At 41.1% G+C, this 115343-nt stretch carries 82 protein-coding genes, 1 pseudogene and 1 riboswitch (1 of these 84 running past the window's edge); of the genes and pseudogenes, 44 read left to right on the forward strand and 39 right to left on the reverse strand.

Annotated features, from left to right (window positions below; genetic code table 11):
• Positions 1 to 180 precede the first annotated feature (180 nt).
• Positions 181 to 420: a hypothetical protein gene (locus M23134_RS05785; protein WP_002694536.1), complete on the forward strand. Its 240-nt coding sequence runs from the start codon at positions 181 to 183 to the stop codon at positions 418 to 420.
• Positions 421 to 526: 106 nt separating this feature from the next.
• Positions 527 to 1177 carry a hypothetical protein gene (locus tag M23134_RS05790; RefSeq protein WP_002694537.1) on the forward strand — a complete coding sequence of 217 codons (651 nt, stop codon included), beginning with the start codon at positions 527 to 529 and terminating at the stop codon, positions 1175 to 1177.
• Positions 1178 to 1560: 383 nt separating this feature from the next.
• Here M23134_RS05790 and M23134_RS05795 read toward each other — a convergent pair whose 3' ends face one another.
• On the reverse strand, positions 1561 to 2295 hold the full coding sequence (locus M23134_RS05795; protein ID WP_002694538.1) for a LytR/AlgR family response regulator transcription factor: 735 nt from the start codon (positions 2293 to 2295) through the stop codon (positions 1561 to 1563).
• On the reverse strand, positions 2288 to 4492 hold the full coding sequence (locus M23134_RS05800; RefSeq protein WP_002694539.1) for a tetratricopeptide repeat protein: 2205 nt from the start codon (positions 4490 to 4492) through the stop codon (positions 2288 to 2290). Before M23134_RS05800 ends, M23134_RS05795 begins: the two co-directional genes overlap by 8 nt.
• A gap of 481 nt (positions 4493 to 4973) precedes the next feature.
• Between M23134_RS05800 and solA the strand changes: the two genes are divergently transcribed.
• Positions 4974 to 6146: an N-methyl-L-tryptophan oxidase gene (solA, locus tag M23134_RS05805; RefSeq protein WP_002694540.1), complete on the forward strand. Its 1173-nt coding sequence runs from the start codon at positions 4974 to 4976 to the stop codon at positions 6144 to 6146.
• A gap of 85 nt (positions 6147 to 6231) precedes the next feature.
• Here the strand turns inward: solA and M23134_RS05810 are convergent, their stop codons facing one another.
• From M23134_RS05810 to M23134_RS05820, 3 genes and pseudogenes are all read right to left on the reverse strand, one after another.
• The gene (locus M23134_RS05810; protein ID WP_002694541.1) at positions 6232 to 6525 is read right to left on the reverse strand and encodes a hypothetical protein; all 294 of its coding nucleotides are present in this window, start codon (positions 6523 to 6525) and stop codon (positions 6232 to 6234) included.
• Positions 6526 to 6811: 286 nt separating this feature from the next.
• A pseudogene (locus tag M23134_RS42685) lies at positions 6812 to 7012 on the reverse strand (hypothetical protein); the annotation flags it as partial.
• A gap of 482 nt (positions 7013 to 7494) precedes the next feature.
• The gene (locus M23134_RS05820; protein ID WP_002694543.1) at positions 7495 to 7719 is read right to left on the reverse strand and encodes a hypothetical protein; all 225 of its coding nucleotides are present in this window, start codon (positions 7717 to 7719) and stop codon (positions 7495 to 7497) included.
• 223 nt (positions 7720 to 7942) lie between these two features.
• Between M23134_RS05820 and M23134_RS05825 the strand changes: the two genes are divergently transcribed.
• The 6 genes from M23134_RS05825 (at position 7943) to M23134_RS05855 (ending at position 13046) form a co-directional block, all read left to right on the forward strand.
• Positions 7943 to 8968 (forward strand): sensor histidine kinase, encoded by a 1026-nt coding sequence (locus tag M23134_RS05825; RefSeq protein ID WP_002694544.1) that lies wholly within the window; start codon positions 7943 to 7945, stop codon positions 8966 to 8968.
• Positions 8969 to 9016: 48 nt separating this feature from the next.
• On the forward strand, positions 9017 to 9748 hold the full coding sequence (locus M23134_RS05830; RefSeq protein ID WP_002694545.1) for a LytR/AlgR family response regulator transcription factor: 732 nt from the start codon (positions 9017 to 9019) through the stop codon (positions 9746 to 9748).
• A gap of 339 nt (positions 9749 to 10087) precedes the next feature.
• Entirely contained in the window at positions 10088 to 10492 is a 405-nt protein-coding gene (locus tag M23134_RS05835) for a DUF4279 domain-containing protein (protein WP_002694547.1), read from the forward strand.
• Positions 10493 to 10928: 436 nt separating this feature from the next.
• Positions 10929 to 11621, forward strand: coding sequence for a hypothetical protein (locus M23134_RS05840; protein WP_002694549.1), 693 nt, complete (start codon positions 10929 to 10931; stop codon positions 11619 to 11621).
• A 38-nt stretch (positions 11622 to 11659) separates the two neighbouring features.
• Complete coding sequence (locus tag M23134_RS05845) at positions 11660 to 11851, forward strand: hypothetical protein (RefSeq protein WP_002694551.1); 192 nt, start codon at positions 11660 to 11662, stop codon at positions 11849 to 11851.
• 712 nt (positions 11852 to 12563) lie between these two features.
• Positions 12564 to 13046, forward strand: coding sequence for a HEAT repeat domain-containing protein (locus tag M23134_RS05855; protein WP_002694552.1), 483 nt, complete (start codon positions 12564 to 12566; stop codon positions 13044 to 13046).
• Positions 13047 to 14057: 1011 nt separating this feature from the next.
• Here M23134_RS05855 and M23134_RS05860 read toward each other — a convergent pair.
• Together M23134_RS05860 and M23134_RS42615 are read right to left on the reverse strand one after the other, a co-directional pair.
• Positions 14058 to 15725, reverse strand: coding sequence for an FAD-dependent oxidoreductase (locus M23134_RS05860; RefSeq protein ID WP_002694557.1), 1668 nt, complete (start codon positions 15723 to 15725; stop codon positions 14058 to 14060).
• 158 nt (positions 15726 to 15883) lie between these two features.
• Complete coding sequence (locus M23134_RS42615; RefSeq protein WP_002694558.1) at positions 15884 to 17281, reverse strand: ATP-binding protein; 1398 nt, start codon at positions 17279 to 17281, stop codon at positions 15884 to 15886.
• A gap of 440 nt (positions 17282 to 17721) precedes the next feature.
• Between M23134_RS42615 and M23134_RS39670 the strand changes: the two genes are divergently transcribed.
• Both M23134_RS39670 and M23134_RS05875 read left to right on the forward strand, forming a co-directional pair.
• The gene (locus M23134_RS39670) at positions 17722 to 20703 is read left to right on the forward strand and encodes an eCIS core domain-containing protein (protein ID WP_002694559.1); all 2982 of its coding nucleotides are present in this window, start codon (positions 17722 to 17724) and stop codon (positions 20701 to 20703) included.
• Positions 20704 to 20735: 32 nt separating this feature from the next.
• Complete coding sequence (locus tag M23134_RS05875; RefSeq protein ID WP_002694560.1) at positions 20736 to 21035, forward strand: hypothetical protein; 300 nt, start codon at positions 20736 to 20738, stop codon at positions 21033 to 21035.
• A gap of 485 nt (positions 21036 to 21520) precedes the next feature.
• On the opposite strand, the gene M23134_RS05880 is transcribed toward M23134_RS05875, so the two are convergent.
• The 3 genes from M23134_RS05880 to M23134_RS05890 all read right to left on the reverse strand — a co-directional run bounded on the left by M23134_RS05880 (position 21521) and on the right by M23134_RS05890 (position 25457).
• Complete coding sequence (locus M23134_RS05880) at positions 21521 to 23419, reverse strand: CocE/NonD family hydrolase (protein ID WP_002694561.1); 1899 nt, start codon at positions 23417 to 23419, stop codon at positions 21521 to 21523.
• 296 nt (positions 23420 to 23715) lie between these two features.
• The gene (locus tag M23134_RS05885) at positions 23716 to 24585 is read right to left on the reverse strand and encodes an alpha/beta fold hydrolase (RefSeq protein WP_002694562.1); all 870 of its coding nucleotides are present in this window, start codon (positions 24583 to 24585) and stop codon (positions 23716 to 23718) included.
• The gene (locus tag M23134_RS05890; RefSeq protein WP_045113075.1) at positions 24582 to 25457 is read right to left on the reverse strand and encodes an alpha/beta fold hydrolase; all 876 of its coding nucleotides are present in this window, start codon (positions 25455 to 25457) and stop codon (positions 24582 to 24584) included. The genes M23134_RS05885 and M23134_RS05890 overlap by 4 nt, the downstream gene beginning before the upstream one ends.
• Positions 25458 to 25703: 246 nt before the next feature.
• Between M23134_RS05890 and M23134_RS05895 the strand changes: the two genes are divergently transcribed.
• Positions 25704 to 26360, forward strand: coding sequence for a B3/B4 domain-containing protein (locus M23134_RS05895; protein ID WP_002694564.1), 657 nt, complete (start codon positions 25704 to 25706; stop codon positions 26358 to 26360).
• A gap of 316 nt (positions 26361 to 26676) precedes the next feature.
• Here M23134_RS05895 and M23134_RS37590 read toward each other — a convergent pair whose 3' ends face one another.
• From M23134_RS37590 to M23134_RS05910, 3 genes are all read right to left on the reverse strand, one after another.
• Entirely contained in the window at positions 26677 to 29463 is a 2787-nt protein-coding gene (locus tag M23134_RS37590; protein ID WP_053337256.1) for a M20/M25/M40 family metallo-hydrolase, read from the reverse strand.
• A gap of 841 nt (positions 29464 to 30304) precedes the next feature.
• Entirely contained in the window at positions 30305 to 31129 is an 825-nt protein-coding gene (locus tag M23134_RS05905) for a universal stress protein (protein ID WP_002694567.1), read from the reverse strand.
• A gap of 859 nt (positions 31130 to 31988) precedes the next feature.
• Positions 31989 to 34472 (reverse strand): VIT domain-containing protein, encoded by a 2484-nt coding sequence (locus tag M23134_RS05910; protein ID WP_002694569.1) that lies wholly within the window; start codon positions 34470 to 34472, stop codon positions 31989 to 31991.
• Between the two features lie 335 nt (positions 34473 to 34807).
• On the opposite strand from M23134_RS05910, the gene M23134_RS05915 reads away from it, so the two are divergent.
• The 3 genes from M23134_RS05915 to M23134_RS05925 all read left to right on the forward strand — a co-directional run bounded on the left by M23134_RS05915 (position 34808) and on the right by M23134_RS05925 (position 39133).
• Positions 34808 to 36244: a sugar MFS transporter gene (locus M23134_RS05915; RefSeq protein WP_002694570.1), complete on the forward strand. Its 1437-nt coding sequence runs from the start codon at positions 34808 to 34810 to the stop codon at positions 36242 to 36244.
• Between the two features lie 772 nt (positions 36245 to 37016).
• Entirely contained in the window at positions 37017 to 37679 is a 663-nt protein-coding gene (locus M23134_RS05920; protein WP_002694572.1) for a TetR family transcriptional regulator C-terminal domain-containing protein, read from the forward strand.
• 146 nt (positions 37680 to 37825) lie between these two features.
• Positions 37826 to 39133, forward strand: coding sequence for an ABC1 kinase family protein (locus M23134_RS05925; protein WP_002694573.1), 1308 nt, complete (start codon positions 37826 to 37828; stop codon positions 39131 to 39133).
• Between the two features lie 142 nt (positions 39134 to 39275).
• Here M23134_RS05925 and M23134_RS05930 read toward each other — a convergent pair whose 3' ends face one another.
• A complete protein-coding gene (locus M23134_RS05930; protein ID WP_002694574.1) occupies positions 39276 to 40343 on the reverse strand; it encodes a CHAT domain-containing protein in 1068 nt (355 codons plus the stop codon).
• Positions 40344 to 40696: 353 nt separating this feature from the next.
• On the opposite strand from M23134_RS05930, the gene M23134_RS40960 reads away from it, so the two are divergent.
• The 4 genes from M23134_RS40960 (at position 40697) to M23134_RS05945 (ending at position 47325) form a co-directional block, all read left to right on the forward strand.
• Positions 40697 to 40843, forward strand: coding sequence for a hypothetical protein (locus tag M23134_RS40960; protein ID WP_002694575.1), 147 nt, complete (start codon positions 40697 to 40699; stop codon positions 40841 to 40843).
• 188 nt (positions 40844 to 41031) lie between these two features.
• Positions 41032 to 43206 (forward strand): ATP-binding protein, encoded by a 2175-nt coding sequence (locus M23134_RS05935; RefSeq protein WP_157558357.1) that lies wholly within the window; start codon positions 41032 to 41034, stop codon positions 43204 to 43206.
• A 6-nt stretch (positions 43207 to 43212) separates the two neighbouring features.
• A complete protein-coding gene (locus M23134_RS05940) occupies positions 43213 to 43872 on the forward strand; it encodes a response regulator transcription factor (protein WP_002694577.1) in 660 nt (219 codons plus the stop codon).
• 882 nt (positions 43873 to 44754) lie between these two features.
• Positions 44755 to 47325, forward strand: coding sequence for an Ig-like domain-containing protein (locus M23134_RS05945; protein ID WP_053337257.1), 2571 nt, complete (start codon positions 44755 to 44757; stop codon positions 47323 to 47325).
• Positions 47326 to 47478: 153 nt separating this feature from the next.
• Here M23134_RS05945 and M23134_RS37595 read toward each other — a convergent pair whose 3' ends face one another.
• Both M23134_RS37595 and secA read right to left on the reverse strand, forming a co-directional pair.
• Complete coding sequence (locus M23134_RS37595; protein WP_157558358.1) at positions 47479 to 48012, reverse strand: SPOR domain-containing protein; 534 nt, start codon at positions 48010 to 48012, stop codon at positions 47479 to 47481.
• Between the two features lie 158 nt (positions 48013 to 48170).
• A complete protein-coding gene (gene secA, locus M23134_RS05955) occupies positions 48171 to 51566 on the reverse strand; it encodes a preprotein translocase subunit SecA (protein WP_002694582.1) in 3396 nt (1131 codons plus the stop codon).
• 930 nt (positions 51567 to 52496) lie between these two features.
• On the opposite strand from secA, the gene M23134_RS05960 reads away from it, so the two are divergent.
• Positions 52497 to 53561, forward strand: a complete 1065-nt coding sequence (locus M23134_RS05960) for a radical SAM protein (protein WP_002694583.1) — start codon at positions 52497 to 52499, stop codon at positions 53559 to 53561.
• Between the two features lie 69 nt (positions 53562 to 53630).
• On the opposite strand, the gene M23134_RS05965 is transcribed toward M23134_RS05960, so the two are convergent.
• The 8 genes from M23134_RS05965 to M23134_RS06000 all read right to left on the reverse strand — a co-directional run bounded on the left by M23134_RS05965 (position 53631) and on the right by M23134_RS06000 (position 65147).
• Entirely contained in the window at positions 53631 to 54929 is a 1299-nt protein-coding gene (locus M23134_RS05965) for a type IX secretion system plug protein (RefSeq protein WP_002694584.1), read from the reverse strand.
• A 727-nt stretch (positions 54930 to 55656) separates the two neighbouring features.
• Entirely contained in the window at positions 55657 to 57036 is a 1380-nt protein-coding gene (locus M23134_RS05970; protein WP_045113077.1) for an efflux RND transporter periplasmic adaptor subunit, read from the reverse strand.
• A gap of 354 nt (positions 57037 to 57390) precedes the next feature.
• A complete protein-coding gene (locus M23134_RS05975; protein WP_198144984.1) occupies positions 57391 to 58872 on the reverse strand; it encodes a TolC family protein in 1482 nt (493 codons plus the stop codon).
• Between the two features lie 107 nt (positions 58873 to 58979).
• On the reverse strand, positions 58980 to 59654 hold the full coding sequence (gene sdaAB / locus M23134_RS05980; protein ID WP_002694588.1) for an L-serine ammonia-lyase, iron-sulfur-dependent subunit beta: 675 nt from the start codon (positions 59652 to 59654) through the stop codon (positions 58980 to 58982).
• 1197 nt (positions 59655 to 60851) lie between these two features.
• Positions 60852 to 61604, reverse strand: a complete 753-nt coding sequence (locus tag M23134_RS05985) for an RluA family pseudouridine synthase (RefSeq protein ID WP_002694589.1) — start codon at positions 61602 to 61604, stop codon at positions 60852 to 60854.
• 170 nt (positions 61605 to 61774) lie between these two features.
• Positions 61775 to 62599 carry an outer membrane beta-barrel protein gene (locus tag M23134_RS05990; protein WP_002694591.1) on the reverse strand — a complete coding sequence of 275 codons (825 nt, stop codon included), beginning with the start codon at positions 62597 to 62599 and terminating at the stop codon, positions 61775 to 61777.
• A gap of 523 nt (positions 62600 to 63122) precedes the next feature.
• A complete protein-coding gene (locus tag M23134_RS05995; RefSeq protein WP_157558359.1) occupies positions 63123 to 63371 on the reverse strand; it encodes an outer membrane protein assembly factor BamD in 249 nt (82 codons plus the stop codon).
• 684 nt (positions 63372 to 64055) lie between these two features.
• Positions 64056 to 65147: an aminotransferase class V-fold PLP-dependent enzyme gene (locus M23134_RS06000; protein WP_002694594.1), complete on the reverse strand. Its 1092-nt coding sequence runs from the start codon at positions 65145 to 65147 to the stop codon at positions 64056 to 64058.
• Between the two features lie 136 nt (positions 65148 to 65283).
• On the opposite strand from M23134_RS06000, the gene M23134_RS06005 reads away from it, so the two are divergent.
• Positions 65284 to 66789: an ArnT family glycosyltransferase gene (locus M23134_RS06005; protein ID WP_002694595.1), complete on the forward strand. Its 1506-nt coding sequence runs from the start codon at positions 65284 to 65286 to the stop codon at positions 66787 to 66789.
• Between the two features lie 114 nt (positions 66790 to 66903).
• Positions 66904 to 67494 (forward strand): methyltransferase domain-containing protein, encoded by a 591-nt coding sequence (locus M23134_RS06010; RefSeq protein ID WP_002694596.1) that lies wholly within the window; start codon positions 66904 to 66906, stop codon positions 67492 to 67494.
• Positions 67495 to 67596: 102 nt separating this feature from the next.
• On the opposite strand, the gene M23134_RS06015 is transcribed toward M23134_RS06010, so the two are convergent.
• The 5 genes from M23134_RS06015 to gldC form a co-directional block, all read right to left on the reverse strand.
• Positions 67597 to 68226 (reverse strand): NAD(P)H-dependent oxidoreductase, encoded by a 630-nt coding sequence (locus M23134_RS06015; protein ID WP_002694597.1) that lies wholly within the window; start codon positions 68224 to 68226, stop codon positions 67597 to 67599.
• Positions 68227 to 68491: 265 nt separating this feature from the next.
• Positions 68492 to 70195: a S8 family serine peptidase gene (locus M23134_RS06020; RefSeq protein WP_002694598.1), complete on the reverse strand. Its 1704-nt coding sequence runs from the start codon at positions 70193 to 70195 to the stop codon at positions 68492 to 68494.
• 312 nt (positions 70196 to 70507) lie between these two features.
• Positions 70508 to 71224 (reverse strand): hypothetical protein, encoded by a 717-nt coding sequence (locus tag M23134_RS06025; RefSeq protein WP_002694599.1) that lies wholly within the window; start codon positions 71222 to 71224, stop codon positions 70508 to 70510.
• A 136-nt stretch (positions 71225 to 71360) separates the two neighbouring features.
• Entirely contained in the window at positions 71361 to 72521 is a 1161-nt protein-coding gene (mnmA, locus tag M23134_RS06030; protein WP_002694600.1) for a tRNA 2-thiouridine(34) synthase MnmA, read from the reverse strand.
• A gap of 240 nt (positions 72522 to 72761) precedes the next feature.
• Positions 72762 to 73106 carry a gliding motility protein GldC gene (gene gldC, locus M23134_RS06035; protein ID WP_002694601.1) on the reverse strand — a complete coding sequence of 115 codons (345 nt, stop codon included), beginning with the start codon at positions 73104 to 73106 and terminating at the stop codon, positions 72762 to 72764.
• A gap of 221 nt (positions 73107 to 73327) precedes the next feature.
• Here gldC and M23134_RS06040 point away from each other — a divergent pair, with 221 nt between their 5' ends.
• Positions 73328 to 76042, forward strand: coding sequence for a S9 family peptidase (locus M23134_RS06040; RefSeq protein ID WP_002694602.1), 2715 nt, complete (start codon positions 73328 to 73330; stop codon positions 76040 to 76042).
• A gap of 96 nt (positions 76043 to 76138) precedes the next feature.
• Here the strand turns inward: M23134_RS06040 and M23134_RS06045 are convergent, their stop codons facing one another.
• Positions 76139 to 77308: a calcium/sodium antiporter gene (locus M23134_RS06045; RefSeq protein ID WP_002694603.1), complete on the reverse strand. Its 1170-nt coding sequence runs from the start codon at positions 77306 to 77308 to the stop codon at positions 76139 to 76141.
• A 1460-nt stretch (positions 77309 to 78768) separates the two neighbouring features.
• Here M23134_RS06045 and folD point away from each other — a divergent pair.
• The 4 genes from folD to M23134_RS06065 all read left to right on the forward strand — a co-directional run bounded on the left by folD (position 78769) and on the right by M23134_RS06065 (position 84483).
• Positions 78769 to 79650 (forward strand): bifunctional methylenetetrahydrofolate dehydrogenase/methenyltetrahydrofolate cyclohydrolase FolD, encoded by an 882-nt coding sequence (folD, locus tag M23134_RS06050; protein WP_002694605.1) that lies wholly within the window; start codon positions 78769 to 78771, stop codon positions 79648 to 79650.
• 346 nt (positions 79651 to 79996) lie between these two features.
• On the forward strand, positions 79997 to 81652 hold the full coding sequence (locus tag M23134_RS06060; protein WP_002694606.1) for a PD40 domain-containing protein: 1656 nt from the start codon (positions 79997 to 79999) through the stop codon (positions 81650 to 81652).
• 5 nt (positions 81653 to 81657) lie between these two features.
• Entirely contained in the window at positions 81658 to 81987 is a 330-nt protein-coding gene (locus tag M23134_RS40430; protein ID WP_157558360.1) for an OmpA family protein, read from the forward strand.
• A 210-nt stretch (positions 81988 to 82197) separates the two neighbouring features.
• Positions 82198 to 84483 (forward strand): efflux RND transporter permease subunit, encoded by a 2286-nt coding sequence (locus M23134_RS06065; protein WP_002694608.1) that lies wholly within the window; start codon positions 82198 to 82200, stop codon positions 84481 to 84483.
• Positions 84484 to 84532: 49 nt separating this feature from the next.
• On the opposite strand, the gene M23134_RS06070 is transcribed toward M23134_RS06065, so the two are convergent.
• Positions 84533 to 85714, reverse strand: coding sequence for an MFS transporter (locus M23134_RS06070; protein ID WP_002694609.1), 1182 nt, complete (start codon positions 85712 to 85714; stop codon positions 84533 to 84535).
• A gap of 48 nt (positions 85715 to 85762) precedes the next feature.
• Complete coding sequence (locus M23134_RS06075) at positions 85763 to 86653, reverse strand: L,D-transpeptidase family protein (protein ID WP_002694610.1); 891 nt, start codon at positions 86651 to 86653, stop codon at positions 85763 to 85765.
• Positions 86654 to 86873: 220 nt separating this feature from the next.
• On the opposite strand from M23134_RS06075, the gene M23134_RS42450 reads away from it, so the two are divergent.
• Complete coding sequence (locus M23134_RS42450) at positions 86874 to 86999, forward strand: hypothetical protein (RefSeq protein WP_002694611.1); 126 nt, start codon at positions 86874 to 86876, stop codon at positions 86997 to 86999.
• Between the two features lie 180 nt (positions 87000 to 87179).
• The gene (locus M23134_RS06080) at positions 87180 to 87848 is read left to right on the forward strand and encodes an NUDIX hydrolase (protein WP_002694612.1); all 669 of its coding nucleotides are present in this window, start codon (positions 87180 to 87182) and stop codon (positions 87846 to 87848) included.
• Positions 87849 to 87936: 88 nt separating this feature from the next.
• Here M23134_RS06080 and M23134_RS06085 read toward each other — a convergent pair whose 3' ends face one another.
• From M23134_RS06085 to M23134_RS06095, 3 genes are all read right to left on the reverse strand, one after another.
• Positions 87937 to 89271, reverse strand: a complete 1335-nt coding sequence (locus M23134_RS06085; RefSeq protein WP_002694613.1) for a citrate synthase — start codon at positions 89269 to 89271, stop codon at positions 87937 to 87939.
• A gap of 384 nt (positions 89272 to 89655) precedes the next feature.
• Complete coding sequence (locus M23134_RS06090) at positions 89656 to 90276, reverse strand: Crp/Fnr family transcriptional regulator (RefSeq protein ID WP_002694614.1); 621 nt, start codon at positions 90274 to 90276, stop codon at positions 89656 to 89658.
• Positions 90277 to 91593 (reverse strand): MFS transporter, encoded by a 1317-nt coding sequence (locus M23134_RS06095; protein WP_002694615.1) that lies wholly within the window; start codon positions 91591 to 91593, stop codon positions 90277 to 90279. It abuts the gene before it with no gap.
• A 278-nt stretch (positions 91594 to 91871) separates the two neighbouring features.
• Here M23134_RS06095 and M23134_RS06100 point away from each other — a divergent pair, with 278 nt between their 5' ends.
• Entirely contained in the window at positions 91872 to 92423 is a 552-nt protein-coding gene (locus M23134_RS06100) for an RNA polymerase sigma factor (protein WP_002694616.1), read from the forward strand.
• A gap of 7 nt (positions 92424 to 92430) precedes the next feature.
• A complete protein-coding gene (locus tag M23134_RS06105) occupies positions 92431 to 93300 on the forward strand; it encodes an anti-sigma factor (RefSeq protein ID WP_002694618.1) in 870 nt (289 codons plus the stop codon).
• 109 nt (positions 93301 to 93409) lie between these two features.
• Here M23134_RS06105 and M23134_RS06110 read toward each other — a convergent pair whose 3' ends face one another.
• Together M23134_RS06110 and M23134_RS06115 are read right to left on the reverse strand one after the other, a co-directional pair.
• On the reverse strand, positions 93410 to 93628 hold the full coding sequence (locus M23134_RS06110) for a hypothetical protein (RefSeq protein ID WP_045113080.1): 219 nt from the start codon (positions 93626 to 93628) through the stop codon (positions 93410 to 93412).
• A gap of 373 nt (positions 93629 to 94001) precedes the next feature.
• Positions 94002 to 95447, reverse strand: a complete 1446-nt coding sequence (locus M23134_RS06115) for a LysM peptidoglycan-binding domain-containing protein (RefSeq protein WP_002694620.1) — start codon at positions 95445 to 95447, stop codon at positions 94002 to 94004.
• A 1031-nt stretch (positions 95448 to 96478) separates the two neighbouring features.
• Between M23134_RS06115 and M23134_RS06120 the strand changes: the two genes are divergently transcribed.
• The 3 genes from M23134_RS06120 (at position 96479) to M23134_RS06125 (ending at position 100347) form a co-directional block, all read left to right on the forward strand.
• Positions 96479 to 98905 (forward strand): ribonucleoside-diphosphate reductase subunit alpha, encoded by a 2427-nt coding sequence (locus M23134_RS06120; RefSeq protein ID WP_002694622.1) that lies wholly within the window; start codon positions 96479 to 96481, stop codon positions 98903 to 98905.
• Between the two features lie 324 nt (positions 98906 to 99229).
• Positions 99230 to 99370 (forward strand): hypothetical protein, encoded by a 141-nt coding sequence (locus M23134_RS40965; protein WP_157558361.1) that lies wholly within the window; start codon positions 99230 to 99232, stop codon positions 99368 to 99370.
• A 437-nt stretch (positions 99371 to 99807) separates the two neighbouring features.
• Positions 99808 to 100347, forward strand: a complete 540-nt coding sequence (locus M23134_RS06125) for a transposase (protein ID WP_002694624.1) — start codon at positions 99808 to 99810, stop codon at positions 100345 to 100347.
• Positions 100348 to 101742: 1395 nt separating this feature from the next.
• Here the strand turns inward: M23134_RS06125 and M23134_RS06130 are convergent.
• On the reverse strand, positions 101743 to 103029 hold the full coding sequence (locus M23134_RS06130) for a glycosyltransferase (protein WP_002694625.1): 1287 nt from the start codon (positions 103027 to 103029) through the stop codon (positions 101743 to 101745).
• Between the two features lie 216 nt (positions 103030 to 103245).
• On the opposite strand from M23134_RS06130, the gene M23134_RS06135 reads away from it, so the two are divergent.
• The 6 genes from M23134_RS06135 (at position 103246) to M23134_RS40745 (ending at position 110663) form a co-directional block, all read left to right on the forward strand.
• Positions 103246 to 103803, forward strand: coding sequence for a YqgE/AlgH family protein (locus M23134_RS06135; protein ID WP_002694627.1), 558 nt, complete (start codon positions 103246 to 103248; stop codon positions 103801 to 103803).
• A 177-nt stretch (positions 103804 to 103980) separates the two neighbouring features.
• Positions 103981 to 104886, forward strand: coding sequence for a leucine-rich repeat domain-containing protein (locus M23134_RS06140; RefSeq protein ID WP_002694628.1), 906 nt, complete (start codon positions 103981 to 103983; stop codon positions 104884 to 104886).
• A gap of 583 nt (positions 104887 to 105469) precedes the next feature.
• On the forward strand, positions 105470 to 106426 hold the full coding sequence (locus M23134_RS06145) for a tetratricopeptide repeat protein (protein WP_002694631.1): 957 nt from the start codon (positions 105470 to 105472) through the stop codon (positions 106424 to 106426).
• Between the two features lie 83 nt (positions 106427 to 106509).
• Entirely contained in the window at positions 106510 to 107211 is a 702-nt protein-coding gene (locus M23134_RS06150; protein ID WP_002694633.1) for a hypothetical protein, read from the forward strand.
• Positions 107212 to 107277: 66 nt separating this feature from the next.
• Positions 107278 to 107442, forward strand: coding sequence for a hypothetical protein (locus M23134_RS40970; RefSeq protein ID WP_002694634.1), 165 nt, complete (start codon positions 107278 to 107280; stop codon positions 107440 to 107442).
• Positions 107443 to 107729: 287 nt separating this feature from the next.
• Entirely contained in the window at positions 107730 to 110663 is a 2934-nt protein-coding gene (locus tag M23134_RS40745) for an eCIS core domain-containing protein (protein WP_002694637.1), read from the forward strand.
• Positions 110664 to 111224: 561 nt separating this feature from the next.
• Here M23134_RS40745 and M23134_RS06160 read toward each other — a convergent pair.
• Positions 111225 to 112223 carry an ATP-grasp domain-containing protein gene (locus M23134_RS06160; RefSeq protein WP_002694638.1) on the reverse strand — a complete coding sequence of 333 codons (999 nt, stop codon included), beginning with the start codon at positions 112221 to 112223 and terminating at the stop codon, positions 111225 to 111227.
• Positions 112224 to 112648: 425 nt separating this feature from the next.
• Positions 112649 to 112762: riboswitch (SAM riboswitch) on the reverse strand.
• 485 nt (positions 112763 to 113247) lie between these two features.
• On the opposite strand from M23134_RS06160, the gene M23134_RS06165 reads away from it, so the two are divergent.
• The 4 genes in view from M23134_RS06165 to M23134_RS06180 are tightly spaced (at most 29 nt apart) and all read left to right on the forward strand, a layout consistent with a single transcriptional unit that may run on beyond the window.
• A complete protein-coding gene (locus M23134_RS06165) occupies positions 113248 to 114003 on the forward strand; it encodes a hypothetical protein (protein WP_045113083.1) in 756 nt (251 codons plus the stop codon).
• A 29-nt stretch (positions 114004 to 114032) separates the two neighbouring features.
• A complete protein-coding gene (locus tag M23134_RS37610; RefSeq protein ID WP_002694641.1) occupies positions 114033 to 114569 on the forward strand; it encodes an OmpH family outer membrane protein in 537 nt (178 codons plus the stop codon).
• The gene (locus M23134_RS06175; protein ID WP_232296778.1) at positions 114566 to 115219 is read left to right on the forward strand and encodes a hypothetical protein; all 654 of its coding nucleotides are present in this window, start codon (positions 114566 to 114568) and stop codon (positions 115217 to 115219) included. The genes M23134_RS37610 and M23134_RS06175 overlap by 4 nt, the downstream gene beginning before the upstream one ends.
• Before the next feature lie 9 nt (positions 115220 to 115228).
• Positions 115229 to 115343 carry the 5' portion of a hypothetical protein gene (locus tag M23134_RS06180; protein ID WP_045113084.1) on the forward strand. Its footprint extends 5765 nt past the window's final position, so 115 of the gene's 5880 nt are visible here — the first part of the coding sequence; its start codon is at positions 115229 to 115231; its stop codon lies off the right edge, out of view.

The following is a 115343-nucleotide window of genomic DNA, read 5'->3' on the forward strand; positions in this document are numbered from 1 at the left end:
AGCGTACACAGGTTTACCCCAGCGATGAATATACACAACCAATAAATAGCCCTACCTTTTACGGTTTTGGTTCAAATCTACACGAATATAAACCCATCTCTTACGGATATATATTGCCTGTTTACAACCATTGCTTTTGTACCTACCTTTGAGAAAAATATCCACAATAGATTTAATTTTATGGAATACATCAAGGCACAAATCGGGCGATTTGGAGGAATACTGGCATTGTTTGGGGTTGCTTCATCTGTACTATCTATTTTTGGTTATAACCTTAAACTGCTCATGTGGGTAGACCTTTGGGGCAATACAATGGGGTGGTTGCTCCGGATAGGGTTTATTGTTGCAGGAGTAGCATTGCTCTTTATTTTTGGTAAAAGTGAAGACGAAGAAGAGGAAACCAAAACTGTTAGTAACTAATCTCCAAGTGATCAATTTTTATGAATGCCCAATAGGGCAATCAGGCTATTTCAAAAACTGTGTTGTATGACAGCATACAACCGCTATTATTTCTTATTATATTATTATGAACAGCAAAGCTTATAAAAGTATGTGGTTTGCCACAGTGTTGGCAGTATTTACCTTGTTTTTGTCTTCTTGCGAAGGCGGAAATCCTTTGACAGGTGGTGGTGCACCAGACATGGCATTGAACAATGGCGAACATTTGAACGAGTTGAAACAACTCTTAGAGCGCAAGTTTGGGGCGGATAAAGCAGTATATGAACTGTCACTGCATTCAGAAAATCACCTGACCAGCGAATTTGGTAATGCCACGATTAGTTACCTTGACAAAGGGGTAGATTACTCTCAGAGTTACCTGGTAGCGTTGGGCGATGGTCAAGAGTTGCAGGCTCCTAAAATGGCGTCTAAAGGTTTTCAGAAAAAATTCTTCTTAAAAAACAAGCAAGGCAAAGTAAAGCTGAAAGAACTGGACTTTGACCTGATATTGACCAAGTATGACGAAGCCATAGGAATGATTCCGAAAGAGTTTGAAAACTTTGAGCTGGTACAGTGGAGTTTCAGGGTAAATAACCAAAATAAAGTAGCGGCAAGCTTTAAAATAGAAGGTACCAAAAAAGGGGAAAAAAGTACCCGTCAAGGACGACAAAGGGTGACCAACTATTATGAGTTCTCTTTTAAAATGAATGAAAAAGAAGACCTCAAAATAGCCAACTAGCCACCATTGTAATTTGCTAATTCTACTACAAAACCTAACGAGTGCTCTTTCAACGTTTGAATTGGGGGGAGAATGTGGAAGAATGGTGTAGTCAGACAAGGCGTAAAAAATGAGCATAGCCATAGCTACGTAAATTTTTTATAACGAAGTATGACAAAACCAGTTGCCATAGGAACCCATAAATATAATCTTGACAGAGCACTAATGATTCTTAAATCCTTCGGAGCTTTTTTTAATGTGTGATATACTTTGAAAAGAACATCCGAAAACATCAGAGATAAGGGATAAATGTGGGTGATCAACTTTTGAGAGAATTATTATTGGTTCAAGTATTTGAGTATGATTACTTTTTGCTTGAACCATTTTTTCTTTTGCATACACCTTTAATGAATACCTGCTTTGAGCAATAGCGCCACAAAGCTTTCTTTTTTACGGCTCGATACTGGAATTGCCTCCCCATTGCGTAAAATCACATAGCCGTTTTTGTCATATTTGTCTATGTAATTGAGGTTAACACAATAAGACTGATGTGTGCGCACAAAAGTAGCCGAGGGTAGTTGCCCTTCATAGTCTTTCAGCGATTTGGAAGCCACAAAAGATTTGCCATTTGCCAAATAAAAAGTAGTATAGCCTTTGTCTGATTTACAAAACATAAGTGTTTTCAAATCTATAATCTGTAGGCTGTCTTGTAGCCGAAGCACCAGCTTGTCTTTGTCGTCGTTCCATTGTTTGGGGTTGGTTTCAGGGGTGTTTTTTCGGGAAAGGCTCACCAAAGCCTTGTCTATAGCAGTTTCCAGTTCATCCAAATCTACCGGCTTTAGTATATAATCAATAGCGCCTTGTTTCAATGCCTGCAGTGCATATTTTTCGTAGGCAGTGGTAAAAATAACCCTATGCGCCAATTGCGAAGTTTTTTCTAAAAACTCAAAAGCGTTGCCATCTGCCAGGTTAATGTCCAGAAAAACCAAATCTGGCTTACAGGCCTTACTTACCGTAATGGCTTCTTGCACCGAGGCACACTCCCCAATAATAGTGAGCCCCTTATCGAGCATCTCAATCATACTAATCAGTCCTTTGCGGATATACTCTTCATCTTCTATAATGAGTGTTTTAATCATCCTTCTTTATTTTATAAGGTAATACCAGTGTCACAATAGTTCCTTTTTCGTTAAAATTAGCCCGGTTCTGGATGTCAATGGCTGTTTTTACTTTAAACTCTTTTGAAAATATCTTGAGGCGTTCGGTGGTAATGGCAGTGGCAAGCGATTTTTTTGACTCATTTTTTTGTAGCATTTCTTCCCCAATGCCCACCCCATTGTCTACTACTGCACACGTCAGCTTTTGGTTGGCAAATGCTATGTTTACTTGAATTCTCTTATCTTCTTTTTTGCCTGTAAAACCGTGCTCAATGGCATTTTCTACAAAAGGTTGAATCATCATAGGCGGAATCAATATATCTTGCGGGTTAATGTGTGCCTCTAGGTCAATGCTATAGTTGTAAGGTTGGCTTGCGCCTAAATTTTGTACAATTAAATAGTTTTCAACTGCTTTTAGTTCATTGTCCAGTGGTACAATTTTATCGCGGGAGTTTTCCAGCACAATGCGTAGCAACCTCGAAAACTTAGACAAATAAGTAATGGCTTTTTTATACTCTTTGTTGAGTATAATACCTTGCAATATCGACAGGGAGTTGAATATAAAATGAGGGGTCATTTGCGAACGCAACAGTTTTTGCTCTACCTGGGCACGTGTACGCTCCGACTTTGCCGCTTTCCAGATCAACCATACAATGACTGCCCCGGCACATATCAAAAATACCAAAAAGCCAATGATGGCCTGTAGGGTTTGTTTTTGAGATTGTGCCAGGTTTAAATCTGCTACTTCTACTTTTTTTACCAACTTCAGCTCTCTTTGACTTGCCAAAGCCAATTCCTTTTGGTACTTGTATTGGGACTCTAGCTGTGTAATCTTTTGAATTTTCTTTTTATTAAAAATCTCATCGTGTAGCTTTTTGTAAGCCACATGGTTTTCATAAGCATTTTGGTATTGCCCCAAGGCACTATATATCTCTGCCAAGGCTTTATAAACCTCCTTTTGTTGGGTTTTTATTTGGTGGGCATCCGCTATTTTTTTTGCTGTAAGCGCCTTATCCAATGCTTGTGGGTACTCTTTCTTATAAATATGCACATCGCTTAGCCCCAAATATGCCAGACTGATCCCTTTTTGGTCACCAATTTTTTGCTTAATAGCTAACCCCCTTTCGTAATACTGGTAAGCCAGGACTGGTTTGCCAGTGGTAAGCATAATATCGGCAATGTTGGTCAGGCATTGAGACGATAAGTGTTGGTTACCGATTTGTTTGCTGAGTTTTAAAGATTTTTCCAGGTATTCTACCGCCTTTTGATTATCTCCTTTCTTTTTATAAATCAACCCCATGTTATTCAGGCATTTGGCAACATTGCGTTTGTCTTTAAGTTGTTTGCCCAAACTCAATGATTGCTCATAGTATTGCAACGCCTTGTCGTACTCTAGCTGTTTTTTGTAAATGATTCCCAAGTTGTTGAAGCATTTCGATATACCCGGCTTATGCCCCATTTCCTGATAAGTTGCCAGGGATTTGTGATAGTATTCTACGGCCAGGGGGTAATTGCCCTGGTCATCGCAAACTGTACCCATATTGTTATAGCAACTCGCAATGCCCTTTGTGTCGTCAATTTTGCGGTACACCTCCAGTGCCTCTTTATAAGTTTGTATCGCTTGTTCATACTTGCTTAGATCGGCATAAGCACTGGCAAGCCCGTTGAGCGCCGTCGAAAGTGTTTGTTGATCATTTATTTTAGTGGCCAAAGCACGCGATTTTTCAAAATACTTCTGGGCAGTCTTGTAGTTGCTTTGAAAGTAGTGCGCCAAGCCTATAGAATACCAGGCAAGCCCCACATTTCTTTGGTCACCTACTTGGGCAAATGCCTGACGCGATTTTTCGAAATATTCGACGGCTTTAGAAAAGTCTGACTTTTGGGCGTGTAGGCGCGCCTGTATATTTAGGCTATAAGCCTTGCCTTTAGTAAACTTGAGTTGGTGGGCAAGTTCTTGGGCTTTTGCTACATATTGGGCAGCTTCGTCTGCCTTTTTAAGCCTTAACTGAACTCTTGCCAATGCATTCAAAATATTTACCTTGGTAGTATCAGCCGTTGGGTGTTTTTGCAATACTTGCTTCAGGCTGTCTATAGCTAATTTAGACTTTTGCCCCCAGGCAAAAAAAGGGAGCGCCCAGATAAACAATGACGTGAGTAGTTTTAAAGAGTAATTTGTCATTCAGTATAGATTTATGAGATAAGTAGTTGTAAGTCTTTAGATACCAGTGCAATGAGCGATATTAAGTTGTTTTAGCGTGGGGTTTAGGTAACATTATAAAAAGAAGGAGGGAAGTACCCTCAAAATTAATGAAATCAAACAGGAAATCATATCTTTGGTAAAGCTTTGTTTGATAAGGATGTGGACAATGAAGGTGCCTTTCAGGAATTGTTCAAAAATAAACTTACACTCTGAGAGGTGATTTTTCGCCTTGATACTTCGTTATTTTTCGCCGTTGGCAGAGCTCGGCACAGCGTAGCTGTAGCCATCGGTTATTGCCCGTAGCGCTGCTATGGGCGCAAAAAATAGCCTCGTCTCAAAACAAAACCTCTACCTCAAGAATGGTAATTTAATTTCTCACCATTCCTTAGACATCTTACAATTTGGCACAATATCAAATAGCGAAAATTTAAACAAGCCCTCATCCAACAACAATAAACCAATGCAAGATACTCTATACGATGCCATTGTAATAGGTGTAGGCGCCATGGGCGCTGCGGCTACTTATTACCTGGCCAACCAAGGGGCGCAAGTGCTTGCCCTTGAGCAATACGACATAGTACATCCGCATGGATCGCACTTTGGGCAAAGCCGCCTGATAAGAAAAGCCTACGCTGAGCACCCCGATTATGTTCCTTTGCTGGAGCGGGCTTACACCAATTGGACAAGTTTAGAACAAGCCACACAACAAAAGCTGTATCATGAGGTGGGGCTTGCCTATTTGGGTACACCCGAAGCCCAATTTATTAAAGACGTGAAGGCGTCTGCTCAACAATATGATATTCCATTGGAAACCTACTTGTCCGAAGTTGCCCAAAAGCGTTTTCCTCAGTTTAAACTTTTGCCCAACCAAGAGGCCGTATGGGAGCCCAACGCTGGGTATATCACTCCTGAGCGTACCCTGACTGTTTTGACCCAAGCCGCCCAACAACAAGGAGCTGATATTCGTACGCGTGAAATCGTGTTTAACTGGCAGCTCAAAGAAGGAAAGGTAAAAGTAAGTACCAATCAAGGCACCTACTTTGCCCACAAGCTGATCGTGACCGCAGGTGCCTATACCGCTAAAATATTGCCTCAGCTTGCCGATGACCTTCAGGTAACCCGCCAATTGATGGCGTGGATAAAACCAAAGAAAGCTATAGACAACATGCCTTGTTGGATTGTTGATTTACCTGAAGTACCAGGCATTTATTATGGTTTTCCGTGGCTGCCGCCCGAATGGTTGGCCACAGAAGCCAATCAAACCGTGGGTTTTAAACTAGGGCATCATACTCCAGGGCAGGCAGTGCTACCCAAAGACTTACCTCTGACCGAAAATAAGGAACTTATTGCGCAGGAAAAAGCCAACTTACAGGCGTTTATTGCTCAGCACTTACCCGATTTACAGGGCGATTTTGTAGAGGTGAAGCATTGCTTGTATACCTACTCGCCCGACGAACACTTCATCATTGATTACTTGCCTGAGACCCATCAAAAAGTAGTGATAGCGGCAGGCTTTAGTGGGCACGGGTTTAAATTTGTGCCTGCTATAGGTGAAATACTTGCCGACCTTGCCCTCAAAGGCAGCACCAACCTACCTATTGGGTTTTTATCGTTGTCGCGGCTGCAGCAGTAGTTGGTTAACTAAAAACAGGTGTTAATGAAGGCACAACGCCAATATTAACACCTGTAGACCAATAAATCAATTGTAACTAATCTAATTAAATATGTTTAATGCTCTCCTTCACTTTGTCAATGCGATTGCGCAACATATCTAATTCGTACTGTTTTTCGATATAACTCAGGTAGTGAAAAGCAGCCACCAACGCATATTGCGGGATGGTAAAAGAACGAGGTTCACGTAAATGATTGGCAAATGTAGTATATGGTACACCTACCGCTTCAGCTATGTTTTCACGAGTTACTTTTATGCCTACTTTTTTTAATCTCCTGATCTCTTGTTTGATAAATTCAGAATTGATTGTGTCCAATTCTGGCAGTTTTTGAACGAGCATAGTAATCAACTTTTTATATATATTAACATCCTTACATTAAATGCATATCGGTAGTGATCACTTAAGTAGTGGCACAAGTGGCTGAAAATATCATAGGCTATATTGAAAACGTCTCTAAATTTATGTATGTACAGCTTATTTTCATAAGTGGTGTAATTTTTTTGCTATTTATGCACCATAATTTACCCGTTTTTAGGCTAAACACGACAAGTTGTCGGGTAAAAGGCCTGTAGCCACCCTACAGCTTTCATACATAATTCGTAGGTTTTATAAGTGTAAATCAAAATTATATTTTGCTAAAACCTGCTTTTGCTGCGGTTATTTGACGATTTTTACAAAATAAATAGGGAATTGCTTCATTTTTGGGCAGCACATTGTGAAATTCCCTGGTATTCACTTTTCTTCCGAGGATTTTTTTGAACTTTTTTCTTAGCGTCAGTATTCCCACTTGCCCCACTTTATAAACACCCACTTGTGCTGACCTGACAGTGTAATATTGTAGTAGCTGATATTACCTTGTTTTGGGCAGGTTCTCTGTTGATGCTGGGAAACAGAGAACGTTTTGCTTTACCAAATTGTTGCAAAAAATGTTGAGTGCATGACAATTTTAATAGGAGGTTGCCCGAAATAGCTGTCATTTGGGTGCAGTAGTACCAGCCGTTTTTTGTTGCTCAATTGAACATTCTTTGGGGTGTAATGGCAGAAGTAGAGCTTTGATTTGGACTGGATTTTCTATGAGGAAAACCTGAGCAGGGAGGCAAACTGTAAATGACTTATGATGTCTTGGGAACTTTTTGCTTGCTTAAGTTTATAGAGAAGAATTTTTTAACTTTCGTTCAACGGCAAGTTATACGCTTATCCCTATTGGCAGAGACTAAGAAGGAAGCCTTCAACCAGTAAATTAATAAAAAGATAAAACCCCAGATATTGTAAAATATTTGGGGCTTTGAGCGGGCGCTGAGTGAATGGTTATTGAAACTTAATATATTGAATCTTTACTTTATCAATGAGCTTTTTACCTGTATCATTACTTACTTCTTTTGTGATGTTTTTCTTGCCCGACTTCCAGTTGCCGCTGGCTTGCTCCGACGAATCACCACTATGTAAGGTAACTGTGATAAGCATACCAAGTATAATTGCCACCAAAACAAAAACTCCTAATAAAGAGGGGGTAGCTGCCGTGTGATTTTTCATGGTGATAATATTTTATAGTTATATAGATTGATTGATTCAAATTTCACATGATTATATCATTTTTCTAAAAAAAGATGATTACCTACTAAGATTACATGACCAAAGCCGTTCATCAAGTGACCAAAGCAGTTGATCATATTTAGTTGTTTTATTGTGATAAATATAAGTGTTTTGTAGTGGTGGTGATAGGTGAAGATGTTTGAATAGCGAAAAATCAACAACTATGGTAAGCACTTTTAAAGAGAGTTCCAAGGCACTGAAGGCAAAGTTTGGCTGGAGCGATTTAGTTATTTTTGTGGTGGTAACTGTGCTGCTTGGAACAATGAGTCGCATAGAAAAGCCCGAAAAAACTTTTAGTCTACTGGACACCCTGATCAGTACTTCTTCAGTATTGATACCCATTTATATCAATCACTTTTTATTGGTGCCTCGCTTTTTCGACAAGGGACATTTTACTCGTTACGTCATCGTTTTTGTCGTTTTTTGGGGCATTGTTACTACCCTGTCAGCATTGTCGCTAGATGCCCATGACTATGAAAAATATGGTACCATTTGGCAATTTATCCCATTGTTGGCAATTGGGCAATTGATGATACTATTGGTGGGACTGACCATGTTGTTTACCAAACGTGCTATTTTGCAAACCCAGGTAAAGCTCAAAAACAAAGTGTTGATTCAGCAAATGGAAATGAAACTGCTCAAGGCACAGCTCAATCCACATTTTTTATTTAATTCTCTCAACAATATTTATGCATTAAGCCTCGATAGCCTGCCCGAAACCTCTGATACTATCCTCAAACTGTCTGAGCTGATGCGTTACCAATTGCAAAGTAGTCAAAAACAAACTTTACCTCTGGCCGACGAGTTGCAATTTGTGCAAAACTACATAGATCTGGAGCGTATCCGTCTCACTGAAAAATCGGATGTACAGTTGCACATAGAGGGAGAGGTTGCTCACCAGCAAATAGCCCCTATGTTGCTCATTCCGTTCATCGAAAACAGCTTTAAGCACGGCATAAATACCATACAAGATAATTTTATTCACATATTTATTCATGTACAGCACCACCACCTAAGCTTTGACATTAAAAATAGCATTCCTTCTAAAAATGCAAAACGAATTTCTACCAAAACAGGACTGGATAACACCCAGCGTAGACTCAATCTTTTGTATAAAAATCAATATGACTTGAATATTACTGCAGAAAACAATACCTTTAAAGTACACCTTGAGCTAGAATTGACCTGACATGTTGACTCTACCATCCATCATCATTGATAATTAGATAAAAAGTGTATGAAGTTAAAATGTCTACTGGTAGATGATGAACCTTTGGCACATAAAATCATCCAAAATTATATAGCCCGCCTCAACACCCTCGAGGTGGTGGGCAGTTGTTATAATGCCATAGAGGCGCTTAACTTTTTATATGAGCATGAAGTAGACCTGATGTTTTTGGACATTCAGATGCCTGAACTCAACGGGCTGGATATGCTCAAGACCTTGCCCCATTCGCCCAAAGTTATTTTGACCACTGCTTATACCGAATTTGCCTTAGAGAGTTACGAGTTTGGAGTGGTAGATTATTTATTAAAGCCCATTGCCTTTCCTCGGTTTCTGAAGGCGGTAAACCGGGTAATAGATGACTCTTCAGAGCTGCAAAGATCAGAAAAACCCCCAGTCATCAATCAACAGTACTCCAACGCTAACGAAAGCTTGAACGGCTACTTGTTTTTGAAAGAAAACCAGGTGACCCACAAAGTATTTTTAAACAATATATTGTTTATACAAGCTTATGGTAATTATCTGAAGTTTTTTACGGAGGATAAAATGATTATGGTGGCCGATACCATGAAAAACATTATGGCACAATTGCCCGAAAGTGATTTTGTAAGGGTGCATAAATCTTACATTGTTTCATTGAGTAAAATAGATCAGATAGAAGGAAACCAAATCAAAATTATCAACCATACTTTGCCGGTGGGTAATAAGTACCGTTTGGTTTTTGAGCAAAAGTTTAAACGATAGTTTTTTTGTATGCAACTTCATTCATGCCAAATATAATGGGCAAATATTTCCCTACTTGTCTTTGATGACTCCCGTTGAGCCCACAATGTATTTTGCTCCGCTAAAAATAGCAGACTAAAACGCGCCTATCCCACCAATTAAATCAATAAAAGGACTTCCGTGCTTAAGGCACAAAGCAGGTGTATAGGGCAAGTATTGTTTTTAGCCTTCGGGCATTTCTCTGTCGTTAGGCTAAATGATTTTAAAATTCCTTATAGGTTTGAAAAAGAGGATTTTATGATTTGAAAAGCGGGGAGAGGTTTCTATTTTAGTGAGCATATAGACTAATAACCGAAAAAAATGAGTAATAATATCAGGCTGGAATTAACCATATTTGGAGATGCATTTGATCTAAATGAGTTGACAAGCTTAATAACTATCAAACCAACAAAAACCTATTTAAAAGGAGAAGTTGTAAAGGGGTATAATAAAACTATTAAACGTAAGGAAATGAGCTGGAGTTATTCAATACCGCCTCTTGACACGCTATATTTTGAAGAGTACGCAAACAAATTACTTGATAAGTTTGAAAGCAAAGCGGCTTCGCTAAAAGGTTTTTTATTAAAAAATAATTTGAAGATGAAGCTATTTGTAGTATTAGAAATCTCAGGTGATCAAACTCCCGCACTTTATTTAAATAACAGGTTTTTAAATTTTATAAATGACTTAGAGGGAGAGATTGATGTTGATATTTATGCTATATAGCCAACCAACCTGTCTTGTTTTTAGTCTCTGGTCTATGTCTAAGTAACAATAAGTTAACTCCTTGTGAAAATAAGTTTTCTTTGTGCAAGGCTATTGATTTCGCTAAAAACCAAATCCTGAATTACCCACTTGAGTCAGGATTTTTTTAACAGGGGCATAAGTTAGCAAAACAGGAAATGTCGAGGTATCATACTGGTTTAATTGGTTTGGTAAGGGTAGAAAGGGATAATATTTTTTTTGAAATCGTAATTATCTACTTTATCCATATTTTTTGAAAAAATACCGTCCTCGCCTCGGTTGCGTGTCCTCACCAACCGATTGGAACCCTAAAATCAGCTGTTTAGGTAGAGTATTAATTAGCTTTCATCTATAGCTCCCCATTGGCTGGACAAGCTCACTCTATGACACTACGGGTTTAAGTAAAAAAAAGAACTTGATGATGCTGATTCATATTTATTTAAATGAGGCTTTGATAGCGGAAGCTCAAAATATTCGTTTGGAACCTTACTCAACAACTACATTGAGGAAGCTGTATTTTTCAAAGGTTAAGCAAAAAGCTGATGAAATATTGCTTGAGCACGAGGATCAAGTTCAAATAGAAATTTATGCCTTAGATAAGCAGTTAATGTACTTTGAGTTTGAATTGTATGATGTAAACTATTTAGATTTGAATTTCTGGACTTTTGAAGGTTTTATAAAAAATAATGTGATATATAGACAAGGTTTCATAGATGTATATAATTATTGGATATCAGGAAAAGAAGTACAGTGGTATAACCTTCCAAAAGGTATTTCAATAATTGATTATATATTAGCTTGCATGAATTATTCTTCACTTCAAATTACTCCAAAAAAGGACGTTTTTGAAATCGATTTTGAATTGGTAAAATCAGAGTTGGACTTTGCCTGTGCATTTGCAGAAGAGTTTCTTGGTAAACGAAGTTATATGGGGCGCTATTTAGACACATTCGAAGACTGCCTTTTGACCTTATACAAGCATAGGGGAAGGTATTTTGAAGACAAAACTATTAAGCTGAAGCACATAAATAAGAATGAAGATATTCATTCACTGATTGATGAAGTGAAGCTTATTTTAAAAAAGTATAGATTCAATATTATTGAAGCTTAATACCAAACTGTTTTGTCGGTAAATATCGAAAATATCGTATGCCTTTCTCAAAAAATAAGTTCGATGCTTCTAATTTCCATCATAAAAACCAACCCCTGACTTATTCCTTTGAGTCAGGCTTTTTTAGACTTAAAGATGTTGTAAAACCTTTAGCAGGTGCTAGTAGCGTTACGGTATTAAAGGCTAAACAAGCTTACAAAGAAGTGAAGGTAGCAAGAAATAATAAGTAATATGAAAGGCTTTAAGATTAGTAACTGGAGATTCTTTTGGATACCTATCCTACTTCTTATAGTTAGTGTTTCTTCGCCTCGGTTTGTGTCTTCACAAATCGCCTCGTCGTAGCGCCTGTAAATAGTGTTTTTCAGGGTTCCAGTCAGCTCGTGGAGACACGAGCTGAGGCGATGACGGTACTTTTGAAAAAAAGCTGGGTAGAGTAGGTCGGGGTCTATTAGTAAAACATTTAACTTTATTATAATTGCCTTCCCTTCACTTATTTTGGCGAAAAACCTCGCAGAAGTGATAACACTCACTTGGTACTCTATTGAATATAAAGAAAACCTATTCACAATAAAAAAAGTACTATTCATTGTAATTAGTTCGCTGGCAATCGTTTTATTTTTTTGGTTAATAGGCTTTGACCCATCCAAATTAAAGTCGTAAAAAAAACTGCTTGTTGAAGCGAAGGTGAATGAAAATAAAAGAATTCAAACCCTCGCTCTTTTAACCCTTCCTTTAGGAGACTTAAAAGTGTTGATGAATACAAGCCTCCCGACTTGTTTGCGAATGCAAAGCCAGACATAGTTAAAATCTGTTGAGCCATAGCATAGGTTTTGTTTTCTCTCAAATATGCAAATGTAATACTGATTGAGCCAAAACCACTACCCAGCCCGTCAGCTTCGATAGATAAAACAAACCGAAAAAATCACATAAAACTAGTAAAACATGCACTTAATCAAGAAGTTTTTATTTTTTTGTGGGTGGTACGAACCCTTAGCAAAAGATGTAACCAAGTGGAAGGAACGAGGTAACATTGGAACCTTGACATTTGTGATCAAAAAGATATCTCGTATTCCTGAAAGCAAGCAGCCCTACATGACTGTAGCCATTATAGAGGCTTTCACAGATTTGAAGGCCCATGCAGCCTTGCCTATTTTATTAAAAAAAATAGATAGTAATTCTGAGGCTGTTTCTCGTGCCGCAATTACCGCGATACAAAAAATGGGCTTGATAAATCTCAGGATTGAAAAAGTCATAACCAACAAATTAGATTATTGGGATTCCCCTTGTTTTATCCCATTCAAGGGGAGTGTACTTAAAAGTAGTTTTAGCGAAGACACTTCATTTCACAATAGGAAAAAGGGAGCTGAGAGACTGCATGAGATATTTGAAGCTCAGAAAAAAAATAGCGGTTATGGGTATTATTAACTGAAGTTACGCAGACCTACTTATTTTGATGGTCATACAGTTTTATTGCTCAATGGTTTGGCTACGCATTGCGCAACAATATAGCCATTCAACAATAGAAACAAGTGACCTTCAGAAAACTAAGTAACTTGAGTGATTAATCTAAAAACCTATTCTTTAAACTAAAAGCCCAAACCAGTACTCTACCCAGCTTTTAACTTCGTTGAGCTCAGCACAGTAAAACTGTAGCTTCGGTTTTTCAAAAGTACCGTCATCGCCTCAGCTCGTGTCTCCACGAGCTGATCGGAACTCTGAAAAACACTATTTACAGGCGCTACGACGAGGCGATTTGTGAAGACACCATAGCCGTCAGGTTAAGCAAACAAGTGTAGAAAATTCACCCCAAAAATACCGCCACCACCTCAGCGAGTGGAGACACTCGCTGATTGAGTCACAGTCTGGTCTCTTGTGAAGACACAAGCGACGGCGGAAGATATTTCATTTCACCATAGGAAAAAAGGCACTGAGAGGCTGCATGAGATATTTGAAGCTCAGAAAAAAAATAGCGGTTATGGGTATTATTAACTGAAGTTACGCAGACCTACTTATTTTGATGGTTATATGGCTTTATTGCTCAATGGTTTGGCTACGCATTGCGCAACAATATAGCCATTCAACAATAGAAACAGGTGACTTTCAGAAAACTGCGTAACTTGAGTGATTAATCTAAAAACCTAATCATTAAACTAAAAGCCCAAATCAGCATAACTGGTTTGGGCTTTTTTTTAGCATATTGGCAAACATATAAGCACACAAATAGGTGTACATAATACCAAATTGTTGCCATTACTTGTACACTAAATTCTTTGTCTACATCTAAAAACCATCAACAAGCTTGTCTCCTCCTCTTGGTCTTAAGCGCAGCTGACCAAGAGAGCGGGTAACGATAGCGAAGAACTTGGTCGGCTGTGTTAAGACCACTACAAGTGAGTTTGTATAGGTTTTCAATCAGACTTGGTATAAGACTATAAATCAGTTTTCAGCAAGGTACTCATGCACAAATTTGATCGCCATAGCCCCTTCGCCTACTGCCGATGCTACCCGGTTCATAGCCCCGGCGCGCACATCGCCAGCGGCAAATATGCCAGGCACGCTGGTTTCGAGCAAAAAAGGCTCACGTTGTGGTATCCAGGCTTTGTGAAACTCATGGTACTTGAGCAATTCGCGTCCGGTTTCTAAAAAACCCCGTTGATTGCGCAATACCTCTAAGTCTATCCACTCGGTATAAGGTTTGGCGCCAATAAAAATAAACAAAGCCCCCGCCTCACGTTCTTCCTCAGCTTTGGTTTGGGTATTTTGCAATACTACCTGCTGAAGGTGGTCGCTCCCCTTGGCAGCTGTGATAGTGGTGTAGGGCAACAAGGTAATATTTTCGGTGCCTGCTATTTGGTCTATCAGGTATTGCGACATGCTGATGCTGAGGTCGGGTCTGCGAACAACAATGTATACGTGATTGGCAAATTTTGCCAAATACATAGCACCCTGTCCGGCAGAGTTTCCACCGCCTACTATATATACATCTTTGTTGCGGCAGGCGGCAGCTTCAGTAGTAGCAGCCCCATAGTAAATGCCTGCTCCAGTAAAGTCATTCATTCCGGGAGCTTCCAGTTTTCGGTAGTCTACCCCGGTAGTCACTATTACCGCACGGGTATGAATGGTTTTGCCATCGTCTAAAGTGATAATTTTGTAATTATCTTTGGTCTCTATATTATTCACCTGCACTGGAGACAAAAACTCAATGCCAAAGCGAGTAGCTTGAGTAATGGCGCGCCGCGACAAGTCCTGCCCGCTTAAGCCCGACGGAAAACCCAGGTAGTTTTCAATACGAGAGCTGGTACCTGCTTGTCCACCGGGTGCCCTCCGCTCTATCAACAGGGTTTTTAATCCTTCCGACCCTCCATATACCGCTGCCGACAATCCCGCAGGCCCGGCACCTATAATGGCTACATCGTACATAGTGTCAGAGGCTTGCGACTTATGCCCTGTTTTGGTGCCGATGTCAATCAGGCTGGGGTTCGTTAACACTTCACCGTCTTCAAAAAATACCGCAGGCAAATTTTTATAATCAATATTGTTCAGGGTAGCCAGTTGCTGGGCTTCTTCACTTTGTTCAATGTCTAACCATTGGTAAGGCACCAGATTTCCTGCCAGGAAATCTTTGATTTGGTGCGACTTGGGCGAAAACTGATAACCCAAAATTCGTATGCCATTAAACCCAGGTTTATAATTCATTTGCCAAACATCGAGCAAGTCTTGTATTACTGGAAACAGTTTTTCTTCGGGTGGATTCCAGGGTTTGGTAATGTAGTAGTCGAGTTGTACATCGTTGATGCCTTTGATCGCAGCCTCTATGTCCGAGTAGGCGGTCACCAATACCCTTTTTGCTTCCGGAAAAACCTCTACCGCCTGCTCCAGGTATTCTACCCCCAGCATTTCGGGCATGCGTTGGTCAGATAAAAATAAGGCAACTACTTCGTTTTTATTTTTTAATTCCTGCAAAGTTTCCAATGCTTCTTTTACTGAGGTAGTACTCATTACCTTGTACTCCTTCCGGTACTGTTTTCTTAGGTCACGTTGCAGTGCGCTCAACACCTGTGGTTCGTCGTCTACTGCAAAAATGATGGGTTTCTTCTTACTCATTCTATCTATGCTTTATCTTAATTCTAATGGTTCTTGCTTTTAGTCTACAGAACCCTGACAAGGTTCTAGGTACACCCTGTTCAATAGGCAACTAACAAATTCATAGTGTGTTTATTTTCAGTGGTTTATGAATTTTTTAGTTAAAAGCCATCCACTATTTATATATTTCGTGAAAAACACACCATAAATTGAGTGCGCCCAGGAACAGACTCTACCCTGATTTCAGCCTGGTGTTGGCGCACAATCCGTTGCACCATATCTAGCCCCATGCCAGAGCCTTTACCCATTGCTTTAGTAGTAAAAAACGGGTCGAATATTTTACCTAAAACGTCTTCGGGTATGCCCGTGCCATTGTCAATGATATAGACACGCAAGTAGTCATCGTCGAAATCGGCCGCTATTTCCAGGGTGCCCCCTTCAGGCATAGCATCTATGGCGTTGTCCATCAAGTTGGTCCATACCTGATTCAGTTCACTTACAAATACTTTTACTTGAGGCATCCCTTTCGGGAAATTTTCTTTAAGAGCAATTTGTTGTTTTTTAATCTTATGCCCCAAAATAGTCAGTGTATTACGAATGCCCTCCCGTACATCAGCCATTTGCTGTTCGGGGGCTTGGTCCATATGGGTGTACGACTTCACCGAAGTTACCAGCTTGGCAATGCGCGAAGAGGCCTCTTCTATTTCAGTCACCAGTTTTTCGGTACTTAACACACTTCTTATCCAATTTGCCACCGGAGGAAAATGTTCGTCAGGTACGTGCACATACATTTGCTCTAGCATGTCTATATCGCAATTAAATTCGGCGAGCGTTTCGGCTATTTCGCTGCCATCATCTATGCCATGCTCTTCCAGCCAGTCGGTAAGTTCATCTTCCAGATCGGTTTTCTCCATCAGGCTCATATCAGTGCGAGGACCTGCACCAGCTTTGGCAAACAACAAGTCATTGACTGCATCTACTTGCGCAGATTTCATTCTTATACACATGACCTTTTTAAAGTTGTCGGGCTGTAGTTGAAGCTGCCGCTTAAGCTCTGCGGCACTGCGTACTACTGCCGACGCAGGGTTATTGAGTTCATGTGCCAGGCCTGCCGAAATCTTACCCAAGGCAATCATACGACCGTTTTGTTCTTGTTGTTTGGTAAAGCTACGTACCCGGTTGGTCATGGTGTGCACCAGCATTTCGGTAAGCTCGTAGTGGTCGCGAATCATTTCTTTGAAAAATTCTTTGGGCAACGACATAATGGTGGTGTTTTTAGATGTAATGCCAAAGCCATTGGCGGTAGTGCCCCGCGAAAAAGGTAAAATACCGCTCACCTCGCCTTTGCTTGCCTGGGCTACCTCTCTAAATTGCCCGGCTTGCTCGGCTCTAAACGAAATTTTGCCCTCTAATATAAAATGGGTATGCTCTATAGGGTCACCTTTTTTAAAAAACTCCCCTCCATCGGGCAATTCTACCACGGTAGAGTGGTCAATAAGCCACTGTAGTTGGTGGTCGGGTATGTGGGCAAATGTGGCTAGTTGGCTGAGGTCGGCTACTGATATAACTTTAGACATGGGTGGTTTGTAATAAGATATAGTTTGGGTGAATTGTTCACCTAAAACTACATAGATATTTGTTAAGAAAAAAGCTTGGTTGTCATACGAGGTAAACTACTATTTTCAATAAAAAATTACGATGTATGTTTAACTACCATCCAGAGAGGAGGTATACTACCATTATAATCCTGAATTTATTTACTTGCGTCACTGTTAAGTACTACTAAAATAATTACACTTAGTGATCTTTCATAAATAATTTGAGCCATTAAAGTGTATCTATTGCCCTCATTCTTCTCAAAAAAAAAGCCTCATACCTTTGGCTATGCACCGTTTTTTTTGAATTGTCTGAGAACAATATATTTTCTTAAATTGGCACATCTTATTTTTTCCAGATCACTTATTAATAGAGGAGTACACTCATTAATCCATCTAAAACCACAAAATACCTGTTAACAATGCATAAAAATCAAAGTAACGAGGCGCAAGAACAAAGTACCCCTCCACAGATTGTTCAACAAAAAAAAGCACCTGGGGCAAAACAAACCAAAGAAAGTGGCAAGCTACCCATTCAGGCAAAGCAGCAAGTTGTACAGCGAAAAGATAAAACACCACCACCCATTCAGGCAAAACAACGCCCGGTACAACGTCAAACCGGAGGAGTAAACGAAGCACAGGTAAAAGCCAATGTAAGTAGCCTCACGGGTACCGATGTTTCGGACGCCCAGGTACATTATAACTCAAGCCTGCCCACCCAAATGAAGGCCGAAGCTACTGCTCAAGGCAATCAGGTACACCTGGCTCCGGGCAAAGAGCGTCACCTGGGGCATGAACTTACCCACGTAGCCCAACAAAAACAAGGGCGGGTGCAACCCACCATTCAGGCAAACAATGGGGTAGGCATTAACAACGACCCCAAACTAGAAAAAGAAGCAGATGATGTAGGAGCTAAAGCCATGCAAATGAAAAGCAATGTTGATGCTCCGGTTCAGCGGGCGTCTGGCGGCAACAGCTCTGAATCTCCCATGCAGTTTAACCTGGGCGCCTACGCCATGTCAGGGCAAGGTTCTGGTATGTTGGGCAACCTTTTTGGCACCAGTACTTTTCAAGAGATTAGTACTAAACTGGGCGCTTATCAGGCGTCTGCCAACCAATCAGAAAAAGACCAGCTGCTCAAACAGATCAAGCAACTGTCAGAAAAATGGCTTAAAGACAATCAAAAAGCCCACTCTGCCAATGCCAATACCAAAAGAGACAGCATACGAGGCTTACTTGCCCTGGTAAACGAAGAGATGGCGTCAAGAAATGATGACGCAAAATACTTTAAAGAAGCCAAAAAGTTTGAGCATAACTTAGGACTTTACCTTTTTAATCACGGAGGTGCTCAAGCAGCAGTCACTACTGCGCTCAACAAAATGAGTGAAGTCATGGGAGTGGAAGCTGACAATTCATTGGCAGGAAATATTTTTGGAGGGAATAATGCCAAATATGCCGGCAATGTAGGCAACGATGTAAACCGGGTAATGGAAGTAGTTAACCAAGGCAATCTTCGTGAAAAACTCACCGCGTTTTATAATGCTTCGCTAGGACCATTTAAAAATATGGTGACTGAGCACATCAAACTCACTGGGAGCATGGACGGACAAAACTGGCAACAGGCCAGGCAGTCTTTGGGCAACAAAGGCATTGCAGACGAAGGCATTGATAACATCGAAGCCCGTAAAAATCAAATAGAAGATTACCCCAATCAGCTTGGCTGGGGCGCTTTAGGGCTTTTGGGGCACCAGGAAAAAATGCAGGATTTGTATACGGCTGCTGCCGACCCTTATGTAAGGGGCAAGGACGATGCGCTAAAGAAAGGACAAAAAGGAATATTTGAAAAAGAAGGTCGGGCTGAAGCCTTTGACCTGGGTACTTTTTCGCCGGAGGCTTTCAATTTTAATTTTGATCAATTTGGCTTTCGCCCGGAAGACTTACAAGGAGATCCCAATGGTATGCTGGGCAATGCCTTGAATACCAGTACTTTTGCCAAAATACAAACTGCTTTGGCAGGCTTTACCAATGCTGTCAATAGCAACGATAAGTTGAGAAATTATAAAACAATGAAAAACTTGAGCTGGAAATGGCTCAAAGATCACCAAGGACAAGAAGAAGTTGATGTTCAGACCAAACGCCAAAGCATAGAGGCTTTGCAGAGAGAGTTAAATAAGGTATACAGTGGGAGCACCCGCAAGGCGAGCGATTTGACCAATGCCAAAGGTTTTAGTGCAGAACTGAGCGATCGGGAAAAGTTGTTTATTCAAGAGCAAAACCCTTCGTATGAAAAAGATACGATGTTTGGAGGATATTTTTCGAGGCTCATGGGAATCGATACTTATGAACAAGACAAGGAGTTGCCCTGGGAAGAGGGGGGAACCAGGTTTAACCCCAACCTTAAAAACAGTTGGATGAAAAAAGCGGTCAAAGAATTGAAAATGCCAGTAGTAGCCGGGCCTTCAGGCACCACCGACCGTATGCTTACTGCCTTAAATTTTCTAGGGTTATCGGCACAGGCCGAAAACTTTCGTTTAGGTCTGTTGGGTTGGATGCTTACCAGTAACGACCATAGCTTTCATGAGATTATGTCGGTGTCCAAATCGTTTGGGCTAGAGTACGAAGAAGGCCCTTATGCTTACCACAAAATATCCCCGCTTACTATTCAACAAATTAGAGCAAATGTTTGTGAAAATGGGATGTTTCCCGATGAGATTGTATATGATGGACATCGGGCAGATTTTGCTTTAGTACAAAATGAATTAATTGACCCCTGGACTGCTTATGGTACACTGGCACCAGACTTACAACAACGCTTAAGTCCTGCCGCAGCGGCAGCTATCAGGTTGTATACTGGTGGAGGGTATCTGGTGCAAAATCCAGCAAAAGAAAGTGGTGATTTGGTGGCTAAACAAAAAATAAAACACCAGGTAGAAAATAAGCCTGAATTGCTACACCTTAAAAATGATTATGAAGCAGGCAATGTAAGTTTAAGTGAGTTGTTGAAAGAAGGGAAAACACATAATGCCATGTTGTACAATGCGTTAAGAGATTTGCCAGATCACGTTGGCAGTGTATATCGGGGGCAAGGTAGTTTGCCTTGGGATACTTTTACAGTAGGGCAAACCAAAACCCTGCATAAATTTACCAGTACAACCAAAACCCTGGATCGTACATATCCTTTTATGCAGACAGGGCGCATTACTACTCCTGTACTTATAGAAATGCAGGTAAATACGGGTAAAGATGTTTCTTCTATTTCGAGGTACCAAGCAGAAGAAGAAGTTTTGTTGCAACCTGGTACTACTTTCACGGTAACAGCGGTTACTCCTGGCGTGAATGATAACCGAGACAATGTACCCAATGACAAACGCCCATATACAAGGGTAGTAATGACCCAAAACTAAATAATCAGCCACATCATATCAGATACAAAATAATGAAAGACCACAATCAACCCCAGTATTGTAGCCATTGCCAACAAGCCATTGACCTTAGTGGCCGTTATCCTCGTCGCATTTGCAACGATTGTTATCAATTATTGACAGATAAAGAAGGGCGTGCCATTGCGTACGTCAACGACGATTTTTCGGACAGTGTGCAAGGGTTTTATACAGATGTAAACCCGCCAGTTCCTTACGACTCCCTGACCTGCTATATCAACGAAAGTGCATTTCGGGCAGAAGAAGGGCGCTTTGGGGGCGTAGTAGTGCAACATTTGCCAGGTGTTAGGAAATAACTTAACTGACCTTTCGCAGGTCAAAAATTTGTTTTCTGTGAAAAAATACCACTCAGCAAAATATGCTAATAAAAAGCAATAATTCGAGTATCTGTGAGCCATTACTTTTTTCTACAGGTAAAAAAGTAATCAAAAAACCCGCAGCTGTAGTTTGTTTCGCCTAAATCTGTTGCACTACGCCGAAACAGCTCAAACTCGCTTCGCTCAAACAGTGATCTGTTTTTACGGCTTCGTTTCACAGATTCTTAACGGCAACAAACTAAGGCTGAATCCAGCTGACGCAACCTTAGTCCTAAACTGTATTTTTTTGCTTAAAAACAAAAATACGTACTGCGAAAGGTCACTAACTTAAGTTGCTTACCTTGTTATAAACCCAATAATGTATACTACCAGAGCTTAGGTGATGGTATGGCTGTTTTCATAAATTAACTCCCCTTGAGTTGTTGAGTCATCTCTTCAAATTCAAGGGGAGTTTTTTTGAAAGCCTATTTTTTTAGTACTTCTACCTCTATATAAGACAGATTTTTGGCATTATGATATACCCTGTGCATTTGCTTTACAAAGTCATCATCGTTGGCTTTAAATATATTGGGTACATATTTTTGTGGATTGCGGTCAAACAACGGAAACCACGTGCTTTGTACCTGAATCATAATGCGGTGCCCCTTCTTAAAGGTGTGTAACACGTCTTGTAATGGAAAGTTTACTTCGGTCACTTGGTTAGGTACAAAGGGTTTCGGTTTCTCAAAGCTTTCGCGAAAGCGCCCCCGCATAATTTCACTGCGTACCATCTGCTGATATCCCCCCATTTTTATATGTTTGGCAAGTTTTGGGTGCCTTTTGGCATCATCAGGATACACATCTATCAGTTTTACGACCCAATCGGCATCAGTACCCGTGGTAGAAACCTTCAGCTTGGCCATCAGTTCGCCCCCCAGCGTCATATCTTCTTTGAGCACTTCGCTCTGAAAAACCAATACATCGGGTCGGCGACTGGCAAATCGTTGGTCGTCTGTCATATAAGGGCGGGGAGTAAACACAATGCGGTGGTCTTCGGTATAAGGCACTGGCTTGTTGGGGTCGCTCATAAACTCAGTAAAAGCAGTTGTTGAACCAGGGGCATTCATTGTCAGTTTTTCGCCTTCCTGCAAAAATATTTTTACTTTGCGGGCATTGGGTGCAGGCCATTGATTAAACGTTTGCCATTTTTTTAACCCGGTATCAAACATATATGCCTCAGGCAATTGGGGCATTTTTCTGTTTTTTAGAAACTTACTAAAAAAATTAAACTCAATGGTACTTTGGTAAAACTCAGAAATGTCATCTCCAAAGTAAATGTCATTGATAATTTGTTTTTTGTGGCTACTTGCCCAGTCACCGTGCGACCAAGGGCCCATTACTATAGTGTTGTGCGCCTTTGGGCTGTTTTTCTCTATAGTTTTGTAAATGTTCAAAGGGCCTGATAAATCTTCAGCATCAAACCAACCTCCCACTGTCATTACAGCGTGTGTTATGTCTTTGAGGTGAGGCAATAAGTTACGTTTTTGCCAAAACTCGTCATAGTTGGGGTGGTTGACCAGTTGTTGCCAGAAAAAATTGTCTTTGCCATAGTATTTATCAGCATTTTTGAGGCTTCCCATTTTCAGGTAAAAATCGTACCCATTGCTTTCTTTGGGGCGCACAAAATTGTACCAGGGTTCAGTTGTGTTTTTTTTCTTCTGAATACCAAACAGTGGAGTAACCAGCCAGTAGCTCAGGGTATAAGCTCCCCGGTGGTGGAAGTCATCAAAGTAGAAATCTGAAATAGGTGCTTGAGGCGATGAGGCCTTCAAAGCCGGGTGGTTGGCAAGGGTACCCACTGCGGCATAAAATCCCGGATAAGAAATGCCCCATTGTCCTACTTTGCCATTGTTGTGTTTTACGTTTTTTACCAACCACTCTATAGTATCAAAAGTATCGGTACTTTCATCAAAGTTTTTGGCGTTTTCTCTTGCGCCTTTAGGCAGTTGAGGGCGCATATTGTCATATTTGCCTTCCGACATCCACCGTCCACGCACGTCCTGGTGCACAAAAATGTATTTGTCGCGTACCAAAAACTTAGAGGGTCCCAAGCGGTTCATAGAAGGAAACTTATTGGCGCCATAAGGACGGCAACTGTAGCAAGTACGCTTCATGAGTATAGGGTATTGGTTGGCAGGGCTGGCATCTTTGGGCACATACACCACAGTATACAAGCGAGTACCATCGCGCATAGGTATTTGATGTTCATACTTGCGGTAGTTGTCTTCTACAAAAGTATTGCTTTGGGAATTAGAGCGGCACGAAATGGCTACCAAAAGACTCAGCAACAAACAGATTCTCAGGTGGGGTAAAAATTGATTCATAAAAAAAGATTTTGTTTAGTGATCTTTCATAAATAATTTGAGCCATTAAAGTGTATCTATTGCCCTCATTCTTCTCAAAAAAAAAGCTTCATAGCTTTGGCTATGCACCGTTTTTTTTGAATCGTCTGAGAACAATATATTTTCTTGAATTGGCACATCTTATTTTTTCCAGATCACTTAATAGAGTGAGGCTATAAATATCCGATATAACCAGGTCAATTCATAAAAATGAAAAATATTTAATGATTGATTCATTGCCCATTATCAACAACGAGGCAAGAGTGATCGTAAAAGCCTTATTTCTTCAAATTTTTCAAATACTTCAGGAGGGCGGTACGAATGTATTGAGGGTGAGTCCAGGGGATGAAATGATTCATTTTTTTATCAATGATCATTTCCAATGGGGCGTTGCGTATCATCCTTTTGGCGAAAGCTGCATTGGCAAAAGGCACTACAATGTCTCGTTTGCCATGAATATAAGTAACTGGCAATCGCAATTTGTACCAATCGTCATACATTTGCTCCAGTTCGTCAACATGGCTGAGCTTTTCGTCGTTTGCCACCCTAAAGCCACGCGGTACTATCAGGCGAATAAGCAACCAGTCGGCAGGGTAAGAAATCCAAAAGATTTTTTCGTGCGCCGGATCAATCGCAGGAGCTGCCAGTACCAGTGCCGCCACTTGCTTGGGGTAGAGCACCGCCATCTTGGCTATGATGGGTCCTCCGTAAGAGTGCCCCACCAGAATAGCCGGGTACCCCGAACGGTTGCTGTCTAACAAAGGCTTGAGTAGTTCGGCTTGTTTTTGGATAGAGGGCACCGATTTACCATAATTAGAATACCCATAACCAGGACGGTCTACCGATACCAGGTGAGCCTTGCCCTTGAGGGCACTATCTGCCAAAAAAGCATTGAAGGCCTCCAGCCCGCCAGGGGCACCGTGTACAAATATCACCATCGGCAAAGTATCGGCTCCGGTGGCTATATAGCGTATGACGCGTTTGCCCACCTTATAACGTTTGATTTTTACTGGAGTCGTTTTTTTGCTAAAGTATGCTTTGATTTCACTGTCGTTTACCCGCATTTTCATGCAACCAGTACTTAGCATACTAATGCTTGCCACACAAAAGATAAAAACAAGGCGGTGCCTGAGAAAAAAATAGGTCATAGAGTCTGCGCTAAATATTTATGAATTGCCCGATGAATATATTGGGGGTGAGTCCAAGGGATGAAGTGATTCATTTTGTCCTCTGTAACTACCTCTAGCTGGGCGTTCACCATCATTTTTTTTGCAAAAGCAGTATTTGCAAAAGGCACCAGTATATCTTTTTTGCCGTGAATATAGGTAACAGGCAGCGTGAGCTTTTTCCAGTCGTTTTTTAGCAGGTGGAGCTGTTGAGCGTGATGGAGTTTTTCATCATTTGCTACTCTAAAGGCAGGGGGTACCATCCAGCGCAGCACAGCATAATCTATAGGGTAAGAAATCCAAAACACTTTCTCGTTTTTTGGGTCAATGGCTGGGGCAGCCAACACCAAAGCCGCTACTTTGCTGGGATAGTCCATGGCCATACGCGCTACTATGGGCCCTCCATACGAGTGCCCTACCAATATAGCCGGATGCCCCGAATGGTTGAGGTCTAGCAGTGGCTTCAGCAATTCGGCTTGTTTTTGAATAGAGGGTTCTGACTTTCCAAAACCTGAATACCCGTAGCCAGGGCGGTCTACTGCCACCAGGTGGGCCTTATTTGTAAGGTTGCTATCTACCAAAAACTCTTTGAAGGCGTCTAACCCACCCGGAGCACCATGCACAAATATCACCATCGGCAAAGTGTCGGTTCCGGTGGCAATGTAGCGTATTTGACGATTGTCTACAGTATAACGTTCAATTTTTACCGGAGTAGACCGCGCTTCAAAGTATGCTTTTATTTTTTGGTCGCTCATGCGAAACTTCATAAACAAAAAAACGATTTGTACCAGCACTAACAGAATTACCAGAGTGATTAGTAGGCGTTTGACCCATTTTGATAAAGTTTTGTGCATGGTGGTAACTTTTTTAAATTGATTGCCTGAGGAATGGTTAAAATAATATTTTTTTCACACAAACATGGTAGGTTTCAGAGAATAATTCACTTAACGGAATGTTAAAGCCCAGATTATTCTTTTTATTCGTGGCATCATCCACCGTTTAGTAAAACGGAAAAAATAAATTGTTCCAAGAGAAGATCACACCTGAACGTTGTTTGATGGAGCAGGCGATTTTTGTCGTTTTACTTAGAAATAATTTCTATGAAACAAATAAAAATTACAGACAAGATCAAAGCACTTTGCCCTCAGCTAGAGTTGGGTTGTTTGTCTGCCAGTATACAGCTTCAGGCAAAAAATGACGCCTTATGGCAAAAAATGCTGGCGTTGTACGAGGCAAAAAAAGACCTCCCTATGGATAAGATTAAGGACATTCCGGCAATTGCTTCATCACGAATGGCTTACAAAGCATTGGGCAAAGCACCTAGCCGTTATCGCTTGTCAGCCGAGGCGTTGCATCGACGCATTGTCAAGGGGCAAGACTTGTATCAGATCAACAATGTGGTAGACATTATCAACTGCTTGTCTATCGATACGGGGTTTTCTATTGGTGGCTATGACCTGGACAAAATAGCCGGCGATATTTTGCTCGACTTAGGGCAAGCAAATGAACCTTATGAAGCCATTGGGCGAGGTAATATCAACATTGAAAATTTGCCGGTTTTTCGCGATGCTTCAGGGGCTTTTGGCAGCCCTACCAGCGACTCTACCCGTACCTGCATCACCAACGACACCCAAAAAGTGCTATTGGTTTTTCTCAATTTTGGCGGGCACGCTCATTTAGCGCAAGCATTAGACGCTGCCCAACAATTACTGCGCGATTTTGCCGCCGGAGAGGAGTTGGAGGTTTGGCGGGTTTAAAAGCCCTGGGGCAAATTTTAAGCATTGTGTCAGTTTTAGGGAGTAACCACAAATAGTATACGCATTTGACAGCGGATGTTTCGCCCTGATGCGTCGTTAAATTTTTTGACCGTAGCTATGGCTACGCTCGCAACCGTCGCACAGGCTGGCTCAACATTCACTGGATGTTGCCATCTCGCCTCCAACCAAAACCTCTCACTGAAAACACGTACTTTATTTACTGGTTGCTCCCTTATGCTAAAAAACTGCCTGACCGTACAATACAATCAGGCAGCCAATTAAAAACCTACGTATGTTACCAGACAAGGCAGCATATTTATTCCTTCACCAATCGTTCTGCCTTGACTTGATCTTTATTTTTCATAATTACCAGGTATTGTCCAGCACGCAACCTTGACACATCCAGTACAATGTGTTCGCTTTTATGCTTATAAGCTATATTTTTCAACTCTACCCCATACAAGTCAAACACCTTTACCTCAAACACCTCTTTGCCTACTGCTATGCTCGTAAAGCCTGAAGTAGGGTTGGGGGCAAATCGGGAAGAAGTACTGCCTAGTTTTTCTAAGGCCGCATTGTTGGCAACAAAGCTTGCCAAAGCAGTTTGTTTGGCAAAGGCATTGCCTCCAATGTTTACCGTATAATCTTCTACCTCGCCATAAGTAAAACTCTCACAAGAAGTAGGCGTTGCGTTGTATTTCATAGATACCCTCATTCTGGTACTACCAGTAGCAGCGCCTGCGGGCACAGTAAAAGAACCGCTTACCTGGCTGGAACTGGTGCTATTCTGAGAAAACACCAATTCACCACTATCAGTAAACACCCCATTTTGATTGTAATCTATCCATACCGCGTACCCTTCAGAGTAAGTTTGCCCACCCCAGGCAGGGTTAATGGTAATGTCAGTGCTGTTGCCCTTACTCAGGTTGGTCGATTGCGCCGTAAAATCAGAGTAACCTCCGTTAGAATTGCTAGAGCTGTTGTCAATGCTGCCAACCCTTACCCTGCCAATCCATTCATCGCTTACTGTGTTGCCCTTAGAGGCGCAGTAGTTGAGCGGAGCCACGGTTTTTTCTCCAATGCGTAGCTCATCTATGGTAATATCACTGGTGTAGTTGTTTCCGGTAATTCCGCGAAAGCGTAAAGTAATGACACTTGACGACGTAGGTAGGTCAATAGTTGCTTCATTCCAAGTGTTGCCTTGGTTGCCACTCTCAGACCATAAGTCAGTCCAACTACTGCCTCCATTGGTGCTTATCTGTACTTTCAGGGTTCCCATACCTGCACCATACATGTGGTATTTGAAGCTAAGTTGTGGAGCCGACAAGTCAGAAAGCTTGACACAAGGGCTTACCAAATCAGCCGTTTTGCTGGGGTAGTTAGGCGACGAAGCCTCTATGTACATATAATAGTTGCCATCTGCGGCACTTGACGGCCCGGTATTGTTAGAAGGAGTACCGTTGTTGTCACGACTCCAGTCTATATTATCAGTGTTGCCTTGGGTCCATACTCCCGTACCCGACTCAAAGCTTTCGGTATAAGGAAAAACCGTGATACCGTTGCAGGTGGGAGTACCAGTGGTAGTAAAATTAGCCGAAGCCGAATAACTGGAATTACCTCCTGTACATACCCCTCTTACCTGAAACTCATACCCTGTGCCTTGCAATAGACCACTTGCATTGGCAGAGGTACCACTGGTGTTCAGTGCAGTCCAGTTGCTGCTACCTTGGGCTCTATAGCGTACATTGTAACTATTGGCGCTGCCAGACCAAGACAAGGTAGCCGAGGTGCTGCCTATAGAAGAAGCGTTGAGGTTGGTGGGTACTGCACAATTATTGTTAACATCGCTCGACTTACTTACCTCTATCAAAAACTCAAGGGCTAGTTTTACAAATTTTTGGGCGTGCACCGAGTTGGCCGTAGGGAAATTCTGATAAGTATCGTTGGCAGTGTGTATGTGAGGGTTTGATCCCTGAAAGCTGGCCTCTAGTGGAAAAGCCGCATCGTATCCTTTTTGTGCCCAGCTATAGTGGTCAGAGCAACCATAGTTACATTTGGTTGTACCATAAGTAAGTTTGTGGGTGCCCGAAGCATTGTAATGGTCCATCAACTGGGTCAAAAACGTGTTCAGGGCATTGTCGGTATAAGAGTCGTTTACAATGTACACATCATTTGACGAGCCATTGTAGTTGGTCATGTCAAACTGTACATAACTTATCACGTTTACATTTCTGTTTTTGTAGTCTTGAGCTATTTCATTAGATCCCCTCAAACCCACCTCTTCGGCGGCATACGCCATAAACTCTATAGTACGCTTGGGTTTGTAGTTCATATCTATCAATACCCTGGCTGCCTCGGTAATGGTGGCAATGCCCGAAGCGTCATCGTCTGCCCCCGGCGCATTGTTGTTGTTACTGGGGTTTGTACTGTCGAGGTGCCCGCCAATGATCACAAACTCGTCAGGGTTTTCGGCTCCTTGAATAGTCATAACAACCGAAGGCATATTAGAACTGGTGTGGTTTACCAAACGTACCGAAATATCGCTTCTACCTACAGCCAGCGCTTCCCACTTAGCTTTGAGGTCTATAGCCGATTGGGTAGCCGAGCTTTTGGTGTGATAACGCGTACCGTAGCTTACCAAGTCTAGAATTGTATTCTGAATGTTGATGTTGTTTACCATTCCAAGACTTTGCAATACCTTGGCATCCTGGTCAATGGTATAATTAAAGGCTACAGTTCTTCTTTGTTGTTTGGCTTTACTCACTGGGTTGTTCAACGCCTCAAGTGCACTTGCCAGACTGTTTTTATATACATAGCCAGGCCCATGTACCAATACTTTGTGGTGCAGTTCATGGGCGCCTTTTTCAGTCAGCTTTATGGCACTTACTCCATACTTAGTGGCAAGAATAAAAATATCGTTGGGCAACTCTTTTTTCAACGCAAGCGCATGCTTGGCGTCTGCTGTAGCATAAAACTGTCCTGATGCCAAAGCACCACTTGCCTGATGACGGTGAGCCTCGGTTTGTTGTGCGTTTGTGCTCAGTACGCAACCCAGCAAGCATATCAACAATAGGTAGATTTTAAATAGCGGTGGTTTGTTCATAATTTTTTATTTGTAATAGTTGTGTAATATAATTGGGCGATGGCGATGCTCGAATATTTTGAGTCGTAACCCTTGGTTGTTTGTGTAAAACAATGGCTGTAAGGTTAGATTTTTTAGGGTTTTTTGGGCAAAAAAGGAGGTATACAAAAAGTAAGCAGAAACATTTTGTGGAAATGATTGTATAATGCAATAAGTAAACTTTGGGATGCACTGTGAATAAATAGCAGTTAACCGTAATAATACTCATCTTTGTAAGTAGTAAATAAATCAGTGGCTTATACATCCAGCAGAGGGATATTAGGTAAACAACTGACTTCATGCCAGGTTAACACCGGGAAAATATGGAAGGTAGTTTATTTCGTGATATGAAATATTTTGTTGTAGTGCTTTTGATCTTGAAATACAAGTTATAACATTTATTATAGGGGTTTTGTTTATTTTACTGGTAATTTATATTGTATTTAATTTTAAATATAATAAATTATTTTGACCTGATTTACTGTGTTGAAGGAAAATAGGAGCTTATTTGAGGGGTTAAAAATGTATTTGAAAGCAAAGTATTGGGAGAAGCAACGCTTTGCATTTTAACCTTTTGTCGTCCTGGTTATAAAACAAGAGTAGAGTTTCTGAACGGTTTTTTAGGTACATTATAAATTTAGTTGTAATACACATATAGTGTCTTCAAACACTCAACTGTTATGCACAAAAAAACCGACAGGTGATAAGGGTTGCCCCAAAACCTGCCGATTAACACTGTGCTTATTATAATATAATTGAGTCAGTGCTTTTGGGCACTGTATCTAAATGATTGGGATAGTTTATATGAGCCACCTTTGAGTGGTTAGTTTTTTAATCCAAAAGTGAGTACCGGACGATTGGCATGGTTCACGACATCTTCGGCTATACTACCCGCAAACCAATGCGCCAAGCCTTTGCGTTGATGTGTACCCATAGCAATCATATCTACCCCCAGGTTTTCGGCAGCGTGAATTACCCCAATTTCTTCGTTTACATCAGACTCTACGTGCAGGGTAAAGTTTTCGAGGTTCGCTTTTTTTACAAACTCATCACTTTGCTCTTTGATCTCGTGCGAGCTCAAAAAAGCATTGGGGGTATTTACATACACCAGATGAATGTGCGCGCCAAAAAACTGTTGGAACTCTTTGAGTATCTCTACTGCCTTTACTTGCTCTTGGCGTAGGTTAGTGGCAAATACCAATGCCTTCACCTCAAAACTATCGGCAGTGTTGCGCACCGTAAGTACAGGGCAGGCAGAAGTTCTCACTATTTTTTCGGTGTTCGAGCCAATCAATATTTCTTCCAACCCACTGGCACCCTGTGTGCCCATTACCACCAGGTCAATGGCTTGATCGGTAATATAAGTTTTAATGACTTTAAAAATACTGCCTATCTCTACCTGAGAACTTACTTTTACACCGTGGTCTTCCTCTGCCATTCTTTTTAAGTGGCTGATAGAGGTGTCTTTCAAGTGCGAAATATAGTCTTGTTCGGTGGCAGTGTAGCCTACCTCAGAAAACGGCATATAAGGCTCTATTACATTCAGCAAAAGTATCTCTGCCTCTGCTTTTTGGGCTATATTTTTGGCTACATTAAATGCGTTGATTGATTGCTCAGAAAAATCGATGGGGACAAGTATTTTTTTCATAACGGTAATTTTATTCAGTGTGTTGATAATTTGATTGTTTACAATATCAATACTCCGCAGTGATTTTAGCCAAAGTTGACTACTGATTAACTTTGTTGAGCACCGATATACATCGGTATCTAAGGACTCGCCAGAGGCTCGGTTATCAGTAGGTTATGATTTTAAAAACTATTTAATTGCACGTTTAGACCTAAAACTGAAACCCTTTTAAAAATAAAGTAGGTAAACAACTTTAGTATAAACTACTGATTAACTTCGTTGAGCTCACAAGTTCGGTTTACAGTATTTAATAAGGTAAATATTTACTCGAATCAGCTATGGACTATGGACTAAATACTATGGACTATTGTAATATCTAATAAACTGATACAAAGATAGAAGTTCAGGCAAATTATTAAAATGATAATTGTCATTTAGCCAATAGACAATCATTAGGTTTTGCCTGACGACAGGCTACCCGTGATTTTGGGCGAAAATGAGCCTGTGGTATGTACCTGTTTTTAGGTAAGTGTTTACCCGGCTTTTGTCTTGACATTTGTTTGTCCAGGCAACGCAGGGTTGGGTATCCAGATAAAAAAAACAACCGCCCAGTGGACAGTTGTTTTTGTGCATAAGAATAAATAAAGGTGTATGAATACAATACTCCGCAGTGATTTTAGCCAAAGTTGGTTGCTGGTTATCAGTTATTGATGAATTTAAAAACTATTTAATTGGGTGTTTAGGCGTAAAGCCGAAACACTTTTAAAAATAAAGCGAGCACACAATCTTAATATAAAATACTGGTTTACAGCATTTAACAAGGTGAACATTTACTCGAATCAGCTATTGACTAAATACTATGGACTATTATGAATAATAACTACCTACCATAAATGAGAAGCTTTTGTCCCACCTTGAGTCGCTTGCTTGGCAACTTGTTCCAGGTTTTTATTTGGCGGGTTTTCACCCCAAAGCGTCGGGCTATTTTCTTGAGCGAATCGCCCGTTTTTACAGTATATGTTTTTTTAGAAATATATATTGTTAATTTTTTACCTGTTTTGAGCGAAGGGCTTTTGCCCAAGTTGTTCCAAAGTTGAAGCTCGGCAACACTGGTATGGTACTTTTTAGCAATAGTGGCAAGTGTCTCGCCAGTTTGTACCTGATGATATACCCGGTTGAGGGCAGGTAACTTTGGCTTATGGTCTTTTTTGTGCTTGCCTGGTATAGCCGTTACCACTACCTCTTGCAAGCCTTTATCTTCAGCGTTTATTGAACTTATCCCCCTTAGGTGTACAGTAGCGGGTGGAGTAGACGATTTTACATCGTTTTTCCTTATATGTCGTGTTCTTGGACGGTATACTTTTGCCCTTTTATAACCTGCCCCCGAGCTAGTATTATAGTTTACCGATCGGTTGTTGCCTATAGCGTGTTTAGATACTCCCTTGGGTAAGGGCAAGGGTTGTTTTACCGATACTATTTTGCCTTCTTTGTTTCTTACCTCTGGCGATATAGCAATAAAAGAAGTGTATTGAGTAAGCAGGTTGTACTTGAGCCCCAACTCAGTAATTTTTTTAATATGCTTTTGGCGGTTGGCACCATAATACTTGCGATAATCATCGTGTAGTTTGATGCGTTCTCTTGCCCACAAGTAGCGAATCGCCTGATTGTTTTCCTGAGTGGCCGAACTTACCTTGATCGTTTTACTGTAGGTTTTGTTGCCCGACAAACCTGTTACCGTGATTTTGCCGGTAGGCTTGCCCTTATATTTTCCATATACAATGATAGGGCGCTCGGCAAACACATCGGGCACTGCCCAGGGCTCAGTGTCGTACACTTGAAACCCATCATACTTGATTTTAATATTGGTCAACACTGGGTTTTGAATATAGTTGCGAAACTTTTCTGCCTTTACGTCAGCTTCTGTACCGTGGGTTACTATAAAAGGTTCGCCCATTCCGGCACGTGCCATTCCTTCTATCAGAAAACGATTGACCGATGAGCCAATGCCAAAAGCAAACAAGTTGGCGCGGTTCAGGTTATTGCGAATCAAATCGAAAGCTTCTTTTTCTACAGTCACATACCCATCGGTTACTACTACAAAAGAGCGTGAGTAATCTTTAGTTTGTTTAAACGCAAGGGCTTTTTTGAGGGCAGGCAATAAGCGGGTGCCACCTCCGCCTCTTTGTTGGTCTATTACCCCAAAAGCCTTCTGGATATTTGCTTGAGTTGCCTCCATAGATTCGGGCGACATCATCTGGTTGCTGCTTTCAAACAACATCACATTAAATTTGTCTTTGGGGCGTAGTTTGCCTATCAGGTTTTTCAACAACCGCTTAGACACACTCAAAGGAAACCCGTGCATAGAGCCCGATACATCTACAATAAACACATACTCTCGGGGAGGGATTTGACTGTTTTTGGGTGCCTTAGGGGGTTGCATCATCATTAAGAAAAACTTCTCGGCATTTTCGTTGTCTTCTTCTTTGCCGCTTGCCACTTCGTTTTCGCCTTCGTATAAAAGCAATCCTGACTGAATTTTACTGCCTGCCAAACGATAACGTACAATGTAATCGCGGTTGCCACCAAATTTTTCTGATTTTTTCAGCTTGATTACCCCAGTAGATTTGTCCTGATAGTTTACGTTCACTTTGTGCGAGGTACACGCCATTTGTTGAATAGGCATGCCAGCGTTGATGGTGGTGTTGATATCAAAAGTATAATTAGGCTTACTTCCTTCTTTGAGGTAAGGGTTTTTGACCCATTTTTCGCCAGCGGTAGCTTTAGCGGCAGGAGTATCAGAGTAGCGCGGGCCTACTACAGTGGGGTAAGAAAATTCGTACACACCATCGGTGGGCACCAACAGTTCGGTATAATGTAGCTCTACTTTGATCAAGTCTTTGGGCAAAATATTCGCCACATTCATTTGAAAAACATTGGGGCGGTGTTGTTCTAGCAATGAAGCCGTCTTTCCTTGTTTTTTGGCAGCCTCGTATTGTGCACGGGCTTTGCCTTTTTCTTCTATTTTGGCAATGAGTTTACGTTCGCCTATGGTCATTGTCATGGCATATACTGCCGCCTGAGTAGACCCCGGAAACACATAAATGGCTTCCAAAGTATTTTTACCTTCGTTTTTGTATACCTGAGTTACGGTTACGTCGGCAATGACCCCTGCCACGTTTACATCTACCTTTGTTTCTTTCAGGGGCATTTGGTCTACCTTAGAGTTTTTACTTTTGACTAAAAAGTAGGGGGACAGGGTTTTAGGGCGCTTTTTTTGTGCTTGCGCGCCAAACCCAATCAACAGCATCAGGGCAAGCAACTGCACCTGAAGCAGGGTGTTTTTTAATTGAATGCTTGTTTTCATAATACATGAAGTTTTTGAGGGTGAAATGTTTTTTGGTTAATTTCCTGTAAGTATTTATTAGGTAGACAAGGCTAAGTGCTAAAGGGAGTAGGGGAGGAGATATTTAGTTAAAATATGAGGTGCTCTATAAATGGGATGTTGGCATAACCTCGACTAGGTACACCTTGTTTTGTAAACAAACTTTAAACGACAAGCCCTATATTGGTGCTTCATGTTGCGCCTATCACAGCAAGTACTTTCTAACTAAAGGTGCCCAAAAATATCATACTTTAACCCGTCATGAGTATATTCGCCCCGATTTAGTCATACCATCATCAAAAACGAGCAACTATCAAATGCAAACAACCCATACACCTGCACCCAATACCCGCTCTAGCGCTACAGGCAAAGACTACCGACAACCATTTTTAGTCATTACCTTTTTGTTTTTCATGTGGGGTTTTATCACCGTCATGAACGACGTGTTGATCAATAGCTTTGAGAAAATATTTAAACTCTCTGCCTTGCAGCAATCTTTGATTCAGCTTTGTTTCTTTGGGGCATTTTTTATCATTTCTTTACTATACTTCCTTATTTCCGCCCGATCGGGCAAAGACCCCGTCAACCAAATAGGCTATAAAAACGGCATGGCCATTAGTTTAGCCATCAGTGGAGTAGGTTGTATGAGTTTTTATCCGGCAGCCCAGACAGCCTCTTATGGCGTATTTTTGCTTGCCCTGTTTGTGTTGGCCACTGGGGTTACCTTATTACAGATTTGTGCCAACCCTTATGCGGCATTATTAGGTGCTCCCGAAACCGCTTCTAGTAGGCTAAACCTGGCCCAGGGGCTCAACTCGTTGGGTACTACGGTAGGGCCACTTATTGGAGTATTGCTTATTTTTAGGGTGTTTTCAAATGGTGTGGCTACCTCGGTATCGGTAGGCAAAACCTATTTGTTGTATGGAGTTATTTTTTTGGTGCTGGCGTTGGTGGTGCGATTTACTTCGTTGCCGCTTTTTCAGAACAACGAAAAAATAGAAAAGGGCTGGGGGGTGCTCAAGTTTAAACATTTACGCCTGGGGGCACTTGCCATCTTTTTTTATGTAGGAGCCGAGGTGTCGGTGGGTAGTTGGCTGGTTAAGTTTCTGATGCTCGACCACATTTCGGGCTTGAGCCGTGAGTCGGCAAATTATTTTCTTGCCTATTATTGGGGCGGGCTCATGATTGGCCGTTTGATGGGTACTGTGTCGTTGGGCAAAGCAAAAGCAAGTACCAAGTATATTATGATGGCGTTGATTTCATTGGGAGTGTTCGCCTTTATTTACTTGATCACTGGCATCAAAAAAGATGAGGGAAATATTACCCTTCAGTTGCTGGCTTTCGACAATGTAGGCGTTTTTCTTCTCTTTTTGTCGCTCAACTATTTTGCTTTTTTGTGGGGAAAATCAAGTCCTTCGCGTTCTTTGAGCATTTTTAGCGTCATCATCATTGCTTTGTTGCTCATAGTGATATTGGGCACGGGAAAACTTGCTTTTTGGGCAGTCATTAGCATTGGTTTGTTCAACTCTATTATGTGGTCTAACATTTTTACTATGGCAATCAAAGACTTAGGCAAATACACCAGCCAAGGTTCATCATTGCTAGTGATGGCTATAGTAGGCGGAGCCATTTTACCTCCTTTGCAAAGCATTATCATCGACCAAGGGTTTATTCAGCTATCATTTTTAGTACCGTTGGTGAGCTATTTTTATATCCTGTATTATGGCGCCGTAGGATATAAGCCAAAAGCGTAATTACGATTTACACTTAAACAAAAATGGTTTTGAGGATGGATTTTGACTAATTGTCTGAATACCAACATTAATCAACCGAAGCTACAGCTTTGCTGTGCTGAGCTCAGCTTCAGCTAATCCTGTAAATCCTAAAACCGAGTCTATTTATAAATCCCGATTCATCGGGGCAGCTTGCTGTGACGAGCTCACCGCAGGTAATCACTTTAATCCTAGTATACAAACAGCTACCTTCTCCTGTATTGGTTCAGGATTTAGCTTGATAACTTCGGTGAATGACGGAACACTTGCTCATTCGGAATCCTGTAATTATTTTTTTTCACGCAATTCCTAAAATAAGTTATTTGCGTACATTAGAGCATTACTCAGGTCACCCTGCGGTAAGACCTTTGCGTGGGGTAGTGGTTTGAATTGGATTGTCTATATTAAAACCAACATCCAACCTACCAGAATTTTATGACGACGCTAAAAAAATCTGGCAGGTTTTCGAGGCTAACCGCTTCAGGTGGTAGAATCCTCCCAATTCCCAACTACTAACTAACAAATTCATAAATCACTGAAAATAAGTGTGCTATGAATTTGTTAGCTACCTATGGAATAGGAGGTGGTTTTCGATTTGTCGCTTAAAACTTGCTGGGGCTACTAACTCCCGACTCTTGACTCCCAACTATTAACTCTCAACTTTTTTCAAACTTTCCTCTTCTCTGTCAAGTTACATACACATATACATACAATTTTGACAAAAACCTTGTAATACATATATAAACTGGAAAAAATGACAACAAAACCAGAAGAGAAAACAGACGAGAAAATAAGAGAAGGCTACCTTACTTATGTACTTGAGCACAACGAAGCTCCCGGCTCGGCGTATAAGCTGTGTAAGTTTATCGATTTACCCGAAGAAGAGTTTTACCAGCACTACACTACCGTAGATGCCGTAGAAAACGACATTTGGAAAAGCTTTTTTGACAAAACTGTAGACCGCATAGAGCAAGACGAGGTGTATGCCAGCTATACCGTGCGCGAAAAGTTATTGGCTTTTTATTTTACCTGGATAGAAGAACTCAAAGGCAAGCGTAGTTTTATACTGGCAGTATACAACGCTAAAAAAAGTCGGGGGATACGTCCCGAAGACTTCAAAGTATTCAAAGAGTTTAAGCAAGCGTTTAAAGAATATTGTCACATGTTGGTCAATGAGGGGTTGGAAAGTGGCGAAATTGTCGAGCGCCCATACATTACCAAGCAATACGCCAAGGCGCTGTGGGTGCAGGTACTTACTATTCTTAAGTTTTGGATCAAAGATACCAGCAAAGCGTTTGAAAAAACCGATACTTTTATCGAAAAATCGGCCAACCTCGGTTTCGATCTGATGGGGCAAACCCCGTTTGACTCTGCCTTTGATTTTATGAAGTTTGCTTTCCAAAGCAGAATGAAGTAAGTAGATAATATTGTTGCGCTTCGCTCATTATTACATTGTTAGAATGGTTGCGTAAAGCGTTGCATTGATAATCGTACAAAAACTCTGGTTGCTTTTACCCCGTTGTAAATTCCGCATAGCGGGCAACTCAGCTTAAACATTAACGAATGAAGTCACAAAAAAAAATACCTACATCAAAAGTTCAACGTGCCACCAAATTTGTGAAAACAGGTGTAAAAGTGGGAGGCAACTATATCAAGCATTACGCAAAAAAAGCGGTCAACCCTTCACTTAGTAAAGAGCAGTTACATGAAGACAACGCCCGCGATATTTATAACTCGTTGAGCGAGCTTAAGGGAAGCGCCCTTAAGGTAGCCCAAATGATGAGTATGGAGAAAAACGTATTGCCCAAAGCCTACACCGACCGCTTTACGATGGCTCAATACAATGCGCCCCCCTTGTCGGGACCGTTGGTAGTCAAAACTTTCAAGCAATACTTTGGTAAATCGCCTCAGGAAATTTTTGATATATTTAATATGGAAGCCGTCAATGCTGCTTCTATAGGGCAAGTACACGAGGCCTTTATTGGCGACAAAAAACTGGCGGTAAAGGTGCAGTATCCTGGGGTAGCCGATAGCATAGAGTCTGACCTGAAAATGGTACGCCCTTTTGCCCAGCGTTTACTCAAGCTCAATGAGAAAGACATAGACAAGTACATGGGCGAAGTAAAAGAAAAGCTCACCGAAGAAACCAACTATGAGCTGGAGCTGGCGCGTTCGGTTGAAATATCGGAAGCAATCAGAGCTGCCAACCTGGGCGACTTGGTGTTTACCAATTATTATCCTGAATACTCAAGTACCCGTATTTTGACCATGGATTGGCTGGAGGGAGATCACCTGACTGATTTTATGCAAACCAACCCTTCGCAAGAAGTGCGCAACAAGATAGGACAACTGTTGTGGGATTTTTATGACTTTCAGATGCACACCATCAAAAAAGTACACGCCGACCCTCATCCGGGTAATTTTCTGATGCGCGAAGATGGCTCCTTGGGAGTGATTGATTTTGGTTGTGTCAAAGAAATTCCTCACGATTTTTATGATTTATACTTCGTAGTGCTTCAGCCCAACATTCTGGACAATGAAGTGCTGCTCGATGAGGCGTTGTATGCGCTTCAGTTTTTGTATGAGGACGATACCCCCGAAGAAATCAAGTTCTTTAAGGGCATTTTTCAGCAAATGATTGATCTATTGTGTCGCCCATTTAGGTACGATACTTTCGATTTTGGCAATGATGCCTATTTTGAAGAACTATTTAGGTATGGAGAAAAACTATCTAATATGAAAGAGCTACGCGAAAGCACCAAATCACGCGGTTCACATCATTCGTTGTACCTCAATCGCACCTATTTTGGGCTCTACTCTATGCTCAACGAGCTTAAGGCAAATATTCGGATTACCAAACCCTTTGCTTAAATCGTGTGGGTAGGATGATGAGGTTGAGTTGTTTTGCTAGGGCCAATGGCAGAACAACTCTATTTACTTCATAGCCTTACTCTTTTGCCTTAATTTCTATAGTGATATGCTTCCCTATTATGCGGCGCCTCGCGAAACAATCCTAAAAATTGACGTCTCCCTCAATATTACTATGGTTGATTTGGTTTTTTACTTCCCCATGATTATACACGTTCTTGTTTTCTACTACCTTGTCATTACTTATAAGGGGCACCTCAGGTGGCAAAGTATATTCAAGATACGCCTCATCCAGCGTGTACAATCGCCAAGGCAACTCCTCGTCCTCCTTAGGGTTACGTGTGGTAGACCCACACCAAAGCATAGGCGTTGCCTCTATTCTATGCCTCTTGCCTTGTCCCCCCTGCATAGCCCCTATATAATGGCAAGTGCTCTCGAAAGCCTCTCGAATGTTATCACCACTGGCAATATTGCCATAAAACTGCACGGCAAAATCGCTGGCAAGCTTATCGCCCACCGCCACCCGTGTAGCAATCACTGATTTTACCCCCGCCTCAAACAAGGTTTTCACATGAGAATGAGTAGAACAACCATTCAAAAACACCAATTGCAACGAGTCTTTATTACGTTGGGCAAGTTCTTTGGCAAGTGGTGTAAAAAAGCTATCGTGGTCTACCAGCTTGAGCCCCACACTATTGGCGTGCCCTCCATAATGAAAAATAGCAATGCGGTTTTTCCACTTTTTCAGAAACTCAAAATAATCTGCCAAGTGAGTGTCACTTCTCACTATGTGTTTGCATTGCTTCTCATCTAAAGGCATTAGTGTAGATTGAATAGCATTTTGTTCTTGAGTCAAGTACTCAAGGTCTTGTTTGGGGTTGGCAAACACTGTAAGCACCACCGGCAAGGGCGAGTTTGTCCCCTTTGTTGCGTCTAATGATTGCCCCGTGATTTTCTCCACTTCCTTTTTTATCAAATTTGCGAGTTGGTCGGGGGGCACATCGGCAGCCCCCATGTACTGCGCTTGTTGTAGAAAGTCTGCTTGTATTTCGGCAATATTTTTCTGCCTCAAATCAATCTCCGCCTGGTGGCTTTGGCGCATTTCGGGGTCATTTGCGTTGTTTTTGAGGGCACGATAGCGCACAATTACTTGATATTCGGCTTGCACCTGTGTTTTGAGTGCCTCAATGAAAGAGGGGGGAAATGAATGCATGGATTGTTAAATGTTGAGTTGAAAGTAAGCTTAGCCATATTTTTTGAAATTGGCAACAAAATATCGTAAAAAATCGTGTTACTTTGATGCTTTGCTGGTGCACACTGTTCACCTATGCGTCATCACCTCAATCTACCTACCTAGAATCGCCTATTTTGCTACTTTAGCGGAAAAAAACAGCCTTGCAAAAGTCTGAAGGCAAAGCAACTTTAGCCTAACTTATCCCCAATTTATTTGACTTACTTCCTTACAAACCCTGAGGAGAAAAATCATTGGTTTTGAGGAGAAAACTAAGCAACATAACCCAGATATTTGCTACCGTAATTTATTTATAAACTTAAAAACTAAATGTCATGAAATTTTTAAATGCAACATTCCAAAAGCCCACTTTCCCAAATTTTGGCATAGTATACCAGACGCAACAAGCGCCAGGAGGTGAGGGGAGTACCTCTGATGATGAAGCTGGTGAAGATGAAAAACCAACGGATGACCGCGACTAAGGCAACCTTGGAATGAGATGATGATAGGCAATGGGTACTTTCTTAGGTATAGAAAGGGCTCATTGCCTCCTTAAGTGCACAAAACCAGGAAAACAGTGAAACAAACAATTTCTTTTTTACAGAAAAAAAATGAATTTGAGGTGTTTAAAATATTTTGCTCACCTTTCAAACTCAATCCTTATACCACCATGACACAGCTATTTTATACTTGGGCGCTCCACCTACTGCTTGCCTCTGCCTGCCTTGCCCAAACCAAAACCCAACTCAAAACGATTGACAGTCTTAAGGCACGGGTGGTTCAAGCTAACTTGCCTGATACGGCAAAAGTAGATGACTTGAACGAGCTTGCCTGGCTGCACCGCAACTTTGACAATAAAGCTGCTTTAGGCTATGCTACCCAAGCCAAAGTACTTGCCCAACAAGTTGAGTATAAATCAGGGCTTGCTACCGCTTATAATCGTTTGGGGGTGATGCACAAGAACAAGGGAGAGTATGAGCCAGCGCTAAAATATTACAGTGAGGCGCTTGACATTGAAAGTGCCTTACAGCATAATTATGGAGTTGCTCGCTCTTATAACCAAATAGGCTTGGCCTGGCTCCAACAAAAGGAATATAAAAAAGCATTAAAATACTTTCAGAGAAGCCTCCAGTTTTTGAAAAAAAGTAAAAAAGCTGAAAAATCAAATCTGGCGATTCGCAAGGTTAATATGGCAATTTGTTATAAAAATATCGGGAATACTCCTTCTGCTATTCAGCTCTATTTGCAAGCTATAGATATATACAAACAAAATACTAAAAAGAGAAGGCTTAATCGTTTGGCGAAGTGTTATTTAGGTTTGGGTGGTTTATACCAAAAAACAAATCATTTCAAAACAGCCAGAACATATACCTTGAAAGCAGTAGGTATTTTTGAAAAAAGGCGAAATAAGAGGCTTTTAATCAAAACTTATAATCAATTAGGGGTTTTGCACTACAAAGTAGGTGACTATGAAAGAGCCCTGAGGTATTATTACCAAAACTTGCACTTACGAGAAAAGTTAGGCTCTACCCAAAATATTCAAGGGGTATATAATAATATGGGTTTAACCTATTTACAGTTAGCCAGCGTAGACAGTGCCCAATATTTTATAAAAAAAAGCCTTACGCTTTCGCTTGAAAAAAATGATTTACAGACCCTTGCTCAAGCGTACAACAACCAAGGTTTGGCATTGACCAAGGTCAAAAAATACATAAATGCTACCGAGTATTTTACTAAAGCATTGCAGTTTTCGGAGAAGGTGGGAGATAAGGCAAACCGTCAGGATGCATTAGAAAACCTCAGCAACGCCTACGCCAAAATGGAACAGTACGACAACGCCTTCCAATACTTTGATCAATATAAAAATGCGCGCGATTCGTTAGAAACCAACTTTCGAAAGGCAATGGATTACAAAGACAATTACGAAAAGGAAAAACATAAACGCGAATTGCTGGAGAAAGACCAAAAAATAAAAAGTGCCGAACTTGCCCACCTCAAAGAATATTCGTTTAGGCAAACCTTGGCAAACTACTTTTTGGGGGTAGGTTTGCTCTTGTTGCTCATCATTGTGTTTGCCATTGTAAAAAACTATCAGGAACGCCGCAAGGTGCACCGAAAACAACAAAAAATAGATAAATTGCTCAACGACCAAGAGTTTATTGCCTTGAGCAAAATGCTGGAAGGACAAGAAAAAGAACGCGAACGGGTAGCCCAAGACTTGCACGATAGGTTAGGGGGGATGTTATCGGTGGTGAAAATGCAATTTACTGCCTTGAGCCAGTCGGTAGATTGGGTACAGCCCGAACACGAGCAAAGGTATGACAAGGCAATGAACCTACTCGACGAAACCTGTAACTCGGTGCGCAAGGTATCGCACGATATTTCGGCGAAAGCCTTACAAAAATTTGGCTTGATTCCCGCGCTCAACGACTTAAAATCAAACATAGAAGATACTCAAGCCTTGACCATAGAGGTGATAGATACAGGCTTTGAAAAGCAACGCCTGCCCGCCAAATACGAGGTGCAAGTATACCGCATTGTACAAGAGCTATTGGGCAATGTGCTCAAGCATGCCGATGCTCAAGAGGTAGAAATTCAACTCTATTGGAAACATAAAGAAGCCAACTTGCACATTAGCGTAGAAGACGATGGACGGGGCTTTGATGTGGTAGAAGCTCAAACTAAAAGGGGCATTGGGCTGGCGGGGCTTGAGTCTAGAGTAAAGTTGCTCTCAGGAACACACAGCATAGACTCTAGCCTGGGCAAGGGCACGGCAGTGATGCTGGACATTCCTGTATCATTTGAAACCAACGAAATAGAAGAAACCAAGCAACCAAAAAAGTAAACCATTATGCAAGACAAAGAAAAAATTAAAGTAATTATTGCTGACGACCACCACATGGTATTGGAGGGGCTAGAGGCGTTGATTAAAGTAACCAATGACATAGAAGTAATAGGGCTTGCCTATAACGGGCACCACGCTTTTAAACTATTGGAACTGAATCAACTAGATGTAGACATTGCGGTGTTAGACGTAGACATGCCTGTACAGGATGGCTTAGAAACTACCCGGAAGATCAGGACTGAATATCCTAACATCAAGGTGTTGATTTTGACCATGCACAACAACGAGTCTTACATCAAAGAAATCATTGCGGCGGGTGCTTCGGGTTATATTCTTAAAAATAGAGGTGCTAGTGAACTAGTTAACGCTATTCGCACCATTTATGCGGGCGAAGAGTATTTTAGCAAAGCCGTGACCGATACCCTCATTAAGAGTATTCAAGAGAGTAAAAAAGCCAAGCCAAACCCTCAGGTAAAATTGACCAAAAGAGAAAAGGAAGTACTTGCCTTGATAGGCAAAGGAATGACTACGAAGGAAATAAGTAAGCAATTGTTTATTGCTGACACTACAGTAGAAACCCACCGCCGAAACCTGATAGATAAGCTAGAGGTGAAAAACAGCAAAGAGTTGATTTTGTATGTGGCAAAAAACAAAGAGAGCAAATAATAAGGTAGGCCATGACACAACAAACCTAGGCGTTGTTGGTGGGTATTCATCGATACCATCCCAGCAGCGAAGACGTAACCACTCTGAGAGGTTGCGCAAACAATGTAAATGCCATGAAAGACTATTTTTATCGGCAGCAAGCCAACGCAACCAATATTCATTGAGCAAGCCTTTGATCGATAAAGAGAGAAGTAGGGGAGAGCGAGGGGTCTATTGATAAGGGCTTGTTTAATTTCATAGCGCTCTGTGGTTAAAGCGGCCATTTAGAGTTTGTTTAAAATTAGCCGAAAAAACTACCCCGAAGACAAGTTTGGAGAGCCCTGTTTCACCTTCTAAAAACAATATTTAAACTGATTTTGAAGGAACCAACCGAACTACAGCAAAGGTTTGGGTTCTTTTTTTTATCCATCTACCAATTCTTAATTGATTGATCTCTGGCAAAGTCACTATGATCGTTACATTTCGGAGTCATTTCCTTAAGAATGTTTTGCCAAAAAGAGCAGGCACGTTTTCTGAAATATGAAGTAGTTGTGATTAAATTTCCGATTTGTTTTTTGTCAATTTTCTTACTTGAGCAGACAAATATCAACAAGTTGTATATAGCAACTTTTGTAAACATCAGAAGTTTAAATTATTGACTGTCAGCAGTAAGTAAGGTAAACATTTGATTTTTTCTCTGAAAATGTTTTTTACCTGTTTTTTAGCCAAAAAGATACCTTAAGTGCCCTTTGAGGGCTATTTGAGTACCATTTTGGAAATCATACATGGAAATGCCTACAATTATGCTTGCTTGTTTACTTTTTGTTTACTTGGTATTTGGGCAGTTGCTTCCTGTTTACCGTTGTGGTTAGCAAAATATTACTAAACCAAAAGTTTATCAAGATGCATAAAATCAAATGGACCTATCGGTACTTGATGCTTGCGATACTTGCTGTATTGCCCTATTTATTAACTGCGCAAAATGTGACCGATCAACGGCAGCATTGCAATGGTATACCTGTATGGAGCGCGTCTCAGGTATATTCTGCAGCTGGCAATGTGGTGACTTATCAAGGTAAAAAGTACCGCAACAAATGGTGGACAAAAAACGAAAGCCCAACTAAATCAATGAACGCCAACCCCTGGCAGTATCTAGGCGACTGTGCAGCCGGGGCATTGGCGATTGTAGAGCCAACCGCCAATACCTTAGTGGCCACAGGTAGCACCGTGGGCATCAAAGCATTGGTTTCGGGGGCTTCGGTCAACGTAGCCAGGGTAGAATTCTATGTAGGAAACCAAAAACTGGGACAAGACCTCAGTGCTCCTTATACCTTTGTGTGGCAAAACGCCTCCCAAGGCACACATAACCTGGTGGTCAAGGCTTACGGATCAGATAATACCGAGCTGGGGCGAGATCAAATAAGTATAAAAGTAGCCGACAATACCCAAGGCGACTGTTGGGGAATACCTGCCTGGAGTGCTACTCAAGTATATGCAAAACCAGGCAATGTGGTGGCTTACCAAGGCAAAAAATACCGCAACAAATGGTGGACAAGAAACGAGCGTCCAGCGGGTACAGATGGCAATCCGTGGGAGTTGTTGGGCGATTGTGGGGGAGGTAGTGGCAATGTACCGCCTACTGTAGGCTTTACCCAACCTGCCAATAACAGCCAATTTCGCGATGGTCAATCTATCGATTTACGAGCCACTGCTCAAGACTCAGATGGTCAGGTAACCAGTGTAAAATTTTATGCCAACAACACCCTCTTGGGTGAAGCGACCAGCGCCCCTTACGCATTTGCCTGGAACGGAGCCTTGGCAGGCCAGTATCAATTGACTGCAATAGCCCAGGACAATGATGGGGCAACTACCACTTCGGCCGCCATTACGGTATCGGTAGTGAGTGGGCAACCCCCAGCCGTAAGCATTACCTCGCCTAACAGTGGCAGTCAGTTTGCCCAAAATACCGCCATTACGATTAAAGCCAATGCCTCTGACGCAGATGGTACAGTGACGAAAGTAGCGTTTTATGCCAACGGTCAAAAGTTGGGCGAAGCCACCAACGCTCCTTACCAGTTTACCTGGAACAATGCCCCGGCAGGACAACACCAGCTGACGGCAATAGCCACCGACAACGAAGGAAAAACAACGACCTCGGCCACAGTATGGATACAAGTGGGCAATAGCACGCCTAACCCGGCATTGCCCAAACATTTGGTGGTAGGTTACTGGCATAATTGGAACTTGTGGTCAGCGCCTTACATGCCCCTTCAGGAGGTACCCGTGGGCTATAATGTAATATGTGTGGCTTTTGCCATACCTGTATCACACACAGATATGACGATGACTTTTGCCCCGGCGCAAGTGTCTAAAGCAGCCTTTATTGCCGATATCAAGGCAACCCAGCAAAGAGGCACCAAAGTGCTTATCTCTATAGGAGGAGCCACTGCCCCTATAGAACTCAAAACTGAAGCCGATCGCCAAAAATTTATTACGTCTATGCGTACCATCATTACTGAATATGGTTTTGATGGAATGGACATAGATGTAGAAGGTTCTTCAGTGATTTTGGATCCAGGTGATACCGATTTCACCCAGCCTACCACGCCCAAGGTCAAAAACCTGATTTCGGCCACCCGCACTTTGTGCAATGAGTTTGGCGATGATTTTATTTTGAGTGCGGCTCCTGAGGTGCAATATTTACAAGGAGGTTTTGCCAACTATGGAGGAGCTTTTGGGGGCTACCTGCCTGTGATACACGGGCTAAGAGACAAGCTTACTTATGTTCACCCACAGTTGTATAACACAGGAACTCAGTTTGGACCTGACAATCAAATTTATGCCCAGTCTACGGCAGATTTTGCGGTGGCAATGAGCGAAATGTTGTTGAGAGGTTTTCCGGTAGGACGAAACACCAATGCGATGTTTCCCCCACTGCGTCAAGACCAAGTAGCTATAGGTTTGCCCGCAAAGCCTGAAGCGGCTCCTGCAGGTGGTTATTTGGCACCCGCCAAAGTACATCAAGCGCTCGATTACTTAATGAAAGGCACCTCTTTTGGTGGCAGGTACACGTTGCAAAATGCCAGTGGCTATCCTGATTTTAGGGGAGTAATGACCTGGTCGGTCAATTGGGACAAAACCAATGCTTATGAGTTTGTGAATAACCATGCGCCTTATTTTAACTCTAAAACCAAAGGGGGTAAAAAATCGACAATGCTTCAACTCAAGAGTTACCCTAACCCTATGAAGTCAGCCACTACCTTGAGCGTAAATACCCATTATACATCCAATACTACTATATTGGTTTTTAATCGTCAAGGCAATGTAGTCAAGCAGTTGTGTCAGAATAAGCAACTTGCCAAAGGGCAGCACAGTTTTTATATCAACCTGGAAGGGCTCCCCGATGGAGTATATTATTGTACTGCCATTCAGGAAGGTAAAACGGTACAATCGGTGAAAATTATTAAAAAATAGCTGTAGGTAAAGCGCTTTGATAGTATAAAAAAAGGGTTGACATCATCGAGTATGTCAACCCTTTTTTACTTTTTATGTTAAAATTAAGTGGGCAGATTTGCTTTCTCAATGCTTAGGGTAGCTCGCCCATTCTCTGTCAGCTACAAGGCTGTTTTAGTCGCCATAATCTACAGTAACCGTTACTATAGAAGGAACAATCATTGCCGACGGAAACTCTCTCTTAAGTCTTTTGAAGACTTTTACATACTCATATTTTTCCAGAAAATCGCCCACCTTAATACGATAAGTAGGAGACTTGTACTCCATGTAAGGGCGCAAGTGTGGGAATATTTCATAAGAACGACGACGTGCTTTAGCAGCCATTGCTTTGCTGCGTCCACGGTATATCTGAATACGGTAACCCTCGTACCGCTCGCGGTGAATACCAAACTTTTTAGATATAGGATTGTCCAGGATAGCATTTAAAGCTTCGGTGATGTAAAATTTAAAATCAGTAGCATTCATTTCCATTGGCACATTGATAACCAATCCTTTACCATCAAATTTTTCAATAGAATAGTCGTACTTAAGCCTTTTCGCCGAAAGGTTTTCTTTTACATCTTTTTTCGTTTGTGGCACACCTTTAGGTGTACAACTCGCCAGCCACATCAACATGGCAAACATTCCAAAAGTAGTAATTCTCTTCATAGGTGTATAGTTGATTAATTTTCTTGTATGCACTGAAGCTGCCTGTTGGTATCTGTCGATACATAGTTCCAGTTTTTTTATTAGTGTAGGTTTGGTTATAAAAAGTAAACACCAAAGCCTAAAAAAACTTCGGTGTTTACCTTGGGTTGTTGATTGGCTTATTGTTCTATAAGCACACATTTATTGTTTCTAAAATCATCCTCTACAGTTTTAAACTTCACGTCTTTCTTCACGGTACCATCTGTATATTGTACGGTTACCTTAGAGTTACGCGAAGGCAACTTGTCTGCTTTGACTGGTTCCTGGCGTTCTTGTGGCATTTCGCCGAGGTCTAGCCCAGCACCACTTGCTGAGAAACCCGCTGCATCTTCTTTGTTTTCGTTAAAACGACGCTTTTTTCTGCGGTCTTTGCGGGTTGATTGTTTAATTTCAACATCGCCTTCTTCTTCTTCCATGATGGCTATCTGAGCTGCCATAAGCGCAGTACCAATCTCTTGATCTACCTTGTGTACCAAGTGCTCAAACAAACTAAAGGCTTCCTGTTTGTATACTACTATAGGATCTTTTTGCTCATACACTGCGTTTTGTACCGACTGTTTCATGTCATCCATATCGCGCAGGTGTTCTTTCCATTGCTGGTCGATGGCCATCAAGGTATGAATTTTTTCTACCTCATTGATGATATGTTCAGCACCAGTATCGTAAGCTTTCTTAAGATTAAACGGTACGCTAATAGCCGTGTGGTTGCCATCGGTCGTAAAAGGAATTAGATCGGTAATTTCGTGTGCGTTGGCCTTATAAGCTTCGTAACGTTCAGTCAACACTGGCAAAATAATCTCCTTGATCTGTTTGTTCTTGTCTTGGTAAAACTTGTAAGCCTCCTGAAACAATCGGTTACCCAAATCCGGAGCTGTTTCTAACTCTTCTTGAGTAATGCTTGTATCAAAACTCAAGCTACCAATGACATCCATTTTAAAGTTTTCGTACCTGTCGCCTGAGCCTTGATAAGCTTGTGCAATGCTTGCCGAAAAATCATACAAAGTATTCAGAGTATCCAACTCAAGACGGTCGCCATACAAGGCATTGCGACGACGACTGTAGATAAACTTACGTTGTTCGTTCATTACATCATCGTATTCAAGCAAGCGCTTACGTTGGGCAAAGTTGTTTTCCTCTACCTTCTTTTGGGCACGTTCTATCGACTTGGTCACCATAGAGTGTTGAATCACTTCTCCTTCTTTTAAGCCCATTCGGTCCATAATTTTGGCAATACGATCTGAACCAAACAAACGCATAAGGTTGTCTTCCAAGCTTACAAAAAACTGAGAGCTACCAGGGTCTCCCTGACGACCCGCACGTCCCCTTAACTGACGGTCTACCCGGCGAGATTCGTGACGTTCGGTACCAATAATTGCCAAACCACCCGCCGTTTTAGACTCTGGGCTAAGCTTAATATCCGTACCACGTCCTGCCATGTTAGTGGCAATGGTTACGGTGCCTGATTGCCCGGCAAAAGCCACTACATCTGCTTCTTTCTTGTGCAGTTTTGCGTTCAATACCTGGTGGTTGATTTTACGTAGGTTGAGCATACGACTCAATAGCTCCGAAATCTCTACCGATGTAGTACCCACCAACACTGGTTGACCTGCTTCGGTAAGCTTTACTACTTCGTCGATTACTGCACTGAATTTCTCACGGGCAGTTTTAAACACCAAGTCATTGCGGTCATCACGGGCAATAGGACGGTTGGTAGGGATCACTACCACGTCTAGTTTATAAATATCCCAAAACTCGCCTGCTTCAGTTTCGGCTGTACCCGTCATACCTGCCAGTTTGTGGTACATCCGGAAATAGTTTTGGAGCGTTACTGTGGCATAAGTTTGGGTGGCATCTTCAATTTTTACGCTTTCTTTGGCTTCCAGCGCCTGGTGCAAACCATCAGAGTAACGTCGTCCTTCCATTACACGACCTGTTTGCTCATCTACAATCTTTACCTGATTGTCAACAATGATATAGTCGGTATCTTTCTCGAAAAGAGTGTATGCCTTAAGCAATTGTTGTATGCTGTGCACACGCTCTGTTTTTACACTGAACTCAGCAATTAACTCTTTTTCTTGTTTGAGTTTTTCTTCATCGCTCAATTCACGGTCATCCTTGATACGCCCAATCTCTACGGCAATATCAGGCAGAATAAAGAAGTTTTTATCTTCACTGTTACCCGTAATGTACTCAATGCCTTTGTCGGTAAGCTCTACCTGGTTGTTTTGCTCGTCTATAGTAAAGTAAAGAGGAGCGTCTGCCTCAGGCATGTTTTTAGAGTTTTCAGCCAAATAGTAGTTTTCGGCTTTTTTCATCACTCCACGGTTACCCGTTTCTCCCAACAGTTTAATCAAAGGCTTGCTTTTGGGCAAACCACGGTAAGCCCTAAAAAGCGCAACACCAGCCTCTTTTACTTCGTTGCTATCTTCGCTTTTTACTTTTTTTCTACCTTCATTGATAAATCCCTGAACTACTTTCTTTTGAACGTCTACCAATCGGGCAATTTTTGGTTTCAATTCGTCAAACTCGTGCTCATCGCCTTTCTCAATAGGGCCAGAGATGATCAAAGGTGTACGGGCATCGTCAATCAAGATAGAGTCAATCTCATCTATCATGGCATAATGATGACGACGTTGTACGATCTCCTCTTTGTTATGTGACATATTGTCACGCAGATAGTCAAAGCCAAACTCATTGTTAGTACCATAAGTGATGTCAGCATTGTAGGCAGCTTGTCGTTCGGGCGAGTGGGGCTCGTATTTGTCAATACAATCAATGGTCATTCCGTGGAACTCAAACAAAGGAGCCATCCATTCGGAGTCACGCTTGGCCAGGTAGTCGTTTACAGTTACTACGTGTACTCCACGACGAGCCAAGGCGTTCAGAAAGGCAGGTAGGGTTGCCACCAACGTTTTACCTTCTCCAGTAGCCATCTCCGCAATTTTACCCTGGTGTAGTACTACCCCACCTACCAACTGCACATCGTAGTGTACCATGTCCCAGGTAATTTCATTGCCTGCAGCCATCCATTGGTTATGCCATATCGCCTGTTCTCCGTCTATTTCTACATGGGGCTTAGTAGCGGCAAACTGTTTGTCGAGGTAAGTAGCGGTTACGACTAGTTGTTTGTTTTCTTTAAGACGACGGGCAGTTTCTTTGACAATACCAAAGCCTACTGGCAGTACCTCTTCCAGTACTTTTTCAAGTTCTTTGTTGCGCTCTTCTTCCAGCGTGTCTACTTCCTTGAAAATCTCGTTTTTGTCGTTCACTGTCAAGCTACTGTCTTCTTCGGCTTTTTTGCGAAGTTCAGCAAGCTTGTCATCTATCTCTTTTAATTGCTCGTCGATGGTATCTTTTACTTCCTGAGTTTTAGCCCTTAGCTCATCATCCGACAGTGAGGTGAGTTGCTTCCAGGCATTATTGATAGTACCTACATAAGGAAGCAATTTTTTTAAGTCACGATCCGATTTCTTACCAAAAATTTTGGTAACAGTTTTTCCTACAAAATCTAACATAGTGCTTTGTTCTGCGCTTTTTTTGTTTTGACATAGCTTAAAAATAGATGGTGTATTTTTAAACCTTGCCTTTATACCTGTTGTACAACAAGTTGTCTAGAAGCCGTTTATATTTGGTTATATTTTTAAAATCAAATGAAGATAGGCAAGCAATTTACTTTTGTAAAGCTTGCAGCCCATAAATTTTAGTACCTGAAGATGAACCTAGCCTATAAAGTTACACGTAAGACGCCCAGCTCTAAAAGACAGACCAAAATTCAGGGAGTTTCTAATTCACAAAGATAATACTTTTTTGAAAAGGATGGACTAATTGGCAGATATACTCTGAATGAAGGGAGCACTGAAAGCGAAGAGCGTTGCCCCACGAGGGGTTTTCACCACCATATTTTGGTTTACCTGCTTAGAGTGAAAAATCTGTTTTTTGGCTTAAGTAATTGATTTTTAGGGATTTAATTCTTTAATGGTTGATTGTAGACAATGTTTGCCTATAGCGAAACGTAGCGCCTTAAATATCAGGAAAAAACGACAGGCTATTTGGCGTCATCTTGCTGGCTTAAGTTTTTTTAACTTTGGTTCAATGGCAGGTTATAAACCTATAATACCCTTATTGATAGATTTGAAGACTTAAAGGGATTAAAAAGTATATTTTGGTTATATTAGACACAATACTCCGCAGTACTTTTGGTGAAAGTTGGTTGCTGGTAATCAGTCATTGATGAATTTACAAACTATTTAACTGGTTGGTGTAGGCTAAAACTGAAACCCTTTTAAAAATAAAGTGAGTATATAGTCTTAATATAAAATACTGATTAACTTCGTTGAGCTCACAAGTTCGGTTTACAGTATTTAACAAGGTGAACATTTACTCGAATCAGCTATGGACTACCGACTAAATACTATGGACTATTGAGACAAAAAACAAGCACTTGTATGTATATCAAAGCCCTGGAGCAAGACCATCACCGTTTTCGTAAAAGCCTTAGCAAAGGGCGCACCTACAAACCTGTGTTTGTAAAAATAAAACTTTTGTGGGATTGCAACCTTCGTTGTAAAATGTGCAACCACTGGAGGTGGCGAGGAGCAATGTTGGACAGAAAAATACTTAAAAAACTCATTCCTGACCTGGCTAAGTTAGGGTGTCAGCGTATTCATTTATCAGGAGGCGAGCCCATGATGTACCCCAACCTGCCACAAGCAGTGAAGTGGATGCGTAAACAAGGCATCAAAGTTACTTTAACCACCAATGCTACCTTGTTTACTGAGCAAAAAGCGGTAGATATGGTCAACGCCGGACTTAAAAAAGTGAATATTTCTATAGACAGCCCCAACCCAGCTATTCACGACAACATTAGGGGCATGCAAGGTGCTTTTGAGCGTTCGGTGCGAGGTGCGGAGTTTTTGCGGCAAGCATTTATCAACAAATCAGGCAGTGGTATACCTTCTGGCAAAATATTCTTGAACATGGTCATCAACCAAGCCAACTACCGTCAAGTAAACCAATTACCCCAGTTGGTTGATAAAATAGGAGCCAGAGGCTTTCACCTGATACCAATATATGCGCGTAATGATGAACTTCAATCGCTTAATGCAGAACAAATAAAAGAGTTTAACAGGGAAGTCGCCCCTAGAACTTTTGAACAAGCACAACAACTAGGGTTAGAAGTAACACCGGATGATATTTGGGTTTTTGGTGTGTCGGCTCAACAAATACAAAGCAGCGCTCAAGGCAATTATGCCGCTGATTATTACCAACATCACCCTTGTTATGCACTTTGGACTCACGCTTTAATAGACCATAACGGGAGCGTAGCACCTTGTTGTACGCTTACCAATCAGGTAATCATTGGAAGCCTTGCTACCCATTCGTTTAAAAAAATATGGCAAGGAGAGAAGTTCAGGGAATTACGAAAGGCCGCTTCACCCATTCATGAAGCTTGCAATCGTTGTACAATGTTTTTGCCCAAAAACAAGCAAATAGAGCACCTGTTGAAGTAAATTATTCAGTACTTATTCTCCTTTAGCTTTGGAGTTAAAAACACTGATTTTTAGGCCACAATTAACTACCTAACTACCTGAGCCAAAAGTAGTATATCCTATCATTTGGTCATTACGCGAATCGGATTGGCGGTAGTATACAAATATTTCGTATTGATTGTTTGTTTTAGGGTGATTGCCCTCTAGTTGGTCAAAATAAAATATTTGCCCATCCTCTGTTTTTCGGGCATACATATAATCATACACCCCTTGCTTGAGCAAAAGTACGGCCTCGTATTGACGTGTTTCCAAGTTATAGTTCATGCGGTTTTTGGGGGTTGTTTGCCAATTGTTAAACTTGCCTACCACATACACTTCATCTTTCAATTCATTACATTTGAGCGTAAAATTTACCTGAGCATAGTCTGCCTTGAGCTGAGGGTTTCCACCGCGTTCGTCGTATACAATATATCCTCCATTGAAATCCATGATTTTTTTATAGGTAGCCTGAGGGCGTAACTTGTCGGTTTCAAGGGTAACTATGTTGCCTGTCTCGAGGGTTTCGGTGCTATAAATACGTTTTCCGATAAACTGAAAGCTGCTCATGTCAAATCTTCGGAACTCGTTGGAGCCTTCAAAAGCCCTGGTAGTCATCTGGTAGCTTATAAACTTATTCTTAGTGTCACGTGTACTGGCCTTTTGTATCAACAAAGCATTGTCCCAGCGTTGATTTTGCCTGATAAGCACTGTAATATTTTCTGGATTGGTAAGCTCCACCCCTCCATAATGTATTTTGCATTGTATTAAATGTTCGCCGTTGGGCTTTTCTATAATGGAAGGCTTTATTTCCCACTTTTTTTCGTATACCATAAACCTACGAATCAAGACCAGGTCTTTTTCTTGACCTTTGCGAAAAATCTTGATCAAGTAATTGCCTGATGTTTTTACTGGAGGAATAGTAAAAGAGTAATGGTAATACTTTTGGTGTGTATTGTTAGATAATTTAGGAGCATCAAAATGAAACAGGTTGAGGTCGTTGATAAACTCTATTTCGTTTAAGCTCGAAATAGTCCAATCACGGTTACAGTGGATAAGTTTGGCACTAAACGCCGAAGGTTTTGCCGAAAGGTCGTCAAACTCTAGAACCAATGGAGCGGTTTGTCCCAAATACATGACCGACGACTCAAGCGCTTGAGTAGGAGTATTGCCTTTGGGGTACAGCAAAACTGTTTTTAAAGTAGATTCGTAGTTAAAGTCTCTGGTCACAAATTTTTTATGGGCAAAGGGGTTGACCTCTTTTTTTACTTTATCCTGAACAACAATGGGGGGAATGGGAATGCAACTGGCAAGCGTACTAATAATAAAACCAAGAATGAGTAGTTTATTCATATCCTCACAAAACAATCTGCTAAAAACTAAGTAATTTATAAAAATAAAGCCTTTCAATTTAGGAAGTCCTCAGGAACGGTGTAAAAATAAAGTGCTATCATTTAACAAAGTGTGTCCAGCAAGGCTGTAAGCCCCGATTACAATTAAGCATGTTATTTTGGTACCATTTCTAAGCTGGGTTTGATACAGAGGTGTAACAAATTTAATATCACACATCTACCAATGGTAAACTTCTGACAAAACCCCTCACCAACAAAAACTTAAATAAGCTTTTAGTATAAGAGGTAAACCTAAAAAGACGTAATTTATTTTTGGAAAGTTACCCGAACAAATCTACTGAATTTTGTTACAACAATAAACGAATTGGATAGACATTTTATCTAAAGCCTGACATTCCTGCGTCAGTTCAAATTTTCCTCTGTATATCACTACAAATAAAAAAGCCATTTTGCTTATGAATATAAGTAAAATGGCTTTTTTACCAAGCTCTTAGGAATGGTTGAAAAATAAGGTATCCATTTGGAGATAGAGATTTACCACTGAGGCGAGATGGCAACATCCTGTGGATGTTGGACCAGCTTGAGCGACGGTTGCGTTCGTAGCAGCGCTACGAGCAATAACCGATGGCTACAGCTTTGCTGTGCCGCATTTAAAAAGGTAAACATTTACTCGAATCAGCTATCGACTATCGACTAAATACTATGGACTATTGAGATGAGTTTGTCCGTTATTCTTTATTCATACTATCTTTGTCTGTTTTCTTTACCTGTTCTTTGTCTTTCAGGCGTTTAGATATAATAGCAAATGGACCAGTCACTACCTCATCACCTTCTTTAAGCCCTTTGAGTATTTCAATATTTTCAAAATCGCTAATGCCAGTTTTTACTTTGCGTTTGCTCACTTTCTTAGTGTTGGCATCATACACAAAAACTACTTCCTGGGGCACACTTTTTTTCTTTTTTGCATTGTCTTTTGCGGCATTATTTGGTTTACCACGTCCTCGCCTTCCTTTTTTCTTTTTATCACTGCCTGGCACACGCGTAGTTACAGCAGCCAGAGGTACCGAAAGTACATTGTTTTTGGTATTGGTTCTTATCTCTACCGAAGCAGTCATGCCTGGTCTGAAAGGAGCCATTTTTCTTTTCTTGTTTAACAAATCCTGGTAAGATTCCTGCAAAATTCTCACTTTTACCTTAAACTCAGTAACTGCATCGGGCGAAGTAGTAGGGTTAGCAGTGTTGGCTATTTCGGTCACTACTCCCTTAAATTTTTTGTTTTGGCTAATATAAGCATCTACCTCTATCACTGCGGTATCTTTTAGCTCTACCCTTACAATATCGTTTTCGTTTACATCTACTTGCACTTCCATGTTGTTGAGATTGGCTATGCGCAACATTTCAGTACCCGCCATTTGGGCTGTACCCACTACTTTTTCTCCTTTCTCTACGTTGAGTTTAGATATGGTGCCGTTTACTGGAGAAAAAACTGAAGTTCTCGACAAGTTATCCAGGTTTTGGGTGACGTTTGCTGCGGCACTTTGGGCATTGAATTTAGTTGCTTCTATGTTTTGTTTGGCAGATGTAAGCTGTTGTTTAGCTACATTAAAGTTGGCTTCTGCCAATTGGAAATCTGCCTCAGAAATCACCTTTTGCTCATACAGCTTTTTACTCCTTTCAAACTCAAGTTTTAGGCGTCCGTATTCTGCTTTGCGCTGATAATAAGCGGCTTCTGCCTGAGCAGTAGAGGCTTTACGCGAATTAAGTATGGCTTGCGAGTTATCAAGTGCTGCCTGTAGGTTATCCGGGCGAATCTTGAGCAAAAGTTGCCCTTTCACTACCGAGTCGCCTTCTTCTACCAGTACTTCCATTATTTCACCTGACACATCAGGGCTTATTTTTACTTCTATTTCGGGTTGAATCTTTCCGGAGGCACTTACTTGCTCTATAATGGTTACTTTTTTTGCTTTGGCAGTAAATACTTGGGTCAGCTTTTTCTTGCCAATCAAACCTGCTGATCGGGCAACAAAAATCCCTGCTACAATGAGCACAAGTGCAATCAGGATGTTTCTGCCCAACCGTGATTTTCTTCTTTTTTTCTTTTTAGACATTTTTAAAGTAAGTAAAGTTTTGGTTTACGCTGATAATCAGAAAGATATTTATAAATATTTGAAAATAAAAAATGAACTCACATTGAGTCACAATTTATGGTTGAAAACTTATGCAATGACAAACTTACAACCAAAAAGCGACTCCAGGTGAGCTCAAAATTAGCTTTGCCAGTCCTCAAAGCACCAACAAAGTTTTTATTCTAAAGTAGTAGCAAGCTGTACCTGCTACAAGTATATTTTTATTTATCTCAATACCGTTTGTTTGAAGCATCAATACTCACCTATGTTTGGTAAAACTACAAAAGTAACCGCCTCTGTTTAGACCACTTTATTTTTGTGTTTTACCTACTGTTTTTATTTAAAGTCTAATGGTTTATCCATATAAAAATTCAATACCTCAGTGCGGAACAAATAGTCATACTTAGCCCTGATCATATCAGACTGCGCCCGGTCACGGTCTATCTTGGCAAGGTTAAAGTCTACAGAGTTCATAGCACCAGCGTTGAATCTTTTTTTAGCAATATCAAAAGCCAGCTCGCGTGATTCTAACAGCTTTTTTCGGGCTTGATAACTGTTTTGCGATGCTTTGGCGTTATTGTAGGCTTGCTCTATGTCTTGTCTCAATTGGTTTTTTCTGTTTTGCACCGTAAGCTCTGCCTGGCGTTTTTGGATAATACTGGTAGAAATATTTCTATTGACTTGCCCTCCGTTAAAAATAGGGATAGAAAGCCTCAAAGATACATACTGAGTGAGGTTGTCAGACAATTGTTGGCCAAAAGTGTAAGGCTGCTCTTCGGTTACATTGATTTGCCTTACTACTGTTTGGTTGGTACCATTTACAAACCCGATAGGAGTTTGAGCTACTTCTCCGGTTTCTTGAAACAGTCTACCTGCATCAGAGAACCTTGTTAAAACTCCTGCCCCCAAGGTAAGGGTAGGGTAGCGGTCGGCTTTGGCAATATTGATAGACATCTCGCTGTTTTCTACCGAAAGCAGGGCACTTTTGATCGTAGGCTGCGACACCTTGGCTATATCAAAAATCTGAGCAGGGGTTTCGTTGTGAGGTTGCGCCACCAGGTTTTCTACATCTATCTGTTCTACTTCAAAACTTTCGTTTGAGGGTAAATTCATTAATTGCATCAACCTCAAGCGAGCCAGGTTTACGTTGTTTTCTGAAGTGACCACCTGTAGTTCATCGTTGGCAAGGGTAGCCCGTAAATTAATGACTTCATTCTCGGCAACCGAACCCGCTTTGAGCAACTTTTCGGTACGCGTCAACTGCTCTTTGGTAGAGGCCACCTGTTGTTGTGCGGCTGTAAGCAATTCTTGGTTTAATAAAACATCCAGGTAAGAGGTAGCAATGTTTAGCGACACTGTATTGGTAGTTGCTTTTAAGTCTAGTTTGCTTATTTCTATGTTTTTCAAATCACGTTTTACCGTTTTTTGAAGCCTACCTCCATTATAAAGTGTTACACTTGCATCTAGGCTAAAGTTATTGGTAAGCACCCTTGTATTGATAAATTCGTTGGTAGTAGGGTCAATAGATCGCCCAAAGTTTAACCCCTGAGTTGCCGAAGCATTGACCGATGGGTACCGCGCCAATTTGGATTGTTGTACATTGTACTCATTGGTTTTAATCGTCAATGCATTTTGCTTGATGTCTATGTTGTGCTCTATAGCGTGATCAATACATTTTTGGATAGACCACTTTGATGACTTGGTAGTCTTGTTTTCGGGTTGCCCCTGCGCACGTAGACCAAAAGCACCAAGCATTCCTATGGATAGGAGCAGGGCAAATCGCAGGTTTTTACGGGTAAATGGGTGTAAATATGACATATTATTCATTGGAGTTATACAGTTTGTTAAAACAAACAAAATGGTTATATGATTTTGGTCTGTTGCATTAGTCAATCAATTGCCGAAAAACTTACAACAGATGTAAATTATTTTGAATAAGGAATATAGATCACGTCGTGAATCCATTCAAGGTGTTGCAAATATTCTAAAGTAATAGGTGCCACCTCAGAGTCAATCTCTATAAATTGGCAGGCCATATCGTTTTTGCCCTTGCGTGATACATTCATAGCGGCAATATTGCAACCGTCTTGTGCCAATACCTGAGCAATAAATGCAATGCTACCTTTTATATCCTGGGCTTTGATCACCAATGTGTTCATAGAGGCACTAAAATCTGCCCTGAATCCATTATAGTTCGCAATATTGATTACACCACCGCCCAGACTTTCTCCGGTCATTTCTACTGATAAATCGCCACGGGTTGCCTGCACCTTCAGGGTATTGGGGTGCATAGTAGAAGCGTTGCCCACCGACTTAAAGAAAAATTCAAGGCCTTCTTTTTCTGCTTCTTGCAAAGCATTTTTTATCCGGGCGTCGTCTGTGTCATAGCCTAACAATCCTCCAATTACTGCTCGGTCGCTTCCGTGTCCTTCATAAGTACGAGCAAACGAATTGTAAAAAGTAATGGTGGCTGATTCGGGTTGACCTCCTAAAAAACTATGGGCTACCCGGGCAATTTTTACCACTCCGGCAGTATGCGAACTGGACGGTCCTATCATTACTGGACCAATCATATCGAAAATGCTACTTTTTTGACTCATGATTTTTTGTTTGTTGTATCATCACAAAATACACTTTGCCTGGGCTTAAAACAGTATCACCTGATTGGCAACTTCAATACCACTCATTTTATGTGTTTGATTATCAGTTGTTTACTAAGGCAGAGTTCCTTTATTCCTGGGGCGTAGTGTTCAGTTTCTATACACAAAAATGTACAAAAACGGACACTATCCATACAAAAATGGAAAAAAAACAGGTAATTTGCAATGCAAGGTAGTGTTTTTTACCTAACTTCAAAAAAAAGAACGATGTATGTTGGCTAGACACTATAAATAATCAAATGGTTGCATCTTGGTAAGGTTCTGGGTACACCCTGTTCTGTAGGTAGCTAACAATTCATATAGATTAGAAGCCCTCCCACCTCTCACGAAGGTCTTACCGCAGGGTGACCTGAGCAAGGCGAACCAATGAATTGAAAACCAACTTATTTTTGAAAACCCGTAGCTTTTGGGTGAATAGATGTGTTGGTCTGGCGATTTAGGCGATAGTCCGTGGTTCAATGCTGTTCTTTAAGCCTTAAGTTACTGAAAGTTGTAGGAACAGGGCACTTTTGCAGTAACCGAAGGCATATGCTGTTTCTTGTTTGTTCCCTAAATCCAAGTCGGATGGTTACGTTTAAGGGCATTAAAAAAGCCACTTGCACCTTGCGGTGAGTGGCTTATAATCGTTAGTGATCTTTCATAAATAATTTGAGCCATTAAAGTGTATCTATTGCCTTCATTCTTCTCAAAAAAAAAGCCTCATAGCTTTGGCTATGCACCGTTTTTTTTGAATCGTCTGAGAACAATATATTTTCTTAACTGACCTTTCGCAGGTCAAAAATTTGTTCTTTTGTATACTTTAGCAGTTATATCAAACTTGGTTTAATAATTCAAGAATCGGGTTTTTGTAAGCCGTTCCTTTTGCTCCAGGTCAAAAGGAACCAAAACCCCGCAGCTGTATTTTGTGGTTGCTAAAATTTGTTCCATTACGCCGAAACAGCTCAAACATTCCCTCGTTCCTCGGTCAGTGATCTGTTTTTACGGCTTCATTCCTCAAATTTCTTAACGCCCACAAAATAAGGCTGAGCCCAGCTAACGCACTCATAAAACAACGCTGTATTTTTTCTGAATTAACCAAAAATATCCACTGCGAAAGGTCAGTTCTTAAATTGGCACATCTTATTTTTTCCAGATCACTTAGTATAAAAAGTCTAAATTTTTGTTTTTAACATCACTAGGGTCGTCAAAGACTAAAAACTGTTCCCAAAACTGGGTTTCGGGTACTCCTGCTATGCATACCAGGGGTTCTTTTTTTACCGGATGCATAAAGTAGACCCGTCGGGCGTGTAAGTGAATATTTTTATCCGGATCTTTTCTCGGAAAACCATATTTTATATCCCCTCTGATAGGGCATCCCATGCTTGCCAATTGCACCCTTATTTGGTGAGGGCGACCCGTAATCGGATTCACTTCCAGCAACCAATGATCGTTGAGGTTACCCAATACCTTGTACCTGGTTTCTGCTTTTTGGGCTCCATCTACTGGTTCGTCGTGAGCAGTCACTACGTTTTTTGCCCCATCTTTTTTGAGCCAGTGTACCAATTTGCCTTCTTCTTCGGCAGGTTTTCTTTTTACTATAGCCCAGTAAGTCTTTTGAATCTTGCGTGTTTTAAAAAGCTGATTCATACGTTCGAGGGCTTTCGACGTACGCGCAAGTATTACTATGCCTGATACGGGGCGGTCTATCCGGTGTGGAATACCTAAAAACACAGCACCTGGTTTGTCATATTTTTCTTTGATATACTCTTTTACCCAGTCACCCAACGTTTTATCACCCGTTTTGTCTCCCTGCACTAACATTCCGCCTTTTTTGTTTACAATAATCAGGTGATTATCTTCATACAGCACCTGAAAATGCTTATAATACTTTTCTGCGTCAAATGTTTCCATCCAATTAAATATTTGATAATTAAAGAGTTATGTTTTGCAAAAATACCATTTTTTTAACTTTAAAACCTGTTTGCAAGGTATATTTCATAAAAAAAGCCACACTGACGGGTATCAACGTGGCTTTGAATGCTTTATGCGATGTGCTTTCAGCCTTTACAGGCAAATAGCCATTATAAAAATGTAGGGCAAACGTATTTTTTGCCACCACTTAGACCAAACCTGTAGCTGAGCAGAATTTGTATCTGTAAAGAGCCTGCATCTATGCGGCGAGGCACTATCACCCTGGCAGGCGGAGGATTTGGGTTAGGGTTGGGGGTAACCACTGGTATGTCTGTGCCTCCGTTGTAATAGGCGAGCTGAGCGTGAAGTGCAAAACGGTCAATGATACGAAAAGACATGCCCACCCCTGCAGTAAAACTAAAGCCCGATTCGTCGGCAAGCGGGCGCTCCAGTTGGTTGGTGGCTCCTGGGTCGGGGCGACGTACTATAGGCATTGTCCATAAGCCCACCCCCATAAAACCATAAGCATCTATCCACTCAGGAATAGCATAAGCATAACGCAAAAACGAATACTTAAGGCTCAAGTTCAAATGATTAGGGTTAATAGACAGCGAATCGGCATTAAAACGGGTATTCATATTATACGAAAGCACAAAGCTTACTGGAATACCTGTGTTGCCAAACTCGGCAAAGAAATGCAAGGGGCGACGAGCTTCTTTAAAGTTGTTGTCATTGGAGCGGTATGTTATAGCAGCTCCTCCGCCTATTTCCAAAAAAGTGACTCCATCGCGCCAAGCACGGCTTTTTTTACCACGATTGGGTGCCAAAGCCCGACGCAACGTTTTTTGCATTTGTTGGTGCAACCCATTGTGTTGTTTGGTAAGTAAGCTATCAGGAATTTTGGCTTTTGCCGATGAACCAAAAGCAAGCAAAATTGCCACAAGGCAATACAAGCCCTCATGGTAGGAAAGTTTCAGGTTTTTTATATTCATCATATTTGTGTTTATTTCTATCCAAAAAGGTTGAATGCATTCAATTTTTTAGCCAGATCAGCTCCAGATATGTATTCGTTACCTCAAATATAACGACTAATTGGAGTATATAATTTAATAACTGTGAATTTGGCAGATGTACTTAATAACAATAGTCCATAGTATTTAGTCGATAGCCCATAGCTGCTTTGAGTAAATGTTCACCTTGTTAAGTGCTGTAAACCAGTATTTTATATTAAGATTGCGTACTCACTTTATTTTTAAAAGTGTTTCGGTTTTACGCCCAAACACCCAATTAAATAGTTTTTAAATTCATAAATAACTGATCACCAGCAAACAACTTTGACTAAAATCACTGAGGAGTATTGTAATAAAAAATAGCTTTTTACTACCTGGGTTTAAATATAAAAACCCCTGACAAGTCAGAGGTTTGATAATTTATATCTAATTGAAAGATTTTGCGTTGAAATAACAAAATTATAAACACTTAAAAATAAGCAACTTATAAACTTGTCAGTGCTGAGTACTAAGACGCCAACGGCCATGGATTGCCTCCTTCGTCTTTCAACTGTTGAGTTGTTCGCCAGTCTTGACGTGCCTTATCGAGGTCGCCTGTTGCTTTGTATGCACGCCCTCTCATGTAAAATACATAAGTAAGACGGGCAAGAGATAAGTATTTTCGCTGATTGATTACTTCTGTATACACCATGATTGCTTCTTCGAATTTGCCTGATTCAAACAAGTCTTCTGCCTTGTTAATTAACTCTTCTGCCATTTTTATCATTTTTTTAATGTATTGAACCCAAGGTGAGTTCATTCAACTAAGTAACGTGTTCAAAATAGGTGTCTGAATTTTGGGCAAAGACTCAAAACTGACCGAGGCATTTAGCCTTTGGCAGAGCTCGGCAAAGCGAAGCTTTAGCCATCGGTTTTTGCGTCCATAGCATCGCTATGGGCAATAAAAATAACGAAGGGCAGTGAAGAGAACCGCAGAACGAAGTTCAAGCTCTGCGAAGCTAATTTATTCTAAACCGGACAGTTATTGCGAACACGTTACTAAACCTTCATTTTGTTACTTGGTACTCTGATGTTTTCAAAAAGGTTACAGCGTTTTTTTAGATAATATTACATTGACTGAAAAGAGTGGGTTGGAAAAGAAAAAAGTTTTTTGTGAAACCTTTGAGTACAAACCCATACAAAGGTTCTTTATTATTACGAACGCCTCGTTATAAACAGGCGCAAAGAAATTCAAGTAAGATTAACAGGTGTTTTGAAGTAATATTTAATAAATAGGTTAGTAAGTAGTTTTTTGACTCATTAGGTTGATGTTGGTGTAAGTACCAATTATTTTTTCATAGAGTTTTGTTCACTTTACAAGTAGTAGACAGAAATAGTAAGTATTCGTAGTTTTAAAACCTCGTTCATTATGGAGCGAGGTTTTTTTTATGCCATCAAAAATCTATAAACACTGAGTCATTGTTTCAATCAATTGTTCTATTTGAGCCACACTGGTTGCCGGAAAATTAGCAATGCGTATTTGAGCATCTTTGTATTTACCATAACCACTGCCAATTGTCATGTGGTGTTGCCCTACCTTGGCTATAAACTCAGCCGCCGAACCAGGGGTGTTGGCCACAATAACCGAGGCAGAGCGGTGTTGGTGGTTGGCCACAAAAGGAGAGAACCCCTTAAAAATCGTTGGATTACTCAAGGCATTGTACAGAAGGTTGGCTTTTACCTCAGTTTCGTGTCGTATTTGATCTATGCCTTGGTTGAGCATATCTTCGCTTACTTTGCCCAACAAGTAAATACCCAGTACATTGGGCGTAGGAGGCGTTTGAAACTTTTCAAACGATTTCCAAAGGTTTACTAATCGATAATGAGCCCCCGTTGCTTGTCCTTTGGCTTCCAGTTTTTTGGCTTTGTCAAGGCAGCGCTTGTTTACCAGCCAAACTCCTAACCCAGCAGGCATTCCAAACGCTTTTTGTACCGAAAAATAAGCAGCATCTATTTTATTAAAATCCAGCAAAGGCAAAGGCGCTGACGACACCATGTCTACCACCAGCAATTTGTCGGGGTGTTGGTCTTTGAGAGCGTGAATATCATCCACTGGAGTGCTTACCCCTGCACTGGTTTCATTGTGCGCTACGCAAATCATTTCGGCAGTTGAAGGTATGTCTACTTTAGCCATGTCAAACCCTTCGCCGAAAGGCACTTCATGCAGGTGGGCAGTTTTACCCATAAGTTGGGCAAAGTCGGCAAAGCGCTTAGAAAAAGCCCCGTTTACCAAGTGAAAAGATTCGGTTTCTACGCAGTTTTGTAGCATGCGTTCCCATACTTCGGTGGCTGACCCTGTAAAAAGCACTGCATAATCGTCGGGTAGTTTAAAAATTGTTCGGATATTATGGTATGTTTGCTTATAAATGTCCTGAAACACCTTACTCCGATGCGAAATAGAAGGGATTTGCTTATCTAAAGCGCTTTGTATATGTTGTGCCACTGTAGGGTATAGGGCAGCGGGTCCGGGAGTAAAAAATGTTTGCTTGTTCATGATTTGATATATCTGAAATAATCACCAATACAAATACTGTTGATGAGCAGGTAGCCCTATCAACTGTCAGAGCACGAACGTAAGCAAGTGTATTTGATAAACCAATAGTAAACTTAAAAATATTTTAAGATCATTCATGAAACTATCCAGCAAAAGACCTTTCATTTTTTCGCTTTTCTTTGGGGTATTTGTGGGTGTTTTTGTGCTCCTTCAGTTTTTTACCCTTCATACATCCCCCTTACCTTGGTTCGACGAAACTTTTTTTGCCAGCATTGCCTGGCATTGGGCAAACACCGGAAAACTGGTGCCACAGGTAGCCATTTTTACCGAAGTAAAGCTTTATGGCCCTGTATACTTTTGGTTGACAGGTACCAGTTTTCAGCTATTTGGTTTTGGTATTGCCAGCTTCAGATTAGTAAATTTGATTGCGGGTGGGGTAGTCGTATGGTTAAGTAGCGGCTTGTTTGGTCAATTGTACCAGCATTATTTGCCCAAAAAAACCAACTGGAGGCTTTGGCAAAAAGGTTGGTGGCTATTATTACTTACCGACCCATTGTATTACCTGGTGATGCACGAGGGACGTATGGATTTGTTGGCATTAAGCTTTGCTCTGGGTAGCATGTATTTGTTGATGCCAGGATTGCTGAGAGCGCAAACTTTGCCTTGGTACCAAGTAGCAGCCTCGGGGCTGATGGTAGCTCTTGCCTCGTTGACTACCCCAAGGGTGGCTTTTATTTTTGTGCCCCTGACAGTAGCTTTGGTGTGGCAATGGCGCAGACAATTACCGCTTTTGATGCTTTGGGGAAGCTGCATTATCGGCCTTTATTCAAGTTGGGTTTATGTGGCCTTTGGTAGTTTGCCACGCTTTGTTGATACTTATTTGGGGCAAAATGAAGCGATTAAAGATTCTTTGGTGGGTTGGTTTGTGGGAGGGGTGGGTTATGTACCTCGCCATTCTTATGTATTGATTGCTACTGCACTGTTGGCAAGTATACTCTTATTGTATAAGTATCCACGTCGCTTTTGGGTAGCCCCAATAATGGTAGGGCTGGGTAGCATTGGATTGTTTTACTGCTTAGTGCGCGATTATGGTCAGTATTCGGTGTTTATCTTGCCTTTTTATTATTTATTGATATTTTATAGCCTGAGTCAACTACCTGCCAGACGCTATCATTTACGAATGTATCCCCTGATTTTATTGGCAATGTTTAACTTGAGTTATTTTGCTTTAAAAAATCTGCAGGTAGTGGCAAGTCTCCCTCAACGTCAGCCACCACAAGTCACTCAGTTTGTGCAAAAGCACATTCCAAAAGGGGCGAGAGTAATCGGCGAACCTATGTATTTTTATGCCGTGTTACAGGCGGGGAGCTACTACCAGTATATGGACTTATATGGCACTACTGCTGACCGCGAAGCTCGACAACGCACTCAGTACAAGTATCAGTATTTGGTGGTTACAGATCATTTGCGGCAGCGCAAACCAGCCATTGTAAAATATTACCTCAGCCAGGGCAAATTTAGGCGGGTAGCACGTTTGGCAATTGCTCCTTCAGCTTTGAGTCGTGAAATTACCCGTTGGGGACTTTTGTCAAACGTAGAGCGTGCTGGTTATAACTGTGTAATTTATCGACGGATTTTCTAGTACCAACCAAGAGCCGTGAGTATTAATTTGGCACAGGGGGTTTCTAGTGATGCCCGCAACATTGTTGCGCATTTACTGTTTTAGACATAGACACACAAAATACAATATATCTTTATGCACACAACACTTGACAAAGACTTTTGGAGCAACCGTTATCAGGCACAAGATACAGGTTGGGACGCCGGAAGCATTACTACACCTATCAAAGCTTATGTAGATCAATTAGAGGATAAGCACTTGAAAATACTTGTTCCAGGAGCAGGCAATAGCCATGAAGCAGAATATTTGCACCAACAGGGTTTTACTAATGTAACAGTGATAGATATTGTGCAAGCCCCATTAGATAACCTCAAGTCAAGGTCTCCTGATTTTCCAGAAGCTCATTTACTACAAGGAGATTTCTTCGAGCTGGTAGGGCAATACGATTTAATTATTGAGCAAACTTTTTTTTGTGCACTTAACCCCAGTTTGCGGGAGAGTTATGTACAAAAAGTGAAATCATTGCTTAAACCTGAAGGTAAATTGGTAGGGGTATTGTTTTGTAACGTATTTTTAGATCGTACCGAGCCTCCCTTTGGAGCCACTGAGCAACAACACCAAGAGTATTTTTTGCCTCACTTTATAGCCAAGCATTTTGCCTCCTGTTACAACAGCATTGCACCAAGGCAGGGTGCCGAGTGGTTTATATGCTTGATCAATGATTGAGCAAAGCACCACCTGTAGAGCTAAAGCTTTCTTCATTTTCTTCTTAGGCAAAAAGCCGCAAGAGCAATACTTGCGGCTTTTTGCTTGGTCAACTTCACTATACTATATTACCTCAAAAAGCTCGTTAGTTTCTTTTCTTACTTTAGGTGCGTGTTGCGTTTGATCTTCTGCCGATCGGTATCCAATAGTAGCTACTACGGCTGCGCTGAGTCCTTGATCAGAAAGCCCTAAAATTTTATCGTAGTCAGCTGGTTCAAAACCCTCCATAGGACAAGCATCAATGTTTAGCTCGGCGGTGGCGGCAAGCAAGTTACCCAAAGCAATGTATGTTTGGCGGGCAGTCCATTCTTGTATTTCCTGGGTTGTTTTTTCGCCCAGTTTACCCTTCATAAAATCTGCATATCCTTTGAGGTCTTCTACTTTCATACCTACTGAAGTAGCTTTGCGCTGAAGGTAATCGTCTAAGTGTGCATCTTGTACTTCATTGTAGTTACAAAAAACCACCACTTGTGAGGCATCAGTAATTTGGGTTTGTCCCCAGGAAGCCGCCTTGAGTTTTTCCCTTACTTCAGCATCTTCAATAATGAGAACTTTGTATAACTGTAGACCATAAGACGAAGCTGACAAGCGTACTGCTTCTTTGATTTTTTCTAAGTGTTCAGCACTAATTTTTTTGCTGGCGTCAAATTTTTTGGTGGCATACCGCCACTCTAGATTTTTTATCAATTCCATTAGATAGTGATTATTGTCTTGTGTTTGTTACTTTTGCCAAATCTATGGAACCTTATTTTTACTTTGCCTTAATGAAATGTTAATTTTTGAAAATTGTTGATTGCGCAACTAATGTCTGGGTATTTATGAGGTTTTTGATATGAAAAATCTAAGATTACATCCAGAGTCAGTCATTATTTGGCAATAAAAAACCTCTTTTGCTCTAGAAAATGGTATAGAACAAAAGAGGGCTTGTCTGCTAATAAAATAGGTAGTCAATGGCGGGCTAATTCTTTACCACTTTTGCTGTTTTAGAGTGAGTTTTGGTGTTTATCTTGAGCGTGTATACCCCACTGGCAAGTTTACCTGGTTTGCCCCAATTATATTCAATGGGTGCTGTTGCCAAATGCTCATAAGCTACCAGTTTGCCGTTGGCGTCATACAAGTGCATTTGAACGCTCTTGCCCCGATAGCTTGGCTTAAACACGATGCGCAAGGCCTGAGAGCCATCTAAGGGGTTGGGCGAAAAACTAAAGCTACCATCAGTGGCTTTGGTCAACGCAGTAGGGTTAGTGGCAATTGCCTGTGCCCGGTTAAAGTTGGGGATACCATAGCCCAGTAAACTGTCGGGTTTGGCAGCCTGGTTTGCCGAGCGTTGCAGGTAGTCAATAATTTGCATGTTGGTAAGCGTTGGGTTTGCCTGCCAAAACCCCGCTGCCAGCCCAGTCAGGGTAGGGGCAGAAAACGAAGTGCCATTGCCAACAGTAGAGCCAAATGGTCCCACCAGGGTGACATTGCTTCCCATGGCTGTAATATTCGGCTTCAGTCTGCCGTCGGAGGTGTACCCCTTAGAACTAAAAGAGGCATAAGTACCGTTTGGGTTTACTGCCCCTACAGTCAGCACTGAGTCACCATCAGCGGGGGCACCTATGTATTTCCAGGGATCATTGCCCTCGTTTCCAGCACTGTTAATCACCAAAATACCTACAGCAGCAGCAAAGTCAGCGGCTTGGGTGATAATAGTGGTATTACCATCCATGTTTTGGTAGGTATAGTTCATACTGGCATCGTCAAATGTATTGTAACCCAACGAAGAATTGATAATATCTACGCCTGCACTATCGGCTTTTTCGGCAGCTATCAACCAATTTACTTCCTCTATTCTATATTCTGAGCTCACATCTTCGGTACGGTAGAGCCAATAGGTAGCTTCGGGTGCAGTGCCTACCATGGTACCCTTCAGGTAAGCTGCCATTGTCGACAATACTTTGGTACCGTGGCTTCCGGTGCTGTATACATCTACTTTATTATCTACTAGGTCATAAGTACCCCCAATTTGTTGATTACTGAATAAATGTTTAAAAAAGTTGAGGCTGTTTACATTCTGAAATCCAGCATCCATTACTGCTATAGCAATGCCTTTGCCTTTGAAGCCTGCCTCGTGCATAGCATCTGCCCCAATCATTTTTGCCTGAAAAAGCGAGTTACCATAGTCAGCTTCCGACTCAATGGTGATGTCTTCGGTAGTACGCTGCTTGACATTGGCAGCTTTTTTCTGCTTTCTGCGGGCTTCACGTTGCCGGCGTTTTTCTTCTTTTTCTATTTGTCTTTTTTGTCTGCCCTTGTTTAGTACCCGGCTGCTTTTTACAAAACTTAGTTTAACTACTTCTGCCAATGTAGCATCGCTGGCTTCTATCAATACTGCATTGAGCCATCGCGAGCTGTACCATACCTTAGCCCCCGCGTTTTTTATTTGGGTAATATAATCAGGGTTTACAGGAAACTCGCGGGTGGTAATTTTGATACTTTGTTTATTCCGGCGCTCTATAGAGCGTTTTGAGAGAAAATCGGCAGGCTTATCAAGCGAGTAAGGGGAGTTGGTTTTATCGGTAAGGTAGATAAAATGTTTTTTAATAACTTGGCTGTAGCCCGACACGTTGCCCACTAACAAAGTAGTTATGAGTAAGAATAATAGTCTTTTGTGTTGCATAATATAATGAGAGAGTTGGGTTTTATTTTCTTTTTAATAAGTATATAGTTGGTATTCAAGGTTTATTGTGTTTTAGCCCATGCATAGCAAGCCGTTGCAGATCTTCAGTTACTTTTTAACTAACAAACTCATAAATCGCTGAAAACAAGCATACTATGGATTTGTTAGTTGCCTATAGGGGGTAGCAACGATATTTATCGGCATCTAAGGAACTTGTGACTTGTCGCTTAAAGCACCGATATGCATCGGCATCTAGAGACTTGCCCCTGTGGGTGCCGATTAGCTTTACTTAGATAAAACCACCCAACAAAACTATTGTTTTCCATAACCAATGACCTTCTGTACCGACTTCCGTCCTGATTCTATTTGAGTAAAGCAATCTGGTGTTTCAGTACAAAACGTTACTACTGTACTGTCTTTGTATACAAGGCCTACTTCTGCTGCATATACTTCATTGCGTTTATCCATAGATACTAAACTAGAGTCGTTACCTTGAACGATTTTGAGTGTATTGGCAAAATTAAACGTATCTACGGCAAAAGCCCTGTTCAAATTGGCTATTTCGTATAAATCTTGATCCAGTCCATTGAGTATATTGCCATCCCAGGGCTTACCCTCTTCTACTGGGAAAACAATTTTTACCAACGGTAAATTACTTTGTATGACAATTGCCTGGTTGAGTGAACGCTTGGCAACCCATACCGAGTCAAGTTGCCAGGTATTGTTCGCGGTAGCCCGTCTAAATCTTTCGAGCCGAAAGGCAGGGTCACCGTTAATGTCTTGAAACTCTTCTGCAATGAGCTCTCTTATTTGGTAACGATTAGTATCAGGGTCATTAATCAGGGTGAACTGAATGTCTTCTACCTGGTAGTCGATATACCGCCCGGTTTCGAGCGGAAAAAACGTAGTACCCAGTTCTATCGAATCAGGATCTAGTGGTTTGGTAGAGCAGGCTGTAAAGGTAGAACTTACAATCAGTGAGAATAGAATATAAGTGAGTATTTGGGTAAAATTACTTTGATAACGCATGACAGACTTTCAATAATTTGAAAACAATATACTTAGCAGGTATACAAGTTTTGCCTCAATATAGTTTCAAAATAGAGCTGCAGATGAATAAAACTACCTGGGCAGTGGGTTTGCCCAAGTAGTTATACCAAAGAGATTATTTTAAAGAAGGCAATGCTGAATTTTCTACAATGATTCCCTCTTCGTTTTCTTGCCATTTAAAGCTCGATTTAATCCAACCCCCGCCAATCATGTCGTCTCCTTCATAAAAAACAGCGGCTTGCCCAGGAGCAATGGCGCTTACTTCTTCGTGAAACCAAACTTTGATCTCGTGGTCACTTACCTGCTCAATACGGGCAGGAGCTCCCTCGTGATTATACCTTACTTTGGTAACGGTTTCCAGAGGTTTACCTTTCATATCGGCATATTTTTGCAAAGTTAGCTGGTTTACAATCATACCGTTTTTTTCCAGGTCTTTTACTGTACCCAGCACTACCCGGTTATTGTTTTTGTCTATACCAGTCACATACACCGGATAGCCCAAAGCAATGCCCAGGCCTTTGCGTTGTCCGATAGTATAAAAGGGGTAACCTTTGTGTTTGCCCACTACTGTACCATCTTCCAATATAAAATCACCACCGTCTACTTTTTCTTCCAGTTCCGGTACGCGTCTTTTCAAAAAGCCACGGTAATCGTTGTCAGGCACAAAGCATATTTCATAAGACTCTGATTTATTTACCAGTTCTACAAAACCCCGTTCTATAGCCATCTCTCTGATCTGGGATTTGTACAATTGTCCCAAGGGCAGTATGGTACGGCTCAGGCTTTGCTGAGAAACCCCCCACAAAGCATACGATTGGTCTTTGCCTTCATCAATGCCTTTAGATATAACATAACGCCCGTTTTCTTCGCGAATGTTGGCATAATGCCCTGTGGCTATATGCTCACAGTCAAGCTTGTCGGCACGGCGTAGCAATGCATCCCATTTTATGTGGGTGTTACACAGTACACAGGGGTTAGGTGTGCGTCCGTCGAGATATTCATTGGTAAAATGGTCGATCACATAATCGCCAAACTCATTGCGAATATCTAAGATTAAGTGTGGAAAACCGAGGTCAACGGCAATATTTCGGGCATCATTGATAGAGTCGAGGCTACAGCAACCGGTTTCTTTTTTACTTCCACCTGACGAAGCATAATCCCAAGTTTTCATTGTAATGCCTACTACTTCGTAGCCTTGTTCGTGTAGTAGAACGGCAGCCAAAGAGCTATCTATCCCTCCACTCATTGCCACCAAAACTCGTCCTTTTTTGCTCATTTTTTTTAAGGTATTAGGTTTTGGGGATTAGGTACTGGGTATTGCTGTAAAGCAATGAAAAAGCTACCCGGCACCCAGTACCTAGTGCACTGGGGATTAAATAAGTCGCCAAAGAATAAGTGAGTAACTTAGTACCCAGTGCACTAGCACCCAGTACCTGATTTGTTTGTGAACAGATTTGTATAAAGAATCACCAGTGAAGAGTACTGTTCACATGATGACTCTCTACTGATAACTGATTTATTGCTTTTGTTGTTCCATTTCCTGTTTCAAACGTTGGCTCAAACGGCGGCATAGGTCGTCTATATCCATAGCCATTGCTTCATCGTTGGTTGCCTGACGAACGGTATCAGCGAGTCCAGCAATTGTTTCGATACAAAATGCCTTCATCTCATGAATTTCCATTTTTTTAGTCCATAAGTCCATTTTGGCAGTACCTTTACCGTCTTCGTCCCAAAACGACAAAGACATGGCCTTTGAACCATTTGTACCTTGGTCAGGTGTATTGGTAGCCATCCAAAGTATTTGCTCACATACATTGGCGTCATCCAATGTCACATTGATATTAATATCTTCTTTTCGCATTGATTTCTTTAACTTAACAAGTGGCTCCGACTTTCGGAAACTTCGATAAATCGCAAAGTTACAACAAAAGGTTGATATTTTAACTATTGGAATAAATGGGAGTGATAGATAAAACTAATCAGGTGATAGAAAGAGGTGATGATGCTGAATTGGAATAGAGGAGCAGTCAAAACAAAAACTTTTCAGTATTTTGGCGGCTAAAGTTTAAAATAACCATTTATATGAAAAATATTTATTTGTTGGTGTGCCTGGTTTGCCTGAGTGCATTGGCACAAGCCCAAAAGGGTGATTGGAAACCCGAAGATGTCATCAATCAGGTATCTGGAGATGGATTTAGGTTTTCGCCCAATGGCAAAATGGTCGTATGGGCCAAGCGTCGTCCTGACAAGAAAAAAGATCGCTTTATCAGTGATTTATACCTTACCCGTTTGGACATGACTAACAAAAAAGGTAGGTATAAAACTATTCGCCTAACCAGGAGCAAGGACTCAGACTACAGTCCCGTTTTTTCGGCAGACAGCGAAACTATTTACTTTTTATCGTCAAGAGCCAAGGGTAAAGCGCTTTGGGCAATGAGTACGTATGGAGGAGCACCCTACAAGGTACACACTTTTAAAAATAGCATCTCAAATATTCATTTACGCAATCAACATACTTTGTTTTTTGTAAGTAGTGAAGGAGCAAGTTATTATGAGCAACAGCTCAAAAAAGAAAAAGACAATGTGGTAGTGGTAGAAGATACCGAGCACATGAAAGCCACCAGGGTATTTTCGTTTAACCTGAAAACGAAACAAATAGAGCGTCAAACCGACAATCGTTACCCTACTATGTCATTGGCAGTATCAAAGAATGGGCAATGGATGGTCACCGCTCATTTACGGTCGTTGCATTATGCCTCTGATGGCAAGCCGCGCCCCGCTTATTACATCTGGAACTTAAAAACAGGTACAAAAACAGCGGTCTTAAAAGATACTTATCAGGGGCCTGGTAACTTTGAGTTTTCGGAAGATAACCAAGGTTTTTATTTTACCTCTACCAAATCTTCTGACCCTGAATGGGGAGGGGCTGGAGTCACTAAGTTGCACTACATGACAGTGAAAAACCCACAAGTAGTCAACATTTCGGTAGACTGGAAGTGGGACTTAAGCTATGGCTTGAATGTAGTAGGCAACGATGTATTGGTGTACCTGGCCAATGGTCCTACCAATAAGTTGGCATTGATGAAAAAACAAGGCAATCGTTGGACAAAGCAAATGGTAGCCTTGGGTGATATGACCGACCATGTGGCCGTGTGGGCTTTGTCGGCAGATAAAAAGCAAGTGATTTACCTTTACTCTACGGCTTCGGTGCCGCTGCAGTACCGTATAGGCGAGCTAGTGCAAAAACGTAAGGTAAGCATTACGGCAGGCAAGGAATTGATTACCTTGAATGAAAGTTGGAAAAAGAAGAAAACCAGCAAAAGTGAGGTAATCAAATGGAAAGGCTACAACAACGAAGAGGTCGATGGTATTTTGTATTACCCTCAGGACTATGCAAAAGGGAAAAAGTACCCCTTAGTGGTAGCCATTCACGGAGGCCCCGCCAGTACCGATCGCGATGCCTGGAGTTTCCGTTGGGCGTACCCGGTGCAGTTGTTTACCCAAAAAGGGGCATTTGTGTTTAAGCCCAACTACCACGGCTCAAGCAATCACGGGCAAAAGTTTGTAGAGTCTATTAAAAAAAACTATTACGACCTGGAGATGGTAGATATTACCAAAGGAATTGATTTTTTGGCCAACCAAGGCTTGATAGATAAAAACAAAATGGGGGTGATGGGTTGGTCAAATGGAGCCATTTTAACTACCATGCTTACAGTGCGCTACCCTGATATGTTTAAAGTAGCCGCAGCCGGAGCAGGGGATGTAAACTGGACGTCTGACTATGGTACTTGCCGTTTTGGGGTAACATTTGACCAAAGTTATTTTGGCGGAGCCCCCTGGGACGATCGAAATGGTAAAACTTACAATGAGGCGTATATTCTTAAGTCGCCTTTGTTTGAGCTGGAAAAAGTGAAAACACCTACCTTGATATTTCACGGGAGCAAAGACAGGGCAGTGCCTCGTGACCAGGGGTGGGAGTACTACCGGGCTTTGCAGCAAGTAGGCAAAGCAAAAGTGCGTTTTTTATGGTTTCCGGGACAACCCCACGGTTTACAAAAGCTTACTCATCAAATTCGCAAGGTAAAAGAAGAGCAAGCCTGGTTTGATAAGTATTTGTTTAAAACTTATGAAAAGCCCAACGAGTCATTTAATACCAAAAGCCCACTGGCCATGTTATTGATCAAAGAAAAAGCAGCCAATCAGGGGGGAGTGTATGGAGTAATGAAAAATGGAGCGCTCACCCCAGAGGTAGCTGTTATCAAAAAAGACTCTATAGCCATAGGACGTTTTGAGGTAACCAATGCCCAATATCGGGCTTTTGACACTCAACATAAGTTTTTGGTGACTGAAGCCAATCATCCGGTCACGGGCATAGGTATTGTTAAAGCTAAGGAGTATGTAGTTTGGCTGGCAAGCAAAACAGGTGAGAAGTTTCGACTACCTAACGAAAAAGAAGGCAAGGCTTTGCACACGCAAGCACGTACACTCGCTGCCAAAGAAAACTCACTCAATTATTGGGCGGGCTACAAAGTCACTATTGATGATGTACCAGGGCTTAAACAAAAAATAGCCAAACTAAGGACTTCTTTATTTATGAAGGCAGGTAGCTTTAAAGGTACTAAAGTAGGCAAGGCTACCATCTACGATTTGGGCGGGAATGCTGCCGAGTATTATACCAAAGCCAACCGTTTGGCTACCTATGGTTACAGTGCTTATGATTATGCTGATGAAGGCAGCCAAAAAGTAAAAACAGCCACCAGGCACGTAGGCATAAGGATCATAAAAGACCTGAAGTAAACTGCTTGTTTAGGGAGATTTCAAATAACTAAAAAAGCCCTTGCTCTTTACATAAAGAGCAAGGGCTTTTTTTGGGGTGTACGATCAGGCAAACATTTAGCCGCCAATCCAACCCATATAGGCAGCCACTACATATATTAAATACAAAAAGATAAGAAATAAACCAAAGGGGCGAGTGGCTTTAAATTTTTGTACAAATAGAAGTAAGACTACTACTATCAGCGTAGTAAACAACAAAATGATAGAAGAAGTAATGTTGGCTCCTCCCAAGTCGGTAAGGGGCTGACCTTTGATCAAAATATAAATCAACACGGGTAAACCAAGGCTCATTAGAATATCAAAAATGTTGCTACCAATGGCATTGGCAATGGCCATATCTCCTCTCCCTTGCTTGGCAACAATCGCTGACGAAATCATTTCAGGAATAGAGCTACCACCCGCGAGTATAGTAAGGGCAATAATGGCAGGGGGAATATCCATGGCTTTGGCGAGTGCTTCGGCGGCTACGACCAAAAAATAAGAAGCCCCAGCAATAATAACCAGTGATAGTAAGAAAACCGGAATTGTCCAGCGAGGTTTTTCTTCGGGGTCGGGTATCAGGTTCATAAGAAACTCTACCGGATAACCGAGGGTTTTTTGCAATATTTTAAAAGGATTACGACGAGTTTCGTCTTCCATGTCTTTTTCTATGGCTTCTATGGGGCGTGGGGTGTCTAAATGATGAGCAGCACCTTCGAACTCGGCACGGGCGCTTCCGGCTGGGGTTTCAAAACCGTTTTTAGGTGTGGTAGCTTCTTCATTTACGTATTTGGTCCACAAAAACAGCACAAATAGGTAAAGAAAGTAACTGCACACAAATGCTATTCCTTCTATAAGGGTAAACTTGTTATCAGCAACAAATAAGATGAGTAAGCCTACCGAAAACGCATAAAAAATGCTGTCTCGCATTACAGGGCGCCAATTGAGGTAAGATGTTTTTACTACTGCCGCAAAGCCGATCACTACCAGTATTTGGAAAATAGCCGAACCTACAATGGTACCTACACCAGTAGCAGGGTTGGCTCCCTCAAGAAACAAAGCAAAAAGTGCTGTGGATATTTCGGGTGCACTGGTGCCTAATGCAAGGAGCGTAGCACCAGCCACACTGGGCGGTAACTTCATCCATTCGGCAATATTATCCAAACTTTTAATAAAGTGGCGGTCTACAATTTCTGTCATTACATAGAACGCAAGCAGGATAACAACTAAAGCCAACCAAATAGACATTCTTTTCTGGGTTTAATTTGAATAAAATTTAACTTAGGAATAGTACCAAAATAAATTCACATTTTTAACGTCATCTTTCGCTGACAGAATTCGTTAAAAAAATTTGCCGTAGCACTGCTATGACGCCGTCCCGCAGGGCTGGCTCAACATCCACTGGATATTGCCCTGCCTCTCCTGCCAACAAAATATTTTGGCGTTACTATAGAACTTTATTTTTACACCATTCCTGAGGAATGGTTGAAAGCTGTTTTTGTCCATTCCTCAAACTTTTTATATACTACACAAGTGATTAAAAAATGACATTCACTCTTTTAGTCAACCACAATATTAGTATACACGCTCTTTTTGATCTGTGTTAAGCAAGTGTTAAACAAACGGCTTGCCAACATACAAAATTAAGAATTCAATTTAAGACAAGCGTTTTTTCATTTAACTATTTACACAATAGCGCTTTATGGAATATGTATAAGCATTATTAGCTTGTTTATGTTTCATAATTTGTCCTTGAATAATGAAATAAAGCCTTAATTAGCTGAAATGTACTTCCAAGAAAGCAAAAACATTGAGACAGTTGATCAAATATAGTACGAATATTTTGATAAAACACGAACTTCTTCAGGATACCCACGGGCTATTGTTGAGTAAAGCAACTGTCTGGAATTGTCGCAGTTGCCAAGGGGTGTTACAAAACTCTATTGTTTTATTACACAAGTGCCAAAAGTAGGTGAAAACATGTATCTTTTGGCAAGAGAAAGCTCGTAAATAACAGCATTCAAATGATTGATTTGATCATTAAGTGATCTGGAAAAATAAGATGTGTCAATTCAAGAAAATATATTGTTCTCAGACGATTCAAAAAAAACGGTGTATAGCTGAAGCTATGAAGCTTTTTTTGAGAAGAATGGGGAGCGTTCATTTAATTGTGCTTTCCCGAAGAATGAGGGCAATAGATACACTTTAATGGTTCAAATTATTTATGAAAGATCACTGAAAATACTTAAGAATAACTATTTTCCATAGTTTCTTCAATTCACTGTCTAAAGAAAACTGTTTGGTTGGTAACCAAACAGTTTTTTTTTGGTCTTTATGCCAAAAGTCTGGCGGTTTTAACAACCCCTGAAAAAATTCCATTTGAACTTTGTAAAGTTAAATTGTAGCGTTATGCCCTTTGTTAGTTGATGGGGTTTGTGTTAAAAGCTAACATTTCTCTGAATTGGGGCAATGAAAAAACGGATATTTTATAGCATATTTGCTCAAAACATGGCTAAGGAATTGTTCAAAAATAAATTCACATTTTTAACGTCATCTTTCGCTGACAGAATTCGTTAAAAAAACTTGCCGTAGCACTGCTATGACGCGTTTTTTTGCCTCTCCTGCCAACAAAATATTTTGGCTTTACTATAGAACTTTATTTTTACACCATTCCTAAGATTCATTTTACTGACAAATAAACTATACGCATGATAAAAATTGACGGCAAGCAAACTGCCTTAGACATTCAAAAAGAGATAGCTCAGGAAGTAGAAAAAATAAAAGCCAATGGAGGCAAAGCACCTCATCTGGCAGCAGTGTTGGTGGGCAATGATGGCGCCAGCGAGACGTATGTGGGGCATAAAGTAAAGGCCTGTGAAAGAGTAGGCTTTGAGTCTACTCTTTTGCGTTATGACGACACCATTAGTGAAGATGAACTGTTAAAAGTGGTAGAAGACTTGAACCAAAACCCAGAAATTGATGGTTTTATTGTACAATTTCCCGTGCCTAAGCATATTAGCGAAACCAAAATAGTAGAACATATTGCCCCTGAGAAGGATGTAGATGGTTTGCACCCGATAAACATTGGAAGAGTGGCCAAAAACTTGCCCGCCTATGTATCTGCTACCCCGCAAGGGATCTTAACCTTGCTTGAGCGTTACCAGATCGATACTTCGGGCAAGCATTGCGTGGTATTGGGCAGAAGCCAATTGGTAGGTCGACCATTGAGTATTTTGCTTTCGCAAAAGTCAGACGTAGGTAACTGTACTGTTACGGTATGCCATAGTCGTACCCCCAATGTAGCGCAATTTACCAAACAAGCCGATATATTGGTAGCAGCCATGGGTATTCCGGCGTTTGTAAAAGCCGATATGGTAAAAGAAGGAGCCATTGTGATAGATGTTGGCACTACCCGCGTGCCCGATGCTTCACGCAAGAAGGGGTTTAGACTATCGGGCGATGTAAATTTTGCCGAAGTAGCAGAAAAGAGTAGTTATATAACACCCGTGCCAGGTGGAGTAGGACCTATGACGGTTACCTCACTGTTGCAAAACACTTTGTTGGCAGCTCAAAAGAAGGTGTACAAATAAACAAAAGTTGTACAAACGCATTCATCATAGTGATTAATAGCTGCAAAGGATAGATGACAAGCAGCAAGTTTGTGAAAACTGAAATATACAAAAAGGTTTTGTGGTGGTTGCTGCAAAGCCTTTTTGCATATATAAAGGGCGGGTCGTTTTCGCTGAATTATTGGATCAACAAACAACTCATGACTCGAACTGAGAGCAAAAACTTTAATCTCGCTTTATTATACGATTTTAGGGGGGGTGTCGTAACTATATCGTATGTTTAAAAAAGAAGAGAGTACATGTGGGGCACCCACGTTTGATTTATAATTTTATACTTTGTATTTTGAATAAAATAACTTGATTGATAATGAAGCAAAATACCCAAGCCTTTATGCTGTTTTTGTTGGCAGCATTCTTTACTATAACATTGCCCAACCAAACCCAGGCGCAATATTCTACTAAAAACAAAAAAGCAATTAAATATTATCAAAAAGCCAGAGAAAACCTCAAACGACGAAAGTACGACGAAGGACTAGCCTACCTGGAGAAGGCAGTAAAAAAAGATCCTAAATTTCTGGAGGCGCATTACCAGTTAGCATCATTATATACCCGTATTTTTTTTAATGAGCCAGGCGCCGGCGAAAAAGTAATGAACCACTACCAGCAGATAGTTACCGCTGATCCTGGCAATAAAAGGTATATTCATTTGAACGTGACCTTGGGTGAGCAACATCTAAAAAACGGGAAGTATGACCTTGCCCGTGCTTCGGTAAGTCGTTACCTTGATGCCAAAATAAAATCGCCGCGGATGAACAAAAAAGCGCAAGATATTATTGCCACCTGCGACTATGCTGCCAAAGGGATGCAAACCCCCTTGCCTTTTCGTCCTACTCCATTGACCCCTCCTTTGAATACACTTTATTACCAGTACTTTCCGGTATTGACTGCCGATCAAAATACCTTGATTTTTACTGGCGTAAAAAATCAGCCCAGCCGTAGGGTGGCTCCTGACGAAAGTATGTATGTGAGCTACAAAAAGAATGGACAATGGACAACCCCTGAATCTATTTCTGATAAAATTAATACTATAGATAACGAAGGTACCTGTAGTATTTCGGCAGATGGAAAAGTGTTGGTATATACTGTATGCGAAAACCGACGCCGAGGCACCCGACGAGGAGTGATTGGTATTTGTGACTTGTTTATCTCGGTGAAGGTAGGGGGCAAGTGGAGCGAGCCAAAAAACCTGGGGCCTAATATAAATACGCGTGCCTGGGAGTCGCAACCTTCTTTATCAGCAGATGGTAAAACCTTGTATTTTGCCTCGAAGCGTGGTGGAGGAAAAGGTGGTATAGATATATGGGTAAGCAAAATGGGTGAAGATGGTAAGTGGCAACCTGCCAAAAACCTCGATGAAAGAGTAAACACCCCGCGCGACGAAGTTTCGCCTTTTATTCACGTCAATGGGCGTACCCTTTACTTTAGCTCTGAAGGGCACCAGGGGTATGGGGGCAAAGACTTGTTTTCGGTTGACTTGTTTTCGCTTGCCAAAGAAAAATCTAAAAATCTGGGGTACCCTATCAACGACTATCGCGATCAGGTAGGGCTGTTTATTACCACCGATGGTAAAAAAGGATATTATACCCAGGAAGAGGTAGTGAATGGACGTATGGCTACAAGCAAGCTTGCCACGTTTGACATGCCTGACCAAATTAAACCTAAGATTACCAGTAATTATGTGCAAGGCTATGTATACGATGCCAAAACCAAGAAAAAACTACAGGCAACCATTGAGCTTAAGGATGTAAACACGGCTCAGTTGCAAACCTCGGTAAGTTCTGACCCTCAAAACGGTTCATACCTGATTGTGCTCAACAACGGGGCAGAATATGCATTGGAGGTGAAGCGTAAAGGGTATGCATTTAAAAGTATGAAGTTTAACTACGCTAAAGGCAAAGATCAAAACCGCTTGAAATCAATATTCCACTCGACCCGATTGGAGCCGGTGTGGTTTTTACTTTAAATAATGTGTTTTTTGAATACAATAAATACGCCTTGAAAGACAAGTCTAAAGTAGAGTTAGACAACCTGGTGAAGTTTCTCAAAGAAAACCCGGAAATTAGTGGCGAAATATCAGGGCATACCGACAATATTGGCGATAAAGCCCGTAATAGAGAGCTTTCACAACAACGTGCCAACTCGGTACGCGATTACTTGGTATCGCACGGGGTTGATGCCTCTCGTTTGGTATACAAGGGGTATGGCGACAGCAAACCGGCCGCCACCAACGATACAGAAGAAGGACGGGCTAAAAACCGACGTATTGAGTTTAAGATTCTGAAATTATCGAAAAAATAGTGCGCTAAAATAGTGCATTGCATAGTATGGGGCAGCCTTTTGAGGTTGCCTTTTTAGTTTACTGAATAAGCGACCAAATCGAGGGAGAAAACTTTGAGTTGCCAAGCCCTGTTTTGGACTAAGAAAAAAGCTTGCCCTGAATGATCAAGAATAAATTTCGGTTACATTTGTATTACAGGAAACATTGGACATCATATACTTAGAATTGTTTTGAAGATTATTATAAAGGATTATCGCAGGGCGAGTATTATTACACTTACCCTGGTAGCCATTGTCTGTGGTTATTTGGGGTATCGTGCCATTTCTCTTAAGTTTAATTATGATTTTGAAGCTTTTTATCCAGTCAATGATCCTGATGCGGATTACTATATGAAGCATCGGGCAAAGTATGGCAATGCCAACGACTTTGTGTTGATTGGCATTGTAAACAGTACAGGGATTTTTGAACTATCTTTTCTTACCAAAGTAAAAGCATTGACCGATTCGCTTAAAAAAGTAAGGCATGTACAAACGGTGACCTCACCTACCAATGTGTTTTCTTACCAGCGTGCTCCTATGATGGGAGCTCCCGTCAAACGCCCGTATTTGCATTACCAAAAACCTCAATACTACAAAGCCGATTCAATCCGGATTTATCAAACCCCTGAGTTAGTCCATCATTATTTTGCCAAAAACGGCCAATCAGTCAATGTATATGTACGTCATACCGGCTTGTTGCCTCAAAAAGATTGTTTTGTGCTGGCACAAGAAATCAAGCGCCTGGTGGCAAATGCCCAGTTTGAAAGGTATCACCTGGCGGGCAGGTGCATTGGTCAATCATTTTATGTGAAATTGTTGCGTAAAGAAGTGATATTGTTTGTGGGATCTTCTTTCCTCCTTATTTTAGTAGTATTGGTGCTTACCTTTAGGTCGGTGTGGGGGGTATTGTTGCCGTTGGCTGTAGTGGCAGCATCTATTGTGGGCACGTTGGGTATTATGACAGAAACCAACAAAGCCATGGATTTGATACTGAACGCCATGCCTACCATTTTGTTAGTCATTGGTTTGTCTAATGTAATACACTTGCTTTCCAAATATTTAGAAGAATTGCGCAGAGGTGCTACCAAAATGGAAGCCATCAAAACCGCCTATTATCAAATTGGACTCGCCACTTTTCTTACCACCCTTACTACTGGTGTGGGTTTTATGTCGCTTGCCAGTGCCAATGTAATGGCCATTGTAGAGTTTGGGGTGTATTGTACTGTGGGCTTGTTTTTGTCTTTTTTGCTTACTTATACTTTGTTGCCTGCGGTGTTGGTATTGATGAAAGCCCCTAAGTCTACCCATAACCAACGAAGCTACCGTTTTTGGAAGCGTACCTTGCAGGGCTGGTTGCACTGGGTATACCGTTATCCAAAAACTATAGTAGGCATTACCTGTGCGATGGCATTGGTAAGTATAGCCGGGCTAATACGTATAGAGGAAAACTCTTATATGATGGAAGACCTCAGCAGTGATAGCCCCATCAAAAGAGATTTTCAGTTTTTTGAGCAAGAATATTCAGGTACCCGCCCCTTTGAAATTGCCCTTGAGATTACCGATTCGGCTAAAAAAATGCTCGACTTTGAAGTATTGAAGACTTTGGAAGAAATAGAGCAACAAGCCCAAAAAATATTTAAACTAGGGCATATTTGGTCACCACTTGCCTTGGTCAAAAACGCCCACCGTTCGTTGAGCGGCAATAGCCAAAGTGCCTATAGCCTGCCCAAAGATCAAGACCGTTTTGCCCAAATTATCAAAGTGTTATATAAACACCGTAAGTTGGGCTCGGTGCAAACCATTATGCAGCCTAGTCAAAAAGAAGCGCGGATTCATAGCCGTATGCAAGATGTAGGCAGTAAGCGTTTTAAAGCAATGAGTGCCCAAATGGTGCAGTTTATGGAACAACACCCCAGCAAAAGTTGGTTAAAGTATAAAATTACTGGATCGGTAGTGTTAATGGACAAAAACAACAACAACTTGTTTTATAACCTTTGGCAAAGCCTTCTCATTGCTTTTGTGGTCATTGGTAGCATCATTGGTTTTTTGTATAAATCATTCAAATTTGTGTTGGTAAGCCTCATTGCCAATATATTACCCCTACTAGTCATTGCTGGCATTATGGGGTATGCCGGGCTTAGCCTTAAACTGTCTACCACTATAGTATTTACCATTGCTTTTGGCATAGCTGTAGATGATACGATTCATTTTTTGAGCAAATTGCGCATTGAGTTGAACAAAGGCACCAGCTTGTTGTATGCCATCAAGTCTACCTATTTTTCGGCAGGAAAAGCCATTGTACTTACCTCATTGGTGTTGTGTGGAGGGTTTCTTATTTTGGCAATGTCATCGTTTTTGGGAACATTTTACCTGGGGTTACTTGTAAGCATTACCTTGTTAATGGCAGTAATTTCTGACTTGTTTTTGTTGCCTGCGTTGTTGATTTTAACTGCCCCTTCAAGTAATAAAAAAAAGTGATGCATTGCAATAATTGAGGTGGCATGAAGTTTTTATCGGATTTGTACAATCAACCAGTCCACAAGGTATACTCATTGTCACCTTTATAGCCTACCAAAAAGATGCTACAACCTAATAAGCTAAAACAAGCCGACACCAAAAATGCCCATTGACTACTCCATTGTGTCCATATAGCCCCCATCAGTAGCGAGGCTGGCAACAAAGCTATGCCCAGCCCGGTATTGAACAAGCCATAGGCGGTAGCCCGAAGGTGATCGGGTACCAGATCGGCGATATAGGCTTTAAAAATGCCTTTAGATAAGCCATAATAAATGCCGTAAGCCCCAAAGAGTGTCCAAATCATCCATTGCGCCTGAGCAAAAGCAAATAAGGCATATAGCCCGGCGTAATACAGAAACGATAAAGCAATAAGGGGTTTGCGTCCTACCTTGTCCGACAAATTGCCCAATACAGGAGCCGCCAACGTGCATACAAGGTTGTAAAGTGTCCAGAGTAATACTATAGCAGTGGTAGAAAAGTGCACCTCTTGTGCCTTAAGAATGAGGAAAGCATTGGAAGAGTTACCCAGAGTAAACAGCATACAAGCGATCCAGAAAAGCATAAAACTGCGATTGCCTAACAAAGCCCTTGTTTGTTTTTGGGCGGGCTGTTTGGGCTGATGAATTTTTACCTCTTTTACCCAAAAAACCAGCCCTATGGCAATAACACCTGGCACTATTGAAAGCAGAAATACCAGGCGCATGTTGTTGAGCGATAAACTAAGAATGAGTAAGGCAATGAGTGGCCCAAGCAGAGCTCCGGTGCGGTCAAGAGCTAAATGCCAGCCAAATGCTTTGCCTCGTTGGGTTTTATCTACCGAACCTGCAATCAAGGCATCACGAGGAGGGTTACGGACTGCTTTTCCTACCCGATCGGCAAAGCGTACCCCTAATACATGTGACCACACGCTTGCCCCATACAAGAAGGGTTTGGACAGGTTGGATAAGCCATAGCCCAATAATACAAATATTTTACGCTTTTGCCACAAGTCAGACAGCCTTCCGGCAAATGTTTTACACAAAGCCGCAGTGGTTTCTGCAATGCCCTCTATCAACCCTATGAGCACCACAGTAGCTCCTAAACTTTTGAGAAAAGGGGCAAGCAAAGGGTACACCATTTGGCTGGAAATATCGGAAAACAATGATACAAACCCCAGCAAGATCACATTGTGGGGCAGGCTGTTTTTTTTCATATTGATTGGTTGCGCAACCTTGATAAATAGGCTTGCTGCTCTAAAAAATTACTTCGTTTTGACTATGTACTTGCCGCTTTTTGCAAAAATAATAGTGGGAAGCTCCTTAGTGTTTTCGAAGTATTCATAACCTTTTTTCAGGCTTGCCCAAAACTCCACCAAGTTTTCTTGTGCTTTGTATTGTTCTTTGAGCTTATCAAACCCGGCGTTGTCAAGACGGGCAGGAAATATATTGACTGGGATTTTTTTTTGACCACGGGCTTTTGCTTCTACTGCAAATACATACAGTTCGCGGATGTTGTTATCAGTAATGGGAATACACCCCACGGTTACACAGTCGCCGTGCAGAAAAATATCGCCCCCTAGCCCGGTAGTGTCTCCCAGTACTTTGTCGGAGCGGTTAGGGTAATTAAGCCCCAGCGATAAATGAAATTTGCTGACTGGGTTAAAGCGGTTGATATGGTAAAAACCTTCTGGAATTTGCTTATCACCATCTTTGCGTTTGGGACCCAGTTCGCCCGATGACTCACAAAATTTATAAGTTCTTACAAGTTTAAAGGGCTTTGTACCTTTTTGCCTTGCCCAAACTTCTACTTCCCGCTCTAGTTTTACAGCCCTGATAAAAAGCTCAATGTCAAGTGTTTGAATATCTTGTTGCTTGAGCAAACCTTTGACTATAGCCAGCTTTTTGCGATAAGCCAGCTTTACCCGGTCATAAGTCATTTGCTGTACTTTAAAGGGTAGTACAGAATCACTGGGGGTACTGTTTGTCGAGGCCGTTTCCAGGCTTGTTTCGCTTTTTTTATGAGTAGTATTTTTTTTATCTTTCATAGATGGTTTTTTAGTCACTTTGTTAGGACGTTTACGGGTACAGTACCCGATAGAAAAAAATATACCTACCAGCAACACAAATAATATAATAAGAGATGATACCTTCATTGTTGTCTAAAAAAGGGTAATATACTTAAACAAAAATGGTTTTGAGGATGGATTTTGACTAATTGTCTGAATACCAACATTAATCAACCAAAGCTACAGCTTTGCTGTGCTCAGCTTCAGCTAATCCTGTAAATCCTAAAATCACTTTAATCCTAGTATAAATTGTTAGGAGAATACTTTATATAGGGGTTGTTTGGAACCCAATCGCTGCCTACACGTAATGAAACAAACAGCAATGGCGGCAATGATACAAAAAAAAGCGTTGCTATTCAACGTTGCTATTTTAGAACATAGAGGTGTAGCTGTAAAAAAAATAAATGCACAAAATATAACTAAATATAGATAAAGTACTAATAACACGCTCTGCATTGTACTTTATTTAGAATTAGCAAGTTAAGTGTTTAGATATTGCAGGATAATTTTGTATTATTGTAATACTGCCTACACCTATATTATGCCTAATTTGTAGGCTTTTATTAATAGGAATATTCTCATGAGGTATTATTGGAAAGAAGTCTGAAAAGTTATGTCAAAAGATGTTTACCCAAAATTACAATCACAACTTAAAACCCGACTGGCTTCAGAGTTGCCAGGTATAACCGCCCAGGCTAGAATGGCGCCTCCCGAACGTTTTCCAAAAGATAAAAAAGACCCCTACCAAACCAACGCTGCTACTCGTGTAGGTTGCGTGCTCATTTTGTTGTATCCTGACGAAAAACAAAAAATTCATTTTCCTTTGATTGTTCGCCCCAAGTATGAAGGAGTACATAGCGGGCAAGTAGCTTTTCCGGGGGGCAAACAAGACCCCGAAGATGAAGACTTTATAGCTACCGCCTTGCGCGAAACCCTCGAGGAAATAGGTGTAGAAGTAAGCCGCGCCCAGGTGTTGGGCAGACTGAGTAAGCTATACATTCCCCCCAGCAATTTTTTGGTGTATCCCATTGTAGCAGCCATTCCTCATGAACCTCGCTTTGTACCCAGCCCCCGCGAAGTGGATCGTATGTTGTTGGTAGATTTGTTGAGCATGTTGGGTGATGCCAAACGAGAAATAAAAGAAGTAATGTGGCAGGGAACCAAAGTACAATTACCTTATTATAACATTGAAGGCAATACGGTATGGGGAGCTACTGCAATGATTTTGGGTGAGTTTATGACCATTATCGAGGAGTTAGAACTCTCACCAATGTTGGATTGATCATTCATAGATATTTATAAATTAAAAAAGGTGAGATATTTTAACGTCTCACCTTTTTTTGATATATGTATGTAAATTTTGAATCTATTTACTTTCTGCGCTTGATGCGGGCAATGTTGATCAAGTCAGTGGCACTACCTCTGTCTTCTAGTTTTACAAAGTCACGCGCTGTAGACCCAGTATAAATCTGACGGGGACGGCTAATGGGTTGTTGTGCTTCACGCATTTCTTTCCATTGAGCAATCCAACCTGGCAGGCGACCCAAAGTAAACATTACTGTAAACATATCAATTGGGAAACCTAACGCACGATAGATAATACCAGAGTAGAAATCAACATTAGGATATAGTTTTCTTTCTACGAAGTAATCGTCATTTAAGGCAGTTTCTTCTAGTTTCTTGGCAATTTCTAAGGTGGGGTCTTTAATACCTAACTTGTTCAACACCTTATCGCAAGACTTTTTGATGATTCGGGCACGTGGGTCAAAGTTTTTGTATACCCGGTGTCCAAAACCCATCAAACGGAAAGTATCGTTTTTGTCTTTAGCTTTTTCGATGTATTTTTTCACATCACCACCATCTTGATGGATTTTATCCAACATTTCAATCACTTGTTGGTTGGCACCTCCATGCAAAGGTCCCCACAAAGCGCTGATACCTGCCGAAACAGAAGAGTACAAGCTGGCTTGTGATGAACCTACCAGGCGTACTGCAGAAGTAGAGCAGTTTTGTTCGTGATCGGCGTGCAAGATCAATAGCTTGTTAAGGGCTTCTTCTACATCAGGATCAATCTCATACTCATAAGTAGGCAAGGCAAACATCATCTGCATGAAGTTTTGCACATAGTTTAACTTGTTGCGTGGGTAGTTTACCGGGTGGCCATTAGAGTTTTTGTAAGACCAGGCTGCTAAAGTTGGGAACTTGGCAAGCAAACGAATAATGGTAAGGTTTACCAGGTCTGGAGTACGGTGTGGATCAATAGACTCTGGATAAAATGAAGCCAATGAAGAAGCAAGCGAGGCCATTACCCCCATAGGGTGGGCATTTACCGGGAAACCGGCGAAAATTTTCTTTACACCTTCGTTTACAAGGGTTCGGCGGGTAATTTCTGAAGTAAAATGGTTGAGCTCTTCAGGGTTAGGTAAGTTTCCGTATATCAAAAGGTAGGCTACTTCCAAAAAGCTGGCATGTTCAGCCAAATCTTCAATGGCGTATCCACGATAACGCAATACTCCTGCTTCACCATTAAGAAATGTAATACCACTGGTGGTTGCTCCAGTGTTTTTAAATCCTGAATCAAGCGTTACCAAGCCCGTTTGTGCACGTAATTTGGTAATATCAACTGATTTTTCTCCTTCACTTCCTTCATACACAGGGAGTTTATAAGTTTTACCGTCAATGGTAAGTTCAGCAAAATTTGACATATATATATGTGATTGTTTGAAGATTACTACTGATATGTATTTATTTTTCTAATTCAAGTTTGTTAATATCTCTTTGGGGTTTTATATGCTTGTTTAGCAACCCAAAGAGCTAAATATTTCGCATAAAATAGACTAGCGAATATATATAAAAAAAACAGATTTCAAAAACTTAACATTTGCGAAATTTCGCTTTGAGCTAAACTTTTTATTTTACTGATTGAAATTTGTACTTAATAATTTAAAAATGAGAGTTTGTTGATACTTTACTCAGCAATGCATAACTAAAAACGTGTGATTTTGTTGTCAAAAGCATTATATTTTTGTTAAATAACTCAAGTTGCCCAGTTGCGCTAAATATTAATTCCAAATCACTTGTAAAAACCGTTACTTGGTGTTGACAGCGCCCTGCAGGTCTTTTCTGAGGCGGCTCAGCTGAGTAGGGGTAATGCCCAAATAAGAAGCTATATGTAGTTGGGGCACACGTTTGTCGAGCGTGGGGTATTCGGTCAAAAAAGCACGATAACGTTCGGCAGAGGTCTGAGTAGCAAAGGCAATCTGGCGTTGCTCATTTTTTATTACCCAGCTTTGTTCCAAATAAGCAATATGAAAACGACTGAGCTCAGGGATACGATGCACCAACTGTTTGTATTGACCATGGTCAAATTCTAGCAAAACAGTGTCTTCCAATGCCCAAATGTCAAACATTGAAGGGGTTTGTTGAAGCAAAGAAACCGTGGAAGCAGCAAAGCTATTTTCGAGGAAAAAATTTTTGATATGTGCGTGCCCGTCGTTGGTCAAAAACTGCGAAACCAGGATGCCCTTACAAACAAAATACATTTTTTTTGCTACTTGGTTTACCGGCACAAGGTATGCTCCTTTTTTTATGTGTTGCAGGCGAGTTAAACCTTGTATTTGTTCAAAACTTTCATTGCTGATTGGGCTGTATTGATGCATGCTTTGCTTGAACTGTTCAAGGTATGGCGTGTTGTTTTTGGTGGTGTTCATTTAATTTTTTTGGTGATATGTAAACCGCAACATAGGCAAACAAGCCAAGAAAACAATGAAAATAATACCGGCAGCAAGCAAAAAAGTATAACTGCCTAAAGAGCTGTAAATAATGCCACCTATAATAAGCCCCATGATACTGGCAAGACTCCCAAAGCTGTTGGCAATGCCTTGTACATAGCCTTGGTAGTGTGGTGGGGGTATTTTTGCTAAAATAGACAAAAAAGAAGCCCACATCAGCCCATTGCCCAAAGCAAAAAAGACTGTAGAAATATATACCAACCATAAATGACCAGTACTGAGCAGGATAAAATGAAAAATCAAAATAAAGCTACCTGCTATAGTCAATACTTCGTCTGATAGCTTTTTGGACAAATAGCTAAGCAGGGGACCTTGTACTGCTACCATTAGCCCGCCTAAAATAGAAAAAAAGATACCTAAATTCATAATACTCCAGCCAAGCCCATCTTTGGCAATGGCGTGAATAGGAAAAGCAGTATAAAAAATATTGAAACCTAAAAAGATAAGGAAATATAATAAAAACATGTAAGGTAGGTGGGGTATTTTGATTACATCTTTAAAGCGCACTTTTTGAGGGTTTTCTACCTCATAACAATCTTTATGTGCTTGCGAAAGTATTTTTTCGAGCCCTTCTTTTTGAATGTGACTATCTATGGCGGTACACTTAGACTCAGGCAAGTATTTATAGATAACAAATACTGCGACAAATGAAATGGCTATAGCTGCCAATACCGGAATAATTTCGCCAAAAGAAGTGGTCCCCAGCGTGCCTGCCAGCAAAGGACCAACAATAAATCCCAGGTTTGCCGAAGCAGATAGTTTACCAAAATTAGCCTTTCTATTGGTGTCGTTGGAGATATCGGCAAGGTAGGCATTGGCCACCGATACATTGCCTCCGGTGAGTCCGTCGAGCGCTCTTGCCACAAACAATACCAACAAAGGAATGGTAATGGTAAATAGCCCAAAGGTGCCAGAGTTGAACTTTGCCAAAGCTTGAATAGGAATGAGCAGTGCAACTAAAAATATAACCCACGAAAAGAGTGTACCTGCCTGACTGAGCAGTAAAATTTTGCGTCGCCCGTGCGTATCAGACCACCTGCCTAGTATAGGGGCTCCTACAAGTTGGAAAGTAGGATAAACAGCCCCTAATACTCCATATATAATGGCATTGCCGCCAAACCGGGTCACTAAAAATACTAAAAAGGGTAAGATAATGCTGTAGCCCAAAGTGCCAATAAAATTGACCAGTAACAAAGGAAATATAGAAGGGGTTTGGGTGGTAGACGTAGTAGCCATAAGTTAATGTTATAAATCCAGATGGGGGTAGAGGTTCGTAGGTATTACAAAATCTTGTGCATAAGATACGAATTTGTTTTAATAACATACGGTTACATTGGACAATAATTCAACCATCACCGTTCTACATTTTTTGTAGGTGGTTTTCAAAATTAAAAAACATTATATCAGGAAGTTTGTTGTATATTTGAAAAGCTTAAAAAGTTCTGATACTCGTTGAAACATCTCGATTATAGGGAGATAACCTGGGGGTATAAACCTGTTTTAAATACATAACATTGTTATCTGCAAATACAAATATATCTACCAATGAAGAAGAGCTGGTCAGGTTGCTGAAAAGCAAAGACAGGAAAGGTTTTGCCCTGCTGTACGATCGCTATTCTGGAGCACTATATGGTGTAATTTTGAAAATTGTAAAAGTAGAAGAGGTGGCGCAGGATGTGTTACAGGATAGTTTTGTGAAAATCTGGAAAAAAATCCAGAGTTATGATACTACCAAAGGCACGCTGTTTACCTGGATACTGAATATTGCCCGTAACACGGCAATTGACAAGACCCGCTCGAAAGCATACAAGCAGCAAGCGAGTGTGCTGGACATAGACAAAGGAGCTGCCGTAGCTGCGGCAAGCCGGGGGAATAAATCAAAAATTGATTTTATTGGAGTTGACAAGGGCGTGGCACAGCTAAAGCCAGAGTATCAAGAAGCCATCGACTACATTTATTTTAAAGGCTATACTCACTCAGAGGCTGCCGAAGCCTTAGAGTTACCCTTGGGTACTCTCAAAACCAGGGTGAGAATGGCTATTCAGGAATTGAGAAAATTAACTTAACGACAACTTGGACATACAAGCTTACATATCGTCGGGGATCATAGAAAACTACGTTTTAGGAGCAACTACGCCCGAAGAAAACGCTGAAATAGAGCGTTTGGCACAAGAGTATCCTGAAATACAGCAAGAGATAGAAGCAAACAAACACGCGCTGTTGGCGTATGTGCTTGATTTTGCTGAAGAACCCCCTGCCGACATTCGTGACAAGGTATTGAGCAAACTTGATCAGTTGGCAGATGAAGAAGAAACAGATGATGACAACTTTGCTATAGAGAAAGAAATAGCCAATATTCAGGAGGCACCCTCTAGGCAACTGTTCCCTTTCAAAACTTATATGGTGGCAGCATCCTTTGTATTGCTCGTGGCTAGTTTTAGCGCCAACATATATTTTTATAGCCAGTGGCAACAAACAAAAGATAATTTGAACGTGGCACTGCTGGATAAGCAAATGATGGCTAACACCCTCAAAACTCAAACTACTAAGCAGAGTCAGGTTTTAGACCAGGTAAAAGAGGAGTTGGCTATTTTGAAAAGCCCCGCCATTGCCTCGGTAAAACTTGCCTCAGTAGATGGCGCACCGTCTTGTTCGGCAAAAATTTATTGGGATACCAAAACCAAATATGTGTACATAGACGCGAGTAAATTACCCGAACCTCCTAAAAATAAACAGTATCAGTTGTGGTACATTGATGGTAAAAACACAGTAGATGCTGGGGTGTTTGATATGGGTAAAAAATCTGGCCATTTGCAGAAGCTCAAACTGGTACCCAATGCCCAGGCTTTTGCCGTAACCCTGGAAAAAATGGGAGGTGTACCTAAGTCAGAAGGTGACCTGTATGCCTTGGGCAAAATGGAAAACGAAACAAGAGAAAATTAGCTGATAGGTTATCAATAATTGAGATAAAAGCAAACAACGATTATCTGTAATATCTTTAAGCAATGGATCAGGCATTTGGTGCAACATCAAATGCCTGATTTTTTTATGCTTAACTCACTACTTCATAACTCTTGATCTCGATGCCGGTTCCCCACATAAACACCGACATTTGCTGGGCAGACTCTTCTGCTTCTATTGTTACTTTGAGCCCCTCTACTTGAAGTGCTTTAGGCATATTGGTAGGACGCCATTTTTTATCATCGTTGCCTATGATACCCCAAAAACCAGGTCCTAAATGTTGAAATACTACTTTTCCGTTGATAGTCATATAGTTGATTTGTTTTTTTAGTAATATACCTACCGCCAAGGGTAAGTTCAAAAATGATTTCCAATATAGTCAGAATCGAAAAAAACAAGCCCCATGAATTGTAATTTTGCTTAAAATATAACTCTATGGTTAACATAATTGAAGTTATTAAACAAAATTCTTCATTTTGCCTCATACAACCTGAAAGTTAGGTTTGATAACTCGCTCTTTGTAATGATGGTTCAGTATATTTGGGGTACCAAAAAATAAGGAGGGGAGAAGGTGGGATTGCCTCAGGCAGGCATCAATGAAGAATAGCCCTTAAGCAAACTTTCAGTAATTACACCAGCCCCCATCGTGCCAGATGAGGGTGGTGGTGTGATCAGATAAATATTTAATCCTCAGGGCTAAACACATAATATGTCTTGCCAGCCTTTAAGCGCGTATTTCTTCGGAGCTTGTTCCAGCGACGAAACTGGGCTTCAGTAATTTTGTGCTTCTTACAAACCAAGGCAACCGTATCGCCGGTTTTGGCAATATAAGTAACTACAATTTCATCATTTTTTTTGAGTTTATCCTTTTTAGTAGGAGCGCTTGTGCCTTTAGGAGCAGTTATGTAATAGGTTTTTCCTGCATAAATTTTGTCTTTTCGTTGAAGCTTATTCCATCGACGAAAATCAGCACTGTTGATGCCAAACTTTACACAAATCTCTGAAACTGTGTCGCCACGGCGCACCTTGTACTGACCATTTTTGCTTTGGGCAATGGTTTGTACAGGTTTTTGTACATAATAGGTTTTTCCTGCATAAATTTTTGACCTGCGTCCCAAACGGTTCCAACGGCGAAAATCTGCAGCAGAAATATTAAACTTTGCACAAATCTCCGATACAGTATCACCTCTTTTAGCCTTGTAGGTTTTTACCTTTTGAACTTCTTTTACTTCTTCTTTTTCTTTGATGTCATTTACTACCGCTACCTGAGGTTTTTCTACGATTTGGGTGGCGGGTGGTGGGCTTACATAATAAGCTTTCTCTACCAAAAGGCGGGCATCTTTCTCAAGTTGATTCCAGCGCATAAACTCGGTAACGTGAATCTCAAATTTACGACAAATCTGAAAAAGCCCGTCGCCTTCCTGAGCCAGGTACTTTGCGCGCACAATGGGTGGTGTTACATAGTAGTACTGGTTGGCGTAAATTTTATTGTTGGCTGCCACCCCGTTCCAGCGTTTAAAGTCATCACGGTCAAGGCGATACCTCTTACACAATTTTATTAGGTTTTCGCGACGTTTTGCCAAATGTTGTTTGCGTTGTTTTACCTCGTTTACACTTACCTCACCATCTCCCAACTCACTGCCTTGTATAATATCATAATTGAAAGTATGCTCGTGTTTTTTCGGGTAACCCGCGATCAAAGGGACTACCTCTTGCACAATAATTTTGAATGATAGCAGATTGTCCTGGCTACTCTTCATCTCAAAATTACCCAAAAGGGTAGAAGCACTCTTGCTATATTGTTCAGGTTGAGCTTTGTAGGCTTTTTGTACCTTTTCTAAAAATGATTGCACGTGCCCATAAAGCAGGTTTTTCACCTTTTTATTCAGTGATTTAGCCAACACTGGATAATTATTTTCCAAAAACTTGGGGTAATTAATCTGGATGGTATAATAAGGGCAGTCGCCCGCAACACAATAAGATTTCTTTGCCAAGCTGTCCTGGTCAAAGTTTACGGTGCCTATATTGTCTTGAGCGCATACAGGGGCGCAAAGCATCAGCAGCAGCCATAATACTCCTCCAAGCGGGAATCTGAGTATAGTTTGTTTTTTCATGTTCAACTGTTTCATATCAAAGTGTATACTATTTTGGTAGCGTTTGTTTGAGTGTTTTAACGCTCAAAATCTACTTATTTGTGTTCCGAAAACAAAACTGCGTAAATTTTTATTACGCCAAAAGCGTGTAGTTAAAAAACTCTAGTAGCATATTTGTGAAAAACCATGACTTTACCTTACTTGCCTCTACCTGCTAAAATCAGTGGAGGTACAGGGGCTTTATATTTTTTTTTGTTGGTAAAAAGTCAACTTAAGAAAAAGAGAAAATTTAGCGAAGCTTTTTTTGGTTGGGTCAATCCGTGAACCCCCTATTTTTTTTAAAAAAACAAGTTATTTTTTTATGACCATCTCCTTTCTCACTTCACCTCATGAGATATGCTTTGGCTATCAGGCAATTCGCTGCCTTTTGCGTGGAAAAATACGTTTATTCGGGCTTTAAATGTTAAGTTTTAACATCGAAAAAAATTACGAAAACTTGTCGGTTACAAGGGCTTTTTTGTAAGTTTAAGTTTAGTTTGAAAACAACCTGAGAATGGTTTGCTCAAATGGATAGCTTTAGACTTCTGGAGTAGTTTTTGAATACTGAGATTTCTTAAGCACATCTGTTGATGCACACATAAAATCATTCTCAATACTTACAAAATGTGACCTTCAAATTTGCAAAGATGGGGAGAGCGATTGTTAAATATACAAGCAAAGGTACACAGGTAAGCATTCAATAAAAGAACCAGATACTCAAATATATAATTCTCATTATCAGCTAGTTATGTTGATTGTAAAAATAACTGACTAATAACCAATTAGTTAGTATGTACTCTCCTGATTATACCAAATAATATTCTCGATGTTTGTAAAAACCGACGGGAAGAACTGATGTAAAATTCACATTTTTTTGATGTTTTTTTCATACTGAAAACTAGATAGTTATCAGATAATTCTGCTAATGTTACTTTAGCGAAAGGGAGCTTTTGCTTGTGAATTTAGCTTTTTAATCGTAACTTATAAAAGATTTTTAAACCGATATACCCAAATAAAGAGGCGAACATATGCAAGTAATTAAACGCGATGGCAGACGCGAGTCTGTAAGATTTGATAAAATTACGGCACGTATTGAGAAGTTGTCATATAGCCTGGCGCGCGACTATGTGCAGCCGGTAGAGGTAGCCAAAAAAGTAATCACTGGAATTTATGATGGAGTGACTACGATAGAGTTGGATAACCTGGCCGCTGAAACCGCCGCTACTATGGCAATTAAGCACCCTGATTATGCGATTTTGGCAGCTCGCATAGCTATTTCTAACCTTCATAAAACTACTTCTAAAGTTTTTTCAAAAACTATGAAAGAACTTTATGAATATATCGACCCAAAAACTGGAGAAAAAGCCGGGCTTATCTCAGACGAAACCCACGCAGCAATTCAAAAAAATGCCGCTGTGCTGGATTCCTCTATTATCTATGACCGTGACTACAACTACGACTACTTTGGGTTTAAAACCCTGGAGCGTTCTTATTTGCTAAAAATGGATGGTCAAGTAGTGGAGCGCCCTCAGCACATGCTCATGAGGGTGGCAGTAGGCATTCATGGCGAAGATGTAGACAAAGTACTGGAAACGTATGAACTGTTGTCGGGCAAGTGGTTTACCCATGCCACCCCTACTTTGTTTAATGCAGGTACTCCCAAGCCTCAACTGAGCAGCTGTTTCTTGCTTACTATGCAAGACGATAGCATTGAGGGCATTTATGATACCTTGAAACAGTGCGCCAAAATCTCGCAATCGGCGGGAGGCATTGGCCTCTCTATTCATAATGTGCGCGCTACGGGCTCTTATATCAAGGGCACCAATGGCACCTCTAACGGAGTGATTCCTATGTTGAAGGTTTTTAACGACACGGCTCGTTATGTAGACCAAGGCGGTGGAAAGCGTAAAGGGGCTTTTGCGATTTACCTGGAACCCTGGCACGCCGATATTTTCGAGTTTTTAGACTTGAAAAAGAACCACGGAAAAGAAGAGTTAAGAGCCCGCGACTTGTTTTATGCCATGTGGTTGTCTGACTTGTTTATGAAACGCGTAGAAAACGACGACACCTGGTCATTGTTTTGCCCCAATGAAGCTCCCGGCCTGCACGAAGTTTACGGAGAAGAATTTGAAAAATTATACGAACAATATGAGCTTGAGGGCAGAGCACGCAAGGTGATCAAAGCGCAAGATTTATGGTTTAAAATTCTTGAATCACAAATTGAAACGGGTACGCCTTATATGTTGTATAAAGATGCTGCCAACGAAAAGTCGAACCAGAAAAACCTGGGAACGATCAAGAGCAGTAACTTGTGTACCGAGATTATGGAATACACCAGCAAAGACGAGGTAGCTGTGTGTAACCTGGCTTCTATTGCCCTGCCTAAGTTTGTGATAGATGGCAAGTTTGACCACCAAAAACTATATGAAGTAACTCAGGTAGTAACCCGCAACCTGAACCGCATCATTGACATTAACTATTATCCGGTAAAAGAAGCCGAAAATTCTAACTTGCGTCACCGCCCAATTGGCATTGGAGTACAAGGACTTGCCGACACGTTTATGATGTTGCGTATGCCGTTTGACTCTGAGGAAGCTAAAGGCTTGAACAAAGATATTTTCGAGACCATTTATTTTGCCTCTATGACTGCCTCTATGGAGCTTGCTCAAAAAGAGGGGGCGTATGAAAGCTATAAAGGTTCACCTGTTTCTGAGGGTATTTTTCAGTTTGATATGTGGGGCGTGAAACCAGAATCGGGTCGTTGGGATTGGCAAGCCTTACGCAAAGACGTGAAAAAACACGGAGCACGCAACTCGCTATTGTTGGCACCTATGCCTACTGCTTCTACCTCGCAGATTTTGGGCAACAATGAGTGTTTTGAACCTTATACTTCTAACATTTATACGCGTCGTGTACTTTCGGGCGAGTTTGTGGTAGTAAACAAGCACCTGCTGAACGATTTGGTAGAGTTGAACTTATGGGGCGGAGATATGGAAAACCGTATCAAGGCAGCCAATGGTTCGGTACAAAACATTCCAGAGATTCCACAAAACCTGAAAGATATTTATAAAACTGTGTGGGAAATCAAACAAAAGGATGTTGTAGATATGGCAGCCGACCGTGGTGCTTTTATCTGTCAAAGTCAGAGCTTGAACATTCATATGGAAAACCCTACTTTTGGTAAGCTTACTTCTATGCACTTTTACGCCTGGAAAAAGGGCTTAAAAACCGGTACTTATTACCTACGCACCAAGGCAGCTGCCAAGGCTATCCAGTTTACCGTAGAGAAAAAGTATCAGGAGGAAAGCAAGGGAAAGATTAATGGGCAGGCGGATTTAGTAGCTACTACCGCCTCAGCGTCTGCCCATCAGAATGGTAGTGTATCGGAAGAGTACAATGTAGAAGGACAAAACTGCTCGATCGACGATCCAGATTGCGATTCTTGTGGAGCTTAGTCGGGTATTAGGTTTTGCCTAAAATATAAACGCCCCTATTTTCATTTTTGTGAAAGTGGGGGCTTTGTTTTGATATAAAATCTTAATTGTTGCCATCGTTACTCACTCTCTGGGTTAGTTTCGTTTAAGACCAAGAGTTGATGGAAGAATGTTCAACAACACTGAAGTTTGATGTAACAAAATAACCCCACCAAGCCTGAAAAAACTTTGAGCATAGGGGTGTTCAAGCTACTTATTCAGACATATTGAAATTTTCTTCGTAAATTGTATGTATGAACTCAAAAAGGGTTCAATCAGGTTTTTTTTACCATAAAATGCATGATTATGAAAAGTAAAATCAAGAAGTTTAAGAAAGTAGTGATTTCCAAAAAGCAGTTAAGTACATTGAAAGGAGGGCTGTTAAGTGGTAGGCTTGATGAACTTGAGGGTGATATAAGCTGGCACGAATCTAATGATAATGGATAGTTGTTTAGAAAATAACCTACTTATAACCCCCATGTTCATTTTTGAGCGTAGGGGGATATTGAGTGAACTTTCTGTCTTCATCACAACGGCTAACCCACTCGAACAACCACCTCCGTATTGGTCTTAGGCCTGCCGTGACCAATACAATGTTTATTCAAAACTTTGCGATCGTTCTTCACTCTCTTGGTCGGCTTCGCTAAAGACCAAGAGCTGAGGCTTGGGTTCTTTTTGATTCAATATCTGTTAGTTTTTACGGCGAAGTTCAATCCACCCAAATAACCACCTCCGTATTGGTCTTAGGCTTGCCGTGACCAATACAATGCTTATTCAAAACTTTGCTATCTCTTGACCTGATTACTTAAGATCAAGAACTGAAAGTAGCCGATTTTTATTTCTTCACGTCTATAATCATAATATTCTTTCAAAACAGTATACCTATGGACGAAGATTTTCCAGAGCATCACTACATTGGATTTTTTACAGCCACTGTTTTACGGTGGAAAAACCTTTTATCTCCTGAGAAGTATAAAAACCTCATTATTAAAAGCCTTGATTTTTTGGTTACAAAAAAACGAGCAAAAATATATGGTTTTGTTATTATGCCTAACCATATCCATATATTATGGAAAATACAACCACCCCATAAGTTAAAAGAAGTGCAAAGAGACTTTCTTAAATTTACTGCACAAAAAATATCTCAGGACTTGAAAAAATACCACCCAGAAGTATTGAGCTTTTTCAAAGTAAAAACTTCTGATAGAAAATATCAGTTTTGGCAAAAACAATCCAGAAATGCCTTGTATGATTCTAGGGAGGTTATAGAACAAAAGTTAGATTATATACATAATAACCCTTTTCAGGGAAAGTGGATGTTAGCAAACTCATTGGATGAGTATCTTTATAGCTCTTATAGGTTTTATGAATATGATGATGATACGTATAACTTTTTATCTCACTATATGGAGGTATTTGAATAATATAATTAAGCCCTAAAAAAGTTAAGGTTATTTTATCTGATACGATCATTCTTCGCTCTCTTGGTCTGCTTCGCTAAAGACCAAGAGTTTGGAAGTTCAACCAACCCAAACAACCTCCTCTGTATTGGTCTTAGGCTTGCCGTGACCAATACAATGCTTATTCAAAACTCTGCGATCGTTCTTCGCTCTCTTGGTCTGCTTCGCTAAAGACCAAGAGTTTGGAAGTTCAACCAACCCAAACAACCTCCTCTGTATTGGTCTTAGGCCTGCCGTGACCAATACAATGCTTATTCAAAACTTTGCGATCGTTCTTCGCTCTCTTGGCCGACTTCGCTAAAGACCAAGAGTTTGGAAGTTCAACCAACCCAAACAACCTCCTCTGTATTGGTCTTAGGCTTGCCGTGACCAATACAATGCTTATTCAAAACTCTGCGATCGTTCTTCGCTCTCTTGGTCGGCTTCGCTAAAGACCAAGAGTTTGGAAGTTCAACCAACCCAAACAACCCCCTCTGTATTGGTCTTAGGCCTGCCGTGACCAATACAATGCTTATTCAAAACTTTGCGATCGTTCTTCGCTCTCTTGGTCTGCTTCGCTAAAGACCAAGCGCTGAGGCTTGGGGTTCTTTTCAACACGATGACTAACCAACCCAAACAACCTCCTCTGTATTGGTCTTAGGCCTGCCGTGACCAATACAATGCTTATTCAAAACTCTGCGATTGTTCTTCGCTTTCTTGGTCGGCTTCGCTAAAGACCAATAGCTGAGGTTTTGGATTCTTTTCAACACGATGACTAACCAACCCAAACAACCTCCTCTGTATTGGTCTTAGGCCTGCCGTGACCAATACAATGCTTATTCAAAACTTTGCGATCGTTCTTCGCTCTCTTGGTCTGCTTCGCTAAAGACCAAGAGTTTGGAAGTTCAACCAACCCAAACAACCTCCTCTGTATTGGTCTTAGGCCTGCCGTGACCAATACAATGCTTATTCAAAACTTTGCGATCGTTCTTCGCTCTCTTGGTCTGCTTCGCTAAAGACCAAGTGCTGGGGGTTTGGGTTCTTTTTGATTCAATATCCGTTAGTTTTTACGGCGAAGTTCAACCAACCCAAACAACCTCCTCTGTATTGGTCTTAGGCCTGCCGTGACCAATACAATGCTTATTCAAAACTCTGCGATTGTTCTTCGCTCTCTTGGTCTGCTTCGCTAAAGACCAAGCGCTGGGGGTTTGGGTTCTTTTTGATTCAATATCCGTTAGTTTTTACGGCAAAGTTGGAAGTTCAACCAACCCAAATAACCACCTCCGTATTGGTCTTAGGCTTGCCGTGACCAATACAATGCTTATTCAAAACTCTGCGATTGTTCTTCGCTCTCTTGGTCGACTTTGCTAAAGACCAGGCCTAAAAAAACTCCACCATTCCCTGATGACCTTTGTCTATAGCGCGGTAAGTTTCCAATAAAACTTTGGCATTAGTAGAAGCCGGAGAAGGGTGACCAAGCATGCTAAGTAATTGGAGGCTTGCTTCGTGAATAGCTACTTCAGGGTAGTAATGATCGCGGGCAAAATGCACATATTTGAGAATTTTCAAGCCATCGAGCCAATGAAACCAACGCTTGAGGAAACTGCCTATAGTAGCCGTTTTTTGACGGATGTCTTGCACTTGGGTAACAAATTCTTCCCAACCAAAAAACGCCTGAATGCTTGCTGGAAAACCCTCATGCAAAGCCTTCAGTGAAGCCTCGTTTTGCTCAAAAAGCTGCGGACTGCTCTCCAAAAAAGCTTTGAGGTCAACAAAAGTTTGTGGGGCATAAGTAAACAATATTTTCTGGGACTGGTCTATCCATTTTTGTTGGGCTTTGCCCGTTCCAAAGGGTACACGGTGCGAGGTACGTGACGAAGGGTATACTGTAGTTTGATTTATTTCATAATATTTGCCCAAAGGCGCTATTTTGTGCAAAAAATAAAAATCTTCTCCTGCCTTACGACGGTTCATTCCGCCCGAAAGGGCATAGATATGAGCGCGGACTGCCATACTAGAGCCTATAGTGTGATAGGCATAAGGAAACCCCGCCAAGCGTAAAGCAGCCACATAATAACGCAAAAACAGTTCGTATTGTACAATGCCTTCTTGCAAGGTTTCTGATACATCGGGGCGGTGCTCAAAATAGATAGATGCCGACTGAATGCCTTGGGCAAAGGCTTGCTCAAGTGCTACTAAATAGTTGGGTGCCACCCTACAGTCGGCATCGAGGCATACAATGCCCCCGTTGATGCCTATAGCCCCCAAGCGGTACAAAGCCTCGTCCATACCTATTTTGCGGGCAAGCCCTACCCCAGCCGATTTTTTTGGCAAATCGTACGCTGTTATGACGTGCACTGTAAGCCATTCTGGATGATTTGTGGCTATCCACTCGTTGGCTAGAGCTACAGTTTGTTGGTTTTGGGCAATGCTATGTTCAGGGGCATTTACTCCCTGATTGACCACTACAATCACTTCTACCGGGGCTTGTGGTGGTTGGCAGGCAGCCAAAGACTCCAGCGTGCCTGTAAGGTCGGGTTCGTCGTAGCAAGGAATGACTACTACCAGTTGAGTTTGAGGGGCAAGCGGGGCTTGAATTTGGGGTGGTTGATAGCTGAAACGTTGTTGGTAAAAACTAATCTTTTCTCGAAAGGTTTCCGTTTTCATAGTATAAGATATTGCGATTTATTATTATGCAAACCAGAATGATATAATAATTTATTTTTGTCTATTCCATAAGACAAAGGCGCAAAACTAAGTCGAATGAGCTTACCAGACAAAACAGCTTTGATAAAGTATACCAAATTGATCAATCGCAAGCGCATACCTGAAAAATTTATGTAGGAATTAAAGACTTTTATTTTTCATATAAAGAAACAATCTATGTCAAAACAATCAGTCAAAAAAGGAGACTTGCTCATTGCAGAGCCATTTCTTGGTGATCGAAACTTCGAGAGGAGTGTAGTACTGCTCTGTGAGCACAACGACAAAGGTTCTTTTGGTTTTGTGTTGAACCAAAAAGCCAATGTAAGCCTTAAAGATGTGCTGGAAGAAGATATCCTGGAAGATGTTCCCTTATTTGTTGGCGGTCCTGTCCAACAAGACACCCTACATTTTATTCATCGTACCCCCGACTTGTTTGACAATACTGTAGAAATAGCCAAAGGCATTTTTTGGGGGGGCGACTATGAACAACTCAAGGCATATTTGAGGGTAGGTAAATTGCAAGAGCAAGACATTCGTTTTTTTCTGGGATATTCGGGTTGGGGCGAAGAACAACTAGACCAGGAGTTGGGGCAAAACTCTTGGGTGGTGAGTGCCTCAGACGCTAAGTTTATTTTTGATACCGAGCCTGATCAGTTTTGGCGAGGTGTTTTGCGTAGAATGGGGGGCAAGTACAAGGTGATGTCGCACTATCCGACTGACCCACGTTTGAATTAGTGTAAAACGAGTTGAAAATTGATAATGGGCGCAAAACTAGTCTATAGAAGGAGTTTCTTAGGTTTTTGTTGGGTGTTATATTTGCAATTATAAGAATGAATAACACATATCCTTGCAATAAGCCAACTTTAAAAGGTACATCATCTAACAAAACTCTCGTTGACTGACTCAACAAAAATGACAGCACAAGATCATTTTTTACAACTTTTGGGTTCTGCTGAAATAGCCAATGTAGAGCTTGCCCTGCAAATAGCGTTGGGCAAGCCTGAGTTTCAACCTTTGGTGAATAATTACCTGGAGCTTTATCAATGTTTTGTGTATAAAGACCTCCATCAGTTAAAGGCTTCGCATATTATCAGGTTCAACCAGCGCACTTTATCAATTGTCAATCATCCCATAGGTACTATTCCCGCCGCTATAGGGCAACTAAAGCACTTAAGTCAACTTACCTTCCAGCAAAACCAGTTAGGCCACCTACCCGACGAAATGATTGAACTGAAACAGCTCAAATCATTGAGTATTTACGAAAACAATTTTCAGAACTTCCCGCTTATTATTACCCAAATGCATCAATTGACTGAGTTGATCTTTTCACACAATACATTGCCTGTATTGCCTGCTCAAATCAATCGTTTACAGAACTTAATAAATTTGTCTTTGAATCATGTGCGCTTAGAATACTTGCCCGAAGAAATAGGACAGTTGCATAAACTAGCTTATTTGAGCTTGTTCAATAACCGTTTGCTAAAGTTGCCCAAAAGTTTGGGTCAACTGACCCAGTTACGTAGCTTAAACCTGGGGCACAACCACCTTCATGGCTTGCCCGATTCATTGGGTCACCTTCAATCACTTGTTCGACTAGACCTTGCCCACAATCAATTGACTGATTTGCCTGCAACTTTGGCTGATTTGTCTAATTTGCGAAAGCTAATTTTGCGTAACAATCAGTTTGTTCGGCTGCCGGCAGTATTGCGTAAACTTACAAATCTCAAAGAAATTTATCTGGCAAACAACCCTTTATCTCTGGCTGAGAAACATCAATTGAAAGAATGGTTGCCTGAATGCAATATGTATAAAATGTAGGGGTGAGAAAGAGTGAGTGTAAAGAAGAAAAAAGGGGAGGGTTATAAAAAAGAAATGCTTAACATTTGGAGGATGGTAAGCATTGATAGTAATTTGTAGAATATTTGTTGTGTTTAGGGCACAGCAGTTCTATGATACAGCTGTTGCCTATACCTAATGATTAAATAAAAGAGGGTACTTATTTACCGTCTTTTTTGGTTTTAGTAGTCAACTCATTCAAGATAGCTTCTCTGTTTTTGTGAACAGCTTTAAGCTCTTTGATTGCTGACTCTAAATCTTTCATCAATTTTTTGTTATCAGTGTTTGCCATCGTATTAATCCTTACCTCTGTGGAATAAAAAATGAAAATATTGACTTATTTTAAGCAAATATAGTACACTAATTTGATAAATTAAAATAATGTGTTGCAAAAGTTACTATAAAAAGAACTTTTAGATCAAATTAGTAGAAAACCTGCTATAAATGCCGCTTATTTGTGCGTAAATGCCGCTTATTAAATGTGATACCCTGTTGTTTGTTTTGTGCACTCAACAGTTGAATAACTAATGAATAGTTAAAATTATTGTATAAAGTTACACGTAATATGAACATCCAAAAGAAACTATGTAACCTTTTATTTGGCGTAGTCGTAGCCACCACATTTTGTGCCTGTCAGTCATCAAAATACGACCAAGGTATGGTAAACCTTTTCCTGAAAGGGAATGTCAACCTGAAGAAACAGCAGTATAAGCAAGCCATTTACTATTATACCGAGGGAATTAAGCGGGACAGTTCGTTTTCGGAGATTTATAACAACTTAGGCATCGCCTTATTCAATATGGGAAACTACTCCAGGGCGATCCATCATTATAATAAAGCCATTGCCCTCGATTCTGTACTCATGGATGCTTATTATAACCGAGCCAATGCACGTTTTGCCAGCGACGATCTTTCGGGTGCCCTTGCCGACTACAATGTGGTGGTCGCTCAATACCAAGACTCTAGTTACGTGTTTTTTCGCCGTGCTACTACCTACATGCAGTTGAAAAGGTACGATGATGCCATCAAAGATTTAGACAAAGTAATCGGGCTTGAGCCCAATAACTCAGATGCTTTGGGTAGTAGGGGGTATTTGCTGTATAAAGTAAAAAAGTATGAGGCTGCCGCCAAAGATTTGCAAAAGGCTATAGAGCTCAACAAGCGTCAAGATTTGGCTTATGCCAATTTGGGCTTGGTAAAAGCCGCACAAGGCGATACTATGGCAGCTTTTGTTCAGTTAGGCAAAGCATTGGAAATAAATGTGGTAGAAGCATACATTTTGGGGAACCGGGCCTGGCTATACGCCGAAAGTAATCAGCTGGACAAAAGCTGGAAAGACATAGAAGAGGCGCTCAAGTATGACGACAAAAGTGGATGGGCGTATTTTGCCAGAGGAGTATATTATCTCAAAAAAGGCGCTGCACAAAAGGCTTTAGATGATTTTGCTAAAGCACGCAAACTTACCAAACACTTGACCGACCTGGAGGCTTATGAAACCAAAGCCCAAGCTTTGCTAAAATAATGTGACATTGAAGTCTCATTTGTTTATATTGTTAGAATTACCTTTAACTTTGTAAAGTAAATGTTCAATTTTATGATTTGCCGATGATGAACAGCACTTTTGTTGTCAAACTATTTTTACTCATGTTGCTTGTTGGTATGATGACGGCTTGCGCCGATAAGCGTAAACACGATAAAAATCGCCCCAATGCCAGAAGAACTTCTCAATCAGACGATTTGTCGGATGGAACACTTTTACATAACATTCCAGACTCGATGCGGGTAGGCAAAAAACAACGCATTGAAGTAAGACTTTCGCGTGGGCAAAACCGCATTACTATAGTAAAAAATGTGCGTGGCTCGCAAAAGGTAAAAATACAGGAAATAAAGGTTGGAAGCGCCATGGGGGTAAAGCTGATTGCCAGCCCACACGACTTTGAAGTACTGAAACATAGTTCTGAGATTCAGGCAGTAAGCCGGAGAGGGTATACCCTATGGGAGTGGGACGTAACCCCGCTTAAAGATGGCAAGCTTGACTTGCACCTGAAGGTGATTGTGCGCAAAGGTGATTATAACAAAGATTTGCCCGTATTGGACAAAAGCGTACAGGTAGTAACCACCGAAACCAAGCGCTGGGTGACGTTTTTTAACAATAATAAGGAGTGGATTATGGGTTCGCTGGTAATTCCTTTGCTGTTGTTTATTGCCAGCCGTTTGGGCAGGCGCCGACCTAAACCAACCCCTAAAAAAACTACTGCACGAAAAAAAACGAATACTAAAAAGAAAACCACGCCCAGAAAGCGCTGAATGAACTTTTAATCGCTTCAAGGTGTTTTAAAAACAAGCAATTACCCAATTAAAACATTGAATATTATGTGCATAGTAAAAATAGATATAAGCGAAGATACCCGCAATGCGTTTGGCGAAGGCGATGCCAATGAGACAGTGTACGAAGCAGACACCGTGAGCAACTCCGAAGAGATAGTTGCAGAGAAAGAAGCCGTTATCAAAGAAGTCTCTATTGACTTTGGGATGTAATTATATTTTTTGGTAAAATAAAAAGCAACAAAGGGTTGACAACAAACTGTTATCAGCCCTTTGTTGTATAAGCTGTTGATCATTAGCCCTTATTTTTGGAAAAGTGTATCCCAATAAGAAACCCTTAATTTTATTCCATCTGGCAATCCTTTTTTACCTTCTGCAATAATTAATATCACTCTATCAAGTTTCTTCTTTTTCATTGAAAAAAAAGCCGCAAGTCTTAGTTACAAAGAAGTGCTTCCCTGCTTTTGCTTCTATAACCCGTAGAAGTAATCACAACATTTATGTCCAAGATACAACAAGGCAACGAAGCCGATCAAAATCAGCAACAAGTACAAGATCAACCTACTGTGCAGAAAAAAGAGTCGCCAGAGGTGATTCAAAACAAACTAGCCCAGGCTATACGTTCTCCACAAAGTGATTTGCCTCCCATTCAAAGCAAACAAGGCAGTCAGTCTCCTATACCAACCAAGCAAAGTGGAATGCCTCCCATTCAAAGTAAAGAGGGGCAAAGACCTACCCTTCAGGCAAAACAACGCCCTATACAGCGCAATACGAGCAATGGCAAGAGCAGCGGCAATGTAAACGAGGCACAGGTAAAAACCAACGTGAGCAATATCATGGGGGTAGATGTAACCCAAGCCAAGGTAAACTATAACTCTAGCAAACCTGCCCAGCTTAAGGCAGAAGCCTACGCCCAAGGCAACACCGTAGAGATAGCCCCTGGTAAAGAAAAGCACTTGGGACACGAACTTGCCCACATAGGGCAACAAGCTCAAGGGCGGGTACAACCCACCATTCAGGGCAACAATGGCGTAGGTATTAACAACGACCCTCAACTAGAGAAAGAAGCGGACGACATTGGCGACCAGGCAATGAGTATGAAACCTGCTCAGTTGAAGCAAGGTGGTGGCATGAAGTCGTCAGTGGGGAATACCCAGCAGGGGGCACCTGTGCAGGGCTACTTTGTATATGATAATGCAGTAAAAATGTCTGAAGAAATGGCCCAGTTTATAGCCAAGCAACTGCAACATAAGGGAGGGCTTACCAGTTTCTCAAAGGCAAAATTAAGCAAAGACCCTGTTCGATTTGAAAAGTGGTACTACCATATGGAGGATACAGGACAGATCAGCAAAAAAGATATAGAGAGAATAGGTTGGAAAGTGTTTGGTGAAGATAAATCAAGGTTTGATAAGGATGAAGACTTAAAGCGTCAAAATCAAGATCCAAAGTTTACTAAATTATTCCGTAAAAACTCTGTATTTGACATTAATGAACACTTTGTCGATGAGAAGTTTGTGGGGCAAAAGGAGCTTGAAAAGCAGTTTAGAACCGTTTTTGATGATGAGCCTGTGTATGAATCAAGTAATCAGAACTTTATGATAGATGGGCTTGGACAGCAGGAAACAGATAGTCAAGGCATAAAGTGGGGTGAACTTGAATACGAAAAAATGAGTAAAAACCTTGAAAAGGTATCTAAATTAGAGGATGCAATGGGTTTTTTGTATCATTTGGATGAACAAGGTTTAAACCTGTCTCACGAAGACAGTGAAAGAGGTTATAAGAGCATACAATCAAAACTACCTAAAAAAGGAGGTAAACGCCTTTCTCGCACTGGGTATTTGGGTGATGCCCGAAAAAGAGGCGAGATTTTGCGATCACTTGAAGAGGATTTTTCTTTACCTAAAGAGACTGTTAATCAATACGAAAAGGATTTAAGAGCGTATGCTAAGAAAATTGGCGATTATGATTCTAAAATTAAAAAAGCGCTCACAAGAGAAAAAAAGCAAAAAAAGAGTAAATCATCAGATAAACATAAACAAGAGAAGCAAGAATACATTCAAAATCACCATTTTGAAGGAGATAAAATATTGCATCAATTGTATTTAAAAAATGAAATTAAAAAACTGGAAGGAGATTGGGAGTATTATAATAGTGAAATAAGAGATGGTATAGCAGGCATGGGAAATATGGTGAAAGGGAATGACAAGCCCAATACCATGCTATATGGTTTCGACCCTAAAAAGCCAACCAAAAGAGTAGGTCAAGGCTCTCAGCACATGAAGAAAAAATTGTCGTTGGAAGATACCAAGGTTTTTCACCTGCAAGGGCACGGAAGCTTTGAAACACCATCGAGCTATTTACCTACTAAGATGGATAAAGTGCCTACGAAGCAGTCTAATATTGCACAAGTAGGCGGTGTATTTACAATGGATCAAGTAAGAGCGCAAGCCATTGCTTATTTCAAAATGATGGTAAAAAAACATGGGGGGCAGTCTCCTTCAGATATTTCTATACCTGAAAATAGCTTTTCTATCGGCTACTTGTCTCACTATGGTTTACCTTCCATTACTCCATTAGATAGCAAACTTAAAACAGCGGGACCTTATACCACCGAAAAAGTACAAAACTTACGAGGAAAAGACACAGTTGATGTATTAGAAGAAATGCCTGACACTATGCAAGGTTATATTCCTAATGTAGGAATAGCTCAGGAAAATAGGAAAGAAAGCCCTCAAATGGGAATGCACAGTGTGGAACATGGCAACCCTACCAGCCAGAAAGGTACAAGTAATGTGGATTTTGGGGTACAAGATTTTCCAGAACAGCTTCGCGATGGTAGAAGAGAAAACAACCCACATGTAGGAGTATTTGGAGCTATGGTATATACCTTGGGTAAACAATTGTTTGCCCAATGGTTGAGGGAGCAAAAAGACAAGCCCAAGTATAATCAAGAGAATCCTTTTAAGCTTAAACAAAAAATTCTTTACCTATGGAATAATTGCCGAAATGAGATTATGAATAAAGAAAACATGCGTCAGGATATTTATTATACCTGGCAAATAAAACATGGGCTCAAACCTCAGTCTCCAGGCAAAGACTCTTACTTCCAAGGACTGTCACAAAAAGAACAAATGAAGGTGATGGAATCTATAGTAAATGAAGAAACGCAATCAAGCAAAGATGGAAAACTAGATGGCATCAAGCCAAAAATGGACATCGATAAACACGATACCAAACAAAGCTTGCTTGCCAAGCTTTATGATGTAGTATATGAGGGACTGATTAAGAAAGATACAAAGATGGAACTTATGAAACATGGTAGTAACACCGAAGAGTTGCGTAAGGTAATAAAAGAAAAACAAGAAGCAATTGATCCTAAGGCACTGGAGTCGATCGAACAAATATTGCAAATGATAGACAAGGCCAATGATTAAAGTGTATTTATCCACACCCGAAACCATTCTTCGGGTGTTTTTTATGGCACTAACAAAAAAAAACTGAGCGATAAAACCGCTCAGTTTTGTTCATTGACTTTCTACATTCCATCTAATCAAAAGTTAAACTCTAAACTCTATCATAGGAATAGTACAATGCTAACGGGTATCTGGATGAGTGTTCATAGTCCACAGTATTCAGTCGATAGCCTCTACAGCCTCAAGCTTTTAGCGACAAGCTGCTTTTCAAGCCTATTACCGATTTTATAGAACACTGATTTTTAGCGGTTTATAAAATCGGTAGATAGAAGTATCACCCTGAAAACTGATGGTTTATGTCATAGTGTTTGATCAGTGCAGCCCAGCCTAAGCCGGGTTGTGCACCGCTGTGTTCATACGTGTTATAATGTTCATTATTTGATAGTGTTCCTGAATAAATTGTATCTATAGTGTTTTCAATAGTCCATAGTATTTAGTCGGTAGTCCATAGCTGATTCGAGCTACTTGTCGCTTGCTGCTAAAAGCTTGTGGCTAGTCAAACACACTACTTGTCGCTTGCCGCTAAAAGCTTGTCGCCAACTGAGGTTGTTTGATTTCGCTCCATTCATCAAATAAAAACTCCGCCAGTTTGCGGGTGCCCTTCAACGCTCCGCTGGTAGACTTTTGTTCAGCCCTCCAATTATAATTAGTGTTCGTGTTAATATCGTATACATATATTTCTCCGTCTGCTGCCTGCAGGTACTCTATAGAAGCTACCTCTACCTGATTGGTTTGTAAAAACTGCTCGAAACGCGCCAGGTAAGGGTGCTGGTAATTGTCTATGATTCTAAACTTTTCTTTGGGTGCTTCACTATTGTCCAGTGCCCGGTTGTTGCAAGCATCGGCAGGGCAAAGCTCAAACCCTTGCGAGGTGTCCACCTCAACCGCATAATAAAGTTGCCCATTTATAAACTCTACCCGGTTGATGTGTCCACCCTTGGGTTTGATATACTCTTGAATAAGGTAAATACCGTCTACTGAAGCCAATACATTGAGGTAATCGTCTAAGGCAAGCTCAAAACTCTCAAGCGAGTGAAACAATTGCACCCCCAAACCCTTGCCGCCACGGTTAGGTTTTACAATAAAAGGGGCATCACCTAGTTTACGGGCAGCATCCAGCGCCGCTTGTTTACCACTTACCACGTAGGTTTTAGGAGTTTGAATGCCGTGTTGCTGTAGGGCTATATGTTGTTTGGCCTTGCTTTCTTCCAGCCTCAAAGCCGCCGTTCCATTGATCACCCGTCGTCCGTGGGCTTCTAGCCAAGCCAGAATCGTTTCGGTAAACTCTATTGCAAACCGATGGTTACGGGTATGCGAAGAAGCACTCATTCGACTAAAAAATATGCCTTCGGGTGGTGCCTGGCTCAGGTCAATGCGCCCTTCGTGGATAAACCAACTTTCGTAGGGCACCCCCAATAGTTCCAATTCTTCTTTCAAAGGCTCAAACCACTCATTATTTTCGTGTAAAATGTAAACTTTTGGCTGTATATGTTGGGTATTATTTCTAGTTCTTAGTTCCATTGTATTCAGTGCTTTTAGTGTGTAAGATGTATCTACTTTATAAGTTGATACACTTACTTTTTGATATAAGTTTATTGTATTTGAGAAACAACCATTCTTATATATGATTGTCATAGCCAAATATGCGAAACTTTATTCCTTTGGCAGGAAGGGTTTCGGTGTTTTGGAAAACCGGGAAATAATTAGCAAAATTTGTAAGGAGTAGCCTACTTTTTAGCAAAGGTGTTGCTCAGAAACTAAAAGGTAATTTGCTACATTGAATGGTATGTGTGGGTAGAATTTACCAACAACAGCAACAACAACAACAATTTGTGGAAATTGAATGGTGAGTGATGGCTCTATGAGCGCTTTTGGATGTGTGTACTCCGTTTGTTTGTGGAGTGTTTACGTAAGATTTAAATGTCTGTGTTGTCATAATGATAATTAATTTATTTTTCCCATTCATTATACTTGGGGCAGGACTTGGCACCGTTCTCAATAGTTGATGATGGTTGCCAGAGGGTCTAGGAGCCTGTTCTCTCACCTCTTCTCAATAAATCAATTCTCCGTGAAGTGAACTGATGATGCAAATGTATGGCAGCGATTTTTAAAAACCAAACATCTCGTAAAAATATTCGATATTTTTTTCAAATTTGATTCTATGCTTTCTAAATATTGCTTGTAAGTATAACTGGTTGGTTGGGTACAAAGATTTGTTTTATGAAGGCTTTAACAGTTCTTTAACGATGGTATTTTTTTTATAATCTTCCACCTCCCTGCTTTTGAATGACTTGATAATCCCTGCTGATCTGATAAATAACATTTACCCCCAGCAAAACCTCTTTTTATTGTCGTGATAAAAAGCATTAGAGAGACAAGTGATGTATGTTTTTGAAAAAAAATTAAAAAAGATTTAAAAAAAAGTCCATCGACGCTACAAAACTTTGGTATATCTCAGGTATACACCTCTTGCGGCTTTTAGAGCCATTAGTGGATCAACATTATTAGAACAAATTATTAGGTGAGATTGATTAAAAAAATACCCATGAGATCATTATCTGTCATCATATTATTCATAGGGCTGTGTGCCCAAATTACTTATGCCCAGCTGGGTACAGTATCGGCACCGCGCCCGGTTTTCCCAGCCAAAGAGCAAGTCGTTCAACATACGTTTCCTACGTTTAGCTGGATGCCCATGTACCCACAAAAATACACGGCTACTTATGAGTTTAAGCTTGTAGAAACAATGAAAGGACAATCGCCCCAGGCCGCTATTCAGGCAAACCCACCATTGATTACAAAAAAATACCTGCGCCTGCCCACTTTTACCTACCCTGCATCGGCGCCTGCCCTTGCCAAGGGCAAAGCATACGCCTGGCAAGTAACTGCTACTTATTATGTAGGTGTCAACGAATCTTCGGTTCCCCGCAAACTAGCCAGCGAAGTATATAGCTTTCAACTTGAAAAACCCCGCCCTACTACTTGCATCACACTATTGACCGAACAACCCGACAGTCAACAGTTTTATGTAGTGAACGATTACAAGCTACGGTTCAATCTGGCTGCCCAAAACCATCAGGAAGTAAGGGCGCTTCAATTTACCATTGCCAACAAACAAGGCGAAAGCATTACCAATCACCGCATTGTGCCAGTAAAAGCCAAAGATGCAGAGGGACAGTACATCATTCCTTTGCGAAAGTATGCCGCGTTTAGAAAAAAACGCACTCGAAACCAGGTGTATGTATTGAAAGTAAACACGCCTGAGGGGAAAACCTTTCAAGTAAACTTTACGGCTAAATAAAGCGATCCATTAAAACAACTTGTCTCAAAATGAAAAATCAAATACTCGTTATTTTTAACCTCCTCCTCTTACTAGGGGTCATTGGTTACCTGGCGCTAAAGCCCACCCAAAATCATCGGATTGCTTATGTACGTTCTGCCGAACTTATGGATAAGTACCTGGGGGTAAAAGAAGCACGGTTGCAATACAACAAGCAGTTAACCGCGTGGAAAGTAGGGGCTGATACCCTTGAAAAACGCGTAAATGCCACGATGAACTTTATCAGTCACCAAAAAAGCAGCTTGAATGATCAACAGCTCAAGCAGCTACAGGTAGAGATGCAGCGAAGAAGGGCAGACCTGGACAGGTACCAGTTAAACATACAAAAAAAAGCCGCCAGCAAGGAGCAAAAACTTTTTGGAGGAGCAGTTAAACAGATCAACAGTTTTGTAGAGCAATACGCCAAAGAAAAAGGCTATAGTGTGGTACTGGGTACTACCAATGCAGGCAACCTGATGTATGGTGACAAAGCCCTGGACATTACAGAAGAAGTATTGACTGCACTTAACCAAAGTTACAAACAATGAAACGGAATTTACTTTATCTAATGGCGTGGGTGGGGTGTTTGTGCTGTTTTACCAGCTGCCAAAAAGTAATCAAGTCGCAGGCTGCACTGTATCAGTGGGTGCACAATGACAACCACGGATTGATAAAAAAGAAAACCGTGGGACAGGTGAGACTCAGCATGAAGTATTTGCCGCCAGAGTTATTGGTAAGCAAAGAACTGAGGGGACAGTACACAAACCGCAAGATGGTAGACAGCTTGCTGGCTCAGTATAAAACCGGGCGCACTTTTTTGTTAAACCTTACCCTAAGCGGTGAAGGAGACAAGGCCTCGGTACAGGATATTTTATACAAAGATGCCCACTCTTATGGTGCCTATAAACAGCGGGTAATGGAAATGAACTTTAACATGGCGCAGTACATTCGCCTCAAGGCAGGTGACAAAGTAATGAAGCCCGTAATTGCCAACATGGAAAACACCTATAGCCTTACCAAAGGGCGCAATATTTACCTGGTGTTTGCGGGTGATGAAGCCAGTCAGCAAGCTTTAAAAAAAGCCAAAAAACTAGACATTACTTTTACTGATCAACTTTTTGAAACAGGAATCCATCATTTTGTATTTGATACAAACGACTTAGACAATATACCACAGGTAAGCTACCTGCATAAATAAAGTGATACAATGAAACGGAAACAAATCAAGAGAATTAAACGGAAAATCATAAGGGCAACGTCGTTATTTCTGGCGTTCAACATAGTGGTGGACACCATATTTGCCGGGGCAGCTTTTGCCCTTA

The sequence above is a fragment of the Microscilla marina ATCC 23134 genome, assembly GCF_000169175.1.
In the GTDB taxonomy this organism is placed as follows: Bacteria; Bacteroidota; Bacteroidia; order Cytophagales; family Microscillaceae; genus Microscilla; species Microscilla marina.

Coding starts and splice junctions, on each gene's coding strand:
- M23134_RS05785 (WP_002694536.1), top strand. CDS start 181: ATGGAATACATCAAGGCACAAATCGGGCGATTTGGAGGAATACTGGCA.
- M23134_RS05790 (WP_002694537.1), top strand. CDS start 527: ATGAACAGCAAAGCTTATAAAAGTATGTGGTTTGCCACAGTGTTGGCA.
- M23134_RS05795 (WP_002694538.1), bottom strand. CDS start 2,295: ATGATTAAAACACTCATTATAGAAGATGAAGAGTATATCCGCAAAGGA.
- M23134_RS05800 (WP_002694539.1), bottom strand. CDS start 4,492: ATGACAAATTACTCTTTAAAACTACTCACGTCATTGTTTATCTGGGCG.
- solA (WP_002694540.1), top strand. CDS start 4,974: ATGCAAGATACTCTATACGATGCCATTGTAATAGGTGTAGGCGCCATG.
- M23134_RS05810 (WP_002694541.1), bottom strand. CDS start 6,525: ATGCTCGTTCAAAAACTGCCAGAATTGGACACAATCAATTCTGAATTT.
- M23134_RS05820 (WP_002694543.1), bottom strand. CDS start 7,719: ATGAAAAATCACACGGCAGCTACCCCCTCTTTATTAGGAGTTTTTGTT.
- M23134_RS05825 (WP_002694544.1), top strand. CDS start 7,943: ATGGTAAGCACTTTTAAAGAGAGTTCCAAGGCACTGAAGGCAAAGTTT.
- M23134_RS05830 (WP_002694545.1), top strand. CDS start 9,017: ATGAAGTTAAAATGTCTACTGGTAGATGATGAACCTTTGGCACATAAA.
- M23134_RS05835 (WP_002694547.1), top strand. CDS start 10,088: ATGAGTAATAATATCAGGCTGGAATTAACCATATTTGGAGATGCATTT.
- M23134_RS05840 (WP_002694549.1), top strand. CDS start 10,929: ATGATGCTGATTCATATTTATTTAAATGAGGCTTTGATAGCGGAAGCT.
- M23134_RS05845 (WP_002694551.1), top strand. CDS start 11,660: ATGCCTTTCTCAAAAAATAAGTTCGATGCTTCTAATTTCCATCATAAA.
- M23134_RS05855 (WP_002694552.1), top strand. CDS start 12,564: ATGCACTTAATCAAGAAGTTTTTATTTTTTTGTGGGTGGTACGAACCC.
- M23134_RS05860 (WP_002694557.1), bottom strand. CDS start 15,725: ATGAGTAAGAAGAAACCCATCATTTTTGCAGTAGACGACGAACCACAG.
- M23134_RS42615 (WP_002694558.1), bottom strand. CDS start 17,281: ATGTCTAAAGTTATATCAGTAGCCGACCTCAGCCAACTAGCCACATTT.
- M23134_RS39670 (WP_002694559.1), top strand. CDS start 17,722: ATGCATAAAAATCAAAGTAACGAGGCGCAAGAACAAAGTACCCCTCCA.
- M23134_RS05875 (WP_002694560.1), top strand. CDS start 20,736: ATGAAAGACCACAATCAACCCCAGTATTGTAGCCATTGCCAACAAGCC.
- M23134_RS05880 (WP_002694561.1), bottom strand. CDS start 23,419: ATGAATCAATTTTTACCCCACCTGAGAATCTGTTTGTTGCTGAGTCTT.
- M23134_RS05885 (WP_002694562.1), bottom strand. CDS start 24,585: ATGACCTATTTTTTTCTCAGGCACCGCCTTGTTTTTATCTTTTGTGTG.
- M23134_RS05890 (WP_045113075.1), bottom strand. CDS start 25,457: ATGCACAAAACTTTATCAAAATGGGTCAAACGCCTACTAATCACTCTG.
- M23134_RS05895 (WP_002694564.1), top strand. CDS start 25,704: ATGAAACAAATAAAAATTACAGACAAGATCAAAGCACTTTGCCCTCAG.
- M23134_RS37590 (WP_053337256.1), bottom strand. CDS start 29,463: ATGAACAAACCACCGCTATTTAAAATCTACCTATTGTTGATATGCTTG.
- M23134_RS05905 (WP_002694567.1), bottom strand. CDS start 31,129: ATGAAAAAAATACTTGTCCCCATCGATTTTTCTGAGCAATCAATCAAC.
- M23134_RS05910 (WP_002694569.1), bottom strand. CDS start 34,472: ATGAAAACAAGCATTCAATTAAAAAACACCCTGCTTCAGGTGCAGTTG.
- M23134_RS05915 (WP_002694570.1), top strand. CDS start 34,808: ATGCAAACAACCCATACACCTGCACCCAATACCCGCTCTAGCGCTACA.
- M23134_RS05920 (WP_002694572.1), top strand. CDS start 37,017: ATGACAACAAAACCAGAAGAGAAAACAGACGAGAAAATAAGAGAAGGC.
- M23134_RS05925 (WP_002694573.1), top strand. CDS start 37,826: ATGAAGTCACAAAAAAAAATACCTACATCAAAAGTTCAACGTGCCACC.
- M23134_RS05930 (WP_002694574.1), bottom strand. CDS start 40,343: ATGCATTCATTTCCCCCCTCTTTCATTGAGGCACTCAAAACACAGGTG.
- M23134_RS40960 (WP_002694575.1), top strand. CDS start 40,697: ATGAAATTTTTAAATGCAACATTCCAAAAGCCCACTTTCCCAAATTTT.
- M23134_RS05935 (WP_157558357.1), top strand. CDS start 41,032: ATGACACAGCTATTTTATACTTGGGCGCTCCACCTACTGCTTGCCTCT.
- M23134_RS05940 (WP_002694577.1), top strand. CDS start 43,213: ATGCAAGACAAAGAAAAAATTAAAGTAATTATTGCTGACGACCACCAC.
- M23134_RS05945 (WP_053337257.1), top strand. CDS start 44,755: ATGCATAAAATCAAATGGACCTATCGGTACTTGATGCTTGCGATACTT.
- M23134_RS37595 (WP_157558358.1), bottom strand. CDS start 48,012: ATGAAGAGAATTACTACTTTTGGAATGTTTGCCATGTTGATGTGGCTG.
- secA (WP_002694582.1), bottom strand. CDS start 51,566: ATGTTAGATTTTGTAGGAAAAACTGTTACCAAAATTTTTGGTAAGAAA.
- M23134_RS05960 (WP_002694583.1), top strand. CDS start 52,497: ATGTATATCAAAGCCCTGGAGCAAGACCATCACCGTTTTCGTAAAAGC.
- M23134_RS05965 (WP_002694584.1), bottom strand. CDS start 54,929: ATGAATAAACTACTCATTCTTGGTTTTATTATTAGTACGCTTGCCAGT.
- M23134_RS05970 (WP_045113077.1), bottom strand. CDS start 57,036: ATGTCTAAAAAGAAAAAAAGAAGAAAATCACGGTTGGGCAGAAACATC.
- M23134_RS05975 (WP_198144984.1), bottom strand. CDS start 58,872: ATGTCATATTTACACCCATTTACCCGTAAAAACCTGCGATTTGCCCTG.
- sdaAB (WP_002694588.1), bottom strand. CDS start 59,654: ATGAGTCAAAAAAGTAGCATTTTCGATATGATTGGTCCAGTAATGATA.
- M23134_RS05985 (WP_002694589.1), bottom strand. CDS start 61,604: ATGGAAACATTTGACGCAGAAAAGTATTATAAGCATTTTCAGGTGCTG.
- M23134_RS05990 (WP_002694591.1), bottom strand. CDS start 62,599: ATGATGAATATAAAAAACCTGAAACTTTCCTACCATGAGGGCTTGTAT.
- M23134_RS05995 (WP_157558359.1), bottom strand. CDS start 63,371: ATGGCAGAAGAGTTAATTAACAAGGCAGAAGACTTGTTTGAATCAGGC.
- M23134_RS06000 (WP_002694594.1), bottom strand. CDS start 65,147: ATGAACAAGCAAACATTTTTTACTCCCGGACCCGCTGCCCTATACCCT.
- M23134_RS06005 (WP_002694595.1), top strand. CDS start 65,284: ATGAAACTATCCAGCAAAAGACCTTTCATTTTTTCGCTTTTCTTTGGG.
- M23134_RS06010 (WP_002694596.1), top strand. CDS start 66,904: ATGCACACAACACTTGACAAAGACTTTTGGAGCAACCGTTATCAGGCA.
- M23134_RS06015 (WP_002694597.1), bottom strand. CDS start 68,226: ATGGAATTGATAAAAAATCTAGAGTGGCGGTATGCCACCAAAAAATTT.
- M23134_RS06020 (WP_002694598.1), bottom strand. CDS start 70,195: ATGCAACACAAAAGACTATTATTCTTACTCATAACTACTTTGTTAGTG.
- M23134_RS06025 (WP_002694599.1), bottom strand. CDS start 71,224: ATGCGTTATCAAAGTAATTTTACCCAAATACTCACTTATATTCTATTC.
- mnmA (WP_002694600.1), bottom strand. CDS start 72,521: ATGAGCAAAAAAGGACGAGTTTTGGTGGCAATGAGTGGAGGGATAGAT.
- gldC (WP_002694601.1), bottom strand. CDS start 73,106: ATGCGAAAAGAAGATATTAATATCAATGTGACATTGGATGACGCCAAT.
- M23134_RS06040 (WP_002694602.1), top strand. CDS start 73,328: ATGAAAAATATTTATTTGTTGGTGTGCCTGGTTTGCCTGAGTGCATTG.
- M23134_RS06045 (WP_002694603.1), bottom strand. CDS start 77,308: ATGTCTATTTGGTTGGCTTTAGTTGTTATCCTGCTTGCGTTCTATGTA.
- folD (WP_002694605.1), top strand. CDS start 78,769: ATGATAAAAATTGACGGCAAGCAAACTGCCTTAGACATTCAAAAAGAG.
- M23134_RS06060 (WP_002694606.1), top strand. CDS start 79,997: ATGAAGCAAAATACCCAAGCCTTTATGCTGTTTTTGTTGGCAGCATTC.
- M23134_RS06070 (WP_002694609.1), bottom strand. CDS start 85,714: ATGAAAAAAAACAGCCTGCCCCACAATGTGATCTTGCTGGGGTTTGTA.
- M23134_RS06075 (WP_002694610.1), bottom strand. CDS start 86,653: ATGAAGGTATCATCTCTTATTATATTATTTGTGTTGCTGGTAGGTATA.
- M23134_RS42450 (WP_002694611.1), top strand. CDS start 86,874: ATGAAACAAACAGCAATGGCGGCAATGATACAAAAAAAAGCGTTGCTA.
- M23134_RS06080 (WP_002694612.1), top strand. CDS start 87,180: ATGTCAAAAGATGTTTACCCAAAATTACAATCACAACTTAAAACCCGA.
- M23134_RS06085 (WP_002694613.1), bottom strand. CDS start 89,271: ATGTCAAATTTTGCTGAACTTACCATTGACGGTAAAACTTATAAACTC.
- M23134_RS06090 (WP_002694614.1), bottom strand. CDS start 90,276: ATGAACACCACCAAAAACAACACGCCATACCTTGAACAGTTCAAGCAA.
- M23134_RS06095 (WP_002694615.1), bottom strand. CDS start 91,593: ATGGCTACTACGTCTACCACCCAAACCCCTTCTATATTTCCTTTGTTA.
- M23134_RS06110 (WP_045113080.1), bottom strand. CDS start 93,628: ATGACTATCAACGGAAAAGTAGTATTTCAACATTTAGGACCTGGTTTT.
- M23134_RS06115 (WP_002694620.1), bottom strand. CDS start 95,447: ATGAAACAGTTGAACATGAAAAAACAAACTATACTCAGATTCCCGCTT.
- M23134_RS06120 (WP_002694622.1), top strand. CDS start 96,479: ATGCAAGTAATTAAACGCGATGGCAGACGCGAGTCTGTAAGATTTGAT.
- M23134_RS40965 (WP_157558361.1), top strand. CDS start 99,230: ATGAAAAGTAAAATCAAGAAGTTTAAGAAAGTAGTGATTTCCAAAAAG.
- M23134_RS06125 (WP_002694624.1), top strand. CDS start 99,808: ATGGACGAAGATTTTCCAGAGCATCACTACATTGGATTTTTTACAGCC.
- M23134_RS06130 (WP_002694625.1), bottom strand. CDS start 103,029: ATGAAAACGGAAACCTTTCGAGAAAAGATTAGTTTTTACCAACAACGT.
- M23134_RS06135 (WP_002694627.1), top strand. CDS start 103,246: ATGTCAAAACAATCAGTCAAAAAAGGAGACTTGCTCATTGCAGAGCCA.
- M23134_RS06140 (WP_002694628.1), top strand. CDS start 103,981: ATGACAGCACAAGATCATTTTTTACAACTTTTGGGTTCTGCTGAAATA.
- M23134_RS06145 (WP_002694631.1), top strand. CDS start 105,470: ATGAACATCCAAAAGAAACTATGTAACCTTTTATTTGGCGTAGTCGTA.
- M23134_RS06150 (WP_002694633.1), top strand. CDS start 106,510: ATGATGAACAGCACTTTTGTTGTCAAACTATTTTTACTCATGTTGCTT.
- M23134_RS40970 (WP_002694634.1), top strand. CDS start 107,278: ATGTGCATAGTAAAAATAGATATAAGCGAAGATACCCGCAATGCGTTT.
- M23134_RS40745 (WP_002694637.1), top strand. CDS start 107,730: ATGTCCAAGATACAACAAGGCAACGAAGCCGATCAAAATCAGCAACAA.
- M23134_RS06160 (WP_002694638.1), bottom strand. CDS start 112,223: ATGGAACTAAGAACTAGAAATAATACCCAACATATACAGCCAAAAGTT.
- M23134_RS06165 (WP_045113083.1), top strand. CDS start 113,248: ATGAGATCATTATCTGTCATCATATTATTCATAGGGCTGTGTGCCCAA.
- M23134_RS37610 (WP_002694641.1), top strand. CDS start 114,033: ATGAAAAATCAAATACTCGTTATTTTTAACCTCCTCCTCTTACTAGGG.
- M23134_RS06175 (WP_232296778.1), top strand. CDS start 114,566: ATGAAACGGAATTTACTTTATCTAATGGCGTGGGTGGGGTGTTTGTGC.